The organism is Flavobacterium sp. HNIBRBA15423, assembly GCF_052655965.1.
Genome location: NZ_CP199751.1, coordinates 2,364,531 through 2,479,873, shown reverse-complemented (window position 1 = coordinate 2,479,873; position 115,343 = coordinate 2,364,531). Strand labels below are relative to the sequence as shown.

The 115,343-nt window shown below is 28.4% G+C and carries 102 protein-coding genes (2 of these 102 cut by a window edge); 41 read left to right on the top strand and 61 right to left on the bottom strand.

Annotation, left to right across the window (positions count from 1 at the left end; translation table 11 throughout):
- A protein-coding gene (glmM, locus tag ACULEV_RS11120) for a phosphoglucosamine mutase (protein WP_445455128.1) crosses the window boundary here: on the top strand, positions 1-616 show its 3' end. The gene continues 782 nt to the left of window position 1, outside the view; 616 of the gene's 1,398 nt are visible here — the last part of the coding sequence; its start codon lies off the left edge, out of view; it ends in the stop codon at positions 614-616.
- A gap of 41 nt (positions 617-657) precedes the next feature.
- Here the strand turns inward: glmM and ACULEV_RS11115 are convergent, their stop codons facing one another.
- A complete protein-coding gene (locus ACULEV_RS11115) occupies positions 658-1,053 on the bottom strand; it encodes a hypothetical protein (protein ID WP_445455127.1) in 396 nt (131 codons plus the stop codon).
- Positions 1,054-1,339: 286 nt separating this feature from the next.
- On the opposite strand from ACULEV_RS11115, the gene ACULEV_RS11110 reads away from it, so the two are divergent.
- The 5 genes from ACULEV_RS11110 to ACULEV_RS11090 all read left to right on the top strand — a co-directional run bounded on the left by ACULEV_RS11110 (position 1,340) and on the right by ACULEV_RS11090 (position 6,475).
- On the top strand, positions 1,340-2,203 hold the full coding sequence (locus tag ACULEV_RS11110; RefSeq protein WP_445455126.1) for a T9SS type A sorting domain-containing protein: 864 nt from the start codon (positions 1,340-1,342) through the stop codon (positions 2,201-2,203).
- Between the two features lie 324 nt (positions 2,204-2,527).
- On the top strand, positions 2,528-3,526 hold the full coding sequence (locus ACULEV_RS11105) for a glycosyltransferase (RefSeq protein WP_445455125.1): 999 nt from the start codon (positions 2,528-2,530) through the stop codon (positions 3,524-3,526).
- Between the two features lies 1 nt (position 3,527).
- A complete protein-coding gene (gene coaE, locus ACULEV_RS11100) occupies positions 3,528-4,115 on the top strand; it encodes a dephospho-CoA kinase (protein ID WP_445455124.1) in 588 nt (195 codons plus the stop codon).
- Positions 4,116-4,186: 71 nt separating this feature from the next.
- Complete coding sequence (locus tag ACULEV_RS11095) at positions 4,187-5,770, top strand: sensor histidine kinase (RefSeq protein WP_445455123.1); 1,584 nt, start codon at positions 4,187-4,189, stop codon at positions 5,768-5,770.
- Between the two features lie 6 nt (positions 5,771-5,776).
- On the top strand, positions 5,777-6,475 hold the full coding sequence (locus ACULEV_RS11090; RefSeq protein ID WP_445455122.1) for a response regulator transcription factor: 699 nt from the start codon (positions 5,777-5,779) through the stop codon (positions 6,473-6,475).
- A gap of 75 nt (positions 6,476-6,550) precedes the next feature.
- Here the strand turns inward: ACULEV_RS11090 and ACULEV_RS11085 are convergent, their stop codons facing one another.
- The 12 genes from ACULEV_RS11085 to ACULEV_RS11030 form a co-directional block, all read right to left on the bottom strand.
- Positions 6,551-6,931, bottom strand: coding sequence for a response regulator (locus ACULEV_RS11085; protein WP_445455121.1), 381 nt, complete (start codon positions 6,929-6,931; stop codon positions 6,551-6,553).
- The gene (locus ACULEV_RS11080; protein WP_445455120.1) at positions 6,903-8,804 is read right to left on the bottom strand and encodes a sensor histidine kinase; all 1,902 of its coding nucleotides are present in this window, start codon (positions 8,802-8,804) and stop codon (positions 6,903-6,905) included. Before ACULEV_RS11080 ends, ACULEV_RS11085 begins: the two co-directional genes overlap by 29 nt.
- 181 nt (positions 8,805-8,985) lie before the next feature.
- A complete protein-coding gene (locus ACULEV_RS11075; protein ID WP_445455119.1) occupies positions 8,986-9,723 on the bottom strand; it encodes an acyl-[acyl-carrier-protein] thioesterase in 738 nt (245 codons plus the stop codon).
- A 1-nt stretch (position 9,724) separates the two neighbouring features.
- Positions 9,725-10,642: a tRNA (adenosine(37)-N6)-dimethylallyltransferase MiaA gene (gene miaA / locus ACULEV_RS11070; protein ID WP_445455118.1), complete on the bottom strand. Its 918-nt coding sequence runs from the start codon at positions 10,640-10,642 to the stop codon at positions 9,725-9,727.
- Between the two features lie 10 nt (positions 10,643-10,652).
- On the bottom strand, positions 10,653-11,000 hold the full coding sequence (locus ACULEV_RS11065) for a hypothetical protein (RefSeq protein WP_445455117.1): 348 nt from the start codon (positions 10,998-11,000) through the stop codon (positions 10,653-10,655).
- 32 nt (positions 11,001-11,032) lie between these two features.
- Positions 11,033-11,476 carry an HAD family hydrolase gene (locus ACULEV_RS11060; protein WP_445455116.1) on the bottom strand — a complete coding sequence of 148 codons (444 nt, stop codon included), beginning with the start codon at positions 11,474-11,476 and terminating at the stop codon, positions 11,033-11,035.
- A complete protein-coding gene (locus tag ACULEV_RS11055) occupies positions 11,477-12,313 on the bottom strand; it encodes an ion transporter (protein ID WP_445455115.1) in 837 nt (278 codons plus the stop codon).
- 16 nt (positions 12,314-12,329) lie between these two features.
- Positions 12,330-13,691, bottom strand: coding sequence for an exonuclease domain-containing protein (locus ACULEV_RS11050; protein ID WP_445455114.1), 1,362 nt, complete (start codon positions 13,689-13,691; stop codon positions 12,330-12,332).
- Between the two features lie 57 nt (positions 13,692-13,748).
- On the bottom strand, positions 13,749-14,414 hold the full coding sequence (locus ACULEV_RS11045) for a YggS family pyridoxal phosphate-dependent enzyme (RefSeq protein WP_445455113.1): 666 nt from the start codon (positions 14,412-14,414) through the stop codon (positions 13,749-13,751).
- Positions 14,415-14,500: 86 nt separating this feature from the next.
- Entirely contained in the window at positions 14,501-15,730 is a 1,230-nt protein-coding gene (locus tag ACULEV_RS11040; RefSeq protein WP_445455112.1) for a DUF1015 domain-containing protein, read from the bottom strand.
- Positions 15,731-15,796: 66 nt separating this feature from the next.
- Positions 15,797-16,690, bottom strand: coding sequence for a 3-hydroxyacyl-CoA dehydrogenase family protein (locus tag ACULEV_RS11035; RefSeq protein WP_445455111.1), 894 nt, complete (start codon positions 16,688-16,690; stop codon positions 15,797-15,799).
- Between the two features lie 401 nt (positions 16,691-17,091).
- Entirely contained in the window at positions 17,092-18,060 is a 969-nt protein-coding gene (locus tag ACULEV_RS11030; RefSeq protein ID WP_445455110.1) for a Gfo/Idh/MocA family protein, read from the bottom strand.
- Positions 18,061-18,192: 132 nt separating this feature from the next.
- Here ACULEV_RS11030 and ACULEV_RS11025 point away from each other — a divergent pair, with 132 nt between their 5' ends.
- A complete protein-coding gene (locus ACULEV_RS11025; RefSeq protein ID WP_445455109.1) occupies positions 18,193-18,834 on the top strand; it encodes a protein-L-isoaspartate(D-aspartate) O-methyltransferase in 642 nt (213 codons plus the stop codon).
- 110 nt (positions 18,835-18,944) lie between these two features.
- Here the strand turns inward: ACULEV_RS11025 and ACULEV_RS11020 are convergent, their stop codons facing one another.
- Together ACULEV_RS11020 and smpB are read right to left on the bottom strand one after the other, a co-directional pair.
- On the bottom strand, positions 18,945-19,997 hold the full coding sequence (locus ACULEV_RS11020; RefSeq protein ID WP_445455108.1) for a Fic family protein: 1,053 nt from the start codon (positions 19,995-19,997) through the stop codon (positions 18,945-18,947).
- A gap of 56 nt (positions 19,998-20,053) precedes the next feature.
- Positions 20,054-20,506 carry an SsrA-binding protein SmpB gene (smpB, locus tag ACULEV_RS11015; RefSeq protein ID WP_445455107.1) on the bottom strand — a complete coding sequence of 151 codons (453 nt, stop codon included), beginning with the start codon at positions 20,504-20,506 and terminating at the stop codon, positions 20,054-20,056.
- A 170-nt stretch (positions 20,507-20,676) separates the two neighbouring features.
- On the opposite strand from smpB, the gene ACULEV_RS11010 reads away from it, so the two are divergent.
- Positions 20,677-22,197 carry a S8 family peptidase gene (locus ACULEV_RS11010; protein WP_445455106.1) on the top strand — a complete coding sequence of 507 codons (1,521 nt, stop codon included), beginning with the start codon at positions 20,677-20,679 and terminating at the stop codon, positions 22,195-22,197.
- Positions 22,198-22,327: 130 nt separating this feature from the next.
- Positions 22,328-22,609: a hypothetical protein gene (locus ACULEV_RS11005; protein WP_445455105.1), complete on the top strand. Its 282-nt coding sequence runs from the start codon at positions 22,328-22,330 to the stop codon at positions 22,607-22,609.
- A 32-nt stretch (positions 22,610-22,641) separates the two neighbouring features.
- Here the strand turns inward: ACULEV_RS11005 and ACULEV_RS11000 are convergent, their stop codons facing one another.
- From ACULEV_RS11000 to ACULEV_RS10875, 26 genes are all read right to left on the bottom strand, one after another.
- Positions 22,642-23,490: an aldose 1-epimerase family protein gene (locus ACULEV_RS11000; protein ID WP_445455104.1), complete on the bottom strand. Its 849-nt coding sequence runs from the start codon at positions 23,488-23,490 to the stop codon at positions 22,642-22,644.
- Entirely contained in the window at positions 23,491-25,020 is a 1,530-nt protein-coding gene (locus ACULEV_RS10995) for a hypothetical protein (protein WP_445455103.1), read from the bottom strand.
- 13 nt (positions 25,021-25,033) lie between these two features.
- Complete coding sequence (locus tag ACULEV_RS10990) at positions 25,034-26,176, bottom strand: ABC transporter ATP-binding protein (RefSeq protein ID WP_445455102.1); 1,143 nt, start codon at positions 26,174-26,176, stop codon at positions 25,034-25,036.
- A gap of 4 nt (positions 26,177-26,180) precedes the next feature.
- Positions 26,181-26,741 carry a GNAT family N-acetyltransferase gene (locus ACULEV_RS10985; protein ID WP_445455101.1) on the bottom strand — a complete coding sequence of 187 codons (561 nt, stop codon included), beginning with the start codon at positions 26,739-26,741 and terminating at the stop codon, positions 26,181-26,183.
- Between the two features lie 57 nt (positions 26,742-26,798).
- A complete protein-coding gene (locus tag ACULEV_RS10980; RefSeq protein WP_445455100.1) occupies positions 26,799-28,907 on the bottom strand; it encodes a glycoside hydrolase family 9 protein in 2,109 nt (702 codons plus the stop codon).
- A gap of 179 nt (positions 28,908-29,086) precedes the next feature.
- Positions 29,087-29,467, bottom strand: coding sequence for a hypothetical protein (locus tag ACULEV_RS10975; RefSeq protein ID WP_445455099.1), 381 nt, complete (start codon positions 29,465-29,467; stop codon positions 29,087-29,089).
- 254 nt (positions 29,468-29,721) lie between these two features.
- Positions 29,722-31,611, bottom strand: a complete 1,890-nt coding sequence (locus ACULEV_RS10970) for a DUF349 domain-containing protein (protein WP_445458542.1) — start codon at positions 31,609-31,611, stop codon at positions 29,722-29,724.
- 711 nt (positions 31,612-32,322) lie between these two features.
- Entirely contained in the window at positions 32,323-33,084 is a 762-nt protein-coding gene (locus ACULEV_RS10965; protein ID WP_445455098.1) for a shikimate dehydrogenase family protein, read from the bottom strand.
- Between the two features lie 6 nt (positions 33,085-33,090).
- A complete protein-coding gene (locus tag ACULEV_RS10960) occupies positions 33,091-34,059 on the bottom strand; it encodes a DUF368 domain-containing protein (protein WP_445455097.1) in 969 nt (322 codons plus the stop codon).
- A gap of 71 nt (positions 34,060-34,130) precedes the next feature.
- Positions 34,131-35,525: a tetratricopeptide repeat protein gene (locus ACULEV_RS10955; protein ID WP_445455096.1), complete on the bottom strand. Its 1,395-nt coding sequence runs from the start codon at positions 35,523-35,525 to the stop codon at positions 34,131-34,133.
- Positions 35,526-35,689: 164 nt separating this feature from the next.
- Positions 35,690-36,874, bottom strand: coding sequence for an aspartate aminotransferase family protein (locus tag ACULEV_RS10950; protein ID WP_445455095.1), 1,185 nt, complete (start codon positions 36,872-36,874; stop codon positions 35,690-35,692).
- A gap of 49 nt (positions 36,875-36,923) precedes the next feature.
- Positions 36,924-38,645 carry an OstA-like protein gene (locus tag ACULEV_RS10945; protein WP_445455094.1) on the bottom strand — a complete coding sequence of 574 codons (1,722 nt, stop codon included), beginning with the start codon at positions 38,643-38,645 and terminating at the stop codon, positions 36,924-36,926.
- Positions 38,646-38,747: 102 nt separating this feature from the next.
- The gene (locus ACULEV_RS10940; protein WP_445455093.1) at positions 38,748-40,019 is read right to left on the bottom strand and encodes an adenylosuccinate synthase; all 1,272 of its coding nucleotides are present in this window, start codon (positions 40,017-40,019) and stop codon (positions 38,748-38,750) included.
- Positions 40,020-40,064: 45 nt separating this feature from the next.
- Positions 40,065-40,517, bottom strand: coding sequence for a Fur family transcriptional regulator (locus ACULEV_RS10935; protein ID WP_445455092.1), 453 nt, complete (start codon positions 40,515-40,517; stop codon positions 40,065-40,067).
- Between the two features lie 135 nt (positions 40,518-40,652).
- Positions 40,653-42,872: a RelA/SpoT family protein gene (locus ACULEV_RS10930; protein ID WP_445455091.1), complete on the bottom strand. Its 2,220-nt coding sequence runs from the start codon at positions 42,870-42,872 to the stop codon at positions 40,653-40,655.
- Positions 42,873-43,035: 163 nt separating this feature from the next.
- Positions 43,036-43,827 (bottom strand): TrmH family RNA methyltransferase, encoded by a 792-nt coding sequence (locus ACULEV_RS10925; RefSeq protein ID WP_445455090.1) that lies wholly within the window; start codon positions 43,825-43,827, stop codon positions 43,036-43,038.
- A gap of 121 nt (positions 43,828-43,948) precedes the next feature.
- Positions 43,949-45,244, bottom strand: coding sequence for an amidohydrolase family protein (locus tag ACULEV_RS10920; RefSeq protein WP_445455089.1), 1,296 nt, complete (start codon positions 45,242-45,244; stop codon positions 43,949-43,951).
- Between the two features lie 116 nt (positions 45,245-45,360).
- Positions 45,361-48,393: an amidohydrolase family protein gene (locus ACULEV_RS10915; RefSeq protein WP_445455088.1), complete on the bottom strand. Its 3,033-nt coding sequence runs from the start codon at positions 48,391-48,393 to the stop codon at positions 45,361-45,363.
- 998 nt (positions 48,394-49,391) lie between these two features.
- Positions 49,392-49,736 (bottom strand): 5-carboxymethyl-2-hydroxymuconate Delta-isomerase, encoded by a 345-nt coding sequence (locus ACULEV_RS10910; RefSeq protein ID WP_445455087.1) that lies wholly within the window; start codon positions 49,734-49,736, stop codon positions 49,392-49,394.
- 167 nt (positions 49,737-49,903) lie between these two features.
- Positions 49,904-50,425, bottom strand: a complete 522-nt coding sequence (locus ACULEV_RS10905) for a hypothetical protein (protein WP_445455086.1) — start codon at positions 50,423-50,425, stop codon at positions 49,904-49,906.
- Between the two features lie 286 nt (positions 50,426-50,711).
- Positions 50,712-52,046: a DUF58 domain-containing protein gene (locus ACULEV_RS10900; RefSeq protein WP_445455085.1), complete on the bottom strand. Its 1,335-nt coding sequence runs from the start codon at positions 52,044-52,046 to the stop codon at positions 50,712-50,714.
- 45 nt (positions 52,047-52,091) lie between these two features.
- On the bottom strand, positions 52,092-53,093 hold the full coding sequence (locus ACULEV_RS10895) for an AAA family ATPase (protein WP_445458541.1): 1,002 nt from the start codon (positions 53,091-53,093) through the stop codon (positions 52,092-52,094).
- Between the two features lie 117 nt (positions 53,094-53,210).
- Positions 53,211-54,389 (bottom strand): DUF4350 domain-containing protein, encoded by a 1,179-nt coding sequence (locus tag ACULEV_RS10890; RefSeq protein WP_445455084.1) that lies wholly within the window; start codon positions 54,387-54,389, stop codon positions 53,211-53,213.
- 2 nt (positions 54,390-54,391) lie between these two features.
- Entirely contained in the window at positions 54,392-55,171 is a 780-nt protein-coding gene (locus ACULEV_RS10885) for a DUF4129 domain-containing protein (protein ID WP_445455083.1), read from the bottom strand.
- Positions 55,164-56,105, bottom strand: coding sequence for a hypothetical protein (locus tag ACULEV_RS10880; protein ID WP_445455082.1), 942 nt, complete (start codon positions 56,103-56,105; stop codon positions 55,164-55,166). Before ACULEV_RS10880 ends, ACULEV_RS10885 begins: the two co-directional genes overlap by 8 nt.
- A gap of 2 nt (positions 56,106-56,107) precedes the next feature.
- A complete protein-coding gene (locus ACULEV_RS10875; RefSeq protein ID WP_445455081.1) occupies positions 56,108-57,070 on the bottom strand; it encodes a stage II sporulation protein M in 963 nt (320 codons plus the stop codon).
- A 21-nt stretch (positions 57,071-57,091) separates the two neighbouring features.
- On the opposite strand from ACULEV_RS10875, the gene ACULEV_RS10870 reads away from it, so the two are divergent.
- Complete coding sequence (locus tag ACULEV_RS10870) at positions 57,092-57,832, top strand: RDD family protein (RefSeq protein ID WP_445455080.1); 741 nt, start codon at positions 57,092-57,094, stop codon at positions 57,830-57,832.
- Here ACULEV_RS10870 and ACULEV_RS10865 read toward each other — a convergent pair whose 3' ends face one another.
- Positions 57,833-59,629 (bottom strand): T9SS type B sorting domain-containing protein, encoded by a 1,797-nt coding sequence (locus ACULEV_RS10865; protein ID WP_445455079.1) that lies wholly within the window; start codon positions 59,627-59,629, stop codon positions 57,833-57,835.
- Between the two features lie 118 nt (positions 59,630-59,747).
- Here ACULEV_RS10865 and ACULEV_RS10860 point away from each other — a divergent pair, with 118 nt between their 5' ends.
- Genes ACULEV_RS10860 through ACULEV_RS10840 form a run of 5 tightly spaced genes read left to right on the top strand, consistent with a single transcriptional unit; the run spans position 59,748 to position 64,877 of the window.
- Positions 59,748-60,728 (top strand): GNAT family N-acetyltransferase, encoded by a 981-nt coding sequence (locus ACULEV_RS10860; RefSeq protein ID WP_445455078.1) that lies wholly within the window; start codon positions 59,748-59,750, stop codon positions 60,726-60,728.
- Complete coding sequence (locus ACULEV_RS10855; protein WP_445455077.1) at positions 60,725-61,864, top strand: DegT/DnrJ/EryC1/StrS family aminotransferase; 1,140 nt, start codon at positions 60,725-60,727, stop codon at positions 61,862-61,864. The genes ACULEV_RS10860 and ACULEV_RS10855 overlap by 4 nt, the downstream gene beginning before the upstream one ends.
- Positions 61,864-62,433: an acyltransferase gene (locus ACULEV_RS10850; protein WP_445455076.1), complete on the top strand. Its 570-nt coding sequence runs from the start codon at positions 61,864-61,866 to the stop codon at positions 62,431-62,433. Before ACULEV_RS10855 ends, ACULEV_RS10850 begins: the two co-directional genes overlap by 1 nt.
- The gene (locus tag ACULEV_RS10845; RefSeq protein WP_445455075.1) at positions 62,433-63,431 is read left to right on the top strand and encodes a hypothetical protein; all 999 of its coding nucleotides are present in this window, start codon (positions 62,433-62,435) and stop codon (positions 63,429-63,431) included. Before ACULEV_RS10850 ends, ACULEV_RS10845 begins: the two co-directional genes overlap by 1 nt.
- Positions 63,432-64,877: an oligosaccharide flippase family protein gene (locus ACULEV_RS10840; RefSeq protein ID WP_445455074.1), complete on the top strand. Its 1,446-nt coding sequence runs from the start codon at positions 63,432-63,434 to the stop codon at positions 64,875-64,877.
- Here ACULEV_RS10840 and ACULEV_RS10835 read toward each other — a convergent pair.
- On the bottom strand, positions 64,860-65,753 hold the full coding sequence (locus ACULEV_RS10835; protein WP_445455073.1) for a glycosyltransferase family 2 protein: 894 nt from the start codon (positions 65,751-65,753) through the stop codon (positions 64,860-64,862). The genes ACULEV_RS10840 and ACULEV_RS10835 overlap by 18 nt on opposite strands.
- A 50-nt stretch (positions 65,754-65,803) precedes the next feature.
- On the opposite strand from ACULEV_RS10835, the gene ACULEV_RS10830 reads away from it, so the two are divergent.
- The 3 genes from ACULEV_RS10830 to ACULEV_RS10820 all read left to right on the top strand — a co-directional run bounded on the left by ACULEV_RS10830 (position 65,804) and on the right by ACULEV_RS10820 (position 68,379).
- Positions 65,804-66,907: a glycosyltransferase gene (locus ACULEV_RS10830; RefSeq protein ID WP_445455072.1), complete on the top strand. Its 1,104-nt coding sequence runs from the start codon at positions 65,804-65,806 to the stop codon at positions 66,905-66,907.
- 85 nt (positions 66,908-66,992) lie between these two features.
- On the top strand, positions 66,993-67,394 hold the full coding sequence (locus ACULEV_RS10825; protein ID WP_445455071.1) for a sugar 3,4-ketoisomerase: 402 nt from the start codon (positions 66,993-66,995) through the stop codon (positions 67,392-67,394).
- Positions 67,384-68,379, top strand: a complete 996-nt coding sequence (locus ACULEV_RS10820; protein WP_445455070.1) for a class I SAM-dependent methyltransferase — start codon at positions 67,384-67,386, stop codon at positions 68,377-68,379. The genes ACULEV_RS10825 and ACULEV_RS10820 overlap by 11 nt, the downstream gene beginning before the upstream one ends.
- Here the strand turns inward: ACULEV_RS10820 and ACULEV_RS10815 are convergent.
- From ACULEV_RS10815 to ACULEV_RS10800, 4 genes are read right to left on the bottom strand one after another with little or no spacing between them, the layout of a single operon-like run.
- The gene (locus ACULEV_RS10815) at positions 68,376-69,311 is read right to left on the bottom strand and encodes a glycosyltransferase family 2 protein (protein ID WP_445455069.1); all 936 of its coding nucleotides are present in this window, start codon (positions 69,309-69,311) and stop codon (positions 68,376-68,378) included. The genes ACULEV_RS10820 and ACULEV_RS10815 overlap by 4 nt on opposite strands.
- A gap of 2 nt (positions 69,312-69,313) precedes the next feature.
- Positions 69,314-70,045 carry a class I SAM-dependent methyltransferase gene (locus tag ACULEV_RS10810; RefSeq protein ID WP_445455068.1) on the bottom strand — a complete coding sequence of 244 codons (732 nt, stop codon included), beginning with the start codon at positions 70,043-70,045 and terminating at the stop codon, positions 69,314-69,316.
- Positions 70,038-70,934: a glycosyltransferase gene (locus ACULEV_RS10805; RefSeq protein WP_445455067.1), complete on the bottom strand. Its 897-nt coding sequence runs from the start codon at positions 70,932-70,934 to the stop codon at positions 70,038-70,040. Before ACULEV_RS10805 ends, ACULEV_RS10810 begins: the two co-directional genes overlap by 8 nt.
- Positions 70,934-71,617, bottom strand: a complete 684-nt coding sequence (locus ACULEV_RS10800) for a cell division ATP-binding protein FtsE (protein ID WP_445455066.1) — start codon at positions 71,615-71,617, stop codon at positions 70,934-70,936. The genes ACULEV_RS10805 and ACULEV_RS10800 overlap by 1 nt, the downstream gene beginning before the upstream one ends.
- Before the next feature lie 190 nt (positions 71,618-71,807).
- On the opposite strand from ACULEV_RS10800, the gene ACULEV_RS10795 reads away from it, so the two are divergent.
- The 9 genes from ACULEV_RS10795 to ACULEV_RS10755 all read left to right on the top strand — a co-directional run bounded on the left by ACULEV_RS10795 (position 71,808) and on the right by ACULEV_RS10755 (position 86,970).
- Positions 71,808-74,819 carry a tetratricopeptide repeat protein gene (locus tag ACULEV_RS10795; protein WP_445455065.1) on the top strand — a complete coding sequence of 1,004 codons (3,012 nt, stop codon included), beginning with the start codon at positions 71,808-71,810 and terminating at the stop codon, positions 74,817-74,819.
- 55 nt (positions 74,820-74,874) lie between these two features.
- Positions 74,875-76,632: a TonB-dependent receptor gene (locus ACULEV_RS10790; RefSeq protein WP_445455064.1), complete on the top strand. Its 1,758-nt coding sequence runs from the start codon at positions 74,875-74,877 to the stop codon at positions 76,630-76,632.
- Between the two features lie 92 nt (positions 76,633-76,724).
- The gene (locus tag ACULEV_RS10785; protein WP_445455063.1) at positions 76,725-77,174 is read left to right on the top strand and encodes a hypothetical protein; all 450 of its coding nucleotides are present in this window, start codon (positions 76,725-76,727) and stop codon (positions 77,172-77,174) included.
- Between the two features lie 232 nt (positions 77,175-77,406).
- Positions 77,407-79,089, top strand: a complete 1,683-nt coding sequence (gene asnB / locus ACULEV_RS10780; RefSeq protein ID WP_445455062.1) for an asparagine synthase B — start codon at positions 77,407-77,409, stop codon at positions 79,087-79,089.
- 296 nt (positions 79,090-79,385) lie between these two features.
- Entirely contained in the window at positions 79,386-81,326 is a 1,941-nt protein-coding gene (gyrB, locus tag ACULEV_RS10775; RefSeq protein ID WP_445455061.1) for a DNA topoisomerase (ATP-hydrolyzing) subunit B, read from the top strand.
- The gene (locus ACULEV_RS10770) at positions 81,327-82,322 is read left to right on the top strand and encodes a DUF6588 family protein (protein ID WP_445455060.1); all 996 of its coding nucleotides are present in this window, start codon (positions 81,327-81,329) and stop codon (positions 82,320-82,322) included. It begins immediately after the preceding gene.
- 23 nt (positions 82,323-82,345) lie between these two features.
- Positions 82,346-83,278, top strand: coding sequence for a malate dehydrogenase (gene mdh / locus ACULEV_RS10765; protein ID WP_445455059.1), 933 nt, complete (start codon positions 82,346-82,348; stop codon positions 83,276-83,278).
- Between the two features lie 180 nt (positions 83,279-83,458).
- Positions 83,459-86,440 (top strand): protein translocase subunit SecDF, encoded by a 2,982-nt coding sequence (gene secDF / locus ACULEV_RS10760; protein WP_445455058.1) that lies wholly within the window; start codon positions 83,459-83,461, stop codon positions 86,438-86,440.
- A gap of 77 nt (positions 86,441-86,517) precedes the next feature.
- The gene (locus ACULEV_RS10755; RefSeq protein ID WP_445455057.1) at positions 86,518-86,970 is read left to right on the top strand and encodes a hypothetical protein; all 453 of its coding nucleotides are present in this window, start codon (positions 86,518-86,520) and stop codon (positions 86,968-86,970) included.
- Positions 86,971-86,974: 4 nt separating this feature from the next.
- On the opposite strand, the gene ACULEV_RS10750 is transcribed toward ACULEV_RS10755, so the two are convergent.
- The 4 genes from ACULEV_RS10750 to ACULEV_RS10735 form a co-directional block, all read right to left on the bottom strand.
- A complete protein-coding gene (locus tag ACULEV_RS10750; RefSeq protein WP_445455056.1) occupies positions 86,975-87,628 on the bottom strand; it encodes a response regulator in 654 nt (217 codons plus the stop codon).
- Positions 87,597-88,403 carry a sensor histidine kinase gene (locus ACULEV_RS10745; RefSeq protein ID WP_445455055.1) on the bottom strand — a complete coding sequence of 269 codons (807 nt, stop codon included), beginning with the start codon at positions 88,401-88,403 and terminating at the stop codon, positions 87,597-87,599. Before ACULEV_RS10745 ends, ACULEV_RS10750 begins: the two co-directional genes overlap by 32 nt.
- The gene (locus ACULEV_RS10740) at positions 88,376-89,035 is read right to left on the bottom strand and encodes a hypothetical protein (RefSeq protein WP_445455054.1); all 660 of its coding nucleotides are present in this window, start codon (positions 89,033-89,035) and stop codon (positions 88,376-88,378) included. Before ACULEV_RS10740 ends, ACULEV_RS10745 begins: the two co-directional genes overlap by 28 nt.
- Positions 89,036-89,118: 83 nt before the next feature.
- On the bottom strand, positions 89,119-89,640 hold the full coding sequence (locus ACULEV_RS10735; RefSeq protein ID WP_445455053.1) for a hypothetical protein: 522 nt from the start codon (positions 89,638-89,640) through the stop codon (positions 89,119-89,121).
- 152 nt (positions 89,641-89,792) lie between these two features.
- Here ACULEV_RS10735 and ACULEV_RS10730 point away from each other — a divergent pair, with 152 nt between their 5' ends.
- Complete coding sequence (locus tag ACULEV_RS10730; RefSeq protein ID WP_445455052.1) at positions 89,793-90,590, top strand: hypothetical protein; 798 nt, start codon at positions 89,793-89,795, stop codon at positions 90,588-90,590.
- Positions 90,591-90,648: 58 nt separating this feature from the next.
- Complete coding sequence (gene ypfJ, locus ACULEV_RS10725; protein WP_445455051.1) at positions 90,649-91,506, top strand: KPN_02809 family neutral zinc metallopeptidase; 858 nt, start codon at positions 90,649-90,651, stop codon at positions 91,504-91,506.
- Positions 91,507-91,538: 32 nt separating this feature from the next.
- On the opposite strand, the gene hutI is transcribed toward ypfJ, so the two are convergent.
- Positions 91,539-92,774 (bottom strand): imidazolonepropionase, encoded by a 1,236-nt coding sequence (hutI, locus tag ACULEV_RS10720; RefSeq protein WP_445455050.1) that lies wholly within the window; start codon positions 92,772-92,774, stop codon positions 91,539-91,541.
- A gap of 71 nt (positions 92,775-92,845) precedes the next feature.
- On the opposite strand from hutI, the gene corA reads away from it, so the two are divergent.
- The gene (gene corA / locus ACULEV_RS10715; protein WP_445455049.1) at positions 92,846-93,916 is read left to right on the top strand and encodes a magnesium/cobalt transporter CorA; all 1,071 of its coding nucleotides are present in this window, start codon (positions 92,846-92,848) and stop codon (positions 93,914-93,916) included.
- Here the strand turns inward: corA and fumC are convergent, their stop codons facing one another.
- The gene (gene fumC / locus ACULEV_RS10710) at positions 93,917-95,299 is read right to left on the bottom strand and encodes a class II fumarate hydratase (RefSeq protein ID WP_445458540.1); all 1,383 of its coding nucleotides are present in this window, start codon (positions 95,297-95,299) and stop codon (positions 93,917-93,919) included. It abuts the gene before it with no gap.
- Positions 95,300-95,425: 126 nt separating this feature from the next.
- Between fumC and ACULEV_RS10705 the strand changes: the two genes are divergently transcribed.
- Positions 95,426-95,593 (top strand): hypothetical protein, encoded by a 168-nt coding sequence (locus ACULEV_RS10705; RefSeq protein WP_445455048.1) that lies wholly within the window; start codon positions 95,426-95,428, stop codon positions 95,591-95,593.
- Positions 95,594-95,648: 55 nt separating this feature from the next.
- Here ACULEV_RS10705 and ACULEV_RS10700 read toward each other — a convergent pair whose 3' ends face one another.
- Positions 95,649-98,075, bottom strand: coding sequence for a TonB-dependent receptor domain-containing protein (locus ACULEV_RS10700; protein ID WP_445455047.1), 2,427 nt, complete (start codon positions 98,073-98,075; stop codon positions 95,649-95,651).
- Positions 98,076-98,189: 114 nt separating this feature from the next.
- A complete protein-coding gene (gene arsC / locus ACULEV_RS10695) occupies positions 98,190-98,540 on the bottom strand; it encodes an arsenate reductase (glutaredoxin) (RefSeq protein WP_445455046.1) in 351 nt (116 codons plus the stop codon).
- A gap of 84 nt (positions 98,541-98,624) precedes the next feature.
- Here arsC and ACULEV_RS10690 point away from each other — a divergent pair, with 84 nt between their 5' ends.
- Both ACULEV_RS10690 and ACULEV_RS10685 read left to right on the top strand, forming a co-directional pair.
- Positions 98,625-99,527 (top strand): lysostaphin resistance A-like protein, encoded by a 903-nt coding sequence (locus tag ACULEV_RS10690; RefSeq protein ID WP_445455045.1) that lies wholly within the window; start codon positions 98,625-98,627, stop codon positions 99,525-99,527.
- 4 nt (positions 99,528-99,531) lie between these two features.
- Complete coding sequence (locus ACULEV_RS10685; RefSeq protein ID WP_445455044.1) at positions 99,532-100,602, top strand: AMP-binding protein; 1,071 nt, start codon at positions 99,532-99,534, stop codon at positions 100,600-100,602.
- Between the two features lie 40 nt (positions 100,603-100,642).
- On the opposite strand, the gene ACULEV_RS10680 is transcribed toward ACULEV_RS10685, so the two are convergent.
- Together ACULEV_RS10680 and ACULEV_RS10675 are read right to left on the bottom strand one after the other, a co-directional pair.
- Positions 100,643-102,262, bottom strand: coding sequence for a M1 family metallopeptidase (locus tag ACULEV_RS10680; protein WP_445455043.1), 1,620 nt, complete (start codon positions 102,260-102,262; stop codon positions 100,643-100,645).
- A gap of 40 nt (positions 102,263-102,302) precedes the next feature.
- Complete coding sequence (locus tag ACULEV_RS10675) at positions 102,303-103,970, bottom strand: pseudouridine synthase (protein ID WP_445455042.1); 1,668 nt, start codon at positions 103,968-103,970, stop codon at positions 102,303-102,305.
- Positions 103,971-104,026: 56 nt separating this feature from the next.
- Here ACULEV_RS10675 and ACULEV_RS10670 point away from each other — a divergent pair, with 56 nt between their 5' ends.
- Both ACULEV_RS10670 and ACULEV_RS10665 read left to right on the top strand, forming a co-directional pair.
- A complete protein-coding gene (locus tag ACULEV_RS10670) occupies positions 104,027-104,263 on the top strand; it encodes a hypothetical protein (protein ID WP_445455041.1) in 237 nt (78 codons plus the stop codon).
- Positions 104,260-104,547 (top strand): type II toxin-antitoxin system RelE/ParE family toxin, encoded by a 288-nt coding sequence (locus ACULEV_RS10665; protein WP_445455040.1) that lies wholly within the window; start codon positions 104,260-104,262, stop codon positions 104,545-104,547. The genes ACULEV_RS10670 and ACULEV_RS10665 overlap by 4 nt, the downstream gene beginning before the upstream one ends.
- Before the next feature lie 11 nt (positions 104,548-104,558).
- On the opposite strand, the gene ACULEV_RS10660 is transcribed toward ACULEV_RS10665, so the two are convergent.
- The 4 genes from ACULEV_RS10660 to ACULEV_RS10645 form a co-directional block, all read right to left on the bottom strand.
- Positions 104,559-106,187, bottom strand: coding sequence for a S41 family peptidase (locus ACULEV_RS10660; RefSeq protein WP_445455039.1), 1,629 nt, complete (start codon positions 106,185-106,187; stop codon positions 104,559-104,561).
- A 141-nt stretch (positions 106,188-106,328) separates the two neighbouring features.
- Entirely contained in the window at positions 106,329-107,972 is a 1,644-nt protein-coding gene (locus ACULEV_RS10655; protein ID WP_445455038.1) for an acyl-CoA carboxylase subunit beta, read from the bottom strand.
- 104 nt (positions 107,973-108,076) lie between these two features.
- Entirely contained in the window at positions 108,077-108,403 is a 327-nt protein-coding gene (locus ACULEV_RS10650; RefSeq protein WP_445455037.1) for a hypothetical protein, read from the bottom strand.
- A gap of 270 nt (positions 108,404-108,673) precedes the next feature.
- Complete coding sequence (locus ACULEV_RS10645) at positions 108,674-109,084, bottom strand: hypothetical protein (RefSeq protein ID WP_445455036.1); 411 nt, start codon at positions 109,082-109,084, stop codon at positions 108,674-108,676.
- Between the two features lie 515 nt (positions 109,085-109,599).
- Between ACULEV_RS10645 and ACULEV_RS10640 the strand changes: the two genes are divergently transcribed.
- From ACULEV_RS10640 to ACULEV_RS10615, 6 genes are all read left to right on the top strand, one after another.
- Positions 109,600-110,121 (top strand): GNAT family N-acetyltransferase, encoded by a 522-nt coding sequence (locus ACULEV_RS10640; RefSeq protein WP_445455035.1) that lies wholly within the window; start codon positions 109,600-109,602, stop codon positions 110,119-110,121.
- A gap of 75 nt (positions 110,122-110,196) precedes the next feature.
- Positions 110,197-110,721, top strand: a complete 525-nt coding sequence (locus tag ACULEV_RS10635) for a hypothetical protein (protein ID WP_445455034.1) — start codon at positions 110,197-110,199, stop codon at positions 110,719-110,721.
- A 320-nt stretch (positions 110,722-111,041) separates the two neighbouring features.
- Positions 111,042-111,434, top strand: coding sequence for a DUF1801 domain-containing protein (locus ACULEV_RS10630; RefSeq protein WP_445455033.1), 393 nt, complete (start codon positions 111,042-111,044; stop codon positions 111,432-111,434).
- Position 111,435: 1 nt separating this feature from the next.
- Complete coding sequence (locus ACULEV_RS10625) at positions 111,436-111,801, top strand: DUF2200 domain-containing protein (RefSeq protein ID WP_445455032.1); 366 nt, start codon at positions 111,436-111,438, stop codon at positions 111,799-111,801.
- Between the two features lie 254 nt (positions 111,802-112,055).
- Entirely contained in the window at positions 112,056-113,609 is a 1,554-nt protein-coding gene (locus ACULEV_RS10620; protein WP_445455031.1) for a tetratricopeptide repeat protein, read from the top strand.
- Positions 113,610-113,775: 166 nt separating this feature from the next.
- Positions 113,776-115,343: the 5' portion of a TonB-dependent receptor gene (locus ACULEV_RS10615; RefSeq protein ID WP_445455030.1), read on the top strand. 1,294 nt of this gene lie beyond the right edge of the window; the window shows 1,568 of its 2,862 coding nt (coding positions 1-1,568); it begins with the start codon at positions 113,776-113,778; its stop codon lies off the right edge, out of view.

Genomic DNA, 115,343 nt, shown 5'->3' with positions numbered 1-115,343 from the left:
TATTTCAAATGATGGTGAAATGTTTGGAGAAGAATATACTTTAGTAGCTGTTGCGGATTATGTTTTAAGTAAAATCAAAGGTAATACGGTGTCAAATATGTCATCTTCACGTGCTTTAAGAGATATTACAGAAAAGCATGGAGGAAAGTATTATGCTAGTGCTGTTGGTGAAGTAAATGTAGTGTCATTAATGAAAGAAACAAATGCTGTCATAGGAGGAGAAGGAAATGGAGGAATTATTTACCCACAAAGCCATTATGGAAGAGATAGTTTAGTTGGTGTGGCTTTGTTTTTGACTCATTTAGCCCATTTAGATATGACTGTAGCACAATTAAGGGCTAGTTATCCTCAATATTATATGAGTAAAAATAAAATAGAATTAACTCCTCAAATTGATGTTGATTTAATTTTGAAATCAATGACTGAGAAATATAAAAATGAAGATATTTCTACAATTGATGGAGTTAAGATTGATTTTCCTACAGAATGGGTTCACTTAAGAAAATCAAATACAGAACCTATAATTAGAATTTACACAGAAGCATCTACTCAAAAAGATGCAGATATTTTAGCAGAACGATTTGTAAATGAGTTGAAAGAAATTGCAGGTATTTAATTAAATAAAAGCCCTAATTTAGAATCAAATTAGGGCTTTTATTATTTCTTTTTATTCTCTTTTTTTTGTTTTTTTACTTTCTGTTTTTTAGGCTTTTTGTATTTGACAATATGCTCTTCATTATATTGATAGGGTGTATGACCACTTATTTCTAATTCAACTTTACGTGCTGTTCCTAAATTTATGTTAGCAAAAATAGAAGGGACAGTAACAGAAACCGACCATTTGCCATTTTCAAGATGTAAATACACTCTTTTTTCAACATCATAATAGAAATTTTGATCTGGAAAATAAATGTGTTTTGTTTTTGCTCTGTATCCATGTGCAGGAGCCCAAGGTGGTGGACCTTGTGAAAAAATGTCCTGTGGTATGATAAAGAATAGTGTTAGTGATAAAACAAAAAATAATTTTCTTAATTCAAATTGATATGTTCTCATAATCTTTGTTTTTATACTTTCATCAAAATTTAATTTATAAATATAATAAATAAATTGGATATGTATCTGAACAATTATGTAAATCTAAGATTATTAATAATTTATGCATAATAGTATTTTGAAGTGAATTGAAATTATTATTTTTAAATTGAAGGTTGTATATATTTTTTCAAAAAAAAGAAAAAAATGGTAGGGTTAAACTGTATTAAATTGTTATAGTATAATATAAAAATCAACGGCATAACCTGAAAAGCCAAAAAAGAGTAAGGAAAACAAACAAACATTTATGAAAACAAAACTATTATTAATTATTGTAACAACGGTATTTTTTGGAACTGTAAATTTATTAGCTCAAGATTGTACTGGCTTTAAAACATTCACAATTGGCGGATGGGGAACAAATTGTCATGGACAAAATCCAGGATGTTATCGTGACGCAAATTTTGAATTGGCATTTCCAAATGGATTAACAATAGGTTGTGGAGATAATCTACTAAAATTCACATCTTCTTCAGCAATTAAAGATTTTTTACCTTCTGGTTCAACACCTAGAGCATTGGATGAAGGAACTTTAATTGACCCAGGAAAATCATATAAAAATGTTTTAGCTGCTCAATTAGTTGGAGTTACATTGGCAGTTGGATTTGATGAATATGATGAAGATTTTTCTTCAAATTGGCAATATTTTGCAAATTTAATTATAGCAAGCGGAACATTTGAAGGAATGTCAGTTTATGATTTCTTGGAATTAGCTAACAATGTAATTGGTGGTTGTACAACTGGCTATTCATTTAGTGATTTAAATGCAACTGCAACAGCTATTAATGAAAATTATGTAGGTGGTAATATAGATAATGACTATTTAATATGTCCTATTATATATGAAGAAAAGTCTAGCGTGAATATTTATCCAAACCCAATGAAAAATAATTCAACATTAGATTTTTCTTTTAATTATAACACCAACATTAGTATTGAACTATATAATATGAATGGTCAATTAATTAATGAAATTTATAATAACAATATTAAGTCCGATGTGAAGTATAGTGTAAATATTGATGCAAGTACATTAAAGTCAGGAATCTATTTTGTAAAATTAATTACTGATAATTATATTTATAATAAAACAGTAACAATTACTAACTAAAAAAGATATTATTTTACTATTGCAAACATTATTTGAGTTTAGTTGTTTAGGTTATAATTAGCTTTTGAAATTATACTGAATCATAATTAGAGTAAAATATTTTAAGAGCAAGATATTCGGTATAAAATCTCGAGAAAAGAAAAAGGCTTTTTTACAATTGTGAGAAAGTCTTTTTCTATTAAATAATTCACTAAATAAATTTGATGTTGAAGTGAAATGATAAAAAGAATTTTTTTTATTCTTCTTAAATCTTAGAATAGTTCTTTTTTTTAAAGTTTGGTTTCTTGAATTTTTATAAAGAGTATCTTTGTTAAAAAAACGGAGATGCTTTTTTCTTTTATTATACCAGTTTATAATCGACCAGATGAAATAGATGAATTGTTAAAAAGTCTTGTACTTTTCGACTTCGATGATTCTTTTGAAGTAGTAGTGGTTGAAGATGGTTCTTTGGTACCATGTAATGATATTGTAGAAAAATATAAGGATGTATTAAATATATCTTATTATTTTAAACCTAACTCTGGTCCTGGTAATTCTCGTAATTTTGGAATGCAAAAAGCTAAAGGAGATTATTTTATTATTTTAGATTCTGATTGCATACTTCCTAAAGAATATTTAAAAGTTGTTGCATCATCTTTAAAAGCTGATTTTGTTGATTGTTTTGGTGGTCCAGATAAAGCTTTGGATTCCTTCTCTACAATTCAAAAAGCGATTAATTTTTCAATGACCTCATTTTTAACTACTGGTGGTATAAGAGGAGGAAGTGAAAAAGTGGGTAAATTTCAACCAAGAAGTTTTAACATGGGTTTGTCTAAGAAAGCTTTTGAAGCATCAAAAGGTTTTGGAAATATTCATCCTGGTGAAGATCCAGATTTATCAATTCGATTATGGGAATTAGGTTTTTCAACGAGACTTATAAAAGAAGCTTACGTATATCATAAAAGAAGAATCGATTGGAATAAATTTTACACACAAGTAAACAAGTTTGGTAAAGCAAGACCAATTTTAAATTTGTGGTATCCTAAGTATACAAAAATTACATTTTGGTTTCCTTCTTTATTTTTATTAGGGTTTGTTTTTAGTCTAATTCTAGTTGTTTTTTCAATTCCTTATTTCTTTTTCTTTTTCTTATTTTACTTTGGAATGATTTTTGTAGGTTCATTAGTACAAAATAAAAGTATTGAAATTGCGTTTTATTCTATAATTGCCACCATTATTCAGTTTTATGGATATGGTGTTGGGTTTTTAAAATCTTTTATTAATTTATTTTTATTAAAAAAGAAACCTGAAAGCGCACATCCAGAATTATTTTTTAAGAAGTAATATGACTAAAATTATTGGATTAACAGGAGGAATAGGTAGTGGAAAAAGTACTGTGGCAAAATATATTGCCTCTAAAGGTATTCCTGTTTATATAGCAGATGATGAGGCAAAAAAAATAATGACTAAGAAAAGTGTAATTCATGAAATTCAAAATCTTTTCAAAGAAAATATTATTCTAGAAAACGGTCAATTAGATAGAAAAAAAATTGCTGCAATTGTTTTTCAAGATTCTAGTTTATTAAAAAAGCTTAATGAAGTAGTTCATCCAAAAGTTAAAAAACATTTTGAAAAATGGTTAGAAAAAAATAAGGAAGCATCATTTGTGGTAAAAGAAGTTGCTATATTGTTTGAAACAGGTGGAAATACAGAGTGTGATAAGGTTATTCTAGTTACAGCACCCGAAGATGTTAAGATAAATAGAGTAATGAAAAGAGATAATGTTAGTCGAGAAGAAATACTAAAAAGAATGAAAAATCAGCTTTCTGATGCTGAAAAATCAATGAAAAGTGATTATGTTGTAACAAATGTTAAAATAGACGACACATATATGGAGATTGATGAAATTCTTAATTTTTTAAAAATATCGTAATAAATGCCATTAATGTTAATCTTTGGTTAATGTTTTAATAGGCTTAATGTTAAAATACTAATTTTGTATTGATGAATAAGAAGAGGTTTCGACTATTGGTTTTCTTAATGAGTTTGTCGCTCATTGGGATAATTTTAGTACAATTATACTGGATAAATACTTCTTTAAAGAAGAGTGAAGAAGAATTTAAACTTCATGTTCAGCAAGTTATAGGTAATGTAGCTCAGTTAATCGATAATAAAGAGTTTTTTTCGTTTTACGAACAATACTATAAAATAAAAGATAGTATTGGTAAAGAACCAGAAACAAAAACTTTAAAAGAGTTTTTTTTTATGGAGCGTAATAAGAAAACGAATGAAACAATTATTTATACTAGTTCATTAGTTTCTCAAGATTATGGGATTAATGGTTCGTTCTTTGATAAAAACGCAGATACAATTAAAGTAGGTAATATTTTAGCAAATAGAAAAACAGAAATATACGCTGGAACAGTATTAGACAATAGTTCTGTTGAACTTAATAGAAAACCTGATATAACAATTGAAAAATCAGGAAGTTTATCCTCATTTGATAGAGCTAATTACCAATTATTGTTTAGAGATATTGTTTCTCAAAGACCTATTCAAGATAGAATAAGTAAAGAGGATTTAAATAAATATTTAAAAAATGAGTTAGAAAAATATCAAATTAAAACACCTTATGAGTTTGCTATTTATAGTAATGGTTTAGCAACAAAGATTCGTTCGGATCGCTTTAAATATGATAAAAGATCAACGTATGGAATTCCTGTATTTCAGGATAATGAAGGAATGAGTCAATACCAATTATTAGTAACATTTCCTCAAAAGAGTAAATTCTTTTTTTCATCAATATTAGGAATTACAATGTTGTCTATTTTGTTTACTTTAATTATAGTAGTAACGTTTTCAAGTGCATTAAATCAGTTGATTACTCAGAAACAAATTTCTGAAATAAAAACCGATTTTATTAATAATATGACACATGAGTTTAAGACACCTATTGCTACAATTAATTTAGCTTTAGATGCTATTAAAAATCCAAAAATTATTGATGATAAAGAGAGAGTGCAGCGTTATCTTCAGATGATAAAGGATGAAAATAAGAGAATGCATGCACAAGTTGAAAATGTATTGCGTATTTCAAAATTAGAAAAGAAAGAATTAGATATATCAAAAGAACCAACAGATGTTTTAGGTATTATTGATGATGCCATTGAACATATAAGCCTAATTATTGAAGATAGAGAAGGTAAGATAATTAAACATATAGAAGCAAAAAGGACTACAATTTTATTAAACGAGGTTCATTTTACAAATGTGTTAGTAAATATTCTTGATAATGCTGTTAAATATTCTCCAGGCATTCCTGTAGTAGATATTTATGTTGAGAATATTAAAGATTATATAATAATAAAAATAAAAGATCAAGGTGCTGGAATGAGTAAAATAGCTCAAAAAAGAGTTTTTGAAAAATTTTATAGAGAGCATACTGGGGATTTACATAATGTTAAAGGTCATGGTTTAGGTTTGGCTTATGTGAAGCAAATTGTTGATGACCATAACGGACAAATATTTGTTGAAAGTGAAAAAGGAAAGGGTAGTGTTTTTATCTTAAAAATGCCCTTAATAAATTAAAGAAATATGGAAGCAAGAAAAATTTTATTAGTTGAAGATGACCCAAATTTCGGTGCTATACTGAAAGATTATTTAATCATTAATGATTTTGATGTAACCTTAGCCAAAAATGGTATGGAAGGTTTTGAGAAATTTAAAAAAGATATTTACGATTTGTGTATCTTGGATGTAATGATGCCATATAAAGATGGTTATACTTTAGCTAGAGAAATTCGTGAGAAGAATCAAGAAGTGCCTATTATTTTCTTAACAGCAAAAACGCTAAAAGAAGATGTTTTAAAAGGGTATAAAGTAGGTGCAGATGATTATTTGAATAAGCCGTTTGATTCTGAGGTTTTATTAATGAAAATAAAGGCAATTATTCAAAGAAAAGCTTCTGAAGTTAAACCAGACAATACTAAATTTGAGTTTGAAATAGGTAAATTTCATTTAAATTCAAAATTACGTTTCTTGTCATTTCAAAATGAAGAACCAGTTAAGTTGTCTCCTAAAGAATGTGAACTTTTGAAAATGTTAGCTTTACATGAAAATGATTTAATGCCTCGTGAATTAGCATTAACTAAAATTTGGAGAGATGATAACTATTTTACTTCAAGAAGTATGGATGTTTATATTGCCAAATTAAGAAAATATATGAAATTAGATGAAAATGTAGAAATTCTAAATATTCATGGTGAAGGATTTAGATTGGTTGTTAAAAAATAACCATAGTAGATATTAGATATATTTTTAGACATAAAGTTTGTACAAAAAAGCTTCGATTTTTCGAAGCTTTTTTTATTAGCTTAATATATCACTAAGCATATTTGAAGACAAAGGTTTAGAAATATAATCTTTTACTAAATAGTGGTCTTTTGCTTTAGCAATATCATCATTATGATTAGAAGAGGAAAGCATATATAGCTTAATTGTGGTAGCATGATTTTCAAATTCTTGTTGAAATTCTTCTAAAAAATCCCAACCACTCTTTATAGGCATAAAAATATCTACAAAAATGACATCTGGAAACCAATAATTTTTGTTTTCTCTTAAAAATGTAATAGCATCGCTAACGCTATTAACGGTTTTAACTTCTAATGGTGTACTACTTTGTTCAATTAATTTTCTGTTAAAAAAATTAGTTACTTGATCATCATCTATTAGTAGTATTTTTTTTGTCATATGGTAGTCTTTTAGTTAATATAATATGAAATGTTGTACCTGTTGTATTTTGTTTTTTTACATGTTCAATATTAGCATGAATAGAATGGGCTAGTAATTTTGCCATATACAAACCTACACCGTTTCCTTCAATGTTTTTATGTCCTCTTTGATACAATTTAAAGATCCTTTTTTCATAATCTTTAGGTAATCCGTTACCATTGTCTTTAATGATTATTAAAGTTTCATGTGGTTTAACATCTAGTTCAATATCGATTATAAGTAAATACCCTTGTGGTCTATATTTAATAGAATTTTCAATTAATATACTAATTATTTCACTTAAAACATTTCTATGCGAAAAAAGAGTGTCTTTATTTTTAGAATTGAAATTAACAATTATTTCATTTTTTTCTAAAAGTTCTTTAAACGGATGTAAAATAGACTTAAAAAAACTAGTTAATTCAATTTGTTCATATTCATTGATAGGCTTTATTTCTTGATGATTTAAGATTTTTGTAATATCATTTACAGTATTCTCAATTTTATAAGATGTATTTTTTAGTTTTTCAAATGTCCATTTCTTTTGCGATTCATCTAAAGAATCATCTTGATAATAATCTAATAGCATAGACATATTAATAGATGATGCTCTTAATTGATGTGAAGTCATATAAGAAAAATTGCTCATGTGTTCGTTAATGCGTTGGAGGTCTTTAGATAATACATTTAATCGTAAATTATATTTTTTTTGTTTTCGTATAATAAAGATTAGAAAAATAATTAAAACAATTAGAGAAAATATTAAAAGTAATCCTGTATCAATAACCTCTTTATGTTTACTATAAAATGATTTTGGTTTAAAATATAGAATAGATTCTTTAGGTAAATCTTTTTTATTTATATGATATTTTTTAAGCTGATTAAAATCAAAACGTGGTAAATATTCTGTTTGGAGTTTTGGAGTTATTGTATTTATTCTTTTTCCTCTTAGGACCTCTAAAGCTATTTCAGAGACTTCTATACCATGTGTATAAGGATCATTTATATAACCACCTGTTGCACCATAGCCAATTAATAATGTTCCCCACATGCCATAGATAGGAATTTTGGATTTTTTTGACCAATTGGGCAAATCTTTGTGATAGGAAAAATACCTTCCATTTTTATCTTGATGAATGGCTAATAAAAAATAAGCAGAATTAGGTTCTATGTTTTCAGATTCTGTTAAAAGTTCTTCATAAGAAAAATAATCTTTAAAAATAAGTTTAATCTCTTTATTTGACCATTTTTTTATCTGTTTTTCAGCTTGTAAGGTCATTTCTTTACCTTGAGTGGTTTGGTCACTTAAAATATAAATTGTTGTTGCTTCTGGATAGGTTTGAGCTATTAAATTGAGGTTTTCTAAGACAGGTAATCCTTCAAAAATTCCAGTAAAATGTTCAGAATCTAATTGATCTAATTTTGCCAAGTCATTAATTCCACCAAAAACAACAGGACTATTCTGGAAAATATCTTTTTTGTATTTCATAAGAAATTCTAAAGCATAATCGTCTGAAGATATAATGAGATCAAATTTTATTTTTGAATATTTTTGTCTGTAAAAAGTAATTAATGATTCAAAATATAATTGATTATCTATCATGTGTCTTCCATCTAGATATTCAATATATAAACCTTCTTCTTCCAGAAATTTATTTAATTCATCAGAAACTGCATTGGTAAAGTTATCAGTCCAAGCATACTGAGGATGGTAAGAATTTAGTAAAAGTACCTTTTTATCCTTAAAAATTTGAGCATTTAAAGTATAGCACATACATAAAAAAACAACCCATAAAACCTTATCTAGATTTTTAGTTTTTTTTTGGATAGCTATCTCTAATTTTCTATTCAAAATTATAATATTGAATTGTCTCTAAAATATGAATTTTAAAAACACAGTTTTCAATTGGTAGAATTACTTATAAAAGTATGAAAAAAGTTTAATATTACTGCTAATTTTTTTAAGAAATTTCTTAATAATGATTAAAAAAGTAATGATTTGTCTTTGAATTAATTAAACACTTTTTTTTAAATTACTTCCATGTAATTTGTAGTGCATAGGCATTTTTACTCTCTTTAGTAATACTATAAATAGAGAAAGAATCACTTTCAGTTCTGTGAATTGCTGCAATATCATTTAGATTTAATTCTCGCATAAAGTTAATATCTAAAGAAGCAATTTCTTGCTTAATTAGCTTTTTAGAGTTTTCTAAATCAAAACACCATTCCATGTATTTTACATTGTTTACATGGTTTACTACATCTAAATCTGATAAAACTACTGTTCGGGTTCCAATAACATTAGCATTAGGATCTATTTCAATTTTATTAGTAGATTTTGTTGTTGCGTTAATTTGAAATTTTTGAAAATGATCGTGTGGTAATGCTAATATGTCTGGTCTTCTTGTTTTTGTATTAATTACAGCCCAATATGTTTCGCAACCCACTATTTTTTCTCCATTTAAATGCATTTCCATACAACGAACAGAACGGGAATTTTCTAAAGTTTTAACCCATGTTTTAATAGTAACACTATCTCTCCATTGAGGCAGCTTTTCTATTTCTAATCGCATTCTACTCATTACCCATGCTTGATGATGTTCTTGCATATCAGTAAAACTAATACCTCCTAAATCGGCATGATTTCCTGCAGTAATTTGTAATAAATTACATAAATCGGTATATTTTAAAAAACCATTTGGATAACAATGTAAAAAGTTAATTTCATATTGTTGTTCAAACGTAGAAGTGAAGTTGGAAGCAATTGGCATTTTATAATTTCGATTTTATATAGTTTGTTATTTCTTCTATGTTTACTTGATAATCAAACCAAGTTACATTTTCTGTTCGTTTAAACCAAGTAATTTGTCTTTTTGCGAAACGTCTGGTGTTTTTTTTAATTTCTTCAATAGCAAAATTTAAAGTTGTTTTTTCTTCAATAAAATCAAATAATTCTCTATAACCCACAGTTTGTAGAGCATTCAATTCTTTGTTAGGAAATAATGTTTTAACTTCTTCAAGTAAACCTTCATTTATCATAATATCAACTCTTTGGTTAATTCTATCATACATGATTTCTCTATCGGCTTCTAAACCAATTATTATAGGAGTAAAGTTTCTATTGTTTTTTCGTTTACCAATAAAACTCGAATATGGTTTTCCTGTTCCTATACAAACTTCTACAAAACGTTTCATGCGTTGTGGATTTTGAAGTGTTTGCGGATTTTCAACAGTTAATTTTTGATAATAATTGAAATCTAATGTTTTTAATTGTTCTTGAAGATATGTTATTCCTTTTTTGTCGTATTTTAAATTAATTTGTTCTCTAACTGAAGCATCAATATCTGGAAATTCATCAAAGCCTTTTAAAACAGCATCAACATATAAACCAGAACCACCAACCATGGTTTGAATAGGATTTTCTTTAAAAAGTTGGTCCAATTTTTCTAATGCTTCTTGTTCAAAATCACCCACAGAATAATTTTCAAAAATGGATTTATTCTGGATAAAATGATGTTTAGCTAAAGCCAATTCTTTTTCATTAGGAACAGCTGTACCAATTTTCATTTCTTTAAAAAACTGACGACTATCGCAAGAAATGATATCGCAATTGAAATGCTGTGCTAGTTTGATACTTAAAGCCGTTTTTCCTATTGCTGTTGGACCTATTATGGTGATGAGGTAGTTCAATAGTTATTTTTTAATTTATTTTAAGTTTTTTTATTTCCGTTTGGTATTCAGAAAGACAATCTTGGAATAATGGCAATAAAATCTTTTTCTGTTCATCCATTGACTTCTTTGATATTATTAGGTATTCATCTTGAGAAATACTATCCATGATTTTTTTCATAGAACAAGTACAATACTCTTTTGTTAAAATTGGATATTCGATTGACATATTTTTTGAATCGGATAGACATTTTTTTATTAAAATAGATTCGCTTTCAATTGACCATTTTTTTGATGATTTTTGATGATGGAAATAATTTATGATATTATATCCAGACACTAAGATTATTATTACAATTATCCAATGTTTTCCTTTCATAAAAATTTATTTTTAATCTTTTTTATTGTTTCTTAAAGCTTTAATTTATTTATAATTGTTTCTTCCCAATTTTTATCGTTTGGATCAACGATTATTGTTTTAAAATTAAATTTTTCTCCTTCCATTTCAACTCCTTTTGAATCATCAATATGAATGTCAAATCCGAATGTATTAGGGGATTTTGAACTATTAAGATTTAATTGAGTTAAGATTTGTCTGTTTTCAATTTGATTTACTATTTTGTTAACTGACAAACCATAATATTTAAATGTAATTCTAATCTGAAATTTTTTACGATATGAAGTGGTATAAATATGAATTTGATGGCCTTCTTCTTGTAATTTTCTTATTAATTTGGGAGTTCCTTTTCTTATCTTTTCAATACCAATAAATTTAGCTAATAAATTTCTCCTTTCTGTTTCAAACTCATTAGAATAAGGAATTAAAGTACTATCTAAATCAAAACTAATATTCATTTAATCATCTAATAAATTATTCCCACATTGATGACAAAATCTAGCATTTTCTTGATGACCTTCTGCACCACAATCGGCACAAGGATTTTTGTCTATAATGACTAATTTTTGACTTGTTTTTGCAAGTTCAGCAGTAACAATTCCTGTTGGAACTGCAATGATACCATAACCCAAAATCATTACAAATGAAGCAATAAATTGACCTAAAGGAGTAATAGGTGAAATATCTCCGTAACCAACAGTTGTAAGGGTTACAATTGTCCAATAAATACTAGTGGGAATACTGGTAAAACCATTTTCTCTTCCTTCTACTACATACATAATTGAACCTATTAAAACTGTGCTAATTAAAACAAAGTAAATAAAAACTAAAATTTTTCCTTTACTTGCTATCATTGCATCTCGCAATTGCTTTGATTGTCCTGTAAATTGTGGGTGCTTTAATACTTTAAAAAGACGTAATAATCGTAAGGATCGAATGATGGAAAGAACTCCAGAACCAGCAAAAACTTGAGTTAAATACATTGGTAAAGTGGCTATTAAATCGACAATTCCATAAAAACTAAAGATGTACTTAAGTGGTTTATTAATGGAAATAATACGAAGTAAATATTCAATTGTAAAGAAAATGGTAATTCCCCATTCTAAAGCAATTCGAATGTTGTGATATTTATTTTCAAAACTTTCAATCGTTTCTATCATGGTTAAGAGTATACTTAATAATATTACTCCTAATAAGATTAAATCAAATGCTTTTCCAGCTATGGTATTGGTACCATAAATAATAATATAGGTTTTTTTTCTGAATTTCTGAAAAGCTGTTTTTTCTTTACTCATGATACAAATTTAAAGATTAAAAAGGAATCATTTTCATTACTTTATGTTTTCTTAAATAACCTTGAATAATGTTTTTTGTATCTCGGTTATTTTGCATGGAAATTAGTATTTTTTTTAGAATATCTAAATTGGTAATTTGGTAATTTAAAGCATAGAAACAATAGCCTTTATAAATACCATTTTCGATTAAAATGGCACTTCTTTCATCATGAGTTCTTCCTTTATCTACAATAATCATATTATTTGTGGCAAAGGTGTTTTCGTCTATAAAAAGGTTTACTCTTTTGTTGTATTCTTCAGGATTTTCTTTATCGATACAAGCTCCATAGCATTGTTTAATGTCATATTGAAAACAGCTTTTTTTGGTATCATATAATCTGTTTATTTTTTGGCACAAATTATAATTTTCAGTTATTTTAAAAAGAGCAGTTTTACCTTCTTGTGCAGAAGTAAAAGAAGTAATTTCTTTTTTCCTTCCATCAGCTTTTTGTACACTAAGACTTATATATCCTTTTTCATTTTTTTCAGCATATAAGGCCCAATTGAATAAAGTTTTACGTTGTGCTCTATTGTAAATAGGTTTGTTTATTTTTATTTCTTCGCTTTCTTTTAAAAGTGCAATGAGTTCACTTCCAGTTTCTTCATAAGTAACGGTGTAAACGTCTCGTTGTATTTTTTTGCTTTTTTGATTGGTGGCAGTGAAATGTTGGTTGACTCTTTTTTTGATATTTTTACTTTTACCAATGTAAATAAGGTCACCTTTTTCATTGTGAATATAATAAATACCTGTTTTTGAAGGCACTGATTCTACTATGTCTAATAGTTTTGGAGACATTCCAGCCTTAATTTCTGTATTGATATAGCTTTTTACAATTTCTTTTTCCGAATCTTTAGAAAGAAGTAGTTTAAAAAGTTTTACCGTAGCCATAGCATCACCGCTAGCTCTATGTCGATCTGCAATAGGAATGCCAAGCGAACGTGTTAGCTTTCCTAAACTATAAGATGGTTGCTCTGGAATTAGTTTTTTAGATAGTTCAACAGTACAAATTGTTGGTTTTTTAAAGGTATAGCCCAAACGTCTAAATTCGGTACTTAAAATTCGATAATCAAAAGAAGCATTGTGTGCAACAAGGATGCATCCTTCTGTTATTTCTATAATCCTTTTTGCAATTTCATAAAATTTAGGAGCAGAACGTAACATAGCATTGTTTATACCTGTTAGTTTTACTACAAAAGGTTGAATTGTCTTCTCTGGATTTACAAGGCTAATAAACTGGTCTATTACTTCATGACCATCATATTTATAAATGGCAATTTCAGTAATTCCTTCTTCATTATATTGACCACCAGTGGTTTCTATGTCGAGTATACAGTACAAATTTAGTATTCAGTGTTCAGTTATTAGTATTCAGTATTTAAAAATTGACGCCTTGTCTTATTGATAATTTCGGTTTCCAAATATACTACTTCCAATGCGAACCATTGTACTTCCACATGAGATTGCTAATTCATAATCACCAGACATTCCCATGGAAAGAGTATTCAGTTTGAAGTGCTCCGTATTTAGTTTGTCGAAAATAGATTTTAAACGTAAAAATTCTTTTTTTATTTGATTTTGATTTTCCGTAAATGTTGCCATTCCCATTAAACCAGCGATTTTTATATTTCGAAAAGTCTCCTTGTCATGCTGAATTTGTTTCAGCATCTCATCCAATTCGGTTTCATCTAATCCAAATTTTGTTTCTTCTTCTGCAATATGAATTTGAAGCAAACAATTAATTATTCTATTGTTTTTAGCAGCTTGTTTGTTGATTTCCTTTAGTAATTTAAAACTATCTACACCATGAATTAAACTCACATAAGGAGCCATATATTTTACCTTATTGGTTTGAACATGACCAATCATGTGCCATTGAATGTCTTTTGGCATTTTTTCATATTTGTCTGTCATTTCTTGGATTTTGTTTTCTCCAAAAATACGCTGACCTGCATTGTAAGCTTCCATTAAATCAGAAATAGGTTTTGTTTTTGAAACCGCTACTAATATAACATGTTCTGGAAGTGTGTTTTTTATTTTATTTAAATTGTTAGCAATTGACATATTTTTTATTTTTTGAACACAGATTTAAGAAATTTCTATAATTTTAAAAATTTCTTAAATTTGTGTTCCTTTTATTCATTTTGTAATCATAATTCATAAACAATCAGCCCACTTCTAAACTTAGGTTCGATATACGTACTTTTTGGAGGCATAATCAAATTATTGTCTGCCAATGCTTTTATTTCTGAAATATCAGAAGGGTAGAGCATGAAACCTACTTCAAATTCTCCTTCATCTACAATTTGTTTTATAGAGGTGATAGATTGTTTTCCAGGAATATAATCAATACGTTCATCATTTCGTAAATCTTCAATGCCTAAAATAGGAAATAATACTTTGTTGTATAATATTTGGGCATCTAAATTATTTAAAATAGAATTTTTATCAAATGAATCTTCTAAATTATGTTTGTAAAATAAGGCATAAAAAATACCGTCTAAATACATTCCAAATTCAAATTTGTTTTCAGGTTTCCATAGCTCTTGATCTTTACATTTAATAATGAAATTTTCCGCTAATTTTTCTAGAAAGGCTTCTTTGGAATGATGGTTTAAATCGCGAACCATTCTATTAAATTCATAAATTTTCACATTGCTTTCTGCAATTAAAAAACTCATGAAGTAATTTAAATTTGGGTTACCCAAATGTTTATCTTGCTCGTATAAAACTTCCGCAGAAGCTGAACGATGATGACCATCAGCAATATATAAATTGGGAATTTTTTCAAAATGTTCTTGTAGCCAATCAATATCACTTTGTGTGTCAATTTTCCAAAGCGTATGTTTTTCTTTAGTAGTTGTGGAAAAAGAATAAATAGGTTCGCTTTGTTTTTTTAATAACAACCAAGTATTAATTTCAACACTATCAGGATAAGTTATTAAAACAGGTTCTGTATTAAATTGGGTTTGATGTAAATAATCTTTGAATAATTCTACACGATATTGTAAAGTATCTTCATGTTTTTTAATCACATTATTTTGATAATCTTCAACGGAAGTTCCGGCAATTATACCTGTGAAAATCTGCTTTTTTGCTTGAATTTCATAGACGTAGAAGACTGCTTTTTCTTCTTGAATAAAAACCTTATCGTTTTTGAAGTCTTTATATTTTAGAGCAACACCTTTAAACCGCTTGTCCCAACTGATTTTTTGCGAATGCGCATAAGCTGGATTAATAACATGCAAAAAGGAATACGGATTAAAGTTCAACCAAGCAGCAAGCTCCGCCTGACTATAATCGTCATAATTTCTACAAGTTACTAAACCAATTTTATCTGGAGCAGGACGAACTGCTTTAAATGGGATTATTTTACTCATAAGTTAGTCAAAAGTCGAAAGTTTAAAAGTCGAAAAAAGCTACTTTTAGACTTTCGACATTAGTCTTTACGACTTAATAAATTGTTTAGAAACTTTCTCTGCTTTTTTGCTTTCAGAATAGTCATAAAAACCTTCTCCTGATTTAATACCAAGTTTTCCAGCCATTACCATATTTGCTAATAAAGGACATGGAGCATATTTTGGATTTTTAAAACCATCATACATAACGTTTAAGATAGAAAGACAAACATCAAGACCAATAAAATCTGCTAGTTGTAGCGGACCCATTGGATGAGCCATTCCTAGCTTCATTACAGTATCAATTTCCTCCACACCAGCAACTCCATTGTATAAAGTTTCAATAGCTTCGTTTATCATTGGCATTAAAATTCTATTAGCTACAAAACCAGGATAATCGTTAACTTCTGTTGGAGTTTTTCCTAATTTCACAGATAAATCCATGATTATTTTTGTCACTTCGTTTGAAGTAGAATACCCACGAATAATTTCGACCAATTTCATAATAGGAACAGGATTCATAAAATGCATTCCAATAACACGTTCTGGATGTACTACTTGCGCAGCAATTTGAGTAATAGAAATGGAAGATGTGTTTGTAGCCAAAATTACATTATGATTGCAAATATCACTTAGTTGCTTGAAAATTTTTAGTTTTAAATCTACATTTTCTGTAGCAGCTTCTATAACTAAATCACAACCTACAACACCATCTTTTGTATCTGTATAAGTGATGATGTTGCTAATAGTTTTTAATTTATCTTCTTCAGAAATACTTCCTTTTGCAACCATTCGGTCTAAGTTTTTAGCGATGGTTGTCATTCCTCTTTCAATGGCTTGTTCAGAAATATCGATAAGTTTAACAGTAAATCCAGATTGAGCAAAAGTATGAGCAATTCCGTTACCCATTGTTCCAGCTCCTATAACAGCTATTTGTTTCATTGTATTGATTTTGATTTTTTAGTATAAATTAAAAATATAATTATACCTATCATTATTATAAATTCGAATATTTTATTTTCTTTCCAAGAGTGTATTGCTAAACCGATTAGAAAAAATCCACTAATTATTTCTGTAATAATTGATACTATCTTAAAAAATGACTTTACTTTTTCAGATAATTTACTATTAAAGTACATAATTAACTGGTGCATTATCCCAAGAAATAAACACAACGCTATTGAAATAATTATAAAGAATAAAAGAAATCTTTCATTGCTACTTTTGTTACTTAAGGCTTCAATCAAAAATAAAAGAGTGTATGAAAGAAAAATAATATACACTAGTGGTTTTATCTTTTTGGTTAAAGCAATAGTTATAAAATCTTTTCTTGTCATTTATTACTATTTCATTTCCATGGAATCAATAATCATGTAAGCTACACGTAACGCTTCAGTTCCATCTTCAAGGGTTACAATTGGAGTGGTATTGTTATTGATTGCATCTGCAAAAGTTTCTAATTCTTCTAAAATGGCATTGTTTGTATTCACTTGCGGATTATCAAAATAGATTTGTTTTTTTATTCCTTCTGCATTTTGTAAAATCATGTCAAAATCACCAGGTACTTCAGGAGCATCTTTCATTTTTACTACTTCACATATTTTTTCTAAATAATCTACTGAGATATAAGCATCTTTTTGAAAGAAACGCGATTTACGCATATTTTTCATTGAAATTCGACTTGAAGTGACATTTGCAACACAACCATTTTCAAATTCGATTCTTGCATTTGCAATATCTGGAGAATCTGAAATAACTGCAACACCACTTGCATTAACCGATTTTACTTTTGATTTAACAACACTTAAAATAGCATCTATATCATGAATCATTAAGTCTAAAACCACAGGAACATCTGTACCTCTAGGGTTAAATTCGGCCAAACGATGTGTTTCAATAAACATTGGGTTTTCAATTTTATCTTTTACTGCTTTAAAAGCAGGATTAAATCGTTCCACATGACCTACTTGACCTTTTACATTATGTTTTTTGGCTATAGCTATAATTTTTTCAGCCTCTTCAACAGTATTTGAAATAGGTTTTTCTAAAAAAACATGTTTGCCAGCTTGTATTGCTTCTAAAGCACAATCATAATGAGAAAGAGTAGGAGTAACTATGTCTATTACATCTACAGCATTAATTAATTCTGCTATTGAATCAAATTTTTTATATCCAAATTCTGCTGCAATTTTCTTTGCGTTTTCTTCAAATGGATCATAAAAGCCAACAAGTTCATATTTTGAAGATTGATTTAATAATCGTAAATGTATTTTTCCTAAATGACCAGCACCTAGAACACCAACTTTTAACATAATAAAGTATTTTCAACAAAAATACATATTTGTTTGTAGTTTTGGGATTGTGTGTAAAGTTTTTTTTGGAATTTTCAATTTGTTTTTTGAGTTTTTTACATCTATTTTTACCAAAAACTAATAGCCTATAAATTGAAAGATACACCCAAACATCAAGGACTTAGAAATCAACTTGCTAAATTATTAGAAGAGAAAGGAATTAGTGATAAAAATGTATTAGAAGCTATTAAAAAAATTCCTCGTCATTTATTTTTAAACTCAAGCTTTGAAGATTTTGCTTATCAGGATAAAGCGTTCCCTATAGGAGCAGGACAAACTATATCTCAACCTTATACAGTTGCTTTTCAAAGTCAGTTATTAGAAGTAAAAAAAGAACATAAAATTTTAGAAATAGGAACAGGAAGTGGTTATCAAACTGCTGTTTTATGCACTATGGGAGCAAAAGTATATACTATTGAAAGGCAAAATGAGCTTTTTAAGACAACTTCCTTATTGTTGCCAAAATTAGGCATTCGACCTAAATACATTTCTTTTGGAGATGGTTATAAAGGTTTACCACAATATGCTCCATACGATAGTATTATTGTAACTGCTGGAGCACCTTTTATTCCACAACCTTTATTGGCTCAATTGAAGATAGGAGGTAAATTGGTTATTCCTTTAGGTGAAAAAAATCAAATTATGACTATGTTGGTAAGAAAAAATGAATCACAATTTGAAAAACATGAGTTTGGAGAATTTCGTTTTGTACCACTTTTAGAAGATAAGAATTAATTTTACTTTTATAATTGAAGTAATTTAGTTCTAATCTGATATTCTTGTGTAGGAAGATAAAGGCGAAAGCAGGAATTTTCATGGCAGATAATTCCCGAGCTATTCGTTTTTTATTGTTTAATAATGGAAAGATATCGTTCTAAACTTTCTTTTTCAGTTCTTGCTATAAATAATAAAAAATCTTCTTTATTATTTGAAGTTTGTGCAGCTTCTAATGAATTATAATATTCCATTCTAGTGTCATAATCTCCTTTTATATTTGCAATTACATAACCACTTTGCAATAAAATTAAATTCATGAGCAAACGAGAAGTTCTTCCATTACCATCTATAAAAGGGTGAATAGTTACTAAACGTTCATGCATTTCTGCAGCTAAAATGATAGGGTGTAATTTGTTTTTGTTTTCTAAAAACCAAATAAAATAGTCCTCCATTGCTTTTGAAACTAAATAAGGTTGTGGAGGCGTGTGAGAACTTCCTTTTATCATGACTTGAACTTTTCTGTATTTTCCCGCATCTTCTGGTATAATTCCTCTTAATATTAAATTATGAATGGATAATAATTCTCTTTCATTTAAGGTAAAATTGCGTTCTAATAATTGTTTTATGTAGCCAATGGCTTCTTGATGGTTTATCGCTTCTAGATGTTCACGCATGCTTTTTCCAGAAACAGTCAAACCTTCGTTAATAACTAAATCTGTTTCACGAAGTGTTAATGTGTTTCCTTCAATTCTATTACTTTCAAAAGTGTATTCTAGTTCTAAAGCTTGGGCAATCCTAAAGCTATCAAATTGTCTAAAATTATCTAGCTCTTTTTTAATGTCATCTATTTCTTTTAAAATTGCTTGTAGATTTTTTGATAGCTTTTTTCTTTTAAAAGAGGCATTATACCTTATTTCTTCTTCTGCAATTAAAAGTGCTTTTAAACCAAGCTCACCTTCATCTTTAATTTCATATAGAATTCTTGCTTTTATCCACTCTATCAATAAAATTTCATAATTGATTTCTAAAATTTCTGCTAGTTTTTTTATTTGTTCTTTTGTAGGTTTTCTTGATCCATTTTCAAATTTGCTTATTAAAGCTTGATCAATACCAATAAGTTGTGCTAACTCACGAGTTTTTAGATTTTTTTGCTTTCTAGCATTCTTTAATAAAGTATTCATAAATAATGACAATTAAATTCTTGACAAATTTAGTCATTTTTTTTAGTAAAAAAAAACTAAAACGATTTTTTAATTCGATCTAAATCTCTTTTTGTATCTCTTTCTTTCATGGTTTCTCTTTTGTCGTAGTTTTTCTTTCCACGACATAAAGCAACATCTAATTTTGCTAATCCTTTTTCGTTAGTAAATAAACGTAGTGGAATTATTGTTAAACCTTTATTATCACTATCTTTTTGTAGTTTTTTTAATTCTTTTTTGTTTAAAAGTAACTTCCTTTCACTTTTGGCTCTGTGATTATAATGAGTGCCAAAAAGATATTCTTCAATAGTGGCATTAATTACAAAAAGCTCATTATTATGAAATTCACAAAAACTTTCTGCAATAGAAGCTTTACCTAATCGGATTGATTTGATTTCAGTTCCAGTTAAAACAATTCCAGCAGTATACTTATCGATAATTTCGTAATCGAATTTTGCTCGTTTATTGAGTATGTTAATTGTTTTTTGCATTGGATTGCAAATGTAATTCAAAATATTAGAAATTGAAATATTTCTGCAAAATAATGATTTGATTACTTGTTTGTTTAATTTGTAAAAAAATACATTAAAAATTATTGTTTTGACATTTTTATAAGAAAAAAAATTATAAATTCGTATTTCCAACTATAAAATTATAATTTATGAAAAAATCTATTTTCAAGTTATGCTTCTTAGCATTTCTTGGTTTAACAGTTTCATGTAGTGAAGACAACATTGAAAATGAATCTACAGAACAAGTTCAAAATTTTAACCAAGAACTATTATCTACTAAACAAATTAATGATGAAATTAAGAGTAGACTGCAACAAACTGGGCAGTTTTATTGGAAAGATGCTTCTTTACAAATGTTATGGAGCGCTTCACAATACGGACAAAATATTGTGACCATAGGTTATGGGTCTTCTCAAAATGATTTTGAAAAAGGAACTTCAGGAAAAGCAATAGATATTGAAAAGCAATTATTGAATATTATTTCTAACAACGAATCAAATCCTTCTGAGAAAATACTTATTTATAGTGATCCAGTTTTAAATATTATAGATGTTGTTGTTAAGGATCAAAAAACATTGTATGAATTGAGAAGAAATAAAAATGTTAGATATGTTGAACCAGGAGATTATAAATTTTTTAAGTTTGAAGAAGAAAATGGTACAATGAGAAGTTCTAGCTCTGGTTCATCTGGTTGTGGATTTGATTCAGCGACATTAAGCTCGTCTGATTATACAACAATCACACCTAATGCAAAAGTCCCTTGGAGTTTCTATAAGCATAATATTCCTAGTGCTTGGAATAACAGTACAGGTTCAGGAATTACTATTGGAGTGATTGATTCTGGTGTTTCTCCAAATCAATCTTTACTAGGAGGTAGTTTTAATAATGGAGCATCATCTGGTAGAAGTGTTCAAAAATTTGGAACTTATGTAGATTCAATTTGGCCTTGGTCCACTTCGACAGATGGACCAAATGATCAATGTGGTCATGGAACAAGTATGACAGCAACTGCAACTGCTCCAAGAAACAATAAAGGATTACCTGTAGGTGTCGCTTATAATGCAAATTTAATTTCTTATAGAGCAGCTGCAAATGTAGTTCTAGAAGGATATCATGAGCAAAAAGGAGTTCAAAATGCTTTTGTAGGATTAGGAAATAATTCATCAGTTAAAGTTATTTCAATGTCTATGGGGCATATTTTTTCTGTTGGTCGAATTGAAGATGGAGTAAGATATGCTAATAATAGAGGTAAATTAATATTTTGCGCAGGTGGAACTTCTACAAGTTTTACAAATTTTGTTGGAGTTATTTTTCCTGCATGGATGAATGAAACAGTTGCTGTAACTGGAATAAAAGAAGGTTCAGGATACAATAAATGTTCAAATTGTCATTCTGGAGATAAAATTGATTTTACTGTGGTTATGGAACGTTCCGGGTCAGGAAACACAGCACCAGTATTGAGCTACTATGAAAACCAATCTGATTATGTGGGTGGTTCATCAGTAGCAACTGCAACAACAGCTGGAATTGCAGCTTTAGTTTGGTCAAAAAATCCTAGCTGGAACAAAGATCAAGTGTTAAATAAATTGAAACAATCTTCATCTTTATATCCTAATAAGAGTTCAGAATATGGTTATGGAAACATAAATGCAGCTTTAGCAGTACAATAAGTTTAGATAGTTATTAATTCAAAAGAAAACCGTTTTAAATTTTTTAAAACGGTTTTTTTTATGTTTACTTTTTTTTTGAATTATTTTTTTTTGTACATTTATTGATATTAACCCCAAATATTTTCCTCCTATGACTATAGAATACCAACAAATCGACAAAGAAGCTATTAGTTCTTTACATTTTCCTAATACAGAAGTATTACATGAAAAAGAGGACATTATGCAAAGGAAGAATGATATTGATAGAGCGCTAGCACTAGGTAATTTAGAACATCTTAAAATGAAAATTTATTTTGAAGATGATACGAGTTATAAAATGACTGAAACAACAATTTGGGGTGTTACTGACAATCGGATTATTTTAAAACAAGGTGTTGTTATCCCTTTGAATAGAATACATAAAATTATATAGAAATTTAAGAGCCGCTTTTAAAACGGCTCTTTTTAATATAATTTAATTGTAAATTGGCAATCAAATTTTGAATTAGGTTGTATAATTTGAATGCCTTCTTTATCTTCAATTTTCCCATTCGAATAGTAATTGTCAGCATGACCAAACCAAGGTTCTATACATAAGAAAGGTGCATTTTCTTTAGTCCAAATTCCTAAATAAGGAAAACCTTTAAAATTCATTTTTAAGAAAGGGTTGTTTTTATATTCTAATGTGACTTCAGATGAATTTAAATGTTTAAATACTAATGCATCATCTTCAAATAAAGAATAGTTAAGAGGAATTACATTTTCTTTTGACGAAATACTTTTGGTTTTACCAGAAAACAAATCATTTTCTAATGAATGACTTTCAAAATGTTCTTTGGATTCAAAAACTAAAGTATAATCAGTAAAACTTTTATCTATTGCAAAAGCTGGATGAGCACCAATTGAAAAAGGCATTTCAGCTTCATTTTTATTGATTACCGTATATTTAATGAGCAAATTATCATCAATTAATGTGTAACCAATTTGGAGTTCGAACTCAAAAGGATATATTTTTAAAGTATCTTCATTACTAGAAAGTGAAAAAACTACTTCCGTTTCAGTTTGATAAATAACTTCAAATTCATTATCTCTAGCAAAACCATGTCTTGATAAAGAATATGCTTTATCATTATAAGTATATGTGTCATTTTTTAATCGCCCTACAATTGGAAAAAGAATAGGAGATGTTTTATTCCAAAATTTGGTGTCAATTGTCCAAATATAATTGGTTTTTCCTTTTGAAAGAGTAATCAATTCAGCACCAAAACTATTAATTGATGCTGAAATTTCTTTGTTTTTAAGTATTACTTTCATTTATTCTTCTGCTAAACCTTTCCAGTTTCTAATCGTTTTGGTTAAAAAGAATAGTATAATTACTACTATGATAAAATTTAGTGAAAACATTTCTAATTGGTGTTCTCTCAACCATATATAAAAAGGATCTTCATAATAATTTTGAATTTTATCATAATATATATAGTCTTTGTATTTATAAGTTTCTATAAGTAAAAAATAGATTATAGGAATGAAAGCACTAAAGGACCAAAGTATCATATTTAAAATAACTCTTGTGAGTTGAATACTTTTTTTATTAGAATAAACCCAAAAGAAATAAATAATCATTCCAATAATAGTAAATAGAATTAAATATGCATATAGCATTCCTGAACCGGAAATGGCACTAAATATTCCATAAAAAATGTTTAAGATTCCTGTAGAAACAATTGCAATTAACCAACTTTTTCCTGTTGTTATTCTAAAAGAAAAAGTTAGTAACGACAATCCTAATGCGCCATATAAAAAAGATAATAACATTTCATTTTCAAAATAAGAATCAGTATGCGCATCTGAAACGGTATCATATTTTTGTTTTAAAACATTCTGTTGGACAAAGTATTTAGAATATTTTCCATTATCATAATCTGCATAAGGTTGAAATTTAGCATCTGAATAATTGTACCAACTATCTGCTTCATATTCAATTAAATATGGCTTGATATATAAAAAATTTTCAAAATCTGGATTTTTATAAGTTATTTCAAACCATTTTTCAGGAGTTAAGTTGGTTTTTAAATGATGTTCTTTAATTATATTAAGATAAATATTCATCAAGTTTTTAACTTCTTGTTGATTATTAGTATGTAACCAATTTTGAACTTTACTCTTTTGTATAGAATCTTCTCTTGCAGAATTTACAGAGAAATGAAAATAATTCCGATTTAATAAGGAATATTGGTTATATTTTTTACCATTAAAAATGATATAATCTTTATAAACATCATCTTGTCTTCTTATATATTCATCTACAGTTTCACCCTTGTTTGAAATCACTATTTTATTTCCTAAACTGTCAATTAACCCTGAAGCTAATGAATCAATTTCAGGTTGAGCAAAACTTCCATCTATGAAAATTTCAGCAGAACTAATTATTTCACACCTTTTTTTGGTTTGTTCTAATGAGAGATAACTTTTTTGATGTAATTGTTTACCAAAATGAAAAGGTAAATAGAAAGTAATTAATAGAAGACAAGTTATGAAAATTTGAAGCCATTCGTAAAATAAAGCATTTTTGGATTTACTATAAAATGATTTTAAAGAATTGTTTTTAAAGTAGTTTACAAGCCAAAGTATAATAACAATTATGCAAAACAAAACTCCAAATAATATTGAAAAGGTAGAAATGTTGTAATTGGTTTTATTAGAAAAGTCAATAGTTCCATCTGCATAACCTAATCCGAAGAAGATTAAGTGGAATAATAATCCTATAACCAGCATTGGAACAAATTTGGTATTCCAAAGCAGTGGATATTTCAATAAAAGTTGTTTTTGTATATCTTTAAACATGAGTTTTTAAATTTTAGTTCACAAAGAAGCGACGAGTAGAATTAGAAATATTTCGCATGTAAGAAATAGAAATCGATTGATTTACAACCGTTTTCATGAAATCTATTATGGTTATATGTTCTGGAAAAGTAGCAATATAAGTTCCTCCATTTTGTTCTAAGGAAATAATATGGAGAGATGTAAAAATGTTTTTTAAATCACTTATACTTTGTGAACTTTCAAATTCAATGATACAATTTTTAACAGTTTCATTTTCTGTATTCAAATTCTTTTGTGAACCTTGTTTCAAAAAGACTACTTGATTGGATGTTTTTTCGACTTCATATAGTTGTTGCGAACTCAAAATAATAGCAATTGGTCTAAAAGGAGAATTGGCAATGTTTCTAAAATCGTCTAAAATCGTTTGTTGAGCCAAAATGTCTAAATTGGCCAATGGTTCATCAATTAGAAGGATTTTTGGTTTTCTGAGTAACATTCGAGCCAACTCAAATCGCATTTTATAACCAGAAGATAAACTACTCCAATTGTAATTTCTAAATTTACGTAAGCCTAAACGTATAATTATTAAATCGATAACTAGATTGTTCTCTTCTGGAAGATAACCATAACAACTTGCAGTAAATTCTAAGTTTTCATACATAGAACCTCTCCATGTGTCAGTTCGTTGAGGAATATAGACAAGTTTTGTTCTCAAATCATATAAATCCTCAAAATCAAAATGATAGTTGATATAACCAGAAGTAGGCACTAATTCACCGCATAGACTTCTTAAAAGTGTTGTTTTTCCATTTCCATTTTCACCTACTAAGCCTATGATTTCACCAGTTTTAATTTCTAAATGAATAGGACCTAATGTAAAATTAGAAGTATAGATTTTCTTTAAATCATCAACGGTTATAATAGTTTGATGTTCATTTATGTTTTTGGAGTTTAAAAAAGTATATAAATCACTTAGTAATGCTTCTAATTTTTGTTTTTTTTCAACTGTATTTTGTTCATTGGTATCTAACCAATTTAAAAAATCATTCGTTTTTTTATAGTATTTGATGTTTTCTGTGTCTAAAGCAAAATCGATTGTTCTTTTTATTACTTGATTGTAATCTTCAAATTGTAAAAGTTCATGAACTTCCTTAAACTGTTTTTCAAATTCAGTCATATTTTTATTTTATGTAATTTCGCTTTAATATCGAATAATGCACACTATCAAGAAATTCTTCATTGAAAAAGAAATTTTCAACGAAATGAGCTTCTTTTATAAAGCCATTTTTTTGTAATACTTTTTCAGATGCGCTATTTCTTGGATCAATAATTGCTTCTACTGAATGTAGTCCCATTTTGTTAAATCCATAGTCTAGGAGTGTTTGTATAGCTTCAGTAATGTAACCTTTATTTTGGTATTCAGGTAACAACATATAGCCTATTTCGGAGCGATAATGTTCATTTTGAGTTCTATAAAAACCAATTAATGCAATTAATTTATCCTTTCCTTTTTCGGTCATTGCCCAATTAATTCCTTCATTGGTATCAATTTTATCTTGAATCATTTTCATGTGTTCTCTAGCTTCTTCTAAGTTAGTAATCATTGGTCTTGGAATATATTGCATTAATTCAGGATTACTTCTTAGTGCAAATATTTCATTTACATCCGTATCACGAATAGCTCTAAAAATAAGTCGTTCCGACTCTAAAATAGGGAAAGGGGAGAAGTTAAGTTTAAGCATAAAAAAAGGATTTCTTCAAAAGTAAGAAATCCTTTTCATAATTTTCAGTATGTTTTTTTATTCTTTAATTATTTTTAAATTTTGAATTCCATTTTCACAATTCACTTTTAAAAAATAGATTCCATTTGGATTATTTTCTAATTTACATTCAAAAGTAAAACTGTTAATATTGGTTTGTTTTAAAATAATTTCTCCAGTTATGTTTAACAATTCAATACTATCTATTCTGCTTTTTGAATTGACAATAAAAATATTTTTTGATGGATTTGGGTGAATATTTATCTTTTGTTGAGATAAAAGGAAATTTTCATTAGATAAAGTTTCTCTGTAATTCATTATTTCGGCAAGCATTCTTATATAAGCAGCTTGGTAATAAATTGCTGGTTCAGTAATTTCCCAACTATTCTGTGGATAACTTGTATTGAAATCTAAATAGCTTTTCGAATCGGGTTGACCATAAGGAGGTGATAATGTGGTTATTGTAAAATCTTTATTAGCACCACCTACAACATAACCTGGAGCAGGACCATTTGTAGAAGTTAATGCATTATCATAAACAGTTCCATCAAAAAACCAAGTATGATAAATTTCATTTGCAGATTTTTCAGCACCATAATTATACATATTTGATAATTGTACCATTCCTAAAGGATTTACCCCATGAAAACTATGCATAATTTCTTCACTTTTTAAGTATAAATCGGCAGTGTTACCAATGCCATAATTTGCCATGGCTACATTTAAACAACCATAAGTAGCTTTTACATTATTGCTTCCCCAGTGATAGGACCATGTAGGCATGAAGTCACGATAAAGTGTATTAGTAGTAAACCCATAATAATTATTGTAATTGTTAGTTACGTCATTATTTGCAGAAGTTATTATGTCGTTTTTTAGTGTGTTATTTGCATTTGGTAAAGAAGTGTAATACAACAGAGCATCGATTAAGGAAATTTTATAAGGAGTCCATGAATTTGTAGACAAAGGTTCCAATGATGAAGCATTTGTTATTAAAAATTGGTTGTAGGTTGTGTTATTTGTAAGCTTAAAAAGATAAACACTTGCACTTAATAAACATTCCTTTTGTCCATCAACAGATTTATCTGCATCACCTGAAATAATTTCACCGTTATCGCAGTTGGTTTCTAATGTTCCATTATTGAAAAATGGTAAAGCATAATTGTAGCAAGTAATCGCTCTATCTTGTAGTTGATCCGCGTAAGTTGATAAACTTGGAATAGACTGAAAAACGATGGCAGCATGAGCAAAAATACTAGCAACTGTTACAGAAGCAGAAGTACAAGTTACTCCATAATATCTTGGATCTGTATTTGCACTTGGAGGCGAATTTGTATTCTCACTGTAATTTTGGCTTCCCATTTTAATATGTACTGAGCCATCAGAATTTGTCATTTTATAAATCCAATCTAATTCATATTTAATTTCATCTAAAATATCCGGAATACCGTTTCCACTTTCAGGAATATTAAAATTATCAGTAAAAATAGTAGGGTTATTTTCGTAGGCTTTCAGTAAATTATGAATTGTACTATATGTAAAAGTTACATATTTATTATAATCTCCAGCATCAAACCAACCACCAGATAAGTCTTTTTCTAGACTTGCATTTGTTTTATCAAAAATATATCTAGTATTGTAGTCTTGGAGTGGATTGTTGAAATTTGTTCCATCTGTCCATTTTATATCTGCATAAGGAGTTGTTTTTGAAAAATTACAACGATTGTAATAGAACATTTTAGAAGCTACTTTTAAAACTTCGATATAGGGTGTTGTGCTTATTGTAAATATATCCGAATTGATCCCGTTAGTCACATCTTTAATATAATACTCTCCAGGTGTTGTAAAAGAGCTGAAATCAAACCACCAACCTTTATCACCAGAAGTTAAATCGGTGTTGCCATTATTCCACACTTGTGTATTTCCAGTAAAAACAACTTGATTGTTACTTGTATTAATTAATTGAAGTGTAGTTGGTGCAGTGTAGGATTCAGAAGCATTAAAACCTACTTGAGGATTTCTTAAAACCGCAGTTTTAGTTGCAGTAGTATGATATCCAAATTGATCAACATGAATAAAAGTATCCTGAGAAAAGCAATTTAAAGACACTAAAAATAGAAAGACAAAATTTGAAAATTTGATATCCATATAGTTTTTGTTTTTGCAAAAATATGAATATATTTAATTTATAAAATTTGTTCATTAAATTTTATTAAGAATTTATCTTACTTTTTTAGAGTTTGATTTTTTTATGTAAAATATAGTAAATAGCATTTTAACCTTTGTTTCATTAAAAGGCTTTTAAATCTTTATTAAAAGGAAATGAATTAGGATGCAACTCCTCTAAAAAAGTTATTTTCACAATAAGCTCTATATGCAGAACGAATTATCTTTTTAAACTCTAAAGGAATTACATTTTCAGGAACTTTTTTTAATTTCTTTAAAGATAAATTTTCTTCAATAAGAAATTGAACATGATTATCAGCATCTAATTTTGTACTTACAATAGTAACATCATCTATATTAAGAATAATACTATTTATCTCAGATTCATTTGATTTTTGATAATCGATATTGAAATTTTGATAATTCTTTTCAACTTTTAAGAAATCAAATGTGATATAAAGTCCATTCATGATTTCTCTATCAACTTGGAATCCAATTAATTTTCCTTCTTCATTTTGAATGTTAATTTTTAAATTTCTCATAGGGAATTATTTTTTATTAATTATTTCGGTTAAATAGCAATAAAATAGTTTCTCCCAAAAATGGTATTACTCTTTTTCTCAAAGTTAGTTTAACGATTCTTATAAGTCAATACGTATTTATACGTATTTTTGCCCTTTTTTAGTACGTATTTATACGTATTTTTGCAAAAAGGCCTTCTTTTTTAGTAATTTTAGAATAAAAAAATCCCATTATACAACTTGTATAATGGGATTGAATTTTGAAAAAAAGTGTATTAAATGTCTCTTAATTTACTTAATTTTTCTTTCCAAAGTTTTAATTCTTCTTTGTGTCGTTCAATGTTTTTTTCTACTTCTTTTATAAATGGATTTTCTCCTTTTGAACTACTACTTATAAATTGAATATTATTTTCTAATTGGAAAATTTCATTTTGAACTTCATCAATTTTCTTTCTAATAAAGAATTGTTCTTTCTCTAAAGAGCGATTGTCTTCATTTTCTACCCATTGATCTAATTTGGCATTAAATTTCATCATTTCGGTATCTTTTTTAGACAGACTTAGTTTTTCAAACAATGCATCTAAAATTTTATTGAATTTACCTTCAATATGTCTTCTGTTAAAAGGAACTCTACCTAGCGTTTTCCAAGCTTCAATATGTTTTTTAATTGCATCTAAATCAGTTTTATGATTACCAGTTAGTTCAAACGATTTTAAATTTTCTAGGTATTCTTTTTTACTTTCAAAAGACTGAATTTCATCTTCATTTTCTGCATTTTTTACTGCATGCATTTTGTCAAAATAATGATTACAAGCATCTTTAAAGTCTTTCCATATTTTATCTGAATATTTGCGAGGAACATGACCTATTTTTTTCCAATCATCCTGAATCTGTTTCATGATTGGTGTAGTTGCTCTAAAATCTTCACTATCTTTTAAAGATTCTGCTTTTTCAACTAGAGCTAATTTTTTATTTAAATTCTCTTGTTGTTCGTGTTTAATATCTTTATAAAACGCATTTTTATTAACATTGAAATTTCTTACAGCGGTTTTAAATGCAGCCCAAGTATCTTCTGTAACTTCAACAGGAACTTTTCCAGCTTTAAAGAAACTTTCACGTAAAATTTCCATTTTCTTTATCTGTGATTGCCAACCATTGTGTGAGTTGATATTTTCGTTTCCTAAAGCTACAATTTTAGCTATAATTTCTTTTTTCTTAGCTAAATTTTCAACTTCACGTTCTTTGGCTTGACCAAAATATGCTTCACGTTTGTCATGAATTTGTTTCGTTATGTCGCTAAATTCATTCCAGATAGCTTCTCTATATTCTCTATCAACAGGTCCAATTTCTTCTTTCCAAACACGATGTAATAATTGTAATTCACGAAAAGCTTTTAAGATATCTGATTCATCTAATAAAAGCTTAGCACGTTCAATAATTGCTTGTTTTTGCTCTAAATTGTTTTTAAAATCTTGATCACGAGCTTCTTTGTCTAAGTGAATTAAATCATAAAAACGCTCAATATGGAAATGAAAATTATTCCATACAATATTATATTTATCTCTTGGGATAGATCCAGCTGCTTTCCATTGCTCTCTAATGTCGTTTAATTTCTTAAACATATCAGCGATAGAAAGAGTTTCATCTGTTCCGTCAACTAGATTTTTTAATTCTTCAATAATCTCGTTTCTTACCGATAAATTATTTTTAAGATTTTTCTGTAACTGATTATAATGATTATTTCTATTAGTTTTATAATCATCATAAACTGTATCAAACTTGTTTTTTAAAGGAAAATGATATTCAAAAGTGGCATTTTCATCAGTATTAGATTCATTAAATTCATCTCTTTTTTCATCTAATAAATGATGATATTGATTCATAAATGATTTTCTAATTTCCTCTACATGGTCTTTAATAGCCATAACTTTATGGTTATGTACTAACTGGTCTAATTCGGCAGTTAGTTCTTCCATAGAAAGTGAGTCATAGTCTAACGTAGGAATAATGTGTTTCCCTTGAATAGAGTCGTCCTCATTCTCTTCTGCATTGGAATTATCAATCTCTTCTAAAGCCGATTGGCTAATTGTAATTACATTCTCTTGAGACTCTTGCTCTTTTTGTCCGTCTGCGTTTTGCAGGTTATCATTCTTTTCTTCTAACATCATTAAATGCTTAAGGTTACTAATTGTGACCGAAGATAATAAAGGCTGTGCAAAATTCAAAGAAAAACTGATAAATATATAGGTTTTACCTCTTTAATAATAAACATAAACCAATATATCCAAAACTTAAAAAGTAAATTAATCAGCTTAATTTAGTAATTATAAAATTATAAGTTAGATTGTTTATTATAAAAATAATATTTACAAAACATTCTATTATTAAGTAAAGTGTGATTAAAATTAATCCTTTTTTAGTTTTTTTTGATTTAGAAATTTTTTCAAATTCAAAGCAAAGAAAGAATAATCCGAGTATTCCAAAGGAAGTACTGCTGAATACTGGAATAAGTTTAAATTTGTAAGTATATCCTCATTTTTGTCAATTATTCCTAGGGATGAATAGATAAGTCCAGACAACAAGAGAAAAATTTTACCAATTAAATTTGTTGATGAGTTGTTGGTGTTCTTTATTAATGCAATATTAAAAAAAATGATTAATATACCTGTAAAAAAATAAGCGATGTATTTTATGAAATTTCTTCCAGGAATACCTTGGCTATCATACATTAAAATTATAATTTCTTTTTTTTAAAAATGAAGGTATTAAATGAATAAAAATAATACTAAAACTTAAAATAAATGTAAGTGAAATAGCTATTCCAAAATAGCCAGTAATTATTTGTTGTTTCCTGTTCATTTTAATTAGAGTGAAAATCAACCATTCCAAATACTCCATGCTTTTTCTGCTTGAAAAATAAGCATTTCATAGCCATTTTTAGTTTTTGCTCCTTGTTCCTTGGCTTTTCTTAAGAAAGTAGTTTCTTCAGGATTATAAACCAAATCAAAAGCAATATGATTTTTGGTAAACAAAGTATAATCGAGAGGAGGAGCTTCATTTATGTTTGGATGAGTTCCTACTGGTGTTGTGTTTACAATAATTGGATATTCATCAAAAACTTCTTTGGTTAATTCTTCGTAGGATAATTGAAATTCATTTGGATTTCTTGATACAAAATCATATTCTATTTTTAGTTTTTTGAAAGCAAATGCAATTCCTTTACTTGCTCCACCTGTTCCTAAAATAAGTGCTTTTTTATGATTTTCATCAAGCAAAGGTTTTAATGCTTTTTTAAAACCATAATAATCGGTATTATGACCTTTTAGTTTTTTCTTTTTTGAAATAGTAATGGTATTTACTGCTCCAATTATTTTAGCATTTTTAGATAATTTATCTAAAAATGGAATGATTTCTTCTTTGTAAGGAATAGTAACATTTAGTCCTTTCAGACCTTTTGTTTCTGACAGTATTTTTGGAAAGTCTTTTATTGATTGTAAATCAAAATTTAGATACTCACAGTTATCAAAATGAAGTAATTGAAACTTTTCTGAAAAGTATTTTCTTGAAAATGAGTAATTAATGTTTTTGCCAATTAGCCCAAACTTAATCTGCTTTTTATTTTTCTTCTTTTTTGGCATAAAGAATTAATTTTTACCAAGTCTATTGGCAATTTTTTCTAAACCGAAAATTAACATAAATCCGCAAACTAACATAATAATGGCTGTTAAAATTTGTGGGTTTCCGTTAAAATAGTGTGGTAGAATACTTTTTTCTATAAATGGTATTGTTTCACCATGGCTATTCACTCTAGTTTCTAAAACTTCCTTCCAAGGCCAAATTTTGTTTAATGAACCTATCATAAAACCAATAAGAAGAGCTAGTGTTGTGTTTTTATGATGGGCAAACATCCAAGTTAATACTTTAGAGAATAGTTTTAATCCAATAATTGCACCAAGAGCAAATGTCATCAATTTTAGCATGGCTTGGCCAATAATTTCAAAATTCATATTAGAAATGCCTTCTCTAAACTGATTGATAGTTCCAATGACTGTTTGATAAGATCCCATTAATAGTAAAATAAACGCTCCAGAAACACCTGGTAGTATCATGGCAATTATAGCTAAAAAACCAGATAAGAATAAATAAGGATAACTTTCTGGTGATTCTGCTGGTCTGGCTATAGTAATATAATAGGAGATTACTATTCCAATGAGTAATGCAAGTATCGCTTTAACGGACCATTTGGTTATTTCCTTCCAAATAAATAAAATACTAGCTAAAACTAATCCAAAAAAGAAAGACCAAACTAAAATGGGTTGGCTTTCTAAGAGATGTGTTATAATTTTTGAAAAAGTTAAAATACTAATAGCTATTCCTAATAATAATGCTAGCAAAAAATTACCATTAATTGCAGCCCAAGTGGCTTTCAAACCATTTTGTTTGACTCCTTTTAGTACAGAAAAATTAATTTTATTAATACTATCTATTAATTCTTGATAAATACCTGATATAAATGCAATAGTGCCTCCAGAAACTCCAGGTACTACATCTGCTGCACCCATTGCAATACCTTTTAAAGTGATTAATAAATAATCAGGGAAAAGTTTTCTCATGTTTTTAAAAAAATAAATGTCATTCAGAATAAAACAATTATTTTGAATGACAAATTTAGAGAAACTATTTTTTAGTTTCTGTATTTTTCAATGATGTTTTGTACTGTTTTTTTCTTCCACATATTAGGAAAGTTCTCTTGTATAATAGTGTGATTTTTAAAATTGATTCGTAAACCATTATTTAAGTGAAAATTCCCTTTTCTAGTTTCTTTGGATAAATGATATAATCCTGCTAAACGGTATTCGATTTCAAATTCTTCAGGAAAAATTTCTGTTGCTTGAAGCAATATTTCAATAGCATTTTCATATTCACCAAGTTGTTGTAGTGTTTGTGACCATAAAATAAAGGTGTCTAAATGAATATCACCTGCTTCAAAAGCTTTTCTGTAACCTAACTCAGCTTCTTCATAAAATTGAAGACCTTGGTTTATTGCAGCATATCTTTTCCAATATAAACTATTATCTGCATCAATTCCTATAGCTTTATTAACGTAGTAAATTGCTTTTTGAAAATTTTTCTGACGTATGTAAAAATCAGTAATAGAAATCCATGCTTTATCTAAAAGTGGATCTTCGTGTACTGTTCTAAGATAAAATTTTAATGCTAAATCTTTACGTCCTAATTTTTCATGACATTTTCCAACCCTTAGTAAGGCAAAAGATGTTGGATCGTCTAGCTCCATAGTTGTAGTGTAACAATCTATAGCTTCCTGATATTTTTTTAATTTTTCAAGACCTTTTGCTTTTTCAAGATAAGCTCCTAAGAAAGATTCATCAATTATAGTAGCATAATCAAATGCCCAAACTGATTTTTCATAATTCTTTAGCGCATAATATTGTCTACCAAGTTGGTGCCAAGCCACTTCGCTGTATGGTTTTTTATCTATGAACCTTTCAAGATAGGCAATTGCTTCATTGTTTTGGTCTAAAAAATCAAAACAATAAATGATATTGTACAATGCAGAATAATCATCGGAATCTTCTTCCAAGCATTTAATAAAATATTCTTTCGCTTTTTCTAATTCATCCATAAACAAATATTCCATTCCTATCATAGAATATACATCTGCGAAATCATCTGTGAATTGTAAAGCCGTTTTTAGAGAATCAATAGCTTTTACATGTTGATCTCTTTTTGAAAAAATATTGGCTTGTTGAATATATATTTCTTCATTAGTAGGTTCAATTGCATACAATTCGGTTAATAATTTTTCTGCAATATCTAATCGATCTTCATAAATTAGCATTTCTACTTGAACTAGTCTCAATCCTGTTGATTTTGGATGTTGTTCTTGTCCTAGTTTTAAAGCTTTTTTTGCTAAATTCATTCGACCTGTATCCATATAATGAAGAATAATATCTTCAAATTCTTCAGAATCAAAGAAAAACACTTTGTTGGTTTTTAGCATTGATTCAAACTTAGATAAGGATAAGTTGTTTTCTTCTTCTTCATGACTCAATCTCATAGCAATCAATTTTATGGGTTTTGTCTTATATTAAAAGTAAGACTTTTTATGGGGCAAACTAATTTTAATACGAATTGTTTTAAACAATTTAATTAACAATAAGAAATTTTAATATTAAAAAATCAATACCAATGTTAAATTTAATTTTAAATTCTCTATTTTCTTCAATATCTTCTTATTTCATTTAATACTTCAAGAATGATGCCACACCCTTTTTTAATTTCTTCTTTTGTAATCGTTAGAGGTGGAGTTATGCGAATGGCTTTGCCTTCAAACAACAGCCAAAATAGAATGACACCTCTTTTATGACATTCAAGAATTACTTGATTGGTTATTTCAGGACTTTCTGTCATGGCAGCTAGCATCAATCCTATTCCTCTTATTTCTTTTATAAGTGGATGCACTAATAATTCACGAAACAATTGTTCTTTTTCTAAAGCTTCTTGCATTAAATTAGTTTCATTTATTTCTTGAAGTGTAGCTAATGCAGCAGCTGCAATAACTGGATGACCTCCAAAAGTAGTAATGTGACCTAATTTTGGATCATGACTTAATAAATCCATCATTTCAGATGCTGCTGTAAAAGCTCCTATTGGCATTCCACTTGCCATACCTTTTCCCATTACAACTACATCGGGAACTATATTGTAATTTTGGAAACCAAATAATTTTCCTGTTCGACCAAAACCTGGTTGGATTTCATCTAATATGAGAATAGCACCTACTTCAGTGCAACGCTTTCTAACTTTTAATAAAAAATCGTTTTCTGGTTGGATAAAACCAGCACCACCCTGAATAGTTTCTAGTATAATTCCAGCAGTTTTAGTGGTAATTTTTTCTAAATCAGCTTCGTTATTAAAGGTGATAAAATCAACATCAGGAATTAAAGGACGAAATATTTGTTTACGTTCTTCAAAACCCATAACACTCATACTTCCCATTGTATTGCCATGATAGGCATTATGACAAGATATTAATTGACTTCTTCTTGTTACTCTTCTGGCTAATTTTAATGCTCCTTCAATAGCTTCTGTTCCTGAATTTACTAAATAAGTTTTGTTTAAAGGTTCAGGCAGGAGAGAAGCTAGTAATTTACAAAGTTCTGTTGCAGGTTGCTGAGCATATTCTCCATAGACCATTACATGGGAATATTTATCTAATTGTGTTTTTATGGCTTCATTAACACGTTTAGGTTGATGTCCTAAAGTGTTTGCAGAAACACCAGCTACAAAATCTAAATAGGAGTTACCATTAGTATCATAAATGTAACTTCCTTTAGCGTGAGAAATTTCCATTGCTAAAGGATGTGGTGATGTTTGTGCTTGGTATTTGAAAAAATCTTCAATCATATTAATTGTTGATTTGTTGGGATTATATTTTGTATTTAAGTAGTGTTAACTACTCTTTGCTCTTCACTTTTTTTTCTTTTCCCTCTTTTTCCTTTGGTTTTGGGTTGTTTTTATCATACTCTAATGTTTCTTTTAGAGTTTCCATTGGAATATCCTCTTCTAATGCTTTTTTCTTACTTTCGATAAGGATTTTTTCATGGATTAAATTTTCTTCTTCTGGAAAAATATCGTCTTTTGATTTAATTCGTTCATCACCTCTCCATACAAAACCTCTAAATTTTCTGGCATTTTCTGGAAATTCATTTTCAGGATAGGTAAGTGCTTCAACAGAATTATAAGCTGTTTGTGAAACTATTTGATTTCCTTCAAATAAAAAATTTAATTTACTGCACTTTTTTTTATCAATTCCTACCAACTCATTTTTGTCGTTATACATGTAATAAATTACTTCTGTGTTTTTAACAACATCTACTTCACTCAGTTTATTGTCTTTAAATTTACCGTATAAATTTTGACCTTTAATTTGGTTATAACCATTCTCACTCAAAGAATCTTTTTGAATAATAAAGGCATTATTTAGCACTTTAAGAGAATCTAATTGTTCTGTTTTATTGTTGCCAATTAAATGCATTACATCACCAGTCATTTGATTGTCGTTATTCCATAAAACGGGATTGCCTATAAGTTGTGTAATTCCAGTTTTGTTGTTAGAATGAATCGAATCACACTTACCACTCATGTCAGTTTTAAAAAATCGAACATTATCAAAAGCTCGAATAACTCTATCTTCTGGAGGACCAGTAACTAAAATTTTCTTTCCATGCATATATAAAGAATCGTTTTCTACTTTTGTAATAACCACGGCTCTTTTGGTTAAAATAATAGAATCCTTTCGGGTTGCTGTATTGCGATACATTTCAGCATAATGTCCTTTGGCAACCATATTATTAATAGTGTCGGTGATTTTTACATTATTTATTCCTCTAGAAAAATTCTTTTTTTGGTCATAATATAAATCATCTCCTTCAATAATCTTGTTGTTGTAGGTTATTTTGCTGTTTTTTTGAAGTTTACCAACATCGTTATTGGTGTCATAAAAACCATTTTCTGTATAAATTACATTGTCATTACTGGTAATAGTTGATGGTCCAAAAACATAGGCATGACCAGAATTTTCATAAAAATCAAGATGATTGGTTTTAATTACTGTCTTAGGATTAGTAACCGTTACAGCAGTAGTAAATTGGTATTTTTTTGAATCTAAAAAATAACGACCAGAACGACTTTTAAGGGTGTTTTCTTTATTAATGATAGTTCCGAAACTATTGTAAAACGCAATTTGTTTCTTTTTGTCAAAGAAAATAGTGTCTGTAGTTAAGGTAGATTCTGGAGATCTTAAATTAACATCACCAGTTGCGAATGCAAACTCATCTTTACCATCATATTCTGCATAACGGCTATTCATAGTGATAGAATCACCCTGATTGATTTGTACATTACCAAATGCTTTTACATAATTTTCATCAGTAAAATAGTAGGCTTTGTTGCAATTTATTTTTGTGCCTTTATGTATTACGCGAACATTACCAGTAAATACAGTAGCTCCTGGTATTTCATATTGATTCATATCGATAAAATCAGAATGTTCTATAATGATTTTATCTGATTCCTGCATGGTAATTTTACCAGATTTTTCTGGTTTTTTATCTTGAGCAATTGCAAAGGATCCTAGTAAGGAAATGCAAAGTATTAAATAGGCAATTTTTTTCAATCGGATTTATTTTGTGTCAAAAATAAGTAAAAAGTAGAATAAGCTATTCGTATTAAGATATTTTTATAATAAAAAACGCTTTCTTTTGGAAAGCGTCTCGTTTTATTTTGTTATGGTTTGTCTTCTATCTGGACCTACGGAGATAACTTTTATAGGAACTTCAACTTCTTTTTCAATGAATTCGATATATTCTTTTAGTTCAATTGGAAGTTCATCATAAGTAGTCATTCCTGTTAAATCAGCTTTCCAACCTTTCATAGTGGTGAAGATTGGTTCTACATTTTCAGGTTCGATATTATATGGTAAATGTTGAATTTCTTTTCCTTTGTATTTGTAACTTGTACAAATATCTAGTGTTTCGAAGCCTGAAAGTACATCACCTTTCATCATGTATAATTGGGTTACACCATTTACTTGAACGGCATATTTTAATGCAACAAGGTCTAACCAACCGCATCTTCTAGGACGGCCAGTAACCGCACCAAATTCGTTGCCTACTTTTGCCATTGTTTGTCCTTCTTCATTGAAAAGTTCTGTTGGAAATGGTCCGCTACCAACACGTGTTGTGTAAGCTTTGAAAATACCAAATACTTCTTTTACTCTATTTGGAGCAATTCCTAAACCTGTACAAGCACCTGCAGCAGTAGTTGTTGAAGAAGTTACAAATGGATAAGTTCCAAAATCTACATCTAATAGAGAACCTTGAGCTCCTTCAGCTAAAATAGATTTTCCTTCTTTTAAGGCTTTGTTTAAATATTCTTCACTGTCAATAAAAGTTAATTTTTTTAAATCTGCAATAGATTCAAAAAATTCTTCCTCCATTTCTTTTAAGTCATATTGTAAATCTACATCATAGAAAGCAATCATTGCTTCATGTTTATCTGCTAATGTTCTATAACGAAGTTTGAAATCTTCTAATTCAACATCACCAACACGTATTCCATTTCTACCTGTTTTGTCCATGTATGTTGGTCCGATACCTTTTAATGTAGAACCGATTTTTGCTTTTCCTTTAGAAGCTTCTGATGCAGCATCTAATAGCCTGTGTGTTGGTAAGATAAGATGTGCTTTTCTGGAAATAAATAATTTAGATTTTATATCCATATTAAATTTTTCAAGCCCTTCTAATTCTTTTTGGAAAACTACTGGGTCAATTACAACACCATTACCAATAATATTGATTGCATTTTTATGAAAAATTCCAGAAGGTATTGTTCTTAATACATGTTTAATTCCATCAAATTCTAAAGTATGTCCTGCATTTGGACCTCCTTGAAAGCGAGCAATTATATCATATTTTGAAGTTAATACATCGACGATTTTTCCTTTCCCTTCGTCACCCCATTGAAGCCCTAATAATAAATCTACGGTCATTTTAATGTTAGTTGTTTGTAGTTTAATCTTTGATTTTGTAGTTATTTATTCTGAAATTTTATTTTCTTTTTTTGTACCATAGAAATAGAGAGAATGTGTATGAATATCAATTCCAAACATATCTTCCATAGTTTGTTTAATTTGTTGAATTCTTGGATCACAGAACTCGATTACTTCACCTGTATCAGTCATAATAATATGATCATGTTGTTTGTCAAAGTATGATTTTTCGTAATGTGCTTGGTTTTGACCAAATTGATGACGACGAACTAGTCCACATTCTAAAAGTAATTCAATAGTATTGTAAAGTGTTGCTCTACTTACTCTATAATTTTTGTTTTTCATTTTGATATACAATGATTCTATATCAAAATGTTCTTTTGAATTGTAGATTTCTTGAAGAATAGCATAGCGTTCTGGAGTTTTACGATGCGCTTTTTCTTCAAGGTATTTAGTAAATACGTTTTTTACAATTTCTTGATTTTTATTGTTTTCCATTTGGTGAACTGAATAAACGCAAAGATAAGTAAACTTAGAGGTTAGTACCTAGAAGTTAAGATTTTTTTTTAACAATGAGTCTTGATAAGTCAAGAATTAGTAATGAATTTCAGATTTATTCAATCTTTTTTAAATCTAATTTTGATAAATTCGTGTTACTTTGTCAATTCCATCTACTTTTTTAATATTGTCTATTAAGCGTTTTAAAATGGTATTGTTAGGTACAATAACTGTTATTTTTCCATTAAAAACACCTGCTTTTCCACTTAATGCAATGTTTTCAATATTTACATGCATTTGATTTGAGATTACTTTGGTAAGTTCATTGGTTAATCCTAAAGTATCCATACCAGTAATATTTAACATGGCTCTAAATTCTTCTTGACTTGAGTCAATCCATTTTGCTGGAATAATTCGATAAGCATAATTGGATTGCAAACTAATTGCATTTGGACAATCTTTTCGATGTATTTTTATTCCTTCACTAATTGTTATAAAGCCAAATACATCATCACCAGGAATAGGATTACAACAAGTGGAAAGTTTGTAGTCTAGTTTTTCCTGTTCCAAACCAAAAACCAGCATATCATATTTCTTACTGATTTCGTTTCTTTCAATTTGCTCTGGTTTTACGGAAGCTGTTCTGTTGAATGGTTTTTTTAAAAAGTTAACTAAAGTATTACTTTTTTGTGCTGCGTAGTCTTTTAATTTTTGATTTTCTATGGCTCCAATACCAACTCTATAAAACAAATCTAAACTTGTTTGCAGTTTAAAAAAATTGACAAGTTCATTAGTGGTAGTTTCATTTAGAGTGATTTTTAAATGACGTAATTTTCGATTTAAAATTTCTTTACCATCTTCTGCAATTTTTTTGGTGTTTTCGTTTAATGAGTTTTTAATTTTATTTTTTGCTCTAGAAGTGGTTACATAATCTAACCATTGTATAGTTGGTTTTTGATTAGGTGAAGTTATAATTTCTACTTGATCACCACTATTAAGAACATAATTTAAAGGAACTAGTTTTCCATTTACTTTTGTACCTCTAGTTTTTGAACCTATATCGGTATGAATACTAAAAGCAAAATCTAGTGTTGTAGCACCTTTTGGTAATGATTTTAAATCTCCTTTTGGAGTAAAAATATAAATTTCTTTAGAGTATAAGTTCAGTTTAAAGTCTTCTACAAAATCGACTGCATTTGCTGCTTGGCTTTCCAAAGCTTCTTTTAATTGGTTTAACCAAATTTCTAAACCATGCTCTTCAGAGCCAACACCTTTGTATTTATAATGAGCCGCATATCCTTTTTCTGCAATTTCATCCATTCTTTCACTACGAACTTGAATTTCAACCCATCGTCCTTTTGGACCCATAACGGTTATGTGTAAGGCTTCATAACCTGTAGATTTTGGTGATGAAATCCAATCTCTTAAACGACTTGGACTGGGACGATAATGATCAGTTACTACTGAATATATTTTCCAAGCTAAGAATTTTTCATCGTGAGGATTTGATTTATAGATAATTCGAAGTGCAAATTTATCATATACTTCATCAAATGTAACGCCTTGAAGTCTCATTTTTCTACGAATCGAGTAAATTGATTTTGGACGACCTTTAATGGTAAAGTCAATTCCTTCATCATTTAAAGATTTAGATAAAACATCAGATATGGTTTTGATGTAGGCGTCTTGCTCTTGTTTAGTTTCTTTTATTTTTCCGACAATTTCTTGAAATACATCAGGCTCTGTATATTTTAAACCTAAATCTTCTAATTGTGTTTTTATGTTATATAATCCTAATCGATGTGCTAAAGGAGCATAAATGTATAAGGTTTCAGAAGCTATTTTGGCTTGTTTGTATTCAGCCATGCTGTCCATAGTTTGCATATTGTGCAATCTATCTGCAATTTTAATGAGAATTACACGTACATCATCATTTAAAGTTAAGAGCATTTTACGGAAATTTTCCGCTTGCATAGAAACGTCTTGATCAGTCTTTACTTTAGCTATTTTGGTTAATCCTTCTACTATTTTAGCAATATTAGGATTAAACATTTTTGATATATCATTGACCGTAATATCAGTATCTTCAACTACATCATGCATTAAAGCTGCAGCAATTGAAGTAGCACCTAAACCAATTTCTGAAGCAACAATTTTTGCAACAGCAATAGGGTGGAAGATGTAAGCTTCACCAGATTTTCTTCTTTGATCCTTGTGTGCATCTACAGCTACATCAAAGGCTTTTCGAATAAGTTTTTTATCTTCTGGTGTAAGTGTTTGATAACTAATGCGAAGTAACTCTTTGTACTCTTGAGCAATAGCTTTGTTTTCGGCTTCTAAATCAATTTCGGTCATAGGGCAACTTTATAACAGTTAAAGTTATGATAAAGTTATGGATTGTGCAATAGGAAAATTAGAAGTTAGAAATTAGAATTTAGAAGAGGATGTTAAAAGCTAAAAGTTGGAAAGAACGTAATGAATTTATTGGGTGAAAGATTTAATTTTTGTAATTGAATTTTTAAAACCCTCTTTGTCTTTTTGCTTCAAATAATACTATTGCAGCTGCGACTGAAACATTCATAGAATCTATTTCTCCTTGCATGGGAATGATGATGTTTTTTGTGCTTTCTTTTCTCCAAATTTCTGTTAAACCAGTAGCTTCAGTTCCTACTACTAATGCAGTAGGAGTGGTGTAGTCTTGTGAATGATAAGTTGTTGAGTCTTGTAAAGTAGCACTGTAAATAGCGATGTTATTTGCTTTTAGAAAAGCTATAGCTTCTTCAGAAGTAGCGGTTGCAATTTGTCTTGTAAATAAACAGCCTACGCTTGAACGTACAATATTTGGATTATATAAATCACTTTTTGGATTTGCAATAATTACTGCATCAATATTAGCTGCATCTGCTGTGCGAAGTAAAGCACCTACATTTCCTGGTTTTTCAGGTGCTTCAGCTACTAGAATTAAAGGATTTTCTGATAGCTTTAAATCAGATAATTGTAATGATTTCGCTTTGGCTATAGCCAAAATTCCTTCGGTTGTATCGCGATATGCTAATTTTTGATACACTTCTTTAGATATTTCTATCTTCTCAGTTTCATTTGAAAGAATAAATTGGTTTAGTTCTTTTTCTGAAACAAGTTCTGGTAAAAATAAAATGGTTGTTATTTCATAATTACCTTTTACAGCTAATTCCATTTCGCGTTTTCCTTCAATAAGAAAAGTGCCTGTTTGCTTTCGGGTTTTAGCTTTTTCTTGTAATTGAACTAACGATTTAATAAATGGATTTTGTACTGAGGTGATTTGTTTCATCGAAAATGAATTAATTGGTAGCAAAATTACAAAAGTTATTCTGTTTTTAACGAGTATTGTATAAAGGAAAAAACTCACAACAGATTATGTTGTGAGATTTTTTTATTTGTTACAAAAGAGTTTACTCTTTAGCCTGAGCTTCAAATTTCTCTTTGTATCGATTGTAAAGTTCTGTTTGATGACTTTCTAAACTAATAGAACGACCATCAATGAAAGCCACACTAACCTCATTTGTACTGATGTCTAATGCATCTCCTTCAGAAATGAATAGGGTAGCGCTTTTTCCAGTTTCTAAAGTTCCATAATTAGCATCAATTCCTAAAATTTTGGCAGTATTTGATGTGATTAGCTGTAAAGCTCTTTCTTTATCCATTCCCCAAGCAGCACAAGTTCCAGCATAAAAAGGTAAGTTTCTAATTTGCATGCGCTCCATATCACCTGCATTTTGAAGACCAATTAAAATACCTGCATCGTCTAATAATTTTGCATTTTTATAAGGTAAATTTACATCCTCATCTTCTAATAATGGTAAATCGTGTACACGTCTTAATAAAACAGAAACATTATTCTCTTTTAATAAGGAAACATTTTTAAAAGCATAATAACCACCTACAATGGTCATTTTACTAATGTTATTTTTCTTTTTAAATAAAATAGCATCTACAATTTCTTTTTCTCCATCAACATGAATAAAAAGGCTTTTGCTTCCTGTATCTAGTCCTTTCATTGCTTCATAAGGGATATCTCTCACAGTAGTATTTGTACTTAAATAAGCCTTAGCATCATTATAAAAATCTTGGATTTCGGTAATTTGTTTGTCATAATTTTTATTTGGTTCAATTCCTCCTGGTTCTGCCCACCATCCAGCACGTGAAAAACTTTTTGGCCAATTTAGATGAATACCATCATTTTCTTTTACAATAGCATCTTCCCAGTTCCAAGCATCAAGTTGAACTATTGATGAGGTTCCAGAAATTCTTCCACCTCTTGGAGCAATTTGTGCTAGTAAAACACCGTTTGGTCTTGCAGCTTCTACTAAACCTGATTCGGTGTTATAAGCGATGATACTTCTTATATGAGGATTCATTTCACCCATTTCATTTTCATCATCGGAAGCTTTTACCGCATCAACTTCTACTAATCCTAGAGTTGCATTAGCTCCAATAAATCCTGGATAAATATGTTTCTTAGATGCATCAATATAAATATCGTGTTTTTCTGGTTTTACATTCGTTCCATCTGCAATCATGGCTATTTTGCCTTCTTTGATTGAAATAATACTGTTTTCTATTACTTTTCCATTTCCAAGATGTGCTTTTCCGCCTGTAATTAAAATGCTCTTAGTTTGTTGTGGAGCAGGAGTTTGTTGGCTAAAAGCAAAACAACTTAGGAATAATATGATTATATATTTTTTCATATGTAAATATTTATTGTTTTTTAAAAATCATATGGCATCGCTTTATTTTTATTAGTGTTTGCTTTCTACAAACTTTTTGTTAATAGCGATTTCATATGTTTTCTTAATTTAGAAGATTATTGATATTTTGCATGAGAAACGACACAATTTTCACCTAAAGTATCACAATGATAATGACCCACATCTTTTTTCTTAGGAGCTTGTGTTTTTAATCCTTTATTTTTAGCTTCCAATAGATTGTTGGTTAATTCATTACGCTGTTTTTGAATAGTTGCTAATGTTGCTGCTTCTTTCTCTAAGTCATAGAAAATGATGCCATCAACAATTGTTTTTTCTGCTTTAGCATAAATCGATAACGGATTTGCAGTCCATAATACAATGTCAGCATCTTTGCCTACTTTAATACTTCCTATTTTATCATCTACTTGTAATAATTTAGCTGGATTTAAAGTCACAAATTTCCATGCTTCTTCTTCAGAAACATTGCCATATTTTACTGCTTTTGCTGCTTCTTGGTTTAAGCGTCTCGACATTTCTGCATCATCCGAATTGATTGAAACTACAACACCTTGTCCATTCATTAATGCTGCGTTGTATGGAATAGCATCTTTTACTTCATATTTATAACCCCACCAATCGGCAAAAGTAGAACCACCAACACCGTGAGCAGCCATTTTATCGGCTACTTTGTATCCTTCTAGGATATGTGTGAATGTTTGAATCTTGAAATTATAACGTTCTGCTAGTTTCATTAACATATTAATCTCTGATTGCACATAAGAGTGACAAGTTATAAAACGTTTTTTATCTAGAATTTGTCCTAAAACTTCCATTTCAATATCAAAACGTGGAGCCACTTTATTTTTGACTTTACTAGTATTGTATGCTGTCCATTCTTTTTTGTATTCTAATGCACGAGAGAAATAATCTTCATATACTTGTTCTACACCCATTCTAGTTTGAGGGAAACGACCGCTTCCCCAGTTGGATTGTTTTACGTTTTCACCTAAGGCAAATTTGATGTATTTTGGAGCTTCTTTTACTAACATCTCATCTGGTGTGTAACCCCATTTTAATTTAATGAACGCTGCTCGTCCACCAATAGGATTTGCTGAACCGTGTAATAAATTTGCCGAAGTAACTCCGCCTGATAAATTTCTGTAAATATTAATATCATCTGAGTTTACTACATCTTCAATAGTTACTTCTGCCGAAGAGTTTTGACCTCCTTCATTTACTCCTTTTGAAATAGCAATGTGTGAATGCTCATCTATAATTCCTGCTGTCAGATGTTTTCCTGTTGCATCTACAATTTTTGCATTTGGCACAGAAAGGTTTTTACCTATTTGTGCTATTTTTCCGTTTTGGATTAATACATCGGTTTCTGTTAAATTTCCTTCTTTTTCTCCTGTCCAAACGGTTGCATTCTTAAATAGAATGGTTTCTTGTGTAGGTTTTACAGCATTTCCGTAGGCAATATTTGGATAGGTTACTGGAATCATTTCTGGAACTTTAGGTTCGTCTTTTTTCTCCTCTTTTTTCTCCTCTTTTTTCTCTTCTTTCTTTTCAGCAGTTTCTTTTTTAATTGCTGTCCAAGAAGTTTCTGTTCCGTTTTCTAAAACGGCTTTTCCTTCTAAAGTAGTTTTATTTTTAATTCCTGTTAATCTGTAATAGGAATTTGTAATTGTATCTTTTGTTTTGATAACTAAAGTTAGCCAAGGTTCTTTATAGGTTAATTTTGTACCATAGTTAATACTATCTTTACTCGTTTTAGCTTCTAATTTATCTAATTCACCAGAAATGCTTAGGTCAAAAGTTTGATTAGCAAATGTTAAGTTGTAATCGCCACGAATATCCTCAATATCCATTTTGTCAACTATATTTCTGTTGCCTTGTACCCAATTTTCATGAATAGTACTCTTTTCTTCAAAAATATCTCCAGAAACGATTAAGAAATTGGCCAACGAGCCTTTATTTAATGATCCTATTAATGCTGATTGATTTAAGATTTTTGCAGGTGTTTCCGTTAAAGCTGCTAGCGCTTTTTCTTTGGGTAAACCATATAAAACCGTTTTTCTTAAATTGTCTAAGAAATCTTTTGCTTTTTTATTATCACTAGCTGTTAAAACAAAATTGATATTGTTTTCTGCTAAAATTTTTAGATTGAAAGGAGCTTGATTCCAAAATTTCATATCACTTAAACTCACTTGTTGTGCGAGATAAGGATCTGAAACATCATAAGCTTCTGGAAAATCTAAAGGAATGATGTAGGTAGCATTTGTTTTTTTAATTTCTTCTATTTTTTCAAATTCGTCTCCATTTCCTTTGATGATATAGTTAATACCAAATTCTTTTCCTATTTTACTAGCTCTTAGCTTGTTTAGAATATCACCTGCATCAAAAATCTGGATTAAATTTCTATTAGCATTAAAGTTTTCTAAAGATAAATCTTTTGTTTTTGAATTTCCATTGGCATACCATTTCGCATCATGATAAACTTGACGAATTAGAGCCATACTACCCATTAAAGAAGAAGGATAACTTTGATTACTTAACTTACTTTTAGTAAAAGAGAAATGTTGGGAAACTTTTGTATTTAAAATACGTTTTGCATTATTATCGGTATCGTTTAAAGTCCATAATAAACCTGTTCCAGCAATTATTCCATCATTTGAATGACTTACGACTGTACCAAAACCTATTTCACGTAGTAAATTTGCGGCTTTATCATCATATTTTAAGTTTTCATACGCATTATATTCTGGTTTAATGTGATCGTTCCAGTAATAACCTTCTCTTGAAGAATCATATTGGGTTGCAAAACCTTTTCTTGGTGTTGGTTGGGGTTTATCGATACCAAATTCGCTGTAAATATCAATGAATGACGGATAAATAGTTTTGCCAGTCGCATTGATAATTGTTGCGTTTTTAGGCACAACAACCAAAGTTCCAACTTCTATTACTTTTCCATCTTTAAATAAAAGAGTAGCTTTTTCTAGTTTTTGTGAAGAAGAGACATAAATAGTTGCATTTGTAATAGCAACATGATTCTTAAAAGATTGTTTTACGCCATCATTTTTAGGAAAATAGTCTTGTGCATTTCCAAAAAAAGAGACAAATAAAACAACCAATAACGTACAAATTCTCATATAGGTGTTTTTGGTTAGGTTTGTTAATGCGCTAAATATAGGAAGAATTACGTTTTACTATAATGATGCCTTTTGAATTTTAGATTTTTTTAACGTTTGTGTGAGCTTTTATTTTTTGTGAATAGTAATGAAAAATCATTCGTCTACAGAAACGGTTAAGTGAACGACAGTACTTTTTAGTTTTATCTAAAATTATTTTCTTATTAATGCTGATGTTATAGTTTTACTATATAATTAAGATATTAAATTTTTGAAAGAGATATGATGCCTACTGTTTTTGAGTAATTTTTTTTATAGTTTTTATAGTTTTTATAGTTTTTTTGTTTGCCCTCGCTTTAGTTGTAGCGAGGGTTTTTTATTGGATTATATGTGTTTTAATTGTGATTTAATCTTTTATTTTCTTTTGAATTTGTTGTTCTTAATGGTTTAAGGTTTCTAATTGTAATTTATACTTCTCAATTATCAATACATTATTTTGATTGCTATCTCTCAAAGCTTTTTGACCGAAGAACACTTCCTAATTCTTTGCTATAATCTTTTGTCATTTCTAAATAGTTTGATAAATGTAAAGCTAGAATTGTTGCCTTTCTTTTTTTTGTTCTTTTATTTCTTTAGCAGAAAGTGTATTGATTTTATTAGCTTCTTGAACATAAGATAACATTTCTGCAAGTTGTATCATTGCTTGTTGAGGTAAGCCTATTTTTTCCAATTCAAATAGGGAATAATGACTTCTTGTATAACGCCTAGAAGTTCTCTTATTTTCTTCTTGTCTTCATCTTTTTTCATAATTGTAGCAATTTTTAAAATTATTTCATTTTGCTACAATTTGTGTAGCATTTTTTTTAAAACAAAATTTTTGCTACAACTTTTGTAGCAATTTATGATTTTGATTAAAATTGCTACAAAGAATGGTTTAAACAACAAATCCTATTATTGAGGATAATAGGATTTGTTGTTTTTATCGCAGGAACGGAAGATTTTTCGCATTCACATTGCTTTTAAACCATTGATTTGTTACAATAAGTTGCTTTTTCAAAATCTCTAATATTGATTGAAATAATTGGAACGTTTGGAAACATTACTTTCAATTCAGTAATAATTCTTTCAGAAAGGTTCTTTTTTTGAGAAACAGTTCGTCCTTCCATTATATTGGCGAAAATGTGAATGAAATCATCTTTTGTATTTCCGATATTGTAATATTCAAAAGGGTTAATTCTTACTTTAATATCTCCTTTATCAAAAAGATTAGTTGATTCAGCAGTATCATACACTTTCTGAATAATTTCTTTTGGAGATTTTATTTTTATGATATTTTCAGAACAGTCAATTACAAAATGTGGCATAGTTATTTTTATTTAGTTTTTGATTTAAATGTTAGGTAAATGTTTTTAGAATTTGTGAGATTGCGGGCTAAAGAAACTGAAATTAAAACACTACTCAAAGATACGAAACCATCTTTAAATTAAGTATAAAAATGTAATCATGGAGAATTCTTTTTGGTAGATTGTTTTTACATTTCTATAATTTTTGCTTTCAAAATTTTTTCTAAATCTTTTTTACTTTTTTTACTTTCGACTTTAAAACCTAAAGAAACTAAAACTACTCCAAATAGTAACATAAAAAAAGGAGTGAACATAAAGTATGTACCTTCTGAATTTAAATCATTTTTGAAAATTAAATTATATGATATTACTAAACAACCAACCAAAACGCCACTTAACCAAATTATCATAAAAACTTTTACGATTTCAATAAGATTCATTTTTACAGTTATTTTAGAACCATTTAAATCATCTTTGATCTCTCCTTTTATTTGAGGTAAAAAAGAATTTCTATAGTTTATGGCTCTCTTGATTTCAAATGAATCATTGTAGATTTTACCAATATAAGGTTTGGAATATATAAATTTATTAGCTCTAAAACTAAAAGGTTTTTCAGCTTCAATTTCATTTTGTAAATGCACTAAAAGTTCGTCTTTCGGTAATGTTGAACGATAAACTAATTTTTCAAAGGGTAATATTTTTTTAATCATCTATTTTTAAGTTGCTTATCAGGAAATGGTATTAATTTATTTCTATTGGTTCAACATTGAATTCTATAATTTTTTTAATTCTTTTTTCATTTTGTTCAACCAAAATGGCTGTCAACTTACACATATACTTAGTTTTTTGCTATTTTTTTAATAGAATTTAGTGATTGAAAATGAAAAAGAGTATCAATATATTCTTTAAACTCTTACTAAATAAATTTGTTCTACTAGGAGCAATTAAATTCTCATTTATGAAATCTAGTATTCTATTTTTTATTATTTAATTCATTTACAAAATCCCTCTTGCTTTAATTTCAAGATATTTGTTGATGGTGTCTAATGTAAGATGCTCTGGTTGTGTTAAAACAGAGTAGATACCATATTTTCTGAGCTCATTTACGATTAATCGTTTTTCGAATGCGAATTTTTCAGCGATGACTTTGTCATAAATTTCTTGAACGGTTTCTGCCTTTTTTTCGATTAAATCGTTTAACTCTGTATTGTTGAAGAAAACGATTACTAATAAATGGTTTTTAGCAATTCCTTTTAAATAAGGTAATTGTCGGTGTAAAGCGTCTAAGGTTTCAAAATTGGTATACAACATAATCAAACTTCTATGATTAATGTGTTTTTTGATGTCTACATACAAACGACTGTAATCGCTTTCAAAGAAATCGGTTTTAATATTGTATAAGCTTTCCATAATGTTTTGCATTTGGCTTTGCCTTTTTTCGGCTACCACACGGTTTTCTACTTTTTTGGAAAACGTGAACATTCCAGCTTTGTCTTGTTTTTTGATAATAACATTGGATAAAACCAAAGTAGCATTAATAGCATAATCTAATAAACTCAATCCATTAAAAGGCATTTTCATTACACGACCTTTATCGATTGCCATATAAACGTTTTGCGATTTTTCATCTTGGAATTGGTTTACCATTAATTGGTTACGCTTAGCCGTTGCTTTCCAGTTTATGGTACGAATGTCATCTCCTTGTACATATTCTTTTATTTGCTCAAATTCCATGGTGTGACCAATACGTCTAATTTTTTTTAATCCATATTGGAATAAATTGTTTGAAAAAGCCATTAAATCATACTTTCGTAATTGAATGTATGAAGGGTAAGTGGGTACCATTTGATTTTTATTAAAGGTATATCGTTTTGCAATTAATTGTAAAGGAGAAATTGCATAGAAATTTACACTTCCAAAGAAATATTCTCCTCGTTCTGTAGGGCGAAGGAAATATTGGTATTCATCAGTAGACGAAGCTTTTATTTTTCTTTTTACTTCAAAATTACGTTGTTGAAATTGAAACGGAATTTCGTCTATAATTTTAGCGTGAATAGGGAAAGTATATTTGTTTTTTACTTTAATTACAATAGAATTTTCATCACCATTTGATAATTTTTCTGGAGTAATTCTTGTGGCTTCAATTTTATTGCCAAAACCAAATAATAATAAAACATCTATTGCTGTAAAAACTAGAAGTACATACAATAAATACCAACAGGCATTATAAAATAGGGGAAACAAGTAAGCAACTACAAATAGGAAAATGATTCCCATGAGGCAATAAAAAAAGAAATTATTGAGGTATAGTTGTTTGAAAAATTGTTTCATTCTTTGGAAATACTTATAATGTTTTCGATACTTTTTGTTGTTTTATTATCTAGGAATTTCTACAGAATCGATAATTTGTTTGATGATTACTGTACTTGTAACTCCTTCCATTTCACGTTCTGGTGTAACTACCACTCGATGCTGTAAAACAGGAATTGCTGCTTCTTTAATATCTTCAGGAGTTACAAAATCACGGTTTTTAAGTGCTGCAAAACCTTTGGCTGCATTTAAAATAGCAATTGAAGCTCTTGGAGATGCTCCTAAATACAAAAATGGATTTTCACGAGTATTCAATACTATTTTTGCAATATATTCTACTAAATGAGGTTCGATTAAAATTTGTTTTACGAGTCCTTGGAAATTAAGAATATTACTCTTCTCAATTACTTTTGCAATGCTAGCTAGTTTATCATTGTTTTGCAATTCGTTTTCTTTTTGAAGAATTGCAATTTCTTCAGCTAAATTAGGATATTCTATATTAATTTTAAAAAGAAAACGGTCTAATTGTGCTTCTGGCAAACGGTATGTACCTTCTTGTTCAATGGGATTTTGAGTCGCGATTACTAAAAACGGTAAGTCTAGTTTATAGGTGTTTCCATCTGTTGTAATTTGACGTTCTTCCATAACTTCAAACAAAGCGGCTTGTGTTTTTGCAGGTGCACGGTTAATTTCGTCAATTAAAACAAAATTTGAAAAGACAGGTCCTTTTTTGAATTCGAAAGTAGATTTTGATAAATCAAATACTGAAGTTCCAATGATATCAGAAGGCATTAAATCTGGTGTGAACTGAATACGACTGAAATCGAGACTTAATGTTCGTGAAAGTAGTTTTGCTGTAATGGTTTTTGCTACACCAGGAACACCTTCAAGTAATACATGACCATTGGAAAGCACAGCTACTAATAATTGGTCTATCATTTTTGACTGTCCTACAATTACTTTAGCAATTTCTGCTCTTACTTGGTTCACACTTTCTTGTAATGGAGCTAAGTTTAAACGGGTTTGAAAATTTACATCTTCATTTGTACTATCAACAGCATTTTCAATTGATTGTTCGATTTGATTTTCAGCTGTATTTTCGTTTAGGTTTTCGTTTTCTGTATTTTCGAAATTATTTTCCATATCTTTTCTTATTTCTTATTCTTTATTTCTGTGTTCTCTTGATTATATATTCAACGTTTCCAAAGCATTATTGAATGTTATTAAATCTTTCTCTGTGCTTTCTAATTGGTTTCTATATTTTTTAATGAGCTGAACAATATTTTCAATTTCTGTTTTACTTTTTCCCGTTTTTTGATGCAAACGATTAACAAAAGTTTCGTTTAAATCAAAAGTATCCACAAGATATTCGTTTCTAACTTTTTCTAGGAAAAATTTTATTTTTTTATTAATAATGTCTTGATGATTTCCTTCTTGATAATATAAATTTCCAATTGTCTTTGTAAAATCTACTGTTGTATTTTTTAAAGGCTCAATTATAGGTATAACACGCTGTTTTCTTTTTGCATTAAAGAACATAAAAACAATCATACTAATTATAGCAATTTTCCATGCCCAATTTAAGGCAGGTTGGCTAAAAATATAGCCCATTTTACTCTTTATTTGGTTGCGACTGTCTTCTAAATACCAAAAAACATTTTCATCATCTATGTAGGAAAGTACTTGTTCTACATACTCATGATTATTCTTTTTTAGTAGATAATAATTGGTAAAAGAAACAGGTTGGGTGTGCAGATAAAAATAACCATTTACATGTGGAATACGAATAAAATTAACAACAGAATCTTTTGTGCCATTTCTTTGGTGACCCAAAATTTTAGTTTTTGTAGAATCAAAATCGGTGAAATAGACATTGTCTGTACCTTTAAGATAGCTGAATTCCTTATTTTTTTCTACTGATAAATAGAGCGAATCTGAAAAAATATTGCTGTATGCATAATTGAAATTTAATGTGTCCCTAAATTTTAAAGGAAAACTAGTGGCACTTATAAATGCAGTGTTTCCATGTGATACAAAATATAATATTTCTTGAGCCGATTCATCATCAATATTTGATGACCCATCTATATACATAACCGTTCCTTGAGTAGTGTAAGTACTATCTTCATAAGAATATTTAGGATCTAAAAATTCGTAAGGAGTTACTCCAAAACGTTCTAATTTTTGTTGGCCGAAAAGACTATCTATTTCATTATTAAGTACAAATAATCCAAATGGAATTTTATCTTTAGCACTGAAACTTGGAGTCCAATTTACGGGTTTTGGTTTATTTGCATCTAAAGTGATTATCCCTATTAGAATAAGCACTAGAATGAAAATATATATTTTAATACTTTTTGGCATTGTTACTTATTTGCTATTGTTTTTAAAAAAGCAACTTCTGCTTTTGAAAAATCTTTTTCATTAATTTCAAATTCTCCATACCAACTATAATCGTAGATATATGATAAATATTTGAAATTCTCTTTTAAACTAGGAGATTGAATTTCATATAAATAATCGGAATTTGTTTTTTCAATATCCCATTCAATGATTTCTTTATCGGAAAGTGATTTTAATAACCATAAATAATAATAACGAATGGTTAATCTATATTCTTTATCGGCTTTAGTATTTTTTATGATGTCTTTAAAATCTATAGTATGAATGTTTTCTTCCACCATTTCTGCAACAGTAATTTTCTTTTTCTTTTTACCAAAAATCCATTTTCCTTCTTTAGTAATAATTACTCTTACAATTAAATAGATGACAAAAGCGATTATAATAAAAGAAATAATTTTCATAAAAATTTCAAATCCTGATAATGGATTTTCACCATCTCCAAAGTCGAATAACCGTTCTAGAAAATCACCTACAGCATTCCAAAAACGATCCCAAGCTGTTGATTGTTTTGAATCTATAGTAGTTTCATATTTAAAATCGTTGTTATTGTATTTGCCTTTAAAATTGGGATTAAAATGTTTTGGATTCACTACTTCTTCAAAAATTTCTTCTGAATATAATGAATCTGATGGTTCGACAGATTGTGCGTTTTGCTCTAATTCATAGTCATAGGTAATGCTATTGGATTGAGCAAACCCAAAAAGAGTAAAAAAGAAAAGTATTATATAAAGAAATTTATTCACTGTCTGAACCTATTAAATCGATGTCACTTTTTATAGAAATATTTTCTTTCTCATCCGTAATACTATAAAAAATGATTCCTTGATTAACAAAAACGATATTTTGTAGCGTATAATTAGAAATAGTAGAGATAACCATTATAGCTGAAGCGAGAATGCTTAAAGTAGAAAAAGCTTCAGTTTGGTCTGAATTTGCGTTTGTGTCAACAAACATTAATCCTAACCCTATGAAATATGGAATTAAAGTGAATATGCTTAAAATAATATAAAAAATTATATACATAATCATGGTTGAACCTACTATAGGCCAGAATTTTGACTTTAATAATTCGAATCCATTTCCTACTGATTTTAGATAATTGTTTTCAGTTGTAATGTAATCGTAATAACTTAATTTCATCCAACTTACAAGTGCTGGACCAATAATTATCATAAGAGGAAAGCCAATAATGATCATCATTAGTAAAACTAATAATAGCATTACAATTGTAATAATAGGAACAAAAACTAATAATGAGGCTAAGAAAAAGAGTATCGTTTTACCCAATTTTTCTTTCATTAAGTTAATGATATTTTGCGTTGTAATTTCACTTTTTGTACCTACTAATTTTAAATAGCTAATAGGATAGGAATAATTGATTAAACTTACAATGATAATTAAAACAAAAGACACTAATCCTAGACTTATGAATAATGGAATATTGTTCATTAAATCGTTTAAAATGTTATTTGTGTTTGGATTTATAGCTACCATGGACGAAAAAACAACATCCATATATACTTTGGTTAAGAAATAAATGCAAACCACTAAAACAAGTAGTAATGGTCCGTTTATAATAAAATAGTTTTTAAAATAATTTTTACCTTCAAGTTTTAAGAATTCAAAAGTATCGCTTATGAACTCACTAAAACCTCTTTTTTTGTATAATTGAAACATAACTATTTTTTTGTTTTTTTATGAACTAGGAATGGATAAACTAAATAATAAAAGCTAATCATTGCCAGTGTAGTTAAAATAATTCCAACACTTAAAAAAATAGGCATATCTATAGAATATCGTGTAATAAATCCTTCTAGAAAACCTGCTATTATGGTAAAAGGCATAGTGCTTAGAAATATTTTAAAAGTATTTTTGAATCCAATTTTGAAAGAATTAAATCTAGAAAAAGTTTTTGGGAATAAAATACTTGCTCCAAGAGCAAATCCTGCACCCGCTTCTATAACCATGGCAAATATTTCCATAGAGCCATGAATCCAAATACCTCGAACACTTTCCCAAAACACATCTTGTTGATAGAATAGTGTTTGAAAAGAGCCGAGCCTGATGCAATTTTCAAAGAAGAAATAAAAGGTGCCAATGCCAAGAAATATTCCGGAGAAATAAAACATAGCACCAACTTTTAAATTATTCCAAGTAATGCCAATATAACTTCCCCAATTAGTACTACTCTTATAAACAGCAACAGGATTACCTTCTTTTATGTTCTCAAGTGACATATTAACATAGTCATCACTTAATACTAAACGTGCAAAAGTATCATCTTTTAAAGTTGAAACTACTCCTATAGAAGTTAAAACTATAAAAAATAAAAAGGCATACAATATATACCTTTGGTATTCATAGACTAAAAGAGGAACTTCGGTTTTAAAAAAATATAATAAACGATTTGTATCTTCTCTTTTAGTTTTATAAATTTTTTGGTACGTTTGTGAAGCTAAATAATTAAGATAGACAACTGTCTTGCTTTTTGAATAGTAAGTTTGTGCATACGCTAAATCATTAACCAAATGAATGTATAGACTAGCTAATTCATCAGGATTTTTTTTAGATTTACCAAAAATTGCTTGCTCAAATTCAAGCCATTTTTCTTTATTTTGCTTAATAAATGCTACTTCTCTCATGAAGTGCTAAAATAAAAAAATATGTCACAATTAACTATAACAACGACACAAAATGTTACAATAAATTTTACTGCTGCTTCAGTTGGTGAAAGGTTGTTAGGACAAGTACTTGATTTACTGGTTATAATAGCTTATTCAGTTGTTGCAGGCTATGTTATAGATTATTCAGGCTTAGGCAACTATATCTCTTCTATGGATTATTGGTCAGAGATGGCTGTTTATATTGTTATTTATCTACCTGTATTTTTTTACACACTTATTCAAGAGAGTCTTTGGGAAGGAAGAACCATTGGAAAAAGAATCATGAAAATTAAAGTTATAAAGATTGATGGTTATCAAGCTGGTTTTGGCGATTATTTAATAAGATGGTTATTTCGATTAATTGAAGTTCTTCCACCCTTAACAGTAGTAGGTTTAATAGCTATTATTTTTAATGGAAAAAATCAAAGAATAGGAGATATGGGAGCAGGAACAGCAGTAATTTCATTAAAAAATAATATCAATATAAATCATACTATTTTGCAAGAAGTAAATGAAGATTATGTACCTATTTATCCTTTAGTAATTAAATTATCAGATAATGATATGCGAATTATTAAAGAAACGTTTGAAATAGCAGTTAAGAATAGAGATTATAGTACTTTAATTAAATTGAGGGAAAAGGTAATTGCTGTAACTGGTATTAAAAACCAATCTGGAAATGATCAGGATTTTATTAGAACATTATTGAAAGATTATAATTTTTATACTCAGAATATGTAATTATTTACTCAAATATAAATAACCGTTCAATGGTTCTGGATAACTAGGATCATTTAAATACAGAATATAAAAATAAGTTCCATCTGGAGCTAATTTCGAACCTATGCCTTCACCTACATAGCCATTCCAATCAGGTTTGTTGTTATCTCCTATCCAAAGTAGTTTTCCCCATCTGTTGTAAATTTCCAATTTGAAATTGATAAAAATATCACGCAATCCATCAATGAAGAAAGAATCATTTAAAGTATCATTATTGGGAGAAACTGCGTTATAAACTATAGGTGGACAATTTTCTACTTTCAATAAAAAAGAAGTTATAGCGTAGCAATCATCCTCATTTTTAATACGAATAAAAATTTCTTTAGGTGTAGTTGTAGCTTCATAATTGCTAATATTAAAAATGGGGTTCAATTCATTAAATGCATCATCAAAGGTTTCATAAAATGTTACTATTTGAGAAGCAGCTGTTTTTACTTGTTGTTCATAATCTGAAAAATCGAAAACACCTCTTGTTAATCCTAAATTGCAACTAAAAAGCGGTTCTAAAAGATTAAATTCAGGTGAAACTAATAGTGTAATATCTATACTATTAGTATTGTTTGTTTCTACTAATTCGGTTACTATTCCATTCCCATTTCCAGTATCATCAACAACAGCAGTTAGAGTAAAATTTATAGGAATAGTATTGGGAATAGTTAGGATTGTACTTCCTGTTTCATTTTCTCCAATTGGGATTGTATTTTGCGTTTCAGCAGTTCCAACTAAAACATTGTTGACATAAAAAGCAATAGGAGTATTGGCTTGCAAAACTTCAGTACTATTAACATTATAAACTGTAAAATTAATAGGGATTTCTCTTGAATTACATGCTAATTGGTAATCGTCCATGACTATAGTTGCATCGGGTAATTGACTGTTCAATTTGGTTACAACTGTATTAATCATTATAAAATCTTGAAACGAAGAAAGAGTAATATTAGCATTAGTATTCCCAATTTGGATATAGTTTTCAATATCATAAATATCTAGATCCATGTTGTATAAATCAGTAGCACCAGTTATTGAATTTGTTCCATTGAAAACATTATTTATTGGATTTGATGCATTGCTTATAATAGTACCATTTATTGCGAATGTTTCTGTAGCTAAAGAAATATCTCCTTCCCAAGCAATGAATCCAGCTGTTGCATTGTTGTTATCAATAACGAATAAATTGGTTAAATTTATGCTTAGATTATTTGGTACACCTTGTAAACCATCATAAACATTTATTTGGTTTAATGGTAAATTACTATTTTCATAAACTATTAAGATGGCCCAACCTGCAAAATTTGTTGAGATTTGTTTATGATAAACTTCAAAAGCAGAGATATCTAAATTTGACAGAGTATAATTACCATTGCCGCTAGTTTGAATATAGCTAGTTATATCTTTAAAAGCACTAAAATATGTAAATGTTTGATTATTACCAGAAATTCGACTATGACTAAAAGTTCTTTCCGGAATCATAGTTGTTCCATTTAAATCAACTTCAAAATCACCATCACCACTCCCTGACCAATATAAAAAGGCTTTTATTACTGTATCATCTGGATTTAAATTTAAATTTGCGCTGGAAGAAGTACCAGTTACAAGTCCAGCTGATAAATTATTTTCAGAAGAATTCATAGTATTACCTACAAACGTAAAATCATATCTACCATTAATTTGTGTATAAAGTGAAATGTCCTGTCCGTTTAAAAATAAAGGGAAAAGTATAAAGATAAAGTAAATATAAAAGTACTTTTTTTGTTTCACTTTATGTTAGTTAATTAGTTTATTCTTGTACCAAGATAATAATTTATTTAATAAAATCTTTCGTTATGAATGAAGATGAATTAAAAAATTAGTAATTTTCGGGATTAATTTCAACTTTTTGAAAAAGTATCAAGTAAAAAAATACACAACTGACTATTACTCAAAATGGAATGAATTTGTTGCCAATGCTAAAAATGCAACGTTTTTATTTCATAGAGATTTTATGGAATATCATAGTGATCGTTTTGAAGATTATTCATTATTGGTCTTTGATGAAAAAGAAAATTTGAAAGCTATTTTACCAGCAAATAGAGTAGGAGATATTTTGTATTCTCATCAAGGCTTAACTTATGGTGGTTTGGTTTTAAATTCTAAATCAAAATTATCAGAAGTCATATTTATAATTAAATCTGTTTTGAAATTTTTGTGTGAAAGTGATATAAAAACACTTGAATTAAAACAGATTCCTACAATTTATAGCGATTTTCCTTCAGATGAAATGGAATATATTTTATTTATTTTAGAAGCAAAATTAATAAGGAAGGATTCACTTTCAACAATAAAATTAGAAGATAAAATTAAATTCACTAAAACTAGAAGGGAAAGTATTTCTAGAGGGTTAAAAAATAATTTAAAAATTATTGAAGATAATAACCTAGAATTGTTTTGGAATGAAATTTTAATTCCCAATTTAAATAAGAAACATCAAGTAAAACCAGTGCATACAATTGAAGAGATTAAAAAGTTGATGTCAATTTTTCCAGAAAAAATCAGGCATTTTAATGTCTATCATAATGATAGAATAGTAGCAGGAACAATGGTTTTTATTACTAAAAATGTAGCACATCCTCAATATATTTCAGGAAATAAAAATAAAAATGAATTAGGTAGTTTGGACTATCTTTATAATTATTTAATTACTGATGTTTTTAAAGATAAAAAATATTTCGATTTTGGTATTTCCAATGAAAATAATGGAAAAAACATTAACGAAGGTTTATTATTTTGGAAAGAAAGTTTTGGAGCAAGAACTATTGTTCAGAATTTTTATGCAGTTGAAACAAAGAATTTCAATAAGCTGGAAACTATATTAATATGATAAAATTTCTTGATTTACAAAAAATAAATCAACCTTTTGAAATTGAATTTCAGGAGAAAATGAAGCAATTTTTAGATAAAGGATGGTATATTCTTGGAAATGAAGTTAAATCTTTTGAATCTAATTTTGCAGCTTATTGCGGAACTAAATATTGCATTGGAGTTGGGAATGGTCTTGATGCTCTAGTGCTTATTTTTAAAGCTTATCTGCAATTAGGAAAACTGCAAAAAGGAGATGAAGTTATAGTGCCAGCTAATACTTATATTGCAAGTATTCTAGCCATTTTACAAGCTGATTTGGTTCCTGTTTTGGTTGAACCAAGTTTAGAAACATACAATATAAATCCGTTTTTAATTGAGGAGAAAATAACAAATAATACAAAAGCTATTTTAGCAGTTCATTTGTATGGTCAATTAGCTGAGATGAGTGAGATTAATAAAATTTCTCAAAAATATAGTTTATTGGTTATTGAAGATGCAGCACAAGCACATGGAGCTATTTTGAAAGATAGAAATCAGAATTCAGAAATTAAAAATGAAGTATTAGAATTGAAAAGAGCGGGAAATCTAGGTCACGCTGCAGGATTTAGTTTTTATCCTGGAAAAAATCTAGGTGCTCTTGGTGATGCAGGAGCAATTACTACAAATGATGTTGCTTTAGCAGAAGTACTTTTTTCTATGAGAAATTACGGTTCAAAAGTTAAATATGAAAATGAAATTATTGGTACAAATTCAAGATTAGACGAATTGCAAGCTGCTTTTTTAAATGTGAAATTACCCCATTTAGATAATGAAAACGAAAAGCGAAGAAGTATTGCAAAACATTATATTACAGAAATTAAAAATGATAAAATTGTTCTTCCAATTTGGGATGAAAGTGAAAATCATATTTTTCATTTGTTTGTTATTCGAACAGAAAATAGAAATGAATTAGCTAATTATTTGAAAGAAAGTGGAATTGAAACGATGATTCATTATCCAATCGCTCCACATAAACAAGAAGCTTTGAAAGAGTGGAGTGATTTATCTTTTCCTATTTCTAAAAAAATTCATAATCAGGTTTTAAGTATTCCTTTGAATTCGGGTTTGAAAGAGGATGAAATTAATAAAATAATTGAAATTATAAATCAATTTTAATGTCATTAGTTACTAAATTAAAATATTATTTTTTTGTAAAAATTAGAATTCTGAAGTACCAATTTCTATCAGATGCAAAACTGTTGGGAGTAAAGCCAAAACTGATTTCACCTGTACTATTTTCAGGAAAAGGGAAAATCATTTTAGGAAAAAACATTAAATTTGGATATCATCAATCTCCTAACTTTTATTCGCATTACGGATATATTGAAGCAAGAACGATAGATGCGATAATTTCAATAGGAAATGATGTAGTTATTAATAATGCTTGTTGTATTGTAGCGTTGGAAAAAATTGAAATTCAAGATAATTGTATTATTGGAATCAATTTTTCAGTAATGGATAGTAACTTCCATCATCTTGAACCAATGAAAAGACATGATGAGAAACCACCTTCAAAAGCTGTAATTATTAAAAAAAATGTATTTATAGGTAATAATGTGACAATTTTAAAAGGAGTTACTATTGGTGAAAATTCAGTTGTAGGAAGTAATAGTTTGGTTGCACAATCTATTCCAGAAAACACTATTGTTTCTGGTAATCCTGCACAAATACTAAAAAAGCTATAATGGATATTTTTATAAAATCATTTAATAGAGTATATTATTTGGATAGATGTTTGCATAGTATTACTTTGTTTTTAAAGAATTTTAATGGAAGTATTTATATATTAGATGATGGAACACCAACACAATATTTAGAAGCTATTAAAAGAAAATATCCCGAAGTAATTATTCTAAAATCTATTAATTACAGAGTGAAATCTGAGTTAATTAAGGCGAGGAATTATAATTTACCTCAAGACTTGCCTTCACAATTATGGTATGAAAGTGTAAAAAAATCTTCTGATTATTGTATTGTTTTAGAAGATGATATTTGGTTTACAACAGAAATTGATATTGCCCAACTTGAAATTGATTGCAAAAAAGAATGTATAGGTTTATTGAAATTACTCTGGATAGGAAATAAAAAAGTTATTGGTAGTAAAGAAATTAAAGTTACAAATGATATAGTAATTTACCAACCAAATTTACAATTTAAAAATCCTTTTCTTTTTGGCTTAATTTATACAAAATATAATTCTTTATGGAGGAAAGCACTTACTGTTTTAGGATTGTATTCTCGTGAAAAGGAATTTAATTATTATTCAATTTATTCAGTAGCAGGTGCTGTTTTTAGAAAAGATTATTTTTTAAGTATTTGGAAAAATTCTGATGAAAAAGTAGACGAGAAGAAGCAATTGAAAAACGCATTAGGATTTTCAAATTCACATAGAATTAATTTTGGGAGGTCAAAAAAAGAGTTTGCTAAAACAGGATTTGTTTCTTCTGCATTTTCAAAGAAAAATTATTCAGTTTTTACAATACATGATTTTAATACAATATTGAACCAATATTGGTTAGAAAATACGAACCTATTTTGTAAAGATTTAGAGTTTGATTTGAATGAAAATGAAATTAAAAAAATTTTAAAAATTAATCAAAAATCTGATCTTTACATTGAACAATGGGAAGACTGGATGTTTAATTTTAAAGAAGGATATAGAAAAATAGGTTGTACCATTTAGATGAAGCAAAAAAAATTCCATAGAATAATATTTAAAAATACAGGTCTTTTTGGACTGTCGCAACTTATAAAAATGGGTGTCCGATTGGTATCTAATAAAGTAGCTGCACTTTTTTTAGGCCCCATGGGAATTGGAATTATTGGTTTGTTAGAAAATATTTTAGCTTTAATCCAAGGTTTTACTAATTTTGGAATTGCCTCGAGTAGTGTAAGAGAAATAGCACTCGTAACAAATGACACCTTAGAAGAAAATCTTCAAGAACAACGTTTACTTAAAATCATTTACAAATGGGCTTTAACTACTGGAGTATTAGGTTTGTTAGTGACCTTATTATTTGCAAAAAGGATTAGTCTTGAAGTTTTTGAATCTGAATCGAATTACAAATGGATAATGGTATTAGGGATTTATTTCATTTTTACTTCTATTTCAACTATTCGGATAGCTATTTTACAGGCTAAAACAAAGGTGGTAAGTATTGTAAAATATAATATCGTTATTGCTATTTTTTCTTCTATTATTTCTATTATTGGGTATTATTTTTTTGGTATTAATGGGATTATTCCTGTAGTTCTTTTTACTTCTTTAATAGGATTTTTAGTTAGTTTATACTTTACAAGAAATATAAAAATTCTACCTAGTTCTATTTCCATAAAACAGACGTTTAAAGAAGGTTTGCCAATGGCAAAATTAGGATTGTTATTGTCTGTAAGTGTTATTTTTGGTCAAATTTGTTTTTACTTAATTCGATGGTTTTTAAAAGAAAATTATTCTTTTGAAATTTTGGGGCTTTACCAAGTTAGTAATACTATTTTAGTAGGCTATTTAGGTTTAGTTTTTACAGCAATGTCTAATGATTTTTATCCTCGATTATGTAATTATGAAAATGATAAGGAAAGTTTTAATAATTTAGTAAATGACCAAACAGAATTAGCACTTTTTATAGTGGTTCCGGCTGTTTTTGTATTATATTTAATTGCACCTTATTTAATTAAACTATTATATTCTAAAGAATTTTTAGAGGTATTGCTTATTTTAAAGATTGGATTAGTTGCTATTGTTTTAAAAGCAATAGCTTGGCCTATAGGCTATATTCCATTAATTAAAGGAAATAAGTTACTATACTTAAAACAAAATCTTTTAGGTGATGGAATAAATGTTATAGCTTCAATTGTGTTTTTTTATTATTTTGGATTACTAGGCTTAGGTTTAGCTATGGTAGTTATGTTTTTAATTTCTGGAATTTATAATTATTATGTTGCTATCAATTATTATAATTTTAAGTTTAGAAAAGATACTCTTCGGGTTTTATTTTTTTCAATTATATCATCAATTATAGCATTATTTTCAATTTTTATTTTTGATTTTATCTTGTTTAATCCTATTTTAATAATTCTTACTTTAGTATCAGGTATTTATTCTTTAAGACATTTAAAAAATAAAATTTAAAAAAAGTGATTTTAATCTCACTTTTATTCCTAACCAAAATAATTTTATAAGACTACTAAAACTCCTTGAGTATATAAATTTAAACATTTCAAATCGCATTCGTCCTAAAACAGCTTTGTGTTCTCTTTTAGTTCTGTTAAGAGATATTATTTTCTCAAAAATAAGTAAAGTAGATTGATGTAGTTGTTTTGTTCTTTTATTATTTCTTTTTAAAAAATGTGCACTCAAAGAAGTTGAAAGTTCTCTCTTTTTGGCTAATACTTCAGGAATATATTCAAAATTATATAATCTAGAGGCTCTTACCCATAAATCTAGATCTTCATAAGCAAGGTTTTCATCATAATAGCCCACAGTTTCAAAAACCTCTTTTTTTATCATAGAAGCAACGGAGCAAATTTTTGTACTTCGGCTTATAACCATTTCATACACATCTCCACTTTGAGGATTTTCAGTTTCATCATAATAAATAGAAATGAAATTATTATTATCATCAAAAAGTTCAATATTGGCATAAACTAATCCAGTATTTTTAAACTTTGAATTAATGAAAGTCTCTATTTGACGTTGGATACAATTTTTTAATAAAATGTCATCAGCAGCTAAATCAACAAAATAGTCTCCAGTAGCTTTTTTTGCAGCATTATTAAAGGTTTTTGTATTCCCTAAATTAACTTTGTTTGGAATAAATAAAACATTTGGATAATCATTTAACCAATTTTTAATTATTTGTTGTGATTTGTCACTACTACAATCATCAGTAATAATTAATTCAATATTTGGATAACTTTGATTCATTACTGAATTTAAAGCTTCTACAACATAATCTTGATGATTATAAGAAATACAAATTACACTAACTAAAGGAAAATTTTGCATAGAGATAAGTTCAGTTATAGTATATTTGTTACGAAAGTAAATAAACAAGAGTGATTGAGCAAAGTAAAAAATATAAAATTGCCATTGTTGCCTATAATTTAAATGTGGGTGGATTAGCGAAAGTAATAATTAACTTGTTTTCACTTTTAAATAAAGTTGAAAATCTAGAGGTGCGATTAGTCTTATTAGATAATGAGATAGAATATGAAGTAGATGGAGAAGTGGCTAATTTTGGAATGTATGCAGAAAGCAATTCTTCTTTTATAAGAAAATTTAAAAAATATATCCTATTTAAAAAATATTTAAAGCAAGAAAAATTCGATTTTATTATAGACTTGCGTTATAGACTTAATCCTATAAGTGAAATTTTTATTACTAAGTTTTTATATCCTAAAACAAAAATTATTTATACTGTTCATAGTTCAAAAATTGAAACTTATCTTTTAAAAAATACTTTTTTAACAAAATGGTTATATAGTAATGCTTATAAAATTGTTTGTGTAGCAAAGGAGGTTGAGAAAAAAGTTATACTTAAACATCAATTAAAGAATACAATTAGTATTTATAATCCAATAAGTTTAGAGGAAATTATTGAAAAAAGTAATGAGAAATCAAAATTACAATTTGACTATATATTAGCAGTTGGAAGGATAGTAGAGTTGAAACAATTTGATAAACTAATAAAAGCCTATTTAAATTCAATTTTACCCAGTAAGGAGATTAAGCTAGTAATTGTTGGTGATGGTTCCGAATTGGAAAAAATAAAAGCACATGCAACTGATTTAGACACATCTAATAATGTAATTTTTGTAGGATTTTCTAATAATCCATACAAATATATGAAAAATGCCCTTTTTATTGTTTTATGTAGTCAATATGAAGGATTTCCTCTTGTTCTGTTAGAGTCATTAACTTCTAATACACCAGTAATAAGTTTTGATTTAATTTCTGGGCCAAATGAAATTATTATTAATGAATATAATGGCTTATTAGTGGAAGACCAAAATTTCGATAAGTTAACCGAGTCAATTAATTTATTGTATAGTGATAAAAATCTTTATAAAATATGCAAGTCTAATGCAAGATTTAGTATTCAGAAATTTTCATTTGAAGTAATTACTAAAGAATGGTTAAATTTGATGCAAATAAAATAGAGGGGAATCATTATTAAAAATAAGTGACAAATTTTACTAATGATAAATTATGTCCTACGTTACTTATAAAAATGAAAATTTAAAAATGAAAATAGAAATAATTTCTATTCCTAAAATAGAAGATAGAAGAGGAAATCTTTCAGTTATTGAAAAAGCATTAATCCCTTTTGAAATGAAGCGTGTTTATTATCTATATGATGTGCCAAGTGCAGCTGAAAGAGGAGGACATTCGCATATAAAGCAGCAAGAATTTTTAGTTGCTTTATCAGGAAGTTTTGATGTGATTTTAAATGATGGAAGAGAAGAAAAAAAAGTTACTTTAAACAAGCCTTTTGAAGGACTACTTATAAAAAATGGCATTTGGAGAGAATTAAAAAATTTTTCTTCAGGTTCTGTATGTTTAGTAGTAGCTTCAGATGTTTTTGACGAAGAAGATTATATACGTGACTTTGAGGAGTATTTAAATACTAAAGACAATGTTTTATAATAGAAAATCTTCTTTTATTACCTTTGGTGATTTAATAGATCTTTATTTAAAGCTAAGAAATAAAGGTTGGAAATTTATTATTTCTAAAGTTTTAAAAGTTAATCATAAAGATAAAGTTTCTTCAAAATGGGATAATTATGTTACAGAATCTGATTTTTGGGTTATTCCTGAAATAAGACAACATTGGAACAAAATAATATCTGGAAATGAAATAATTTCATACGAAGAATATGTTTCTAAAAAAATTATAAATAATAAAGATAATTTAAGTTTGCTTTCAATTGGATGTGGAGAAGGTATTCATGAACGTAATTTTTGTAATCATTTGAATTTGAAAAAAGTTCTAGGAATTGATATTTCTAATGAAAGTATAAAAATGGCTAAAACTTATGCGGAAAAAGAAAAAAAAGAGATTATTTATTTAAGTTCTGATTTCTTTGAAGTAGATTTTTCATCTGAAAAGTTTGATATTATATTATTTGACTCTAGCCTACATCATTTTAAAGACATTAATAAATTTCTTAATAATAGTATAAAGCCTATTTTAGATAAGGATGGAGTTTTAGTTGTCTTTGAATACAGTGGACCAAATAGATTACAGTGGAAAAAAAATCAAATAAAGAAGTGTAATGATATTTTAAAAAAATTGCCAACTGAGTTTAGGAAATTTGAAAAAAGTAATTTTATTAAGAAAAAGGTATATCGACCTGGAATCTTAAGAATGTTTGCAATTGATCCTTCAGAAGCTCCAGATTCAGAAAATTTAGTTAATGCTCTTCATGCTAATTTTGATATAATAGAAGAGAAAAAATTGGGTTGGAATATTATCCAACCTCTTTTTAAAGGAATTGCTCAAAATTTTTTAAATGAGAATAAAGAAACTAAAGAGTGGATTAATTTCATATTAAACGATGAAAGGCAATTTATAAAACAAAATGGAATATCAAGTGATGCTATCTTTGGTATCTATAAATTAAAGGATTAATTGTAAGTAGAAAACTCAAATCCTATTTTTTTTAATTTTCTTTTAATAAAATATAATGATTTAAGTATTGAACTGGGTAAATTAAATAATAGTTGATTTGTTAAGCCAATGTTTTTTTTGTTTATATTTTTGTAAAACAAATTTGCTTTTTCTATATTTCCTTCAGTTTTAAATTGGATGGCATAAAAGAAACGATGTAAATCTAAAAACTCTTTTAAATAAATATTCTTTTTTTCATCTTCTTCAAATTGAGAGAAGTTCATCAATTTCATTGAATTAATATTTTGTTTTGTTAAGCTAGATGTTGTGTTGAAATTATAGATTGATGTAATTCTATTTGAAACTACGACTGAATACTTTATACCAATTCTAGTCCATAATTCGATATCTTGTCCATTGGTAACATTCTCATTAAAACCATTAAATTCCTCTAATATTTCTTTTGTAATTGCTAAAGAAGATGTCCAAGAAATTCGAAAAGGCTTATTTGAATAAAAATAGTTTTTAACTATTCCTCTAAATCCTGAACTTATTCCTCTGAAAGAAATATCATGGAAGTGTTTATTAGTAGTTTTTATTCTATATAAATTACAATACATTCCACAATTTGGGAAATCATGATATAATTTTACGATTTCTTCTAAATGATTTGGAAACCAATAATCGTCAGCGTCTAAAAAAGCAATTAGTTTTCCTTTAGATTTTTCAATACCAAAATTTCTTGCAGCTGCAACTCCTTTATTTTCTTGTGTATAGATGCAAATTCTATTATCTGAAAATTGATTAATAATTTTCAAACTTGAATCAGTTGAACCATCATCTATAATTATAATTTCATAATCATTAAATTGCTGCTCAAGGACACTTTTTAAAGTTTCCTCAATATAATTGGCTTTATTGTAAACTGGTATTATTACTGAAAATAAAGGCATAATTATTTTTTTGCTATTAATATGGTTTCATCTTCTAAGAATCCATAATAATCATCTTTTCTAAAATTAAGGACTTTAATTGAGAAGCCTATACTTTCTAATCGACCTTTTAATCCTTCAATTGAATAAATTCTTACATGATCTTCTTGTCCAAAATGTTTTAATCTTTCAATTTTAGAAATTATAGAATAATCTTCGTAGATGTCTCCTTTTTTAAAAGGTGTTTGTATTATTAGAGTTCCTTCATTGTTTAAAACTCTATAGAGTTCTTTCATAGCTTTTAAATCATCAATCACGTGCTCTAAAATATGAAAACAAATTATTAAATCATATTTATTGTCTATTTGATTAATATTGGTAATGTCAAATTTTACATCAGCAATAAAATCGCCAGATAAGTCTGATGCTGTATAGTTAATGTTTTTTTCTTTTTTCCATTTTCGAAATAAGCTTCGCGAAGGTGAAAAATCTAAAATCCTAAGATTCTTTTTTAAATAATTTTCAGAAATAATTTTATATAACCTTCTATCTCTTGAAAGGCTTCCACATTTTGGACATAAATGATCTTTATTTTGTAATATAATCCAATTTGTGTTTTTAAAATGGCAAATATTACAGATATGATTGTTGCCTTTTTTATTAATTGAGTATAAAAATCTTAAATAAGGTTCTATTTTTAAAAGTTTTTTTTTGGGTACTATTTTAACAATGTTATTTTTTATTCTATTATACATTTTTCTTCTTATTTAGTAAACAAAAATAACCTAGTTTGTATAAATCAAATTGAATTAAATTTGGATTAAGTGAATTGAGATTGGTTATTAATGAATGAGAAATTTTTTCAAATAAAATTATAAAAACATTTTCTAAATGAAAGAATTTTAAAGAACGATAAACTTTAGTTATTTTTGTGTCAATATAGTTTAATTCACCATTTTTAATTAATTGATTTAGTGTAGTAATTGCAATTTCTGTTTTCTTTATAAAAGTTAAATTTGATTCAGAATTATAATGGATTAAATGGTTTTCTATATGCAGAATTTCTAAATTATTTTTCTTTAAATCTTTAATGAATATTAAATCCTCATAACCATAGTGCTTGATGTTTGTTTTAAAAGCTATATTAGAAATAATTTCTTTTTTTAAAAGTAAATTCCATGAAAAAACAAAACTATATGGCTTTTTTTTTCTTTCAGCTAAACTTTTAGTTTCTCGATAAGTTCCATATTTCCATCTTAATACTTTTTCTTTATTAGGCTTTTTTTGCGGATAAATAACACCTCCGAATATTATTTTTGTATTCTGATTGATATTTGATATTAGAGTTTCTAAATATTCTTTTTTTTCTGGAAATGCATCCGCTTCCATTATAAGAACATTATCATATTTAGCTTTTGAATTTAGTAAATTTATATTGTTTCCTCTTCCCAAATTTTCTTTATTAATTTCAAACGAACAGTTCTCTAATTCATTTATTCTAGAATTTTCTTCAATAAATAATGAACTAAAATCATCTTGAACTAAAATTTCATAATCGATTGATAATAAATCAGCTTGCCCTTTTAATTCCAAAACTAAAGGAAAAGTATTGTAATTATATGTTGGAATTAAGATTGATAGCATTACACCGTTCTTTGTACTACTTCAAATACTTTCCCACTTTCAAATTTTAAGGTTTTTGCAGGAAATTTTAATAATAAGGCATAGTCATGTGTTGCCATTATAATTGTTTTCCCTGCGCTATTAATTTTTCGCAATACTTCCATAACTTCAACACTAGTTTGTGGATCCAAGTTTCCTGTTGGTTCATCGGCTAAAATTAATTCGGGATTGTTTAATAATGCTCTAGCAATGGCTATTCGTTGTTGTTCTCCACCAGATAACTGATGGGGCATTTTAGATTGGTAATTCTTCATGCCAACTTTATCTAAAACTTCATCAATTTTTACATTCATTTCTTCTGTAACTGTCCATCCAGTTGCTTTTAAAACAAATAAGAGATTTTCTTTTACATTTCTGTCAGGTAATAATTTAAAATCTTGAAAAACAACTCCTAGTTTTCTTCTTAAGTAGGGAATATCTTTCTCTTTTAAATCTCTTAAATCATAATCTACAATTGTTCCTTCACCTATCGTTAAAGGTAAATCTGCATAAAGTGTTTTTAAAAAACTACTCTTTCCTGATCCCGTTTTACCTATTAAATAAATGAATTCTCCATTGTTAACTTCTAAATTAATATTGGTTAAAATCGGATTTTTTTCTTGAAAAATGGAAATATCTTTTAATGAAAGAATACTTTGTGACATAGCTTGCAAAAGTTTTATGCTGTAAAAGTAAGAACTTACTTCTCGCTTTCAAAATTTAAAACCTATTTCAATGAAAAATTATAATTCTACCGAAAATTTGTTTATAAATTATTTACAATAATATGTTAATGTACTTCGTTAATACTTTTAGATAATATTATCTTTGAAGTCTATGAAAAAAACAATCGAAATGATAAAAATCTTAAGAATTTCTTTATTTCTGCTTTTTGTAAGTCCAATTGTTTGGGCACAACAATCATCTATTTATACACATGATTTAAAGGAATATGATAGAGCTGTTGCCTTGTATAAAGACAAACAATATCAATCTGCACAAATTTTATTTGAAAATATTAAAAATCAAATTTCTAATGATGAAATTCAATCAGATTGCGCTTATTATATAGCTAATTGTGCTATTCGTTTAAATCAAATGGGAGCTGATGATTTAATTGAGAAATTTGTAGAAGATTACCCTACTAGTACAAAACAAAATCAAGCATATATAGAAGTAGCACATTACTATTTTGATCAAGGTAGTTATGCTAAATCTTTAGAATGGTTTGATAAAGTTGACGAGAGTAGTATGTCTTATGAAGATCAAGAAAAATATAATTTCCAAAAAGGATACTCTTATTTCACTGCAAAAAATCCTACAGAAGCTTCTAAATATTTTAATAAAGTAATCAATTCTAAAACTTTTGGAAGTCAGGCTAAGTATTATTTAGGATACATGTCTTATGAAACGGATGATTATGAAAATGCCAATCAATATTTTGACCAAGTGCAAGATAAAGACAAGTACAAGGAAAAAATGGGCTATTTCCAAGCCGATATGAATTTTAAATTAGGAAACTTTCAAAAAGCTATCGATTTAGGCTTAGAACAATTACCAAAATCAAATGCTATTGAAAAAAGCGAATTGTCTAAAATCATTGGGGAAAGTTATTTTAATTTGAAACAATACGATAAAGCATTACCTTATTTATTAGATTACAGAGGAAAAAAAGGGAAATGGAATAATACAGATTATTATCAATTAGGTTATGCATATTATCAACAAAAAGATTATGAAAATGCAATAGCTCAATTTAATAAAATTATAAACGGGAATGATTTTGTGGCTCAAAATGCTTATTATCATTTAGCAGAAAGTTATTTAAATACTGATAAAAAACAACAAGCTTTAAATGCATTTAAAACAGCTTCAGAAATGGATTTTAATCTTCAAATTCAAGAAGATGCGTATTTAAATTATGCAAAATTAAGTTATGAAATAGGAAATCCTTATCAATCTGTTCCTGCAGTTTTAAAGGCTTATTTAGATAAATATCCAGCTAATCCTAATAAACAAGAAATTAATAGTCTGTTGATTAGTTCTTATATTACTTCTAAAAATTACAAAGAAGCTTTAATTCTATTGGAAAAAAATAAAACTCCAGAAAATAAGTTAGCTTATCAAAAAGTTTTATTTTATAGAGGTTTAGAACAATATACAGATAGTAACTATCAAGATGCTTTTTCTTTATTTAAAAAGTCTATTTCTGAAAATAAAGATTCAAAATTTACTGCTCGTGCAACATTTTGGAAAGCTGAAACAGAATATAATCTAGATCAGTATAATGAAGCTATGCTTAGTTTTAAGCAATTTATAAACAGTAATGAAGCATCTTCAACACCAGAATTTAAAAATGTAAATTATAATTTGGCTTATTCGTATTTTAAATTGAAAGAGTATGAAAATGCAATTACTTATTTTACCAATTTTATTTCGGATGTAAAAAATGATAATGTAAGAAAAACAGATGCTTATCTTAGACTAGGAGATTGTAATTTTATTTCAACTAAATATTGGCCAGCAATGGAAGCTTATAACAAAGCAATTGAAATGAAAAGTGTTAATGCAGATTATGCAGCTTTTCAAAAGGGAATTAGCTATGGCTTTGTAGGCAAGAATGATAAAAAAATTGAAGATTTAGAAAAATTTGTAAAAACCTATCCGAATTCACAATATGCAGATGATGCTTTATATGAATTAGGAAATACGTATGTAAATATTGAAAATGAGTCAAAAGCTATTGGAACTTATGATAAATTAATAGCAAATTATAAGACTAGTTCTTATGTTTCTAAATCTATCCTAAAACAAGGTTTGATTTATTATAATAATAACAAGAGTGAGCCAGCTCTGGTTAAATTTAAAAAAGTGGCTGCCGAATTTCCAAATTCTCCTGAATCATTACAAGCTGTTTCAACTGCTCGTTTAATTTATATTGATAATGGGAGAGTTGATGAATATTCAGAATGGGTTAAGACTTTAAGTTTTGTTGAAGTTTCTGATGCGGATTTAGATAATGCAACTTATGAATCGGCTGAAAAACAATATTTATTAAACAATGCAAAACAAGCTATTTCTGGTTTTAGTAGTTATGTGGCTAAGTTTCCTAACGGACTTCATGCCTTAAAAGCTAATTTTTATTTAGCGCAATTATATTTTGCAGATGGATTAGAAAGCAATTCAGTTAAGCATTATGAATTTGTAGTAAATCAGTCGCGTAATGAATTTACAGAACAAGCTCTAGCACGTTTGTGTCAAGTGTATTTGAAAGCTAGTAATTACGATAAAGCTATTCCAGTATTAAAAAGATTAGAAAATGAAGCCGATTTCCCTCAAAATAAAACCTACGCACAATCTAATTTGATGAAATCATTTTATGAGAAAGAAAATTATAGTCAGGCAGTTATTTACGCTGAAAAAGTACTAGAAAATGATAAGATTGATAACCGAATTAAAAGTGATGCACAAATTATCGTAGCTCGTTCTGCTATAAAAACCAATGATGAAAAGAAAGCTAAACAAGCTTATGCAGATTTATTAAAAATTGCTAAAGGTGAGCTAGCAGCAGAAGCACTTTATTACGATGCTTATTTCAAAAATAAAGAAGGTAATTTTGAAGCTTCAAATACAATTGTTCAAAAAATTGCTAAAGATTATTCTGGTTATAAGTATTATGGAGCAAAGGGATTGGTAATTATGGCTAAGAATTTTTATGGACTAAAGGATAGTTTTCAAGCTACTTATATTCTTGATAGTGTGATTAAAAACTTCACTGATTATCCAGATGTGGTCGATGAAGCTAAAAAAGAGTTAGACAAAATAAAAGTCGAAGAAGCAAAAACAAATTCATCAATTACAAATTAATTCGTTACTATTTATCTCGCTAAAATTTTCTTAGTGTCTTAATAAAATATAAAATATGAACAAATTCAAAATATATTTTTCAACAGTAATTATTTTACTAATGACTCAATTTTCTTTTTCTCAAGTAAAAGATGAAAATATAGGTTCTGAAGTGGTTAATATTGTGAAAGCATATACACCAACAATTTCTGATGCTTTTAAAGTTAAAGAAACACCAGTTATGGAAGATGAAGATAATACACAAAAAGAAGTAATTAAGTATAATATATTTTCTTTTCCAGTAGCTTCAACTTTTACACCTGCAAAAGGAAAAGCTGCAGCTGTTGATAAATCAGAAAGAGAAAAGATATATCGCAATTACGCAACTTTAGGTTTCGGAAGCTTTGCTACTGCAAATGCTGAATTATTTATTACAGAAAATTTTGGACGTAATAGTTATGTAGGAGGAATGCTTCGTCACTTATCTTCTCAAGGAGGAATAAAAGATGTAGTATTAGATGATAAGTACTATAATACAAGTCTAGATGTAACTTATGGTTCACGTGAAAGAGATATGAGTTGGAATGTCGATTTAGGAGTTAAAAACCAAATTTATAATTGGTATGGTTTACCAACTTCTAATATTGTTTTTGATGATGCTACAATTGCTGCAATTGACCCAAAACAGTCTTATAACACTATTGTCCTTGGTGGTAAATTAAGTATGGAAAAAAGCTTTTTAAATGAAGCTAGTTTGCAATTCAAAAGATTTTCGGATGCTTTTGGTTCAGGAGAAAATCGCTTTTTTGTAAAACCAAATTTCGATTTTGATGTAATGGATCAAAAGATAAAAGCTAATTTTATTCTGGATTATGTTGGAGGTAAATTTGAAAAAGATTTTAATGGTATTGACGAAATAAAATACAGTAACATCATATTCGGTACAAAGCCAAGCATATTATACCAGCAAGATGATTTGTCTGTGAATTTAGGAGTTGGAATTTTTTATACAACAGGGAAAATAAATGGAGAAAGTGATAGCAAAATATTTGTTTATCCAAACGTAAAAGCTTCTTATAGAATTGTGGGAGATATTTTAGTAGGTTATGCGGGTGCAGAAGGTGGTTTAACACAAAATTCGTATGCTGAATTTGTAGATCAAAATCCTTTTGTGTCTCCAACTTTATTTGTTGGTCCAACAGATAACAAATATGATATTTATGTAGGAATAAAAGGAAAATTAGCTAATTCAGTTGCTTTCAATGTTAGAGGCTCATTTAAAAATGAAGATTACAAACCATTATTTGTTAGCAATGAATATGTTTTTGACAATGCAAATGAAGAAGCTTATACAAATGGAAATTCTTTCAATGTGGTTTATGACAATGTAAAAACGGCTAGTATTTTTGGTGAAATAAAAGCCGATTTCTCAAAACATGTAACTTTTGGAATTAATGGAACTTATAATAATTATAAAACAGATATTGAATCTGAGGCTTGGAATTTACCACAGTTAAGTATAGGAACAACACTAGATTTTGATATTACTGAAAAATGGTATGCAGGTGCAAATATTTTCTTTGTAGGAGAAAGAAAAGATAAGGTTTCAGTTCAGAGTTTAGCGGCAGTTTTTCCTCCAGAATTTGATTTTCAAGAAGTGACTTTAGATAGTTATTTCGATTTGAATGCACACATTGGATATAAATATAATGAAAGACTTACAGCTTTCTTAAGAGGAAATAATTTAGCAAACCAAGAATACAATCGTTGGGCAAACTTTCCTGTACAAGGTATTCAAGTTTTACTAGGAGCTAATTATAAGTTTGATTTTTAGTAAAAATTAATCATAAAGATTTTATGCAAAGTTCACAAAATAGTTTGTGAACTTTGTACTTTCTTTGAAGTACTTGAGTTTAAAAATAAAATATGACTTTAAAACATAAAATATACAATCACTATCAGTATTTATTAGACGAGAAAATAAAAACACTTCAAAATATGATTTCTGATTTAGCTGAAGATGCACAAAATGATGCTAAAGGTTCAGCTGGAGATAAACATGAAACGGCATTGTCAATGATGCATTTGGAACAAGAAAAACTCAATCAAAAAGTAAAAGAAGCTTTAGATCAGAAAAATATTTTAGATAGTATAGATATTTCAAAAGCAAATGAAAAAGTAGGTTTAGGAAGTTTAGTGTTTACCAATTCATTTACGTTTTTTATTAGTCAAGCCTTACCAAAGATAAATTTAGAAGACAAAGAAATAATTGCACTTTCACCAAAGTCTCCTTTAGGTTTAAAATTATTAGGTAAAAAATCACAAGATGTAGTTTCATTTAACAAAATAAATTACAAAATAATATCCATCGAATAAAAAGCCACTTATTAAAGTGGTTTTTTATAAATTGTAATTTATAGTAATCATAAATTCTATTTTTAATTTTAATTAATAACTTAAATTTATTTTTTAGTTATAATTTATAACTAATATTTACATTATTGTTTATTATTTATATCTAAAGAGTCATTTTTGCTTTATCAAATAAATAATTTGTATAGTTTAAGATTACAAAATTAAACTTTCAAACCTAATAAAATAAAAGATAATGTGCGGAATTGTATGTGCCTTCGATTTAAAACAAAAAGCTGAAGTTCTAAGACCTCAGGTTTTAGAAATGTCAAAAATTATTCGTCATAGAGGACCAGACTGGAGTGGAATATATAGTAATGAAAAAGCAATTTTAGCTCACGAACGCTTAGCAATTGTCGATCCAGCTTCAGGAAAACAACCTTTATTAACTAAAGATAAAAGTTTAGTTTTGGCGGCTAATGGTGAAATATACAATCATAGAGAATTACGTAAACAATTTGATGGTAAATTTGAATTTCAAACAGAAAGCGATTGTGAGGTTATTTTGGCTTTATACCAAGAGAAAGGACCACATTTTGTAGATGAAATGAATGGAATTTTCGGTTTTGCTATCTATGATGTTGAAAAAGACGAATATTTCATTGCACGTGACCATATGGGAATCATTCCTTTATATATTGGTTGGGACCAAAATGGAACTTTTTATGTGGCTTCAGAATTAAAAGCTTTAGAAGGGTATTGTACTAAAATTGAATTATTTCCACCAGGACATTATATGTCTAGCAAAGACGGAGAATTTGTAAAGTGGTATAATAGAGAATGGACAGAATACGATGCAGTGAAAGAAAATGAGACTAGTATTGAAGCCATAAAAATAGCTCTTGAGGCTGCAGTTAAAAGACAATTAATGAGTGATGTTCCTTATGGAGTTTTGCTCTCTGGAGGTTTAGATTCTTCAATTACATCAGCTATTGCAAAAAAATATGCTCAAAAAAGAATAGAATCTGAAGATAAATTTGATGCATGGTATCCACAATTACATTCATTTGCAGTAGGTTTAGATGGTTCCCCTGATTTGGCTGCAGCACAAAAAGTAGCGGATCATTTAGGAACTATTCATCATGAAATTAAATTTACTATTCAAGAAGGTCTTGATGCTATTAGAGATGTGATTTATAATATTGAAACGTATGATGTGACTACAATTAGAGCATCAACTCCTATGTATTTAATGGCTAGAGTGATTAAATCTATGGGTATTAAAATGGTATTGTCTGGAGAAGGCTCAGATGAATTGTTTGGAGGATATCTCTATTTCCATAAAGCACCAAATGCAAAAGAATTTCATGAAGAAACAGTGCGTAAATTAAGTAAATTACACATGTATGATTGCTTGCGTGCCAATAAAAGTTTAGCAGCATGGGGAATAGAAGGTCGTGTGCCTTTCTTGGACAAAGAGTTTATGGATGTTGCTATGCGTATTAATCCTCAAGATAAAATGATTAACGGAGAAAGAATGGAAAAATGGGTATTGAGAAAAGCATTTGAAGATATGCTTCCAGCAAGTGTAGCTTGGAGACAAAAGGAACAGTTTAGTGATGGTGTAGGATATAGTTGGATCGACACTTTAAAAGAAGTAGTTGCTAAAGAGGTTTCAGATGAACAATTAGCAAATGCAAAATACAAGTTTCCTATTCAAACACCAACATCAAAAGAGGAGTATTATTATCGTTCAATTTTTATGGAGCATTTTCCAAGTGATGCAGCTGCATTGAGTGTTCCACAAGAAGCAAGTGTGGCGTGTAGTACAAAAATAGCATTAGAATGGGATGAAGCCTTTAAAAATTTAAATGACCCATCAGGTAGAGCTGTGGCTAATGTTCATGATGATGCTTATGTAAAATTAGTTAGTCAATAATAAAAGGATTAGCTCAAGACTAAAAAACAAAATTTTGAATATAATTATTTAATGCAAATAGAATAATAATAAAAAGAAAAGATATGATTTAAATATCTTGGTTATGGTTTGTTTTTAAAACGTCAACGATATTCGTTGACGTTTTTTTGTTTTTAATTGCTTAAAACCGTCTTAAAATGAAAATTTTCAACATTTGTTAATAACTTCTAGGGAAAAACAAATCTTTACTAACCAATTTTTTTTGATTATGGTTATATTTGTCTGTTTAATAAAAATGAGTTTTTAAGAATTAAAATATGAGTGAAGAAATCAAGAAAAACAATTATTCAGCCGACAGTATTCAGGCTTTGGAAGGAATGGAACATGTTAGAATGCGTCCATCCATGTATATCGGAGATACTGGAACAAGAGGTTTACATCATTTAGTGTATGAAGTTGTTGATAATTCAATCGATGAGGCTTTAGCAGGACATTGTGATACAATATCTGTTTTCATAAACGAAGATAATTCTGTAACCGTTGAGGACAATGGACGTGGAATTCCAGTTGATATTCATAAAAAAGAAGGTATTTCTGCTTTAGAAGTTGTAATGACTAAAATTGGAGCTGGAGGAAAATTTGATAAAGATTCCTATAAAGTTTCTGGAGGTCTTCACGGTGTTGGTGTTTCGTGTGTGAATGCATTATCAGATCACTTAAGAGCTACAGTTTTTAGAGATGGGAAAATTTATGAGCAAGAATATGAAAAAGGAAAATCATTATATCCAGTAAAACAAATTGGAACTACCGATAAAAGAGGTACAATGGTTACTTTTAAACCTGATGGTACTATTTTTACACAAACTTTAGAGTATTCATACGATACGTTAGCAGCTCGTATGCGTGAATTATCGTTTTTAAATAAAGGTATAACGATTACTTTAACTGACAAAAGAAATTTTGATAAAGAAGGAAATGTTGTATCTGAAATTTTTCATTCTGAAGAAGGACTAAAAGAATTTGTAAGATTCTTAGATGGAAATCGTGTGCCTATTATTAGCCATGTTATTAGCATGGAAAATGAAAAAGGAGAAATTCCAGTTGAGGTGGCTTTAATTTATAACGAAAGTTATAATGAAAATATATTCTCTTACGTAAATAATATTAATACTCATGAAGGAGGAACGCATTTACAAGGTTTCCGAATGGGATTAACACGTACATTGAAAAAATACGCTGATGCTTCAGGATTACTTGATAAATTAAAATTTGAAATTGCTGGTGATGATTTTCGTGAAGGTTTAACGGCTATTATATCAGTAAAAATTCAAGAGCCACAATTTGAAGGACAAACTAAAACAAAATTAGGAAATAGAGAAGTAGTTTCTCCAGTTTCTCAAGCAGTTGCAGAAATGCTTGAAAATTATTTGGAAGAAAACCCAAATGATGCAAAAATTATTGTTCAGAAAGTCATTCTAGCAGCACAAGCTCGTCATGCAGCTAAGAAAGCTAGAGAAATGGTACAACGTAAAACTGTTATGGGCGGTGGAGGTTTACCAGGTAAATTATCAGACTGTTCAGAACAAGATCCACATAAATGTGAAATATTCCTTGTTGAGGGAGATTCTGCAGGAGGAACAGCTAAACAAGGTAGAGATAGAATGTTTCAAGCAATTTTACCATTAAGAGGTAAGATTTTGAATGTTGAAAAAGCGATGCAACACAAAGTGTTTGAAAATGAAGAAATTCGAAATATTTTTACAGCTTTAGGAGTTACCGTTGGAACAGAAGAAGATAGTAAAGCTTTAAATCTTTCTAAATTACGTTATCATAAAGTAGTTATCATGTGTGATGCCGATGTCGATGGTTCTCACATTTCAACCCTTATTTTAACATTCTTCTTTAGGTTTATGAAAGAATTAATTGAAGGTGGACATGTTTACATTGCTGCTCCTCCACTATATTTAGTTAAGAAAGGAAATAAAAAAGAATACGCTTGGAATGATGATCAACGTGATAAAATAGCTTTACAAATGGGCGGAGGTGTTAATATTCAGCGTTATAAAGGTCTTGGGGAGATGAATGCAGAACAATTATGGGACACAACGTTAAATCCAGATTTTAGAACATTACGTCAAGTTACTATCGATAGTTTGTCTGAAGCAGATAGAGTTTTCTCAATGTTAATGGGTGATGAGGTTCCACCTCGTAGAGAGTTTATTGAGAAGAATGCTGTTTATGCAAAAATCGATGTATAAATGAAAGATGTTATTAAATGTTTTGTCATATTATTTTGTTTAAAAATAAACGCACAAACATCTAGTGATTTTGAAAAAATTGGGTATCTGTTATCAGATGCCCTTTTGTATTCTGAAAAATATATAATTCCTATAACAGATGCAGCCGTTTATCAATCGTCTTCTGGCTGGGTATTGTCGCCTAAAAAGAAAGAGAAATGGAACTTTACTTTAGGTATTCATACCAATATTTTTTTTGTACCAAAAAAAAACAGAGATTTTCAAATCAAGAATTCAGATTTTCAATTTTTTGAAATTGAAGGAGCTACAACTACAATTGTTCCAACTAGTTTAGGTAATAATGATCAGATTTATTTGGTTGGTGAAATTGGTAATGAACAAGTCCGATTTAAAACTCCTAGAGGAATCAATCAAGAAACAATAATTTATCCTTATTTACAGGCAAGTTTAGAATTGCCTTATGGTTTTGAATTTATTGGAAGATATTCAACAAAAACAAAACTTAAGAAAGGAAATTATCAAGTTTATGGTGCAGGTTTAAAATATAATATTAGCCAACATTTTTCAAGTTGGGAATCTAAAAAAATACATCTTGCTGTAGCTACAATTTATTCAAAAGAAGATGTTAGCTTTGATTTTTTAGATGTAAATACAGCATATGGGAATCTTGGAATTAGCGAAATAAATGGTTTGGTAGATACTTGGCATTTTAATCTGTTGTTTTCTAAAGAGTTTAAGAATTTTGACTTGAACGGAAATTTTATAATTAATCATAGTAAATTTGAATATTTAGTAGGTGGGCCAAAAGGTTCTATTGAAGATTTAATACCAATTCAAGATATTATTAATAATTTACTAACTCGTATTGCAAAAAATAAAACCAATTCTATTTTTGAAATTACAGGAGTCTATCATATAGGTAAAATAGCATTGCAAAGTTCATTTGCTTTTGGTAAATTTGCGAATCTCAATTTAGGAGTACAATATCAATTTTAACATAAATAATCAAAAACAATAAAATGAAAGTAACAATAGTAGGAGCGGGTAACGTTGGTGCAACATGTGCAGATGTTATTTCGTACAGAGGAATTGCAAGTGAAGTAGTATTATTAGATATCAAAGAAGGTTTCGCAGAAGGGAAAGCTATGGATATCATGCAATGTGCTACTACTACAGTATTTAATACAAAAGTATCAGGTAGTACAAATGATTATTCTAAAACAGCAGGTAGTGATGTAGTAGTTATTACTTCTGGTATTCCTAGAAAACCAGGTATGACTCGTGAAGAATTAATAGGAATTAATGCTGGAATTGTTAAGTCAGTTGCAGATAATGTATTAACACATTCTCCAAATGCAATTATTGTTGTAGTTTCTAATCCTATGGATACTATGACTTACTTAACATTAAAAGCAACAGGTTTACCTAAAAATAGAGTAATTGGAATGGGAGGAGCTTTAGATAGTTCTCGTTTTAAATATTTCTTGTCACAAGCTTTACAAAAACCAGGAAATGATGTTCAAGGTATGGTAATTGGTGGTCATGGAGATACTACTATGATTCCATTAACAAGATTAGCTTCTTATAATGGTTCACCAGTTTCTAATTTCTTATCTCAAGAGGAAATGGATAAAGTAGCAGCTTCTACAATGGTAGGTGGTGCTACATTAACTGGATTGTTAGGAACTTCTGCTTGGTATGCACCAGGAGCTTCAGTTGCTTACTTAGTTGATAGTATTTTAAATGATCAAAGAAGAATGATTCCTTGTTCAGTAATGTTAGAAGGAGAGTATGGTCAAAATGATATTTGTATCGGTGTACCATGTATAATTGGTAAAAATGGAATAGAAGAAATTGTAGATATTCAGTTAAATGATGCAGAAAAAGCTTTATTTGCTAAAAGTGCTGAAGCAGTTCGAAACATGAATGCCGATTTGAAATCTGTATTGTAATAGTATCATAATCAGATAATAAAACTGTCATTTTTATTTGGCAGTTTTTTTATATGTAGTTATCAACAAGGAAATATTAATAAAAACCAATTTTATTAAGAAATAAAATTGGTTAATCCTATTGTAAATTATATATTTGTCCGTTTTTATAAAAATAAAGAATAATTAATTTTAGTAATAATGCAGAATAAAGGACTAATTAAATTTTTCGCAATTATCTTTGCTTTGGTATGTGTTTATCAATTATCATTTACATTCGTAGCAAATGGAATTGAGGAAGATGCAAAGGTTTTCGCAAGTAAGTTTCCAAAAGAAATTCAAACTCAAAAAGAAGTATCTTATCTAGATTCTTTAGCAAAAAGTAAAGAAAAAGTATTTCTTTGGAATACGTATGATGAAGTAAGAAACAATCAAATCAACAAAGGGCTTGACCTTGAAGGAGGACTTAACGTAATTCTTCAAATATCAGTTAAAGATATTTTGTTTGGTTTAGCAAATGAGTCTAATGATGCTGGTTTTCAAAAAGCATTAAAAGATGCTAAGACTAATCAAAAAGGAAATCAAGATTACATAGATGCTTTTTTTGAAGCAGCAAATAAAGCCAATCTAAAGTTGGCAAGTGCTGATATTTTTGGAAACAGAAATTTAGACGAAGTTATTAAGTTTGATATGACAAATGCTCAGGTAGAGCCAATAATCAAACAGAAAGTTTTAGAATCGGTAGAGAGTGCTTTTGGAGTATTAAGAAAACGTATTGACCAATTTGGTGTTACTCAGCCTAATATTCAAATGTTAGGAAATTCGGGAAGAATTTTAGTGGAACTTCCTGGTGCTAAAGATGTAGATCGGATTAAGAAATTATTGCAAGGAACTGCTAAATTAGAATTTTGGGAAACTTATAAAATTGAAGAAGTAGCTAATTATTTAATTTCTGCAAATGAAGTGTTGAAAACAACCGAAATAGCGAAGAAAGAAGTAGTTATAGATTCAACTGAAATTGATTCAACAGAAACAGATTCAACAGCTACAGATTTAGATGCGTTATTAACAGATGAAAAAGATTCAACAGCTGTTCAAGTGAATCCTTTATTTGATAAATTACAAATTACGCAACAACAAGGATATTCAGTTTTAGGATATGCTAAAGTAGCAGATACTGCAACTATTGGTAATTATTTAAGAAGAAAAGACGTAAAAAGAACATTGCCAAATGCTATTGCAAATGTAAAATTTGTATGGGGTAAAGAAAATGAAAAAACACCTGGTATTGTTGAATTATATGCTTTAAAGAGAACTGGTAAAGATGGCAAAGCTCCTATTAGTGGAGGTGTTATTGTAGATGCTACAGACACTTTTGATCAATTAGGACAACCTGCTGTGTCAATGCAAATGGATGGTTCTGGTTCAAGAGAATGGGAGAAATTAACTGGAAAAGTATCGCAACAAGGTAATGCAATTGCTATTGTTCTTGATAATATTGTATATTCTGCACCTGGTGTTAGTAAAGGAGCAATTACTGGAGGTCGTTCTGAAATTTCAGGTAGTTTTACAGTAACTGAAACTAAAGATTTAGCTAACGTTTTAAGAGCAGGTAAATTACCAGCTGCTGCTGATATTGTTCAGTCTGAAGTAGTTGGACCATCATTAGGAAAAGAAGCAGTTGATAATGGATTCTTATCCTTCATCATTGGTTTCTCATTAGTATTATTATGGATGGTTGTTTATTATGGTAAAGCTGGTTTCTATGCTAACTTAGCGTTATTAGTTAATATTTTATTCATATTTGGTGCTTTAGCTAGTTTTGGAGCAGTATTAACTTTACCTGGTATTGCAGGTATCGTTTTAACTATAGGTATGGCAGTTGATGCTAACGTAATTATTTATGAAAGAGCCAAAGAAGAATTAGATTCTGGTAAGACAGTTGAAGAAGCTGTAAATTATGCTTATACTTGGAAAGGTGCGATGTCATCTATTGTAGATGCAAACGTTACTACATTTATTACAGCCTTAATTTTATTCTTATTAGGAACAGGGCCAATTAAAGGTTTTGCTACTACATTATTAATTGGTATTCTTACTTCATTAGTAACAGCTGTATTTATTACAAGAATATTTTTAGATTGGAGTTTATCAAGAAATGAAAAAATTGCTTTTTCTACTTCAGTTACTAAAAACTGGTTTAAAAACTTAAACTTCGATTTCTTAGGAAAACGTAAAATTGCTTATATAGTTTCTGGAATTTTAATTGCCTTAAGTTTATTCTCATTAGTTTCTAATGGATTAAATTATGGTGTTGATTTCGTAGGAGGTAGAACATACCAAGTACGTTTCGATAAAGCTGTTTCTGCTCCAGATGTTGCACAAGATTTAGTGGCTGTTTTTGAAAGTGCTGAAGCTAAGATATACGGTAACGATAATCAGTTGAAAATTACAACTAAATATAAAGTTGATGAAGAAGGAGAAGGAGTAGATAAAGAAGTTAATAAAATGCTTTATGATGGTTTAAAGAAATATCTTCCATCTGATTTAACTTATGATAATTTTGTTAATCTTTATGAAGGAAAGCAAGTGGGTATTATGTCTTCTTCTAAAGTATCTGGAACAATTTCAAATGATATCAAAACAAATTCTTTATGGGCAGTTTTAGGATCTCTTTTAGTAGTATTCCTTTACTTAATGATTTCATTTAGAAAATGGCAGTTTGGTCTTGGTGCTGTTGTTGCAGTTGCTCATGACGTTATCATTGTATTGGGGATTTTCTCATTCTTTTATACAATATTGCCTTTCAACATGGAAATTGATCAAGCTTTTATTGCTGCAATTCTAACAGTTATAGGTTATTCATTAAATGATACAGTAATTGTATTTGACCGTATAAGGGAGTATTTAGATTACAATTCTTCTCCTAATTTTAAAGCATTAGTAAATAAAGCATTAAACTCTACTTTAAGTAGAACAATTAACACTTCTGCAACAACATTAGTTGTATTGATTGCTATCTTCATCTTTGGAGGAGAAACAATTAGAGGATTTGTATTTGCTATCTTAGTTGGTATTTTAGTAGGAACTTATTCATCATTATTTATTGCAACTCCTGTAATGAATGATACAATGAGTAAAAAAGAAGCTAAGAAAATGGCTGAATTTAAAAAAGAAGATTAATTAATCTTACATATAATTAAAACCAAAAGACCTGTTTATCAGGTCTTTTTTTTATATTTATAAAAAAATAAAATAGTATGAAATTTAAATGTTGTTTTTTTGTAATTTTTTTTATTTTCCTATCCTGTGATAAGAATCGTATTTATAGTGAATTTGATTCTAATTTAGAAAATAATAGATGGAGTTCTAATGATAGTAAAGAATTTTCTTTTTCTATTGAAAATGAAGAAGTAGCAGATGTAATACTTCATTTAGGTCATATTTACGATTTTCAATTTGCTTCCATTCCGTTGCAAATGACAATTACATATCCAGATGGTCATATTGAAGTAATTCCAATTGATTTAAAAGTGAAAAATGAAAAAGGAGAAGACATTGCAGATTGCTCAGGAGATATCTGTGATTTGTATTATATTGTTAAAAATAAAGTTACTCTAGGAAAAGGTAGTTATTCAGTGGTTATTACTAATAAATTTAACGGAGCATATTTACCTAATATATTAGGTATTGGAGTTCAGGTTAAAGAATAGCTGTCTAATCGATACAAACAATTTTGTTTTTAATAGCATAAAGTACTAAACCTATTCTAGTTTTTATTTCTAATTTACAGAATAAATGTTCTCTGTATCCATCAATGGTCTTTGGACTTAAGCACATTTCATCAGCAATTTCTTTATAGGTTTTTTCAGTACAGGCATGTTTTATAAAAACGATTTCTTTATCTTTTAATTCATGTTTTTGATGGTTATTATCTAAACGATTTACTAAAAGTCCGGAAACTAATTCAGTAAAAAAGAAACCTTTATCTGAAACTGTTTTAAGAGCTTCTTCAAAAATTTGTGGAGAAGTATCTTTTAGTAAATAGCCTTTAGCTCCATTTTTTATCATTTTAATGATGGTTTCTTCATCATCGTTTACAGACAAGGCAATTACTTTTAGTTCTTCTTTATTGTTTTTAATCCATTCCATGGTTTTTAAACCATCTAAAACGGGCATATTAACATCAAGTAATACAAGTTCTATTTCATCAGTGTTAATTTTATTTGCTTGAACACTATCAATGAAATCTTTCCCATTTTCATAATTGTCAACTACTATAAAATCATTAAAACTATTAATTAAATATTTTAATGATTGAGAAAACAATAAATGATCATCAATTATTATTACTTTTTTCTTTGCTTTCATCTTGTTTGTTTAAGTTGTATTCTAGGAATATTTCTGTTCCTTTTTCAGTGGAATTTAGAGTTAATTTTGCGCCTATTAATTTTGCTCTAAACTTAATATTATTTAATCCCAAGCCTTTGTGATTTTGATTGGAATCAAAACCAATTCCAAAGTCTTTTAGCATAATTGTAAGAAGTTCATCTGTACAATTAATACTCATTTCTATTTTTTTACTCGAAGAATGTTTTAAACTATTATGAATTGATTCTTGAAATATACGGTAAAGAATTAATTCGTGTTCAATATTTATTTTAGGAAATTCGCAATTAATCAATAAATTACACGTTATGTTTTTCAATTTTTCAATCCTTTTAAAGTCATTTTGAATTGACTCAATAAAGTTAGTATTTATTAGATTATCTTTATTAATAATTCGTGATAAAATTCGAATTTCGTCTAATGACTTAGCCATAACATTTTTTAACTCCTCTAATTCAATTTTAGATATGTTTTCTTCTTTTTGAGCATACATGTTTAATTGCATGATAGCCACAGATATAATTTGACCAATATTATCGTGTAGTTCTTTACTTATTTCTGTTAAAGTTTGGTCTTTAATTTCTACTCTTGTCTTAATAAGCTCTGATTGAAAATGGATTTCCGATTCCATTTTGTCTATTAAGAATTGTGTTTTCTTTTTCTGAAAGTAAAAAAAGAGTACAAAAAGGACTGCAAGTAATGTAAAAAATACAATACTAAGTAAAATGATTAATAATTGTGTTTTTTCTCTGTCCATATAAAGCCAATTGTGAAACAGCTATTCATTATTAAATTAAGTATGATAATGATAATCCAATAAATTGTAGTACCATACGTTTCAGTTTCCAAAAACCACCATTTTAAGGTTAACATAAAAGGTAGAAATGGAACATGAAATAGGAGTGAACCTAAGATAAACCAAAAAAAGATTGATTTTTTATAATTTAGAATATTACTAGAATTAAATAATTCAATGAGATATAATATCGATAAAATAACAAGAAACAGCACACTTAAAGCATAAATTTCTGGGATAATTTCTAAACCAATACTATCATGATTATAAATTAGACCCAACGTAATTGATATTAAATATAAAATAATTAGAACAAATGCAATTATTTTATTGTGGTATTTTTTAAATATACTAGCTAGTATATAATAATAAATTAAAAATAATACTAGGGTATAAATATTATAGATAAAATAGTTTGGTAAATTCGCCCATTTTGGAAAGTATATTCCTAAAATTTCTGTAAATACGGATAAGATTACTGATAATAAAAACAATTTAGATTTATAATTGGGTAATTTAGACCAATTTAGTAAACCTATAATAGTTGTTATAAAAGCAAAAAGACCTGGAATATATCTTAAATTTTCTAGCATTAAATTTTTTAATAATTTTTTAAAAAATTAATAGAATTAAAAGAAAGCTCTTCTAATTCTATTAATTTGCTACTTCTTTAATATTAGTTTGCTGATGGGTACTCCATTCTTGGAGGAGGTCCCATATTTCCATAGTTCATAGGTTCTATTTCTTCAATGTCAGGATTTAGTTCTTGTGTTTGCATCATAGCAGGAAGATTTAATACACCTCCTTTTTGAACATCTACCTTTTTACCTGTTGGTGTTAAAAAAATAGTTGTCATGTTAGCTTTATCATTATATTTTTGAGGGTCATTTGAGTAAGCTCCTAAGTAAAAACGTATACCATCAACGTTATAACCTTTATTTTTTCCCTCTTTTTTTATGTAATAAATATAGTTTTCTAATTCTTCAAGGGAATACCAAATTGCATTTGCATCTTCTTTTTCAATGGTTGATGAAATAAGGCGATGTCTAGTGCTGTTATAATTTTCATTTAATTGTTTAGCTTCTTCATTAGAGATTAATTGTCTAGGTTCATCATGTTTTGGTGGTACATCAGTACAGGATTGAAAAATCAAAAAGGTAAACATACTTGTTAACAGTAAATAGTTAAATTTTTTCATAATTGTTTTTAGGTTTTATGTTTATGAGGCAAATGTATTTGTAATGTAATAATGATACAAGGGGAAAATCACCCTTTTTTAATTGTATGTTATTTACTGATTAAAATTTCTAATTGTAATAAATTAGATTATTTTTACAAAAAAAATAGTAAATGGAATTCAAAATTAAAGAGAAAATTGAAAAAGGGTATTCTTTAGATTTAGGAAAATTAATTGAAGATTGTTTTGAGATATATAAAAAAACATTTTTAATTGCTGGATTAGGTCTTATTGTTGTAGGAATAGTAGTCGCTATTTTATACGCTTTTTTATTTATGGCGCTAATGGGTGTTTCTAATATTGCAGATTGGGCAATAGAAATGCAAAATCTAAAACTAGAAAAAAGTTACTTATTAGGAAGTTTCTTTGTAGGAGTTGTTTTTGCAGCTTTAATAGCACCTCTAAACGCTGGTTTTTTTAAATTATGTTTATTAGCAAAAAAAAATAAAGAATTAAATTTAGGAGTTATATTTGAATATTATAATAGTAAATATGTAAAAGATATTATTATTGGAGCTATTATTATTTCAATTTCATCTTCTTTAATATCAACGATATTTCAATTTTTTCCTTTATCAATAACTGGATTTCTGTTTCAGATTATTGGCTTTGGAATTCAAATTATAATAACCGTATTAACAATTTTATTTCTTCCACTTGTTATTTTTGCGAATCAAAATTATGGTGAAGCACTTCAAAATAGTGTAAAACTAGTTGCTAAAAAACCATTCCACATTGTTTTAGCATTGTTTATTGCTTTCATTGGTATGTTTTTAGGACTAATTGCATTATGTATTGGAATGTTCTTTACGATTCCAATATATATAGCAATGATTTTTTCTATTTATGATAATGTAGTAGGGTTTGAAGAAAGTAGTGTCATAGATGAAATAGGTCAAATAGAGGAATAGTTTAATATAACTATTGTATTTATTTTATTAACTTTAAGCATACAAAAAAGTATATAATATGAAATGGCAAGGCAGACGTCAAAGTGATAACGTAGAAGATAGAAGAGGAATGTCTTCAAAAGGGAAAGTAATTGCTGGTGGAGGAATTATTGGAATAATTGTTCTTTTGTTACAAGTTTTTGGTGGAGAAACGGGGCAAACGATAGCTCCTATTCTCGAACAAATGAATCAATCTAGTTCGCAACAAGAAACCGTTCAACGTGAATTAACTCCTGAAGAAATTAAAATAGGAGGATTTGCTAAGACTGTTTTAGCTGATACCGAAGATATTTGGACAAAAGTGTTTAGTGATAATCAAATAGGTATATATGAAAAACCTAAAATGGTTTTATTTACTGATGCTGTTCAAACAGCTTGTGGTAGTGCTACTGCTACTTCTGGACCCTTTTATTGTCCTGCTGATAAAAAAGTGTATATGGATTTACGCTTTTTTGAAGAATTACGAACACGTTTTGGAGCCAAAGGAGGTGATTTTGCAATAGCTTATGTAATTGCTCATGAAGTAGGTCATCACGTGCAAACTCTTTTAGGAACCTCTCAAAAGGTAAGACAAGCCCAACAAGGGAAAAGCAAAGCTGATGCTAATAAATTATCTGTTTGTTTAGAATTACAAGCCGATTTTTATGCTGGACTTTGGGCTCATTATAATAAAAAATATTTAGAAACAGGTGATATTGAAGAAGCGTTAAGTGCTGCACATGCTGTAGGTGATGATGCTATTCAAAACAAAATGCAAGGTCATGTAGTTCCTGATTCTTTTACACATGGTACTTCAGAACAACGAATGAAGTGGTTTATGAAAGGATATAATTCGGGAGATTTTAGACAACACGATACTTTTGCTGAAGAATTATAAAAATATATCCCAAGTGAAAACTTGGGATTTTTTTAAATAAAGTCTCCATTAATCATTACTTTATCAATTAGGTTGTTACCAAATTCATAAGGCAATTGATAATAAGAGGTAAGTGGCTTTGTTATTATAAGATTGGCTTTTTTACCTTTTGTAATGCTTCCATGTGTTTTACTAATTCCCATAGCATAAGCACCATTAATTGTGGCTGCATTAATAGCCTCTTCTGGAGTCATTTTCATTTTAATGCAAGCTGTTGCTACCACAAAGTTCATATTTCCAGAAGGAGTTGTACCAGGATTATAATCAGTTGCAAGTGCTAAGGGTAAACCTGCAGTTATCATTTTTCTTGCTGGTGTATAAGGAATACTTATAAAATAAGAGCAACTAGGTAAGGCAACAGGCATGGTTTTACTGTTTTTAAGAACTTCGATGTCTTCATCTGTTACAATCTCTAAATGATCTACTGATAAAGCTTCATTTTCAACACAAGCTTTTATTCCTTCGATAGCAGTAAATTGGTTTACATGTATTTTTGGTATCAAACTATATTTTTTTCCTGCTTTCATAATTTTTATAGTCTCTTCAACTGAAAAATAACCAGTTTCTAAAAAAGCATCAATATAATTGGCTAAATTTTCTTCTGCAATTTTTGGCAACATTTCATTGACTATTAAATCAATATATGCTGAATGATTTTCTTTGTATTCCGTTGGAAAAGCATGAGCACCAAGGAATGTAGCTTTTATAGGTAAGCTATAATTTTCTTTCAATCGTTTAATTACTCGAAGCATTTTTAATTCGCCTTCAATTGTTAAACCATAACCCGATTTTATTTCGATTGCTCCAGTTCCTAATTGCATTAATTCTTCTAAACGCACTTTTGATTGTTCATAAATATCCTCTTCAGAAGTTTCATTTAATTTTTTTGCAGAGTTTAGAATGCCACCACCACGATTAGCAATTTCTTCATAAGACAAACCATTAATTCGATCTACAAATTCCTGAATTCGATTTCCAGCATACACAATATGTGTGTGACTATCAACCCAAGTGGGTAAAATAACTTTTCCAGTAACGTCAATAATTTCTATATTATCCCATTTTGGGCAATTTTCCATTGGACCAAAATCTTCAATACAATCATTTTTCAGTAATAAGTAAGCATTGTCAATTTTTGGTAAATCAGCCATTTCAGCTCCACAAACCATATCTATTTGGGTAGTTCTTACTTGTAATAATTCCTTAATATTGACGAAAAGCTTTTGCATAACATAATTTTTTGGTAAAAATAAGTACGATTTTTTAAAAACTCTTACCTTTATCATTAAAACTAGCTATTTTGAGAAAAATAAAATATAGAAAGGGAAGAAAAGTAAACGCATTACCTTTAGAATATACTGGAATTTATACAAAAAATGCAACTACAATGCAGCTTTTTGTTTATGATGAAAATAAAGTTAACGAATTTCAGAATATTTCTATTAAGAAGTTTAGTGAGGTAAAAAGTGCCTCTATAAATAATTGGTTAAACATACATGGGTTAAATGATGTAGAATTAATCAAGTCATTAGCAGAAACATTAGAGTTAAATGCACTTATTGTTTCTGATGTTTTAAATATTACAAGAGGAACACGTTTAGATGAATTAGATGATTCTTTATTTTTTAGTATTAAATCTATTTTGCCAAATGAAGATGAGGATACGATTTTAATTGAACAGATTAGTTTTTTATTACAAGACAATTTAATTGTTTCTTTTCAGGAAAAAAGAGGTGATTTTTTTACGCACATAAGAGAACGTTTAAGAAAAAATACAGGAATTGTAAGAAAAAAGAAAGTCGATTATCTCTTGTATCTTATGCTTGATTCTATCATTGAAAATTTTTATATTACGATAGAAAATAAAGAAAATAAAATTGAATCACTTTTATTTGCTTCAAAAACATCTGATAGCCCAAAAGTAGTGGAAGAAATTGAGCATTTGAGAGAAATATTTCATTTATTAAAACGTTCTATTACTCCATTGCGGGATGCTTTGTTTACGATAAAAACAATTAAAGAAGATGACGAATTTAATTGCATCGAAATTTCTAATTATATTTTTTTTGGTAGACTGCATCAAAAAGCATTGGAACTTTTAGAACAAATAGATTATGATATGAAAACCTTAGATAGTGCGAGTAATTTTTTCTATACAGCTCAAAGTCATAGAATGAATGAAGTGATGAAGACATTAACTGTAATTTCATCGGTGTTTTTGCCACTAACTTTTATTGTTGGATTATATGGAATGAATTTTAAATATATTCCAGAACTGAACTTTAAATATGGTTATTTCATTACTTTGGGAGTAATGTTTGTTTTAGTATTATTAATGCTTTATTATTTCAAAAAGAAAAAGTGGTTTTAGTTATATCATTTCCTTTGGATTAACCCATTTATCAAAATCTTCTGCAGAAACATATCCTAATCGTACTGCTTCTTCTTTTAAAGTAGTTCCATTTTTATGTGCAGTTTGTGCAATTTCAGCTGCTTTATAATAGCCAATATGAGTATTTAAAGAGGTTACTAACATTAATGAATTAGAAACTAACTCTTCAATTCGTTGGGTGTTAGGTTCTATTCCTTTTACACAATTTTCGTTAAAAGAAAGACTAGCGTCACCGAGCAATTGTGCAGATTGAAGAAAATTAGCAATAATCATAGGTTTAAAAACATTCAATTCATAATGTCCTTGAGTTGCTCCAATAGTTATAGCTACATCATTTCCCATTACTTGTGCACAGACCATTGTTAAAGCTTCACATTGCGTAGGATTTACTTTTCCAGGCATAATAGAAGAACCTGGCTCGTTTTCTGGAAGTAATAATTCTCCTATTCCAGAACGAGGACCAGAAGCCATCATTCGAATATCATTTGCAATTTTATTTAAAGAAATAGCTACTTGTTTTAATGCAGAATGACTTTCCACTATAGCGTTGTGTGCAGAAAGAGCTTCAAACTTATTTGGAGCCGTTATAAAAGAATAACCAGTAAAGGTTGAAATGTGTTTTGCAACTAAAGTATCATAACCTTTTGGAGTATTTAATCCTGTACCAACAGCGGTTCCACCAAGTGCTAATTCAGATAGACTTGATAATGAACTTTTTAAAGTCTTTAATCCGTTTTCCAATAATTGTGCATAACCAGAGAATTCTTGTCCTAATGTAAGTGGAGTAGCATCCATTAAATGAGTTCGCCCTATTTTTACAATATCTTTAAAAATACTTGCTTTTGTAGTAAAAGTTTCTTTTAGATTTTCAATTGATGGAATGGTGTTTTCAGTTAATACTTTGTAGGCAGCAATATGCATAGCTGTTGGAAATGTATCATTAGAAGATTGCGATTTGTTAACATCATCATTTGCTTTTAGAATAGGATCATTACCTATTTGCCTTCCACTAATTTGTTGGGCTCTATTAGCAATTACTTCATTTACATTCATATTAGATTGTGTACCAGAACCTGTTTGCCAAATTACTAATGGAAAATGTTCGTTTAGTTTGTCATCTAAAATTTCGTCACACACTTGTGCAATTAAGTTTCTTTTTTCAGTAGATAACACACCTAATTCTTCATTAGTATAAGCAGCTCCTTTTTTTAAGTAAGCAAATGCTTTAATCATTTCAAAAGGCATGGACGCTTGAGGACCTATTTTGAAATTATTTTTAGAGCGCTCCGTTTGCGCACCCCATAATTTATCATTTGGAACTTGTACTTCTCCTAGTGTATCTTTTTCAATTCGAAATTTCATGATGGTTATAGTTCTTTTCATAAAATTACAATTAAACTTATTGCTACAGAAATAAAAACTGTTATTATATTGCTAAAAAAAATAAATACTATTATCTTTGGCATGAATTCATAAATTCCGGAAAACATGTTTGAATTTGATCAGTATTTAGGTTTTTTACTTTTCTTAACCATTTTAACTATTGGTTTTTGGTTAATGATATTTTTAGCTTCATTTGTACCTTATTGGTTAGGTGGTGCTATTGTTGAATTAATCAAAGAAAAAAGAGCAAAAAAACAACAGGAACAAGAATAAATATTCTTTGTTTCAAAAAATAAAAAAAGGACTGAATTTCAGTCCTTTTTTTATTTTATCCCATGAATTCATCTCCACCTTCATCACCATTTCTTCTTTGATTTTCTCTCTCGTTTTTCTTTTTATTAAAACGATAAGTAAAGGAAAGATTAATTTGTCTTTGTCTCCATTGAAATTCAGAATAACTGGTAATATTTTCTAAATTTGTTTCAGAACGTCTTTTTCTTGAATTAAATAAATCACTTATATTTAAAGCTACTGTACCTTTATCTTTTAATACATCTTTACTAAAAGCTAAATTAACACTAGTAATAGAATAACGTTTACCTTGTGCGTTATTTTCAGGAGCATTATATGTAGCATTTGTTTGCCAATCAATTTTATACGGTAGAGATATTTTTGATGAAACTCTAGTGAACCAACTTGTTGCTGTATTATCAAAATTTTGTACCACTAATTCGTCTAAGGAATTAATATAACTGTAATCTCCTTTTGTTTCGTTTCTGAATAAATTAAAGTTGGTATTTATTCTCCACCATTTAAAAGGAGAATAATTCACATTAAATTCAAAACCTGCTCTTATTTCTGTGGCTAGATTAATAGGAGTAGATTCTATAACAGGAACACCTTCAACTAAAAGACCTGATTCTCTTCTAATGAATTGAAAAGAATCATCTGTTACGTTTACATAGGCAGAAGTATTAAATGTAACTTTAGTCCATCTTTTTAAATAACCTAAATCAAAAGCATTAGTATAAGCTGGATTTAAATCGGGATTTCCTCTAAAAATATTAATTCTACTAGAATAACTTGAAAAAGGATTTAGGAAACGTCCTCTAGGTCTATTAATTCTTTTGCTATAACTTAAACTCACACTACTTGTTTCAGAAAACTCATAATTTAAAGTAGCAGTAGGGAAGAAGTTATTGTATTTTTTAGTGTTATAATCATTAGCAGAAATTGAATTTACTTCAATATTGCTATCTTCAAAACGTACTCCTAAAAAATATGAAAACTTATCAATTTTTGAACCATACTGCATATAGAATGCATTTACATATTCTTTATATTCAAGGAGGTTAGAATAAATGTCGTTACGTATCCAATTGCCAGCTATATCTAAAGAATCAATTTGAAAATCGGTTATGTTTTTTTGGAAGTTTCCTCTATAACCCGCTTCAAATCTTGAATCTTTACCTATGGGTAACACATAATCTGCTTGAAAAAGATTACGTTTTTGATCTTCTGGATTTAATGTTCTTTCTACAAATTGAGAAGTTGGATTACCAATAATTTGATCATTTATAATTGAATTATCTTTTTCTCTATTTTGAGAGAAAGCCATATCAATAGTTAATTTGTGATCTTCTTTTTTGAAGTTCTTTGTAAAATTAGTAGCATATTCAAAAGTAAAATCTTTACTTTTTTGGTCATTAAAGCGATTTCTTGTAAAAGTAGGATTTCTGTTTGCATCAAAATTGTAGAAGAAAACATTGTCTGGATTTTCACCTCTACCATCTCTTATAGTTAAAGAGTTGGTCCAATTTGTCGATTCATTTAGGAATAATTCAATCCCAAAATTAGTGTTATAACCTTTATTCAAACGCTCATTTGTTCTTCTTTCATCTATGAAAATGCTTTCTGGATTTGCTGTTGTGGATAAATAATGAGAATCAGTTAAAGAGTTTCCTTTTGAAGTTCTATAATTATATCCTGTATTTGAAAATAAATTAAAATGGTCACTTCTATAATTTAAACTTGAACTTACACCATAAGTTTCTGGATCACCAGCAGATAAAACAAACGAACCGTTTAAGCCTTGTGCTTTTCCTTTTCTTAAAATGATATTGATAATTCCACCACCTCCTTCAGCATCATATCGAGCTGATGGGTTTGTTATAACTTCTACTTTTTCTACAGCATCTGCGGGTAATAGTTTTAAGGCATCAGCAATATTAATACCTGCTAAACCGGATGGTTTACCATCAATTAAAATTCGTACATTTTCATTTCCTCTTAAAGCTACAGTTCCTTCTGCATCTACTGTAACTGAAGGAACATTGTCTAAAACATCGCTAACTGTTCCTCCTTTTACCATCATGTCTTTACCAACATTGTAAACGCGTTTGTCTAATTTTATTTCAACTGTGGAACGTTCTGCTATAACTTCAACACCTGCTAATTGAGCAATGTCTGCTTCTAAATAAATAGTGCCAAAATCGGTATTTGTATTATAGGTTTTGTTTTTTATTTCAACTGTTTTAAAAGAAATATATTCAAAACGAACATTATATGTTCCAGCAATAACTTCAAAATTGAAATTACCATTTAAGTCTGTTACACCTCCATTTAATCTTTCAGGATTTTTTGCATCTTGGAAAACCACAGTAGCATATTCTAATGGTAAATTGGTTCCTTTTTCAAGAATTTTTCCTGTAATTTTTATTTTTTTTGCATCTGGTTTTTGGGCAAAAACCACCATTGTAAATAGGAATAGGGCGAAAATTTGTAGTCTTTTAAGCATGGTTAATTTATTATTTTCCTTATAAGACAGCAAATTTAGACTTAGGTTTAAGCTACATTTCCCAATTGTTTGTTAAATATTTCCTATGATTTTGTTAATCATCTCCTTTGGTCTTGCAATAACTGCTTTGTCTCCATTAACAACAATTGGACGTTCAATTAATTTTGGATGTAATAGCATAGCTTCGATGATATCTTTATCTGATAACTCTTTTCCTTTATAGTGTTCAATCCAGATTTTTTCTTTAGTACGAACCAATTCTAAAGGTTTAATTTCTAATTTTTGAATAACTTCTGTTAGTTCTTCTTTTGTAAATGGTTCTTCAATATATTTTCTGATGGTAAATGGTTTTTCAAGTAATTCTATTTCAACTAAACCTTCTCTTGATTTAGTACATCTTGGGTTGTGGTAAATGGTTATCATAAATTATAATTTTATACAAAGAAAATGATATTATAGTTTGTTACAAAATATGTAACTTTATCCCACATTAAAATCTGTAAAAATATGTATCTAGAACAAGTTAAAAATTTCAAAGCACATCCTATCTTATATTTTGTTTTGCCAGTAGCTTTTCTTTTATTAATGGTTGTGAATTATATTTTTAGTATGGGTATAGATACTAATGAAATTATTAAACAAACCATTAGTCAAATGGGTGTAAATGGAACTTTTGTTTTAATGATTTTTCCATTAGCAATAGGACTGTTTGTTGTCTGGTTTTGGGTGAAATTTGTCCAAGGTCAATCTATTAGAAGCTTAACAACTTCTAGGAATAAAGTGGATTTTAAGCGTATTTTCTTTTCTTTTTTTCTTTGGGCTAGTATTACTGTGGTAATGACATTTATTGCTTATTACGCTGAGCCAGAAAATTTTGTATTTAATTTTAAACCTCAAAAATTTCTCGTTTTTTTAGTAATTGCAATTATTTTAATTCCTTTACAAACTAGTTTTGAAGAGTACTTATTTCGAGGAAATTTAATGCAAGGACTAGCTTTAGTAACCAAAAGTAGAATAATAGCTCTTTTAATTCCAGCTATTATGTTTGGCTTAATGCACTTAGCTAATCCTGAAGTTGGAAAAATAGGACCAGTTATTATGATTTATTATATAGGAACAGGTTTGTTTTTAGGTATACTTACTTTAATGGATGAAGGATTAGAACTAGCTCTGGGTTTTCATGCAGCCAATAATCTTATTGGTGCATTATTAGTTACTGCAGATTGGACCGCTTTTCAAACACATTCTATTTTTAAAGATGTTTCTGAACCTTCTGGTTCATTTGAGATTATAATTCCTATCTTTATTATCTTTCCAATATTATTATTTATTTTCTCAAAAGTTTACAAATGGAATAATTGGAAAGAAAAACTATTGGGAACAGTTTCTCCTAATCAATCTAATTCGTAATACTATGGAAACAAGAACAACATTAGATGCTTTAACTCATAAAAATGTACACAATCGGTTTAAATTAAATGGCTTTCATTTAAATTATGATGATATGTGTCGAGTTGCTTATAGTTTTATTAAAGAAGGAGATGATTATGAAAAGCATATAGGTAATTTTTTATTAGAATGGTTAGATGATGATTTATATATAGAAGTGGAAACTTCTGGCACTACTGGTAAGCCAAAACTGATTCGTTTACAAAAGCATGCCATGATTCAATCAGCTTTAGCTACAGGAGATTATTTTCATTTAGAGCCTGGAGATAAAGCTTTATTATGTTTGTCTGCCAAATATATTGCAGGAAAAATGATGCTAGTGAGAGCTTTAATTTTAGGATTAGAATTAGATATTACAACAGTAGATAGCAAACCATTAGCATTTAATGATGAAGAATATGATTTTGCAGCAATGGTTCCTTTACAAGTGGAAAATTCGTTAGACAAAATAAAGCATATTAAAAAAATAATAATTGGTGGAGCACCAGTTTCAAAAGACTTAATTGAAAAATTAAAGAAGAAAAAAATAAATGCTTTTGAGACGTATGGCATGACAGAAACGATTACTCATGTTGCTGTTAAAAAAATAGGAACAGAGAATTTTAAAACATTACCTCATATTAGTGTTTCTAAAGATGATAGAGATTGTTTGGTAATTCACGCTCCAAAAATTTTAGCAGAAGATGTTATTACTAATGATGTTGTGAATTTAATTTCGGAAAATGAATTTCAATGGTTAGGTAGAATTGATAGTGTTGTAAATAGTGGTGGAGTAAAACTATTTCCAGAGCAAATAGAAACAAAATTGCAAGACTATATTAGCGACCGTTTTTTCATAGCTAGTGAAGCAGATGAAAAACTAGGCCAGAAATTAATTCTGGTTATTGAATCTAACGAAAAGGAAATTCCTAAAACTATTTTTGATCATTTAGATAAATTTGAAAAACCAAAAGCAATTTATTTTGTGTCAAAATTTATTGAAACAAAAACTGGAAAGCTAAATAGAACTCAAACTTTAGAAAATATTACTAAATAGAGAATAAAAACTGTTTTTACATATTCTATTATTATTTCTATTATAAATTCGTTTTAATAAAAAAATGGTTAGTCAACACTTTTATGTCATTGTAGTTTGTAATTAATTCACCTGCTTTTTGCCATTCATTGGTTGGATTTAATCGAACTTTTTTATCTCCAATCATAATATCAACAGGCATTTTAAAATTAGGTTCTTCAGTAACCCATCTGTATTGAAAACGTTTTTTGTAGCCTTTTATTTCTAATTTTGGAATAGTAGTATATTTTAAATACTGATTAAATATGGGTGTTAAATTGCGTCCTGTTTCTTTATTAAAAAAGTCAATTACAGTTTGTGTATCAATGATTTTCTTTTTAAAAGTATTAGAATACTTTAAAAGAATATCCCACCATTTATTGTCATTATTAACAACATGTCTTAATGTATTTAAGAGTAAAGCTCCTTTATAATACATGTCGCCACTTCCTTCATTATTTACTCCAAACTGACCAATAATTGGCTTATCATTTTGAACATTTTTTGCTTGTCCGTTAATGTATTTCATGGCTGCTTCATAGCCTTTTTCGCATTCAATAAAAACAGTTTCACTATAAGTTGTAAAACCTTCATGAATCCACATGTCAGCAATATCTTTACTAGTCACACTATTTCCAAACCACTCATGACCTGTTTCATGAATAATAATAAAGTCAAAATTCATGCCTTCACCAGTTCCTGATAAATCCATTCCTAGATAGCCTTTTCTATACTTATTACCATAAGCAACAGCACTTTGATGTTCCATTCCTAAATAAGGAGTTTCTACTAATTTATAGCCATCTTCCCAAAAAGGATATTGTCCAAATTTTGCCTGAAAACATTCCATCATTGGTTTTACATCTGCATCAAAATGTGCAATTGCTTTGTCTTTATTTTCTCTTAAAACATAATAATCTAAGTCTAAATTACCCATTTCATCATGAATATGAATATAATCGGCAATATTTACTGTAATGGTGTAATTATTAATAGGATTTTTTACTTCCCAATCCCAACGTGTATAATCGTTATTAATCGCTTCTCTTTTTATAAAACGGCCATTAGAAACATTCATTAAGCCATTTGGAACCGCTACTTTTACAGATGCTCCATTATCAGGTTCGTCTGTTTGTGAGTCTTTTACAGGATACCATAAACTAGCTCCTGTTCCTTGTACAGCGACTGCTATAAAATCTTTTCCATTACTATCTTTTTTGAAAACAAAACCACCATCCCAAGGAGCGTTTTTTGCTATTTTTGGGTTACCCGAATAATAAAAACGAACTTTTTCATTTGCATTTTTGGCTAATTCTTTTGGGAAACTAATAAATACAGCATCAAAATCTCTTTTGTACTTTAATTTTTGGTTGCTCCAAACAATAGAATCTACTTTCATATTATCAAATAAATCCAGTTGAATTTTTTTTGTAGGTGCTACTACTTTAAAAGAAATATCATTATAACCAACAATACTTCGTTCTTCTGGATTTATTTTGATGTTCAAATCATAACGTTGCACATCAAAACAATTACGTTCAAAACGCAATCCTCCTTGTAAAGAATCTCTTCGAGTGAAATTTTGTGCTGTTAGATTTTGGGTTACCAATGTCAATAATCCTATGATAAGTAGTTTTTTCATTTTGTATTTCTTAAAAATGGTATCAGTGTGACGTATATAATTAAAATTCTGCCTCTTCAAAAATAGTAATATTTTCTTTCAAAATAGGATGTTTGAACGTTATTTCTTCTGCATGTAGATGTAATCTGTTTAATTTTGTTCCATATAAATCATCACCTACAATAGGACAGTTTAATCCTAAAGAATGTGAAGCATGCACTCGTAATTGATGCGTTCGACCAGAAATAGGGTAGAAGTGAATGCGTGTTTTTCCCTCTTTTCGCTCTATTACTTTGTATTTGGTTTGAGCTGGTTTCCCATATTCATAACATACTAATTGGTTGGGTCTGTTGTCTAAATCTACTCGTAAAGGCAAATCGATAAAACCTTCATCATTTGTAATAATACCTTCAAGAAGAGCCACATAACGTTTTTGAATAGTTCGTTTGATAAATTGCGATTGTAAATCTTTATAAACTACTTCTGATTTAGCAATTAATAATAAACCAGAAGTTGACATGTCTAAACGGTGTACAATTAATGGTCCAGTGGCATTTGGATATAAATCTCTTACTCTTTGGTAAACCGAATCTTTTACATTTTTCCCAGGAACAGAAAGAAATTCTGCTGGTTTATTAATAACTGCTAAATATTCGTCTTCAAAAACTACTTTAATGACTTTTCCTTCAGCAGGATTTTCTAAAAAAGGATTGTCATCCATAAGAATACCTTCTAACATGTGTGCTAAAATAGGCTCACACTTACTTCGACAAGCTGGGTAAAAATGTTTGTGTTTTCTAACTTCCGACTTTGGTGATTGTCCCCACCAAAACTCAGCCATAGCAATAGGTTTTAAATCGTTTTTAAATGCATAATGTATTAATTTTGGAGCAGCACATTCTCCAGCACCGGCAGGCGGATTGTTGTCAAAAATTTGTCCAACACTTTTTAGTTCTTTATTTTGATTTAAAAACGAATAATTATCAAACAATTGTTGTTGTAATTCTCCTGATTTTTGTTTTCTTCGTTCTTTTAATTCGGAAATTTTAGTAGTAAAAACTGTTACTTCTTTTTGAGCATTTTCAATTTGATAATTCCAGTATTTAGTCATTTTTTTCAACAAAATACTTTCTTTTTTACTTTCTTCTGCTAATTCTAATTCAAATTGTTCTATTTCAGTTGCCGTTAAATTTGCAGGAATTTCGTTTCTTTTTTTATCACGAGTGATTTTTAAAGTTTTGATTCTGTCTTTTTGATTTTGAATGTCTTCTTTTGCTTTTTTTTGGGTTGTAACCCAATTCTCCTTAGCTAAAAGATAATCAGAAGCTTTCTTAAGTTCTTCAATTTCGCGATTTATACTATTTAAAACTTCTTCTTCTTTTTTGAAAAAACCATCGTGTTGCAACATATCAAAAACAGGAGGAACAAAGTTGTCGTGATGATTGTTTTCGGCTAATTTTCCTGAAAAAGCCCATAAATAACCTAATTCTTCTTTTTTATTTTGGCAAACTAAAACACCAAACATTTTTCCAATTACTAATCCTTCTTGATTTTCTTGTAAACCAAAATTATGTTCAAAATCGGTTTGATTTTCTAAATAATCTTGTAATTCTTTTGAAGCAAGAATACTCAGTTCATGTGGTTCGTAGTAAAATGGAAACGTGAATTTTTCAGGTAATGGAATACTTGAAATATCGGTATTGAAAGGTTGGAAAAAGGTCTTTAACATTTCGCAAAGATAAAGTAATTGAAATAATATTTATATTTGTTACAAACGTATTAATTATGAATATTGAAGCACATAGAAAAAGTATCATTCATAGAATTTTAGATATTCAAAATGAAAACATTTTAAATAAAATTGATAGTTTATTGAATGAAGAAGGTTATCTCTACTCGATTTCTGGAGATTTGCTTTCAGAAGAAGGGTATAAAAATGAAATTGCAACCATTTTATTAGCCTCTGAAGATAGCGAGGGGTATACTTCTGAAGACATAAAGAAAAAGTTATTTAAAAAATGAAACTGAAACCAGTAATTTGGTCAGATAAATCAGTTGAGAGTCTGGAATTAATTTATAATTATATTTTTGAAAATAGTCCTCAAAATGCTGAGTACGTAATTACTACTTTATTAGAAATTAGTGATTCATTAAATGTTTTTCCAGAAAAATATCCTAAAGAACCTTTATTTGATGATGAAACAATTCGATTTTTCCCCAAATGGAATTTTAAAATTATTTATAAGATTGAAGAGAATAGAATTTTTATAGTTAACATTTACTCTACTAGAACGAATTTATTTTAAATAATTTTTAATCACTCCATTTTTACAACTTCTTTATTTGTTTTTTCTTTAATAACTTCTAATACATAATTCAATTCAGGATCGTTATTGTTGATGCGGTCTTCTATTGTTGGTAAAATAGTAACATCAGGATAGATTCCGTGACCAGTAAGGTCTGTTTTTTCAGATGCATTTACATACATTAAACCTATTCTTACTTGTACTTTTGAATTTGGTAGTTCTATTTTTGGCATAAGACCTGCTACAGTTCCATTATATTCGCCTCCAGTTTCTTCACCTATAAATGTTGCTCTATTTGTGCCTTTTAATTTAGTAGATAAGACACTAGATGCTGAAAAACTTCCACCATTAATTAACACATAAATTTTGCCAGTAAATCTATTTTCTTTTGCTTTTTTTTCCTTTGTATTCATATTGACATAATAATTACCATCTTCATTTTTATGCACTTTAAAAAACATATAAGAATAATAAAAAGGTGAAAGAATTCCTTTTACAACATATCCTAAAGGTTTAGATCCTTTAAAATAATCATTTTTTAGCAAACTTGTTTTTTTAGTTACTTGTGATGGATTTACAAATTGATAAGTAGAATCTGTTGTTAAATAACTATATAAATTATCAATTTCATTTAATCGTCCTCCAAAATTATCTCTTATATCTATAATTAAGTTTTTGGTTTTTGCCTTTTTTAATAATTCAAAAGATTCTTTGTAAAAAGCACTGAAATTTCCAATTTTAAATCCTTTTATTTGCATTAAAGCAGTTGTACTATCTTTTTCTATGAAAGTAAGAGTTCTGTTGTTTTTCTTGGTCTCTTTATCATAACCATACTTGCTTTTTTCTTTATTGACTTTTATGAGACTATCTTTATGAGTTTTGGTTGTTTTTTTTAAATCCTTTTTAGAAAGAACTAAGTTAGAATCTTTCTTAATTTTTTTTATCCAAAATTCTTTGTCCTTATTGAATTGTAATTTTATACTATCTTGAATGCCTTTATTGTAGGAATAAAAAATTCCAAAACGTTTTGCAATCATTTTATCTTGAAAAGTAGTATTAAAACCATCCGAAGTGATTCTTTCTTTATAGACTTTTAGAATGCTATCAACAGGATTTGCATTAATTTGGGTTACTTCATCACCAATATATATGTTTTTTTCTTTCGAATTATTTTCAGTGACATATAGTTTGTTGTTGAAAATTTCAAATTCAAATTGGCTAAAAGGATCTATTTCTTTTTTTAATTGCTTTTGCTTGTCTTTAGAAAACTTTTTAATTTTAGGAAAAGTAAAAGTATGTCCTTGTTTAATTTCGGCAACGACTGGACTTAATTTGGTATAAAAATCATAACTAGTTAATGGAGTTGTAATTGCTTTTTTTAAACTATCAAATTTGAAATCGAGCTGTTCTTTATCGATGTATAAATACAATTTTGGATGCATTTTTTGAAGTTTTCGATACGTGAAATCAACATCTTTTTGCAATTTTTTTGGAGTAATAAGGTCATCTAAACTAGCATTATGCTTTGAAACCGAACCACATTTAATAAGAAGTAAAGTGAAGCATAAAAGAATGGTTTTATTTTTCACCGATTTTATAAATGCTAAAGTCTCTTTTTTAAATTGTAATTGTTTCTTCATCCTAAATTTGTTTTATACTATTATAGACGAGTTTGTTTTTGAGATAGTTGCATGAAGTTATTAGTATTCTTTTTTACTATATCAGAAACAAAAGCAAACGTACAATTTACTTTCATTTATAATTTTTAACTTTTAATTTTTTTAAACCTGTATCACACCCAAATTAAACGGTTTCTCAATAGGAGCGTGGTTGGCAGCTTCAATTCCCATAGAAATCCAAGTTCTTGTATCTAGTGGATCAATGATGGCATCAGTCCATAAGCGTGAGGCAGCATAGTATGGAGATACTTGTGCATCGTAGCGTGCTTTTATTTTGTCAAACAATTCTTGTTCTACTTTTTCATCTACTTTTTTGCCTTGTTTTTTTAGTGAAGAAGCTTCAATTTGCATTAATACTTTAGCAGCTTGTGCTCCACCCATAACAGCTAATTCTGCACTTGGCCAGGCAAAAATTAACCTTGGATCGTATGCTTTTCCACACATGGCATAGTTTCCTGCTCCATAACTATTTCCTACAATTACGGTGAATTTTGGTACAACCGAATTAGAAACTGCATTTACCATTTTGGCACCGTCCTTAATAATTCCTCCATGTTCACTTTTACTTCCAACCATAAATCCTGTTACATCTTGTAAGAAGACTAATGGAATTTTCTTTTGGTTACAATTGGCAATAAAACGTGTGGCTTTATCAGCAGAATCGGAATAAATTACACCACCAAATTGCATTTCGCTTGGCTTTGTTTTAGCAGCTGTTGTTTTTACAATTTTACGTTGATTGGCTACTATTCCCACAGCCCAACCATCAATACGTGCATAACCAGTAATAATCGTTTGTCCGTAACCTGCTTTATATTCATCAAATTCGGAATTATCTATCAAGCGATGGATAATTTCCTTCATATCATATTGTTCATTACGTGCTTTTGGAAGAATGCCATAAATATCTTTTGGATCTAAGGTGGGTTTAGCAGTTTTTATACGATTGTAACCTGCTTTATCAAAATCACCAATTTTACCCACTATATTTTTTATTCTATCTAAAGCATCTTTGTCGTCTTTTGCTTTAAAATCGGTAACTCCCGAAATTTCGCAATGTGTAGTTGCTCCACCCAAAGTTTCATTATCAATGCTTTCACCAATGGCTGCTTTTACTAAGTAACTTCCTGCTAGGAAAATACTTCCTGTTTTGTCAACTATCAAAGCTTCATCGCTCATAATTGGCAAATAAGCACCACCTGCTACGCAACTTCCCATTACAGCTGCAATTTGGGTAATTCCCATACTACTCATCACTGCATTATTACGGAAAATACGACCAAAATGTTCTTTGTCAGGGAAAATTTCATCTTGCATTGGTAAATAAACTCCAGCAGAATCTACTAGGTAAATGATTGGTAACCTATTTTCTATGGCAATTTCTTGCGCTCTTAAATTCTTTTTTCCTGTAATAGGAAACCATGCACCTGCTTTTACAGTAGCGTCGTTTGCTACAACTATGCATTGTTTTCCTTGAATATAACCTATTTTTACAACCACACCACCAGATGGGCAACCACCGTGTTCTTCATACATGCCATCTCCTACAAAAGCACCAATTTCTATACTCTTTGCTTTTTCATCTAGTAAATAATCAATACGTTCACGAGCTGTCATTTTGCCTTCAGCATGCAACTTGTCAATACGTTTTTGCCCACCACCTAGTTTTACTTGTGCGAAACGTTGTTTTAAATCGGAAAGGAGTAGTTTATTGTGGTCTTCGTTTTTATTAAAATTTAAGTCCATGTATGGTTTGTTGTTGTATTTTTAATTGGTTCGCTAAAGTACAAAAAGAAAAAAGAAAAATCAATGGCAAAAATCACTCTCAACTACAATTGCAAAATTCAAATTCAAGATATAATCTTCATTAATAATTCATTTTGAATTTTTAAGACTTTGATTTCATCTTTTAATAATTCGATTTCATCTTCTTTATGATTATAAACTGTAAAATTATCGGGTAATTGATTGGCAATATCTTGAAAGAAATTATGATTCAAGGCATAACAAAGTTCAATTAAAATACCTGTTTGCACACTACTATTTTGAGTATATTTTAAGATAGAAACACCATCTCTGTTTATTTCCTTGCCTAACTGTGATTTATTGATTCTGTTTTTTGTAAAAAAATCACTCAATAATTTACCTGTATTTATATTATGCTTACCTTTTTTCATATAATTATTTACTTTTATAGTATAAAAATAAATAAAAAGTATATAAATATTTACTAAAATTATTAAAAATGATAATTAAGATATTTTAAAATATACTTTTAGTAAATATTTATATACTTTTAGTTAATAATTAATAGTATAAAGATTGTTATTTGTACTACTGAAGATAAATTTTTATTTGCAAAATGTAGATAAAGCACTCCTAACAAAAAAGCACTTTACTAATAATTCTAGTAAAGTGCTTTATATATAACCTAGGTAAGATGGTTATTATATTTTTCTGTTATTTTGTCTTTGTCTAAAAAGTTCTAAGTTTTCAGCATTGATATTTCCGTCCATATCAATAACATTATTCATAAATAATAATTGAATGATTTCTTTGAAGTTTTTATTAATTAATAATGTAGACTCTATAGTTACGTCATTTTTAGGGAAAACCACTCTCACAAAATCATCGTCTAAATAAGAAATAGTATTGTTGTTGTTTATTTCAATGTAAATGACTTCGGTTGTCGTATCTAATTTGAAAAGAGAAATTTCACTTCCCATTTTCCTTTTGTCAAAATTAAAAACGCTTTTGTGGTTAACTAAAACTTTTCCTTTTTTTAAATCGATATCTTGAGAATAACCAGTTATGTTTATTATCATGATTATTAAGAGCAGAATGTAATTTTTTCTCATTGGGGTATTTTGGTTAAGAGTTGATTTTCGGAGTGCAAAAATAATTCTTTTAATTCAAATAAAACACATTGAAACAACTGATTTTAAAAGAAATAGCTAAAGAAGGTAAATGAGAAACCAGTAAAAAAGTAGAAAACAAGATTGAATAACATAAAATTATTTGTATTTACATTTAATTACTGATAAAAACATGTTTATTTCGTTAAATTATTGTTATTAAATTAAAAATTAAAATCCATCAATTTGAACTAATAGACAATTCTTAATTCTTATTTATAGACTGTAAAAAAGAAAAATCTTAAAAAAATCCGTAAGGCTTTTGCTCTTACCCTCTTTTCGTTTAATTTTACCTGATATATCAGAATTTAATTACTAATAATTGATACAATTTGGAATCAAGATGTGTTTTGCATTCCTTCTTATCTTTAAATCTTGTGAGGTTGAACTAGTTTTGATAAAAAATATTGTTTCCTTTAAAATTAAGAGAAGAGTTCTATTTAATAAAATAATAATTTATGCATACTAATTACCACTTTAGAAAAGCATTGCTTTCAGAAATTCCTCAAATATGGAAGATTTTACAACAAGCCATACAAAGAAGAAAAGAAGAGGGTAGTAATCAATGGCAAGATGGTTATCCCAATCCTGAAATCATTCAAAATGATATTGAAAAAGGAGTTGGCTTTGTACTGACAAACAATGAAACTATCATAGGTTATACAGCAGTATTAATTAATGATGAACCCGAGTATGAAAAAATAATTGGAAAGTGGCTCACAAATGAAGATTTTGTAGTATTTCATCGTGTTGCTATTTCAGAAGATTACTTAGGAAGAGGTTTAGCTAAAATAATGATTGGTTATATAGAAACATTTGCTTTACAAAATAATGTTTATAGTGTAAAAGCGGATACTAATTTTGATAATAATGCCATGATTGCCATTTTTGAAAGATTGGGTTATATTTTTTGTGGCGAAGTTTATTTTAGAGGAAATGCGAGAAGAGCTTATGAAAAGGTGTTAGTGAAAGCCGATTAAAAGTTCTTTTTTCACATTTATAAATTATATAAGCAAAATTTTTGTTCATAAATACATACAAATAAAGAATATAAAATGATAAAAGAATGTTTATTTATAATTATTATTTGCACAGGTTTTAATGTGTTTGGACAAGAATCCCAAAAAGATAGTTTACAACCTTTACTTTATAATCGTTTGGTTACATCTGAAAAGCAAATTTCTATTAGAGTAGGTGGAGGATTTCAAAGAAAAGTATATACTGAGATAGGTCTAGCTCTTCATAAATGTACTTATGGAGATGTAGGTTTTTTTTCTAATGATTTTTATAGTGCTTTAGAATGGTTTCCAAATAAGGGAAAAAACTTATATGGAGTTAAAATAGGTTATGAAGCCAATGCTAATTGGATAAATTTAGGACTAGAAGTAAAATATCAAACAGACTTTAAAGAAAAAGATGTAGTAATCATCCCAAAAATCGGTTTAGGATTATTTGGTGATGTAAATGTGTTTTATGGTTATACTATTTCTACAAATAACAACCCTTTTTCAGATACAATTGGACATCATCAATTATCAATTGTTTTCAATTTTAATAGGCATTTCCTAAAGTATCAATAGTATTTTATTCATAATTAAACGAATAAAATTGAGTTTTGAAATGAGAAAAGTAATCTTCTCATTTAGGAATTTACACTACAAAACTATGATTGAGTTCAATAGTTTTTATAAATCGAACTTGATTATCTAGGTTATAACATCTTTTAAACTAAAAATGTACAACTCATTACAGAAAATTCTTGTGAAACATTATATTATTTAAGAGGTGAAACCTCCTGTTTTTTTAACAACAATTTCTATATATTTGTTATAAATAAAGCTTAATTTTTTCCACAGATTGATTTTAGTAATAATAGTAACTATCACATAATAAAATAGATATGACAGAAGAGATTCAAATATATAACAATAAACAAGCTACAGTTGATAAAGAAATTTGCGACTTACTTGCAATGACAATTAACAGTGAATTGATTGAAGCAGAAAGTAAAATTTGGCATGCTCATCCTGTTTGGTTTTTAGATGGAAATCCAATTGTGGGTTATAGTAAACTGAAGGATTGTATTCGATTAATGTTCTGGAGTGGTGTAGATTTTGATGAAGAAAAACTTAAAAAAGGTACTGGTAAATTTAAAGACGCATCCATTAGTTATACTTTGATAGATCAAATTGACTTGGTTGACATAAAAAGGTGGTTACAAAAATCAAGAGAAATACAATGGGATTATAAAAACATTGTAAAAAGAAAAGGACAATTAGAAAGAATAAAATAGTATGAAAACAACACCCGAACACGATGAGCGAATAGCAAAAATGACATTTGCCTCGGTTTATCCACACTATATTACTAAAGTGGTTAGTAAAGGCAGAACAAAAGAAGAATTACATCAAGTAATAGAGTGGTTGACTAATTTTGATGACAAAAAACTACAAGAACTAATTGAAGAGAAAGTAACTTTTGAAACATTCTTTAAGAAAGCCAAATTAAATCCAAATGCTCACTTAATCACAGGAGTAATTTGTGGCTATCGAATAGAGGAAATTGAAAACCCATTAACAAAGCAAGTAAGATATTTGGATAAATTAGTGGATGAATTAGCAAAAGGACGAAAAATGGAAAAGATAATAAGAATCGCCTAGTAGTATAGATAAACAGGATACTAAAATGCAATGAAATAACTGATTAATACATCTTAATAAGAAGATTTTTATCTAGTTATCACTTTCTTATTATTGTTACAATTGCTATTATTTTCTAATAGTATTTTCTTCTCTTCAGGAATTTTAATTCTATATTTTTATCACAATCATTTTTATAACTATAAAATAACCTTAGCTTTATTACTACTTAATAAAAATAATTGTTTTTTGTAAGTTAATTTTAATCAAAAACAATGTTGAGTCGTTTTTTGTTATTGCTATTTTTTACCACTTCCCTTATTGCTCAAAAAGATTCTATAGAAAGAAAACTGCAAACCATAAAAGAAGCTTTAAATACTGAAATCAAACGAAAAAATGACGAAGGTATAGCATCTCAAATGATGAAATTAGGTGAAGTGTATACTAATTATGGTTTGTATGCCAATGCATTAGTCTATTACAATGATGCCTTAAAAATTGCACAGAAAAATCAAAAAAGTATTTTATATGTATGGATTAATAATGACATAGGAAAAGTAAATAATGCTATGCATAAATATGATACAGCACAAACTTTCTTTACAGAAGCATTAACTATTTCAAAACATATAAATTATTTAAAAGGACAAGCCATTTCTTTAAGTTTACTAGGAGCAAATGCTGAAAAGCAAGCGAAATATAAAGAAGCTTTGCAATTTGCAAATGAAAGTTTATTGTTTTTTGACCCAATAAAAGACAAGTTTGAAATTGCTATTGTATATGAAAACATAGGCAGTATTTATGAAGATTTATTAAATTTTAATGAAGCTTTCTTTTTTTTCGAAAAAGCCTTAGTCATTTTAAAAGATTCTCACTCAAAAGAAGAAGCTAATGTTCTTAATAATATAGGAGATATTTATAGAAAAAAAGGTTTAGTAAGAAAAGGAATTATTTACACTCAAAAAGCACTTGAAATTGCAACTGTAATAAATGATAATCATTTATTAGAAAGTGCTAATAAGGATTTAGCAAAAGCCTATGCAATATTAGAAGATTATAAAATAGCTTATAAATACAAACTCACAGCAGAAAAACACAAAGAACTTGCTACTACAAATGAAAATAAAAATTTAGTACATCTTTTACAAACCGATTTTAAACTAAATCAGAAAGAAAATGAAATTAAATTACTTCAGGAAAAGAATAGAGTAAATAAAGCGAATCAAAAGGTAGTATTAATTTTAGGTATTTTTTCTTTACTTCTATTAATTATTGTTTTTATCTATTATAGAAAAAAGCGAAAAGCTAATTTAAAAATTCAAAATTATAAACAACAAACATTAAAAGCTGAGTTAGAGAAAAAATTAATAGAAGAAAAGAATTTACAAAGAGATTTAGAATTAAAAACAGCAACATTGTCAAGATACAGCTTGCATATTGCTCAAAAAAATAAAATGCTATCAGAACTTTCATTAAAATTAAAAAATATTGTAAGTAGAAAGAATGAACTGTATGATGTTAAAATAAAAGAACTTTTCAATGAAATAGATTTTACACTTCAACAAGAAAATGAATGGGAAGATTTTACTGTTTTTTTTCAAGAAATTCATCCCGATTTTATTAAAAAACTATCCACTATTGCTACAGAAAGTTTATCACCAGCCGAATTGAAATTGGGCATACTACTACGTCTCAATTTATCTTCAAAAGAAATAGCTTCTATTTTGAGAGTAACACCAGATAGTGTTCGAGTAGCTAGACACCGATTTAGAAAAAAAATGCCGATTGATTCTAAGAAAGAATTGGTCAATTTTTTATTAGAATTATAAGAACAAACTTATGGTTTTTACTAATCGTTAGATTAATGTAAAGGAATTATTATTGTTGCCTTTTTGTAACCTTATAAAAAATATTTGTTTCCTATTTGTTGCTCTCATAAAAAGATATTAAATCCTTGTCTATTATACATTTGCCATGAATGTAAAAAAAATATAAATGAAAAATCAGTACTTTTTAAAATGGCTTTTTGTAACGTTGTTTCTGATAGTTGCAACGCTAAAATTGAATGCACAGAATGGTTCTATTTCAGGAAATATTATCGATGAAAATAATTTCTATTTGCCAGGAGCAAATATTCTTATTGAGTCTCTGAAAAAAGGAGCAGTAACCGATTTTGATGGTAAATTTTCAATACTATCAATTCCTTCTGGAACTTATAAAATTAAGGCTACCTTTTTAGGATATGAAGATATAGAACAAGATGTAGAAGTAATAGCACATCAAACTACTGTACTTACTATTCAAATGAAAATAAAAAGTTTAGTTTTAAACGAAGTTGAAGTTGTTTCTTATGGTTTAAGCGGACAAGCAAAAGCTTTGAATACTCAAAAAAATAATATCAATATTACCAATGTAGTTTCTACAGATCAGATTGGTAAATTTCCTGATGCTAATATTGGTGATGCTGTAAAACGCATTTCTGGTGTAACAATGCAAGTAGATCAAGGGGAAGCACGTAATATTATTATAAGAGGTCTATCTCCACAATTAAATTCTGTAACCTTAAATGGAAGTAGAATTCCATCTGCAGAAGGAGATAACAGAAACGTGCAAATGGATTTAATTCCTTCAGATATGATACAAACAATAGAACTAACAAAAACAGTAACACCAGATATGGATGCTGATGCACTTGGTGGTTCTGTAAATTTAGTAACAGCAACAGCTCCTCAAACATTTAGATTGTCTAGTACATTTGGTTCGGGAGTAAGCTTTATTAATAATAAACGAATATTAAATGGTTCCCTATTATTAGGTGATCGAACTAAGGATAAAAAATTAGGTTGGATGGTTTCCGCTTCTGTAAACGATACAGATTTTGGCTCTGATAATATTGAGGCAGAATGGACAGATGAATTTGAATACTATACAGGAGTTGATGATGTAGATGGAGAACCTATTCTTGAAAGTGTAGATGTAAAACCTTATACCAATTCTTTTGAGATTAGAAAATACCTTGTGCAAAGAATTAGAAGAAGTTTTTCTGCTAATTTAGATTATCAAATAAATCCAAATCATAATGTGTATTTTAAATCTATGTATAACTGGAGAGATGATAGGGAAAATAGATATAGAACTGCATATGAAATGCTTGATGCTGAAGATATTGAAATAGGAGATTTTGCCATAACAGATGGAATTCCTTCTCGTTTTCCAGCTGAAGTTACTAAAGAAACAAAAGGAGGAATAGATAATGGTAGAAATAAAAGTAAACGATTAGAAGATCAAAGAATGCAAAATTATTCATTAGGAGGAAAACACTTTTTAGGAAAAGTAAAAGCCGATTGGATGGTTTCTTTTGCAAGAGCATCAGAAGAAAGAAAAAATGAGCGTTATGCAACATATCAAACAGAATTTTCTGTTGTAAATGATTTTTCAAATTCAGATTTTCCATTATTATATGGCGAATTTGCTACGGATGAAAATGATTTTGAAAATTTTGAGTTTGATAAAATTACTGAAGAATATCAATATACTGAAGAAAAAGATGTGAATTTCTTTAC

Bases quoted from the DNA above. Each gene is read 5' to 3' on its own strand.
- ACULEV_RS11115 (WP_445455127.1), bottom strand. From the start codon at position 1,053: ATGAGAACATATCAATTTGAATTAAGAAAATTATTTTTTGTTTTATCA.
- ACULEV_RS11110 (WP_445455126.1), top strand. From the start codon at position 1,340: ATGAAAACAAAACTATTATTAATTATTGTAACAACGGTATTTTTTGGA.
- ACULEV_RS11105 (WP_445455125.1), top strand. From the start codon at position 2,528: ATGCTTTTTTCTTTTATTATACCAGTTTATAATCGACCAGATGAAATA.
- coaE (WP_445455124.1), top strand. From the start codon at position 3,528: ATGACTAAAATTATTGGATTAACAGGAGGAATAGGTAGTGGAAAAAGT.
- ACULEV_RS11095 (WP_445455123.1), top strand. From the start codon at position 4,187: ATGAATAAGAAGAGGTTTCGACTATTGGTTTTCTTAATGAGTTTGTCG.
- ACULEV_RS11090 (WP_445455122.1), top strand. From the start codon at position 5,777: ATGGAAGCAAGAAAAATTTTATTAGTTGAAGATGACCCAAATTTCGGT.
- ACULEV_RS11085 (WP_445455121.1), bottom strand. From the start codon at position 6,931: ATGACAAAAAAAATACTACTAATAGATGATGATCAAGTAACTAATTTT.
- ACULEV_RS11075 (WP_445455119.1), bottom strand. From the start codon at position 9,723: ATGCCAATTGCTTCCAACTTCACTTCTACGTTTGAACAACAATATGAA.
- ACULEV_RS11065 (WP_445455117.1), bottom strand. From the start codon at position 11,000: ATGAAAGGAAAACATTGGATAATTGTAATAATAATCTTAGTGTCTGGA.
- ACULEV_RS11060 (WP_445455116.1), bottom strand. From the start codon at position 11,476: ATGAATATTAGTTTTGATTTAGATAGTACTTTAATTCCTTATTCTAAT.
- ACULEV_RS11055 (WP_445455115.1), bottom strand. From the start codon at position 12,313: ATGAGTAAAGAAAAAACAGCTTTTCAGAAATTCAGAAAAAAAACCTAT.
- ACULEV_RS11045 (WP_445455113.1), bottom strand. From the start codon at position 14,414: ATGTCAATTGCTAACAATTTAAATAAAATAAAAAACACACTTCCAGAA.
- ACULEV_RS11040 (WP_445455112.1), bottom strand. From the start codon at position 15,730: ATGAGTAAAATAATCCCATTTAAAGCAGTTCGTCCTGCTCCAGATAAA.
- ACULEV_RS11035 (WP_445455111.1), bottom strand. From the start codon at position 16,690: ATGAAACAAATAGCTGTTATAGGAGCTGGAACAATGGGTAACGGAATT.
- ACULEV_RS11030 (WP_445455110.1), bottom strand. From the start codon at position 18,060: ATGTTAAAAGTTGGTGTTCTAGGTGCTGGTCATTTAGGAAAAATACAT.
- ACULEV_RS11020 (WP_445455108.1), bottom strand. From the start codon at position 19,997: ATGAATACTTTATTAAAGAATGCTAGAAAGCAAAAAAATCTAAAAACT.
- smpB (WP_445455107.1), bottom strand. From the start codon at position 20,506: ATGCAAAAAACAATTAACATACTCAATAAACGAGCAAAATTCGATTAC.
- ACULEV_RS11010 (WP_445455106.1), top strand. From the start codon at position 20,677: ATGAAAAAATCTATTTTCAAGTTATGCTTCTTAGCATTTCTTGGTTTA.
- ACULEV_RS11005 (WP_445455105.1), top strand. From the start codon at position 22,328: ATGACTATAGAATACCAACAAATCGACAAAGAAGCTATTAGTTCTTTA.
- ACULEV_RS11000 (WP_445455104.1), bottom strand. From the start codon at position 23,490: ATGAAAGTAATACTTAAAAACAAAGAAATTTCAGCATCAATTAATAGT.
- ACULEV_RS10995 (WP_445455103.1), bottom strand. From the start codon at position 25,020: ATGTTTAAAGATATACAAAAACAACTTTTATTGAAATATCCACTGCTT.
- ACULEV_RS10990 (WP_445455102.1), bottom strand. From the start codon at position 26,176: ATGACTGAATTTGAAAAACAGTTTAAGGAAGTTCATGAACTTTTACAA.
- ACULEV_RS10985 (WP_445455101.1), bottom strand. From the start codon at position 26,741: ATGCTTAAACTTAACTTCTCCCCTTTCCCTATTTTAGAGTCGGAACGA.
- ACULEV_RS10980 (WP_445455100.1), bottom strand. From the start codon at position 28,907: ATGGATATCAAATTTTCAAATTTTGTCTTTCTATTTTTAGTGTCTTTA.
- ACULEV_RS10975 (WP_445455099.1), bottom strand. From the start codon at position 29,467: ATGAGAAATTTAAAAATTAACATTCAAAATGAAGAAGGAAAATTAATT.
- ACULEV_RS10970 (WP_445458542.1), bottom strand. From the start codon at position 31,611: ATGTTAGAAGAAAAGAATGATAACCTGCAAAACGCAGACGGACAAAAA.
- ACULEV_RS10965 (WP_445455098.1), bottom strand. From the start codon at position 33,084: ATGCCAAAAAAGAAGAAAAATAAAAAGCAGATTAAGTTTGGGCTAATT.
- ACULEV_RS10960 (WP_445455097.1), bottom strand. From the start codon at position 34,059: ATGAGAAAACTTTTCCCTGATTATTTATTAATCACTTTAAAAGGTATT.
- ACULEV_RS10955 (WP_445455096.1), bottom strand. From the start codon at position 35,525: ATGAGATTGAGTCATGAAGAAGAAGAAAACAACTTATCCTTATCTAAG.
- ACULEV_RS10950 (WP_445455095.1), bottom strand. From the start codon at position 36,874: ATGATTGAAGATTTTTTCAAATACCAAGCACAAACATCACCACATCCT.
- ACULEV_RS10940 (WP_445455093.1), bottom strand. From the start codon at position 40,019: ATGACCGTAGATTTATTATTAGGGCTTCAATGGGGTGACGAAGGGAAA.
- ACULEV_RS10935 (WP_445455092.1), bottom strand. From the start codon at position 40,517: ATGGAAAACAATAAAAATCAAGAAATTGTAAAAAACGTATTTACTAAA.
- ACULEV_RS10930 (WP_445455091.1), bottom strand. From the start codon at position 42,872: ATGACCGAAATTGATTTAGAAGCCGAAAACAAAGCTATTGCTCAAGAG.
- ACULEV_RS10925 (WP_445455090.1), bottom strand. From the start codon at position 43,827: ATGAAACAAATCACCTCAGTACAAAATCCATTTATTAAATCGTTAGTT.
- ACULEV_RS10920 (WP_445455089.1), bottom strand. From the start codon at position 45,244: ATGAAAAAATATATAATCATATTATTCCTAAGTTGTTTTGCTTTTAGC.
- ACULEV_RS10915 (WP_445455088.1), bottom strand. From the start codon at position 48,393: ATGAGAATTTGTACGTTATTGGTTGTTTTATTTGTCTCTTTTTTTGGA.
- ACULEV_RS10910 (WP_445455087.1), bottom strand. From the start codon at position 49,736: ATGCCACATTTTGTAATTGACTGTTCTGAAAATATCATAAAAATAAAA.
- ACULEV_RS10905 (WP_445455086.1), bottom strand. From the start codon at position 50,425: ATGATTAAAAAAATATTACCCTTTGAAAAATTAGTTTATCGTTCAACA.
- ACULEV_RS10900 (WP_445455085.1), bottom strand. From the start codon at position 52,046: ATGAAACAATTTTTCAAACAACTATACCTCAATAATTTCTTTTTTTAT.
- ACULEV_RS10890 (WP_445455084.1), bottom strand. From the start codon at position 54,389: ATGCCAAAAAGTATTAAAATATATATTTTCATTCTAGTGCTTATTCTA.
- ACULEV_RS10880 (WP_445455082.1), bottom strand. From the start codon at position 56,105: ATGTTTCAATTATACAAAAAAAGAGGTTTTAGTGAGTTCATAAGCGAT.
- ACULEV_RS10875 (WP_445455081.1), bottom strand. From the start codon at position 57,070: ATGAGAGAAGTAGCATTTATTAAGCAAAATAAAGAAAAATGGCTTGAA.
- ACULEV_RS10870 (WP_445455080.1), top strand. From the start codon at position 57,092: ATGTCACAATTAACTATAACAACGACACAAAATGTTACAATAAATTTT.
- ACULEV_RS10855 (WP_445455077.1), top strand. From the start codon at position 60,725: ATGATAAAATTTCTTGATTTACAAAAAATAAATCAACCTTTTGAAATT.
- ACULEV_RS10850 (WP_445455076.1), top strand. From the start codon at position 61,864: ATGTCATTAGTTACTAAATTAAAATATTATTTTTTTGTAAAAATTAGA.
- ACULEV_RS10845 (WP_445455075.1), top strand. From the start codon at position 62,433: ATGGATATTTTTATAAAATCATTTAATAGAGTATATTATTTGGATAGA.
- ACULEV_RS10840 (WP_445455074.1), top strand. From the start codon at position 63,432: ATGAAGCAAAAAAAATTCCATAGAATAATATTTAAAAATACAGGTCTT.
- ACULEV_RS10835 (WP_445455073.1), bottom strand. From the start codon at position 65,753: ATGCAAAATTTTCCTTTAGTTAGTGTAATTTGTATTTCTTATAATCAT.
- ACULEV_RS10825 (WP_445455071.1), top strand. From the start codon at position 66,993: ATGAAAATAGAAATAATTTCTATTCCTAAAATAGAAGATAGAAGAGGA.
- ACULEV_RS10820 (WP_445455070.1), top strand. From the start codon at position 67,384: ATGTTTTATAATAGAAAATCTTCTTTTATTACCTTTGGTGATTTAATA.
- ACULEV_RS10815 (WP_445455069.1), bottom strand. From the start codon at position 69,311: ATGCCTTTATTTTCAGTAATAATACCAGTTTACAATAAAGCCAATTAT.
- ACULEV_RS10810 (WP_445455068.1), bottom strand. From the start codon at position 70,045: ATGTATAATAGAATAAAAAATAACATTGTTAAAATAGTACCCAAAAAA.
- ACULEV_RS10805 (WP_445455067.1), bottom strand. From the start codon at position 70,934: ATGCTATCAATCTTAATTCCAACATATAATTACAATACTTTTCCTTTA.
- ACULEV_RS10800 (WP_445455066.1), bottom strand. From the start codon at position 71,617: ATGTCACAAAGTATTCTTTCATTAAAAGATATTTCCATTTTTCAAGAA.
- ACULEV_RS10795 (WP_445455065.1), top strand. From the start codon at position 71,808: ATGATAAAAATCTTAAGAATTTCTTTATTTCTGCTTTTTGTAAGTCCA.
- ACULEV_RS10790 (WP_445455064.1), top strand. From the start codon at position 74,875: ATGAACAAATTCAAAATATATTTTTCAACAGTAATTATTTTACTAATG.
- ACULEV_RS10785 (WP_445455063.1), top strand. From the start codon at position 76,725: ATGACTTTAAAACATAAAATATACAATCACTATCAGTATTTATTAGAC.
- asnB (WP_445455062.1), top strand. From the start codon at position 77,407: ATGTGCGGAATTGTATGTGCCTTCGATTTAAAACAAAAAGCTGAAGTT.
- gyrB (WP_445455061.1), top strand. From the start codon at position 79,386: ATGAGTGAAGAAATCAAGAAAAACAATTATTCAGCCGACAGTATTCAG.
- ACULEV_RS10770 (WP_445455060.1), top strand. From the start codon at position 81,327: ATGAAAGATGTTATTAAATGTTTTGTCATATTATTTTGTTTAAAAATA.
- mdh (WP_445455059.1), top strand. From the start codon at position 82,346: ATGAAAGTAACAATAGTAGGAGCGGGTAACGTTGGTGCAACATGTGCA.
- secDF (WP_445455058.1), top strand. From the start codon at position 83,459: ATGCAGAATAAAGGACTAATTAAATTTTTCGCAATTATCTTTGCTTTG.
- ACULEV_RS10755 (WP_445455057.1), top strand. From the start codon at position 86,518: ATGAAATTTAAATGTTGTTTTTTTGTAATTTTTTTTATTTTCCTATCC.
- ACULEV_RS10750 (WP_445455056.1), bottom strand. From the start codon at position 87,628: ATGAAAGCAAAGAAAAAAGTAATAATAATTGATGATCATTTATTGTTT.
- ACULEV_RS10745 (WP_445455055.1), bottom strand. From the start codon at position 88,403: ATGGACAGAGAAAAAACACAATTATTAATCATTTTACTTAGTATTGTA.
- ACULEV_RS10740 (WP_445455054.1), bottom strand. From the start codon at position 89,035: ATGCTAGAAAATTTAAGATATATTCCAGGTCTTTTTGCTTTTATAACA.
- ACULEV_RS10735 (WP_445455053.1), bottom strand. From the start codon at position 89,640: ATGAAAAAATTTAACTATTTACTGTTAACAAGTATGTTTACCTTTTTG.
- ACULEV_RS10730 (WP_445455052.1), top strand. From the start codon at position 89,793: ATGGAATTCAAAATTAAAGAGAAAATTGAAAAAGGGTATTCTTTAGAT.
- ypfJ (WP_445455051.1), top strand. From the start codon at position 90,649: ATGAAATGGCAAGGCAGACGTCAAAGTGATAACGTAGAAGATAGAAGA.
- hutI (WP_445455050.1), bottom strand. From the start codon at position 92,774: ATGCAAAAGCTTTTCGTCAATATTAAGGAATTATTACAAGTAAGAACT.
- fumC (WP_445458540.1), bottom strand. From the start codon at position 95,299: ATGAAATTTCGAATTGAAAAAGATACACTAGGAGAAGTACAAGTTCCA.
- ACULEV_RS10705 (WP_445455048.1), top strand. From the start codon at position 95,426: ATGTTTGAATTTGATCAGTATTTAGGTTTTTTACTTTTCTTAACCATT.
- ACULEV_RS10700 (WP_445455047.1), bottom strand. From the start codon at position 98,075: ATGGTGGTTTTTGCCCAAAAACCAGATGCAAAAAAAATAAAAATTACA.
- arsC (WP_445455046.1), bottom strand. From the start codon at position 98,540: ATGATAACCATTTACCACAACCCAAGATGTACTAAATCAAGAGAAGGT.
- ACULEV_RS10690 (WP_445455045.1), top strand. From the start codon at position 98,625: ATGTATCTAGAACAAGTTAAAAATTTCAAAGCACATCCTATCTTATAT.
- ACULEV_RS10685 (WP_445455044.1), top strand. From the start codon at position 99,532: ATGGAAACAAGAACAACATTAGATGCTTTAACTCATAAAAATGTACAC.
- ACULEV_RS10680 (WP_445455043.1), bottom strand. From the start codon at position 102,262: ATGAAAAAACTACTTATCATAGGATTATTGACATTGGTAACCCAAAAT.
- ACULEV_RS10675 (WP_445455042.1), bottom strand. From the start codon at position 103,970: ATGTTAAAGACCTTTTTCCAACCTTTCAATACCGATATTTCAAGTATT.
- ACULEV_RS10670 (WP_445455041.1), top strand. From the start codon at position 104,027: ATGAATATTGAAGCACATAGAAAAAGTATCATTCATAGAATTTTAGAT.
- ACULEV_RS10665 (WP_445455040.1), top strand. From the start codon at position 104,260: ATGAAACTGAAACCAGTAATTTGGTCAGATAAATCAGTTGAGAGTCTG.
- ACULEV_RS10660 (WP_445455039.1), bottom strand. From the start codon at position 106,187: ATGAAGAAACAATTACAATTTAAAAAAGAGACTTTAGCATTTATAAAA.
- ACULEV_RS10655 (WP_445455038.1), bottom strand. From the start codon at position 107,972: ATGGACTTAAATTTTAATAAAAACGAAGACCACAATAAACTACTCCTT.
- ACULEV_RS10650 (WP_445455037.1), bottom strand. From the start codon at position 108,403: ATGAAAAAAGGTAAGCATAATATAAATACAGGTAAATTATTGAGTGAT.
- ACULEV_RS10645 (WP_445455036.1), bottom strand. From the start codon at position 109,084: ATGAGAAAAAATTACATTCTGCTCTTAATAATCATGATAATAAACATA.
- ACULEV_RS10640 (WP_445455035.1), top strand. From the start codon at position 109,600: ATGCATACTAATTACCACTTTAGAAAAGCATTGCTTTCAGAAATTCCT.
- ACULEV_RS10635 (WP_445455034.1), top strand. From the start codon at position 110,197: ATGATAAAAGAATGTTTATTTATAATTATTATTTGCACAGGTTTTAAT.
- ACULEV_RS10630 (WP_445455033.1), top strand. From the start codon at position 111,042: ATGACAGAAGAGATTCAAATATATAACAATAAACAAGCTACAGTTGAT.
- ACULEV_RS10625 (WP_445455032.1), top strand. From the start codon at position 111,436: ATGAAAACAACACCCGAACACGATGAGCGAATAGCAAAAATGACATTT.
- ACULEV_RS10620 (WP_445455031.1), top strand. From the start codon at position 112,056: ATGTTGAGTCGTTTTTTGTTATTGCTATTTTTTACCACTTCCCTTATT.